The sequence below is a fragment of the Rhodococcus sp. DK176 genome (assembly GCF_038447315.2).
GTDB lineage: Bacteria > Actinomycetota > Actinomycetes > Mycobacteriales > Mycobacteriaceae > Rhodococcus_F > Rhodococcus_F jostii_A.
The window spans coordinates 2,001,551-2,116,365 of the sequence record NZ_CP118321.2 but is presented as its reverse complement, the minus strand read 5'-3'; the positions used below and the strand labels follow the sequence as shown (position 1 = coordinate 2,116,365).

Sequence of the window (114,815 nt, the reverse complement as noted above, 5' to 3'; positions counted from 1 at the left end):
ACGTTGGACGTCGTCTACGGCGAGGCCGGGGGCATGGCGCCGGAGGACGTGCCGAGTTGGACGACACTCGTCGGCGCGCCGACCATGAGGGGGACTGAGGTGAGCTTCAAGTGAGGGGCCTGACCGCACCATTGGTCAAGCTGATCGTGTTCGCCGTGGTCACCATCCTGGCGACCGCTCTGCTGGCCGCCACCATCGCCAACTTCGGTGGCGGCGGTGGCACCAAGTTCAACGCGATCTTCTCGGACGTCACCTCGCTCAACGAGGGCGATGAGGTCCGCATCGCCGGTGTGCGCGTGGGTCAGGTCGAGAAGATCGCGATCCATGACGACCGCGAAGCCGAGGTCCAGTTCACGGTGTCGGAACGGGACTGGCTGCCCGCCAGCACCACCGCGACCATCCGCTTCCGGAACCTCGTGGGGCAGCGCTACATCGCGCTCGAACAGGGGGAGGGCCAGCAAGGGATGAAGATGAGCGGCGGCGACACCATTCCGATGGAGCGGACCAAGCCTGCCGTCAACCTCACCACGCTGTTCGACGGGTTCCGTCCGCTGTTCCAGACCCTCAGCGCCGACGACGTGAACAAGTTGTCGTACCAGATCATCCAGGTGTTCCAGGGTGAGTCGGGAACCATCACGGAACTCGTCAAGAACACGGCAAGCCTCACCAACACGGTCGCCGACAAGGATCGGGTGATCGGTGCGGTGATCAACAACCTCAACGACGTGCTGGCCACGGTGAATCAGCGTGACGATCAACTCGATTCGCTGATCGTCAACACCCAGCAACTCGTCACGGGCCTGGCGAACGAGCGGGGCACCGTCGGCTCGGCGGTGACGTCCCTCGCGGGACTCACCGACGCGACCGCCGACCTGCTCGAACCCACCCGACCGTCCATCCAGGAATCCATCACGTCGCTGAACACGCTGGCGACGACGTTGAACCGTAACTCCGACACGGTCAACAGCGTTCTCCAGACGCTTCCGGTGAAGCTCGAGAAGCTCGGCCGGGCAGCCAGTTACGGATCCTGGTTCCAGTTCTACCTCTGTGGAGTCGACATCGTCGCAGGACCAGGTACCGCGCCCCAACTGAACCTGCCCACGGGCTTGCCCACCGTCAACCAGCCGCTCTATACGAACTCGGCGAAACGGTGCACGCAGGACGGCCTACAGGAGTTGCAGACACGATGAGCAGACGTCGCAGCCCGGCAGTGGCTGGTGCCCTCGGCATTCTCGTGGTGCTGTTGGCCACCCTGTCGGCTTTCTTCCTCGATTCGCTGCCGTTCATCGGCGCCGGATCCACCTATCACGCCGAATTCACCGAGGCGGCGGGGCTCAAGCCCTCCAACGAGGTCCGGATCGCCGGCGTGAAGGTCGGCAAGGTCACGTCCGTCGAACTCGACGGCGACCATGTGGACGTCGCCTTCAAGGTGTCGGATGCGTGGGTCGGCAACGAGACGTCGGCGTCCATCCAGATCAAGACGATCCTGGGCCAGAAGTACCTGGCCCTCGACCCCCGCGGCTCGGACACGTTGAATCCGAGCGACGTGATCCCGTTGGACCGCACCACGTCTCCGTACGACGTGATCGAGGCGTTCTCGGCCGCCGCACAGACGGTGGGTGACATCGACTCCGATCAGCTCGCGCAGAGCATGGTCACGCTGTCGCAGGCGTTCGAGGGAACTCCCACGGAGATCCGTGCCTCCCTCGACGGTGTCAGCAGGCTGTCTCAGACCATCGCCAGCCGCGATCAGGAGTTGCAGAAGTTGTTCGACGCGACGGGCAAGACCACCAAGGTCCTCGCCGACCGCAACGCCGAATTCAACCGGTTGATCAGCGACGCCGGTCTGCTGCTCGGTGAGCTCAACAGCCGTCAGCAGTCGATTTCCCAGCTGCTCACCGGAACTCAGCGGCTGTCGCAGCAGTTGACCGGACTCGTGCGCGACAACGAGGCCGCCATCGGTCCCGCGCTCGAACAACTCGACGGTGTCGTCGAGATCCTCAAGGCCAATAACGAGAACCTGGACAAGGCGATGAAACTGTACGAACCGTTCGTCCGCCTGTACACGAACGTGGTCGGTAACGGTCGCTGGTTCGACCAGGTCGTGGTGAACCTCCTGCCGCCGGGTCTGCCCGACATTCCCGGTCCGCGCGATCCCGTCCGCACGCTGGGGGGTAACTGATGGCAGACGTCGATAATGGAGCCGAGCGCGGAGGACGCGGCACGATCGCCCTCATCGCGGGAATCGTCATCGTCGCGCTGGTGATCGCGGGCGCCCTGTGGTGGGTGTTCACCCGCGCAGGCACCACGAAAATCACCGCGTACTTCGACAAGTCGGTGGGCATCTACGAGGGTTCCGATGTGCGGATCCTCGGTGTGAAGGTCGGATCCGTCGACGGTGTCGAACCGCAGGGCGACCAAGTGAAGGTCGACCTGCGCGTCGATCGTGGCGTCGACATCCCCGCCGACGCGAAGGCCGCGCAGGTCACGCCGTCGGTGGTGTCCGACCGCTACATCCAGCTCGCGCCTGCCTACACGGGCGGCGACAAGATGCAGAGCGGCGCCGTGATCTCGCGTGACCGCACGGCCACCCCCGTCGAGGTGGATGAGCTGTACGCGAGCATCGAGAAGCTGTCCACCGCCCTCGGCCCGGACGGGGCGAACAAGGAAGGCGCGTTGTCACAGTTCGTCGAGACCGGCGCGGCCAACCTCGACGGTAACGGAGAGGCGCTGGGGCAGAGCATCAATCAGTTGTCCGACGCCGCACGCACGCTCAACGAGAGCCGCGGCGATCTGTTCGACACCGTCAAGAACCTCCAGGTGTTCGTGGGTGCATTGGCGGCCAACGATCAGCAGGTCCGCGACTTCAACTCCCAGCTGTCCGACCTGTCGGGATTCCTTGCGGGGGAGCGGGAGAACCTCGGTGCCGCCCTGAACCAGCTGGCGATCGCCCTGGGTGACGTCTCGAAGTTCGTGGCCGACAACCGGGAGATCCTCGCCGAGAACGTGGACGATCTGGTTCCGGTGACGCAGACCCTCGCGGACAACCGCGAGTCGCTGGTCAATTCGCTGACCCTGCTTCCGCTGGCGATCAGCAACCTGGCCAACTCCTACGACGCGGAGTCCGGCAACCTGGCCTCGCGCCTGGCGCTCCCGGATCTGCAGGACCCGGCCGGCGTCGCGTGCAAGTTGATCGACCTCGGCAAGCTGGTCCCCGGCGATCCGCGCTTCGAGCAACTCGGGCGTCAGATGCAGCCGCTGATCGACAACTGCACCAACATCACGTCGCAGATCACGCAATCGGCGAAGACGCCGTCGCTCGTGCTTCCCTTCGGGATCATGAGTGCGGACAACATTCAGCGGACGGTCACGCCCGGCACGGTGCCGGGTGTCGTGTCGCCGCGATTCGAAGGCGCAACGGGTGGTGAGGGCGAATGAAGCGGTCGGTAATCCTCGGCGCCGGTGCGTGCGCCGTGGCCATCGCAGTGACGTCCTGCTCGTCGGAGGGAATCTACGGAGTTCCGCTGCCGGGCGGTCCGGATATCGGTGACCACCCGATGCACCTGACGATTCAGTTCGACGACGTCCTCGACCTCGTCCCGCAGTCCGCGGTCAAGGTCGACGGTGTTCCGGTGGGCCGGGTCGAAACGATCAAGGTGGCGCCGGACGGCTGGACGGCGGACGTGGAGGTCGTCCTCGACTCGTCCGTCGATCTCGCGGCCAACGCGGTCGCCGCCATCGAGCAGACCAACCTGCTCGGCGAGAAGTTCGTGCAGCTGTCCGAACCGCCGGAAGACAAGGATCCCGCGCGGCTCGAGGACGGCGACACGATCTCGCTCGATCGCACCCGGCACGCCACGGAGATCGAGCAGGTACTCGGCGCGCTGTCACTGCTGCTCAACGGCGGCGGCGTCGGCCAGTTGCAGCCGATCGTGCACGAACTGACCACCGCACTCGACGGGCGTGAGGATCGTGTCCGGGGACTTCTCGAGCAGGCGAACACGCTCATCGACGGTCTCAACCAGCAGCGCGACGACATCACCCGCGCCCTGGACGGCCTCGACGCCCTGACCACCCGGGTGAACGAACAGAACGAGAAGATCGGGCTCATCCTCGACCAGCTCCCGATCGCCGCCGAAGTGCTCAACGAGCAGCGTCCGCAGCTCACCCAGATGCTCACGCAACTGGACCGGCTCGGCACCGTCGGCACGGACGTGATCAACCGGTCGAAGAACGATCTGATCGCGGACCTCCTCGCGCTGCGGCCGACGCTGAAGGCGCTCGCCGAGTCCGGCGACGACCTGCCCAATTCGCTGGCGTTCATCCCGACCGTTCCGTTCCCGGACGGCGTCGAGAAGATCGCGCTCGGCGGATCGGTCAACCTGTTCCTCACGGTCGACCTGCAGATCGGCGATGCGCTCAGCGCCCTCGGCGTCGGTCAGGGCGATCCGGTGTACGTGCCGCCGAAGTTCGGTGAGCCCAAGCCGATCGTCGATCCCTCGAACCCGTACTACAACGGCAACGGACCCAAGCCGGGATGGCCGACGGTGTCGCTGCTGCCGATTCCGCCGATCATCCCCGCCCCGACGGGCCTGCGGATCCCGGGTCTCCCCGGCACCGCGCCTGCGGCAGGCAACGGTGGCGCAGGGAACGGCACGACGGACGGCGCAGCGCCGTCGCCGCAGAACCCGCTCGGGGGACTGCTGGAGCAGTTCGGAATAGGGGGTGGACAGTGAGGTCACGACTGGTCAGGATCCAGCTCGTCGCGTTCGCCATCGTGGCGATGCTCGGGCTGGTCTACGTCGGCGCCAAGTACGTCCGCCTCGACAACCTGCTCGGGTTCGGTGAGTACGACGTGAACGCGCAGTTCAAGGACTCCGGCGGGATCTTCACCAATGCCGAGGTCACGTACCGCGGAGTTCCCGTCGGCCGTGTCGGCGACCTGTCCCTGACCGCGGACGGAATCAATGTCGAGTTGAAGATCTCCTCGGGTGGGCCCGACATCCCGGCGTCTGCCAAGGCCGTCGTCGCCAACCGATCCGCGATAGGTGAGCAGTACGTGGACCTTCAGCCCGACAGTGACCAGGGGCCGTTCCTCGAACAGGGCTCGGTGATCACCGAGGCCGACACGTCGACACCGGTTCCGGTCGAGCAGGTGCTGATGGCTACCGACGGTCTGGTCCGGTCGGTTCCGGTCGATTCGCTGCGCACGGTCGTCACCCAGCTGGGGACGGCATTCAACGGCAAGGGCGAGGATCTGCAGACACTCGCGGATTCTCTGTCGACGCTGACGAAGGACGGACTCGACGTTCTCCCGCAAACGCTGGCCCTCATCCGGGACAGCCAGACGGTGCTGGCGACGCAGTCCGATCAGTCCTCCGCGATCGTCCAGTTCAGTTCGGACCTCGACGCGGTTGCGGCGCAGCTGCGGACCAGCGACCCCGATCTCCGCGCGATCATCGACAAGGGAATTCCGGCGAGCGACGAGATCGGTCTGCTGGTGAACCAGATCGGTCCGAGTCTCACCACCGACCTGACGAACCTCGCCGCGGTCGGCGACAAGCTGGCTCCGCAGGCGATCGCGCTGCGGCCGATCCTGATGTTCCTCCCTGCCATCGCGGCGTCCGCGTCGACCGTGGCCCCCGGCGACGGCACGGTGCATCAGGGCATCGTCCTGGAAACCAACAATCCGCCGCCGTGCACACTCGGTTACGAAGGGACTCAGGAGATCCTGGCGGAGATGAAGCGGCAGGACCCGAACTTCGACGACACCCAGCAGGACTTCCCGTACAACACGAAGGCCAACTGCGACGCTCCCCAGGGAAGCGTGACGGGTGTGCGAAGTGCAGACCGCATCGTGTTCGCCGATCCGGACACGATCCAGCCGTGGGATTTCAAGCCGAAGGTCATGCCTGACACTCTCAACTTGAATCCCATCGCAACGCAGCTCGCGCCGCTCCTCGGGGTTACTCCCAAGTAGTATTCGGTCCCGACCGAGGGCGAGTAGAAGAAAACAATCAGTAGGGTGTTGGTGTGACGCGAATTACCACGCCCCCGGAGTCGGGACAATCGACTCCGGGGAAGGACAGAACTCTGAAGGCCTCGTTTGCTGCGGTGACCGCACTGGTGGTGATCGCGGTTGTCGCAGCCGGATGGTTTGGCTTCGGGTGGGCGCGCGCTCTCTTCGTGGACAAGCCGATCGCCGACGCACGCGATTCCGCGTTGACAGGCGCACAGCAGGCCGCGATCAACCTCAACTCGGTCGATTCGAAAGACCTCGACGGATCCTTCGAGAACATGAAGTCGTCGATCACGGGCGACAAGATGAACCAGGACCTCCAGGCGACGATGGACGGGTTCACCGACCAGATGCGTCAATCGGGTGCGGCGAGCAAGGCCGAGCTGATCCAGGGCACACTCACGGAACTGAACACCGACGACGGCACCGCGAAGGCGCTGGTCGTCGTGGCAGTCACCACCACGTGGCCCGACCGCTTCGACAAGGCCAAGGTGACGATGCGGATGGACGTCCAGGACGTGGACGGGGTCTGGAAGGCCTCGTCGGTCGAACCGGTGGGCGGGCGTATTCCGCTCGAGAGCGGTCCCGTGCCCGCCGACGGCGCTGCCCCCGCCCCTGCCCCTGCCGAACCGGCTCCCGCCGAGCAGGCGCCGGCCGAACAGGCGCCCGAAGGCGACAGCGGCGGTCAGTAGTCCTGATGTGCCGCGGCGGCGTGTCGCTGCGGTGTCCACGTCGACGACAGCTCGTCGTGCAATGAGAAAGTGGTGAACTATGCCCCCCAAGCGCCGAAACAACGTGCCGGACAGCGCTGCAAAGGGCAGGCGTCCGCGCGTGGCGGGGACCCGTCAGGCAGCGTCCAAGCCGCCTCGATCGGAAACCCCGGTCACTGAGACGGAGCCGGTGACGACGACGGAACCGGCGAAGAAGACGGAACCGGTGGCGAAGGCCGAGGCCGCGACGACCGCAGCAGCAGCAGCCTCCTCGACCACGTCCGCCGAGACGGCGAAGACCCCCGACACGGACACGACTGTGTCGTTGGCCAAGCCGGTGTCGACGGCGAAGGCCGCGTCGGTGGGAAAGGCGAAGGTGCCCAACCTTCAACCGCGCATCAGCAAGCAGCAGGCGCCCGCCGCCGCCGAGACCGCGGCGGCCGACAGCGGGTCCAGTCGGATCACCTGGAAGCTCGTCGGGATCCTCGGAGCTGTGGCGGTGGTGCTCGGGGTGTTCGCGGTGGTCGCGGCTTTCAAGCCCGGCGCAGACATCACGAACATCGCCTGGGTCGACGAAGGTGCCACCGCCGAGGTGACCAAGGCGGGAACCGAGGCGATCGAGACGTTGTACACGTACAGCTACGAAACGATCGATCAGGACTTCGAGAAGGCGCGCGGCTACCTCGACGACGCCAAGCGTGACGAGTTCGATTCGACCGCCGACACCACCAAGCAGGCGGCCATCCAGACCAAGACGGCCACCCAGGCCTCCGTCACCGACATCGGGGTCACGATGCTCGACGGCGACCGCGCCGAGTTGCTCGCGCACATGAACGTCAGCGCCACCGGTGACGCCGTGGCTCAGGGCAGTGCTGCGACCCCGTTGTCGATCAAGATGGAGAAGATCGACGGCAAGTGGGTGCTGTCCGACATCTCCGACAGCGAGGGCTGATCTGCCACCCGGAAAGAATTGAGCCGGAACGGGATCCGTGTGCTCCGGAATGGGTGGGCGTTGAATAGCCCTCTCCGGCAGAGCGAACCGATTCCCATCCGATCGTCTTTCACGATTGGATGGGAATCTGTTGTTGCGGTGACGGTTTCGGATCCTCCGGTGAACCGCGGGTAGGTGTCTTCCGCGCCAGGAATCCCGGCGCCCACCAGTTTGCCTCACCCATCAGCTTCACCAGGGCGGGCACCAGCATCATGCGGATGACGGTGGCGTCGATGACCAGCGCGACGATCATGCCGAGCCCGATGAATCGCATCATCGTCAGTTCCGAGAGCGTGAACGCGCCGGTGACGACGATCAGCAGCGCGGCGGCCGCCGTCACGATGCGTCCCGTATGTGCGGTGCCGATCCGCACGGCCTCCTCGGTCGACGCACCGTTGTCGTGGGCCTCGACCATCCGTGACATCAGGAAGATCTCGTAGTCGGTGGAGAGCCCGAACACCACTGCGATGATGAGGACGACCATCGTCGCGGGCAGCGGCCCCGGCGTCACACCGAGAAATTCGGCCCCGTGACCGTCCTCGAAGATCCACGTGAGCACGCCGAACGAGGCGGCGAGGCTCAGGGTGGCCATCGCGATCGCCTTCAGGGGCAGCACCACGGACCGGAACGCCAGCAGCATCAACACGAAGGTGACGGCCACCATGATCCCGATCATCCACGGCAGTCCCGCGGCCATCGCGTCCAGTCCGTCGGCGGTCAGGGCGTTCAACCCGCCCAGCATCTTCTCGGTGCCCTCCGGGGGCGGGAGGTCGCGCAGTGCGGCGGCGGTCGCCATGGCCCCCGTGGTGCGGTCGGCGTCGTCGAAGATGGCCCGGATGGCGACGAACGTGTCGGTCGCGCCGACCGGGACCACCCGCTGGACGCCGTCGACCGCGGCCGTCGCCCGGAAGAACTCCGCCGTTGCGGCCGGCGGCGGTGCCTTGCCGTCGCTGCCCTGCAGGACGAGCGTCGCCCCGTTGTTGGCGAGTGGAAAGTCGGTGGCGAGATCCTGGACGGCGAGCCGGAGCGGGTGAGCCTCGGGCAGTCCGGTGTGGTCGAGATCACCCAGCGACGCGCCTGTGAGCGGCGCGGCGAGCACGAGCAACCCCGCGACGATGGCCGTCGCGATCGGGACGGGTCGCCGCATGACGCGGGCGGCGACGCCGCCCCAGAACCGGTGCGCCCGGTCTTCGCCGCGTTCGACCACACCCGTTCGCCACGTCAGCGAGTTGATGCGCGGCCCGAGCAGCGCGAGTGCCGCGGGCAGCGCGGACAGCGACAGCACGGCGGCGATCCCGATGGCTGCCATCCCGCCGTAGGCGAACGACCGGACGATGGCCTGGGGGAACACGAGCATGCCCACGAAACCGCACACGAGGAGGAGAGCGGAGAATCCCACGGTCCGGCCGGCCGTGGCGAGGGTCCGGCGGACGGCGTCGTCGGTGCGGGAGCCGGACCGCAGCTCCTCGCGGAACCGGGTCACCACAAACAATCCGTAGTCGATGGACATGCCGAGCCCGACGAGGCTCGCGATGTTCACCGAGAATGCGCTGACCTCGGTGAAGTACGAGATCACGCGCAGGGCGCCGAGGGCGCCGAGGATCGCGAGGCCGCCGACGCACAGCGGGACGGCCGCGCCGACGAGGCCGCCGAAGATGACGAGCAGAAGAAGCAGCAGAAGCGGGAACGAGACCGCCTCGGCTCGCAGCAGATCACTCTCGGACACCTCGTTGAAGGCGTTGGCGGCAGCGCTGAAGCCGCTGAACTCCGCATCCGTGCCGTCGATGACCAGCAGGGGTCCGAGATCGTGGTACGCCGCGATGCGAGTGTTCTCGTCGCCGCTCAGCGACAGCACCACCAGTCCCTCGGTGCCGTCGGTGGACCTCAGGAACTCCTTCGCCTGCGGCGGCGCCGACCAGTACGACAGGGGAGTGCTGGCGAGCATGCCGGGGTCGATCTGCGCGAGGTGGGCGGCCACCTCGGGCCCGAGGTCGTCGATCGTCGAACCCGGACGTGCGTGGTAGGCGACCGCCAGATCGGGGGTCTGCCGTCCGAACGTCCCCTCGATCAGGCGCTCGACGCCCGCGGACTCGCTGCCCGGATCGGTGTACCCGCCGAGGCTCAGCCGGTCGAACACGCCCGATCCCCACGCCCCACCGAGCAGCACCAGCAGCACCGTGGCGGCGAGTACCAGCTTCGGACGGGCGACGACGAACGAACTCCAGCGCGTCACGGCTCTGCTTCCCTCGCGAAATCGACGGCGATCGCGTGCGCATATTGTTCACCGCCCGTCAGCGGCTGGGAAGGGGCGGCGGGAACAGTCCCCGGGCCTCGCGAAACGACGCGACACGCCCCCTAACTCTTGACGCCGCGATGATCACGCGTCACTCTGATGCGTGAACATGCGCAGTGACGCGTGGCCAAGCGCCCGGCTGGGTGCTGTTTCGGGTGCCCGACTCGACATCTACTGAGTTTGGGTGTACTTTTGGACGTTGCGCTGGCTGCCTCCTGTCCACCCCTCGTCCGCACCGCTGCGAAGTGATTCACTCTTCAGCAACTGTGACGAGTTTCGTTCGGGTTGTGACCAGCGAAATTCGAAGCAGATACAGCGGCGGTCGCAACAGCAAGAGCGGCCCGCGTGAGGTGCTGGAAGGACGCATCTTGGCAGTCTCTAGCCAGACCAAGGCAGTTTCCGGAATCCCCGGAGCCCCGAAGAGGGTTTCGTTCGCAAAGATTCGCGAACCCCTCGAAGTTCCCGGGCTTCTTGATGTACAAACCGATTCGTTCGAGTGGTTGATCGGTGCGCAGAGCTGGCGCGAACGCGCCGCCGCTCGTGGCGACAGCGCAATCTCCGGCGGTCTCGAGGACATTCTCGCGGAGCTTTCCCCGATCGAGGATTTCTCGGGCTCGATGTCTCTGTCCTTCTCGGACCCGCGCTTCGACGAGGTGAAGGCCTCGACGGACGAGTGCAAAGACAAAGACATGACCTACGCGGCGCCGTTGTTCGTCACCGCGGAGTTCATCAACAACAACACCGGTGAGATCAAGAGCCAGACGGTCTTCATGGGCGACTTCCCGATGATGACCGACAAGGGCACGTTCATCATCAACGGCACCGAGCGTGTCGTGGTCTCGCAGCTGGTGCGTTCCCCCGGCGTCTACTTCGACCACTCCGTCGACAAGGGCACCGAGAAGGACCTGCACAGCGTCAAGGTCATCCCGGGCCGTGGTGCATGGCTCGAGTTCGACGTGGACAAGCGCGACACGGTCGGCGTCCGCATCGACCGCAAGCGCCGCCAGCCCGTCACCGTGCTGCTGAAGGCCCTCGGCTGGACCACCGAGCAGATCACCGAGCGCTTCGGCTTCTCGGAGATCCTCATGGCGACGCTCGAGAAGGACAACACCGCCGGCACCGACGAGGCGCTGCTCGACATCTACCGCAAGCTGCGTCCGGGCGAGCCGCCGACCAAGGAGAGCGCGCAGACGCTCCTGGAGAACCTGTTCTTCAAGGACAAGCGCTACGACCTGGCTCGCGTGGGTCGCTACAAGATCAACAAGAAGCTGGGCCTGAACCTGGGACAGCCGATCGTCGCGTCGACCCTCACCGAGGAAGACATCGTCGCCACCATCGAGTACCTGGTGCGCCTGCACGCCGGTGACACCGAGATGACCGCCCCCGGCGGCAGTGCGGTGCCCGTCGAGGTCGACGACATCGACCACTTCGGTAACCGTCGTCTGCGCACGGTCGGCGAGCTCATCCAGAACCAGATCCGCGTGGGCCTGTCCCGCATGGAGCGCGTGGTTCGTGAGCGCATGACCACCCAGGACGTCGAGGCGATCACGCCGCAGACGCTGATCAACATCCGGCCCGTCGTGGCTGCGATCAAGGAGTTCTTCGGAACCTCCCAGCTGTCGCAGTTCATGGACCAGAACAACCCGCTGTCGGGGCTGACGCACAAGCGTCGTCTGTCCGCCCTCGGCCCGGGTGGTCTGTCCCGTGAGCGCGCCGGCCTGGAGGTGCGAGACGTTCACCCGTCGCACTACGGCCGCATGTGCCCGATCGAGACCCCTGAGGGTCCGAACATCGGTCTGATCGGTTCGCTGTCGGTGTACGCACGGGTCAACCCGTTCGGCTTCATCGAGACGCCGTACCGCAAGGTCGAGAACGGCCAGGTCACCGACCAGGTCGACTACCTGACCGCGGACGAAGAGGACCGCCACGTCGTCGCCCAGGCCAACTCGGCCCTCGACGCCAACGGTCACTTCACGGACGATCGCATTCTGGTCCGTCGTAAGGGTGGCGAGGTCGAGTTCGTCTCGTCCGCCGAGATCGACTACATGGACGTCTCGCCGCGACAGATGGTGTCCGTCGCGACCGCGATGATTCCGTTCCTCGAGCACGACGACGCCAACCGTGCCCTGATGGGTGCGAACATGCAGCGTCAGGCGGTGCCGCTCGTCCGTAGCGAGGCTCCGCTGGTCGGTACCGGCATGGAACTGCGTGCCGCCGTCGACGCGGGCGACGTCATCGTCACCGAGAAGACCGGTGTCGTGGAAGAGGTCTCCGCCGACTACGTCACGGTCATGGCCGACGACGGAAGCCGCAAGACCTACCGGATGCGCAAGTTCGCGCGTTCGAACCAGGGCACCTGCGCCAACCAGCGTCCGATCGTGGACGAGGGACAGCGTGTCGAGTTCGGACAGGTCCTCGCCGACGGCCCCTGCACCGAAAACGGTGAGATGGCGCTCGGCAAGAACCTGCTCGTCGCGATCATGCCGTGGGAAGGCCACAACTACGAGGACGCGATCATTCTGTCGCAGCGCCTCGTGGAAGAGGACGTCCTGACCTCGATCCACATCGAGGAGCACGAGATCGATGCCCGCGACACCAAGCTCGGTGCCGAGGAGATCACTCGCGACATCCCGAACGTCTCCGACGAGGTCCTCGCCGACCTCGACGAGCGCGGCATCATCCGTATCGGTGCCGAGGTTCGTGACGGCGACGTACTGGTCGGAAAGGTCACGCCGAAGGGCGAGACCGAGCTGACCCCCGAGGAGCGCCTGCTGCGCGCCATCTTCGGTGAGAAGGCTCGCGAGGTTCGCGACACGTCGCTGAAGGTTCCCCACGGTGAGACCGGCAAGGTCATCGGCATCCGCGTGTTCTCGCGCGACGACGACGACGATCTGCCCCCCGGTGTCAACGAGCTGGTCCGCGTCTACGTGGCACAGAAGCGCAAGATTCAGGACGGCGACAAGCTCGCCGGCCGCCACGGCAACAAGGGCGTCATCGGCAAGATCCTCCCGCAGGAGGACATGCCGTTCCTGCCCGACGGCACTCCGGTCGACATCATTCTGAACACCCACGGTGTTCCGCGTCGTATGAACATCGGTCAGATCTTGGAGACCCACCTCGGGTGGATCGGCAAGACCGGCTGGAACGTTCAGATCGCCGGCGACGGCTCCCGTCCCGATTGGGCGGAGCAGCTGCCGGAGGAGATGCTGTCTGCACCTGCCGACTCCAACATCGCCACCCCGGTGTTCGACGGTGCCAAGGAAGACGAGCTCACCGGTCTCCTCGGTTCGACGCTGCCGAACCGCGACGGTGAGGTCATGGTCGCGTCCGACGGAAAGGCCACGTTGTTCGACGGTCGTTCCGGCGAGCCGTTCCCGTACCCGGTCTCGGTCGGCTACATGTACATCATCAAGCTGCACCACCTGGTCGACGACAAGATCCACGCTCGTTCGACCGGTCCGTACTCGATGATCACCCAGCAGCCGCTCGGCGGTAAGGCCCAGTTCGGTGGCCAGCGCTTCGGTGAGATGGAGTGCTGGGCGATGCAGGCCTACGGCGCGGCATACACGCTGCAGGAGCTGCTCACCATCAAGTCGGACGACGTGGTGGGTCGAGTCAAGGTGTACGAGGCCATCGTCAAGGGCGAGAACATCCCCGAGCCGGGCATCCCCGAGTCGTTCAAGGTGCTCCTGAAGGAGCTTCAGTCGCTCTGCCTCAACGTGGAGGTGCTGTCCTCGGACGGCGCGGCCATCGCGATGGCGGACGGCGACGACGAGGACCTGGAGCGGGCCGCAGCGAACCTGGGCATCAACTTGTCCCGGAACGAAGCGGCGACGGTCGACGACCTCGCGAACTAGGTTTCGGTCCCCGGGTCCTGAGAAATCAGGGTCCGGGGGCGTAGTTCACATTTGAATTGGCAGTCAGGAATCGGCGGGCGACCGTTGATCCACAATCCCTCTGGGGAAAGGAAGTTACGTGCTCGACGTCAACTTCTTCGATGAACTCCGCATTGGCCTCGCCAGTGCAGAGGACATCCGCAATTGGTCCTACGGTGAGGTCAAGAAGCCGGAGACCATCAACTACCGCACCCTCAAGCCCGAGAAGGACGGCCTCTTCTGCGAGAAGATCTTCGGCCCCACCCGGGACTGGGAGTGCTACTGCGGTAAGTACAAGCGTGTCCGCTTCAAGGGCATCATCTGTGAGCGCTGCGGCGTCGAGGTGACCCGCGCCAAGGTTCGGCGTGAGCGCATGGGCCACATCGAACTGGCCGCCCCGGTCACGCACATCTGGTACTTCAAGGGCGTGCCCAGCCGTCTCGGCTACCTGCTCGACCTGGCGCCGAAGGATCTCGAAAAGATCATCTACTTCGCCGCGTACGTCATCGTCGGTGTCGACGAGGAACTGCGTCACAACGAGCTGTCCACTCTCGAAGCCGAGATGCAGGTCGAGAAGAAGTCCGTCGCGGATCAGCGTGACGCCGACCTCGAGGCCCGCGCGCAGAAGCTCGAAGCCGACATCGCCGAGTTGGAAGCGGAGGGCGCCAAGTCCGACGTCCGCCGCAAGGTCAAGGACGGCGGCGAGCGCGAGATGCGTCAGCTCCGTGACCGCGCGCAGCGTGAGCTGGACCGTCTCGACGAGATCTGGACCACGTTCACCAAGCTCAGTGTCAAGCAGCTCATCGTCGACGAACTGCTGTACCGCGAGCTCGTCGACCGCTACGGCGAGTACTTCACGGGCGCCATGGGTGCCGAGTCGATCCAGAAGCTCATGGAGAACTTCGACATCGACGCCGAGGCCGAGAACCTCCGCGAGACCATCCGCAGCGGCAAGGGGCAGAAGAAGCTCCGTGCGCTGAAGCGTCTCAAGGTCGTCGCAGCCTTCCAGACCAACCAGAACTCGCCCATGGGCATGGTTCTGAACGCCGTCCCCGTGATCCCGCCGGAGCTGCGTCCGATGGTTCAGCTCGACGGTGGCCGTTTCGCCACCTCCGACCTGAACGACCTGTACCGCCGCGTGATCAACCGCAACAACCGCCTCAAGCGACTGATCGACCTCGGTGCCCCCGAGATCATCGTCAACAACGAGAAGCGGATGCTGCAGGAGTCCGTGGACGCGCTGTTCGACAACGGCCGTCGTGGCCGCCCCGTCACGGGTCCCGGTAACCGTCCGCTGAAGTCCCTGAGCGACCTGCTCAAGGGCAAGCAGGGTCGTTTCCGTCAGAACCTGCTCGGCAAGCGCGTCGACTACTCGGGTCGTTCCGTCATCGTCGTCGGTCCGCAGCTCAAGCTGCACCAGTGCGGTCTGCCGAAGCTGATGGCTCTCGAGCTGTTCAAGCCGTTCGTGATGAAGCGTCTGGTCGACCTGAACCACGCGCAGAACATCAAGTCCGCCAAACGCATGGTGGAACGTCAGCGCGCACAGGTGTGGGACGTCCTCGAAGAGGTCATCGCCGAGCACCCCGTGCTGCTGAACCGTGCACCGACGCTGCACCGCCTGGGCATCCAGGCCTTCGAGCCGCAGCTGGTCGAGGGTAAGGCCATTCAGCTCCACCCGCTGGTGTGTGAGGCCTTCAACGCCGACTTCGACGGTGACCAGATGGCCGTGCACCTTCCGCTGTCCGCGGAGGCGCAGGCCGAGGCTCGCATCCTGATGCTGTCGTCGAACAACATCCTGTCGCCCGCGTCGGGTCGACCGCTCGCCATGCCCCGTCTGGACATGGTCACCGGTCTGTACCACCTGACCCGGTTGGACGAGGGTGCGATCGGCGAGCTCGCAGCGTCGACCAGCGACGAGGCGGAGCAGGGCGTGTACTCCTCGCCTGCCGAGGCTCAGATGGCCGTCGATCGTGGCGCGCTCGTCGTGCAGGCGAAGATCAAGGTGCGGCTCACGCAGCAGCGCCCGCCCCGCGACATCGAGTCGGAGCTGTTCCCCGAAGGCTGGAACTACGGTGACGGCTGGACCGCGGAGACGACGCTGGGTCGCGTGCTCTTCAACGAGCTGCTGCCCGCGGACTACCCGTTCGTCAACGAGCAGATGCCGAAGAAGCGTCAGGCGACGATCATCAACGATCTCGCCGAGCGCTACCCCATGATCGTGGTCGCGCAGACCGTCGACAAGCTGAAGGACGCCGGTTTCTACTGGGCCACGCGTTCCGGTGTCACGGTCTCGATCTCCGACGTCCTCGTGCCGCCGGAGAAGGCTCAGATCATGGAGTCCTTCGAGGCTCAGGCCGACCAGATCGAGAAGAAGTACCAGCGTGGTGCTCTGAACAAGACCGAGCGCAACAGCGCCCTGGTCAAGATCTGGTCCGAGGCCACCGACGAGGTCGGTAAGGCCATGGAGGCCCACTTCCCCGACGACAACCCGATCCCGATGATCGTGAAGTCCGGCGCCGCCGGCAACATGACTCAGGTTCGTTCGCTCGCCGGCATGAAGGGTCTGGTGACCAACCCGAAGGGTGAGTTCATCCCGCGTCCGATCAAGTCTTCCTTCAAGGAAGGCCTGACCGTTCTCGAGTACTTCATCAACACGCACGGTGCCCGTAAGGGTCTGGCCGACACCGCGCTCCGCACCGCCGACTCGGGTTACCTGACCCGTCGTCTGGTGGACGTCTCGCAGGACGTCATCGTCCGCGAGGTCGACTGTGGAACCGAGCGCGGCATCGTCACCACGATCGCCGAGAAGCAGGCCGACGGCACGCTTATCCGCGATGCACACGTGGAGACGAGCACGTACGCCCGCACCCTGGCCGCCGACGCGGTCGACGAGAACGGCAACGTCATCGTCGAGCGTGGACACGACCTGGGCGACCCGGCTATCGACGCGCTGCTCGAGGCAGGCATCACGCAGGTCAAGGTCCGCTCGGTGCTCACCTGCACCACCGGCACCGGCGTCTGCGCCACCTGCTACGGCCGCTCCATGGCCACCGGCAAGCTCGTCGACATCGGTGAGGCCGTCGGTATCGTCGCCGCACAGTCCATCGGTGAGCCCGGTACCCAGCTGACCATGCGTACGTTCCACCAGGGTGGTGTCGCCGGAGACGACATCACCGGTGGTCTGCCGCGTGTTCAGGAGCTGTTCGAGGCCCGCGTCCCCAAGGGCAAGGCCCCGATCGCCGACGTCAGTGGCCGCGTGCAGCTCGAGGACGGCGACCGCTTCTACAAGATCACCATCGTCCCGGACGACGGTGGCGAAGAGGTTGTCTACGACAAGCTCTCGAAGCGTCAGCGTCTGCGTGTCTTCAAGCACGACGACGGCACCGAACGCCTTCTGGCCGACGGTGACCACGTCGAGGTCGGTCAGCAGCTCATGGAAGGTGCTGCCGATCCGCACGAGGTGCTGCGTGTCATGGGCCCCCGTCAGGTGCAGATCCACCTCGTCAACGAGGTCCAGGAGGTGTACCGGAGCCAGGGTGTGTCGATCCACGACAAGCACATCGAGGTCATCGTGCGCCAGATGCTGCGTCGCGTGACGATCATCGACTCGGGCGCCACGGAGTTCCTGCCCGGTTCGCTGACCGAGCGTGCGGACTTCGAAGCGGCCAACCGCCGTGTCGTCGCCGAGGGTGGCGAGCCGGCAGCCGGACGTCCGGTGCTGATGGGTATCACCAAGGCATCGCTGGCGACCGATTCGTGGCTGTCCGCGGCGTCGTTCCAGGAGACCACTCGCGTCTTGACCGATGCGGCGATCAACTGCCGCTCGGACAAGCTGATCGGTCTGAAGGAAAACGTGATCATCGGAAAGCTGATCCCTGCCGGTACCGGTATCAACCGTTACCGCAACATCCAGGTTCAGCCGACCGAAGAGGCCCGCGCTGCTGCGTACGCGGTTCCGTCCTACGACGACCAGTACTACAGCCCGGACGGCTTCGGCCAGAACACCGGTGCCGCGGTGCCGCTCGACGATTACGGTTTCAGCAACGATTACCGGTAGGCGCTCCGCGCCCGTGAGCGGTTGACGAGTCCCAGGACTCGCCGAGCACTCACCAACGACGAAGGCCCCACCCCACTCTCTTCGGGGGTGGGGCCTTCATCTGTTTCCATGCCTTGTCGCCGGGTGTTCGCCGTTGCTAGCGTCGGATGATGGCCCGGTCGAGGTTCGCCATCGCGCTCCTACTCGCCGTCGTCGTGGCAGCCGCGACCTCCTGCACGGGCTCGGACACCCAGGAGAGCGAGGCGACGTCATCGGCGACGCCGGCCGCGTCCGCCGGTCCCGCTGTGCTCAGTCCGGTGGTCGCGGATGTGGTGGCCGGACCGATCCCGGTGACGGGCAGCGACGGTCGCGTGCACCTCGCCTACGAACTGCGGCTGACGAACACTGGTTCGCAGCCGGCGACGATCACGTCGCTGCAGGTGAAGGGCGACGACCGCACGCTGGTGGACCTGAGCGGCGACGCGCTGACGCCGTGGTTCCAGGCACTCGGCGGAGGCCCGAAGACCGGCACCGTCCTCGCCCCCGGACAGCAGGGGCTGGTGTGGATCGACGCGACACTGAACAGTCCCGACGATGTGCCCGACAGTCTCGGCCACGTCGTGAACGTCAACTTTCCGCAGGCGACGTCACTCGTGCCGTCGCAGCTCGCCGAGAACGTGGCCGACACCGAAGTCGACACCCGCGACGCCGTCCGGATCCGCGCTCCCCTCGACGGTCCGCGGTGGCTCGACGGCACCGGCTGCTGCACGGTCACGTCCCACCGCGCGGCCGTGCTGCCGATGAACGGCCGGATGCTCGCGGCCGAGCGCTTCGCGATCGATTTCGTCCAGCTCGACGAGCAGGGACGCATCTACGTCGGCGACAAGACTCAGCTGTCGAGCTACGAGTACTACGGCGCACCGGTGCGCGCGGTGTCGGGCGGCAAGGTGATCGCCGTCGTGGGCGATCTGTCCGAACAGGTTCCGGGTGCCAGTCCGCAGGGACTGCCCCTCGACCAGTACGGCGGAAACCACGTCGTCCAGGACATCGGCAACGGGCGGTACGCGTTCTACGCACACCTGCGGCCCGGCAGTGTGGACGACATCAGCGTCGGCCAGGACCTGCGGGCGGGCGACCAGCTCGGGTTGCTGGGCAACAGCGGAAACACCGACGCGCCGCACCTGCACTTCCATCTGATGGACGGGCCGGACTATCTGGCGTCGAACGGCATTCCGTTCGAGTTCGAGAACTTCGACCTCGACGGGCGGGTGACGGGGGAGAGCCTCGAAGCTGCTGCGACCGCAGGCGCCCCGGTGGTCGACGAGGCGGGAACGCAGACCGGATCGCGCACCGACGAGATGCCGCTGTACCTCGACGTCGTGACGTTCCCGGGCAGTTAGCCGAGGAGCCCGCGCTCGACGAACCGGGTGAGTGCGGCGATGCCCGCATCGTCGTCGCCGTCCCACAGGTCGACGAAGGCGGTGGCCACCGCGGCGAGCAGCTGTGCACTGACGTCGGGGCTCGCGGGGAGGCGTGCGCCGTCCGCGGAGAGTGTGGTGAGGAGTTCGGCCCACGGCTTCATCTGCTCGATCCCGAAGCCGTGCATCCGCTGCGCGAACTCGGGATCGACGAGGGCTGCGTCGCGGAGCGCGGCCATCACGGGGCGATGCCGCGACTGCAGTTGCCAGAACACGGCGAGATGCGGACCGAGGTTCCGCAGATCGTCGGGAGAGGTGGTGATGAGTGCATCCGCGTCGTCGCCGATGTCGTCCGCGAGCGCGAGGAGCAGCGCTTCCTTGCCGTCGAAATGGTTGTAGAACGAACCCGCCGCCTTGCCGGCCTCGGTCGTGATGTCGGTAATGGTGGCGTTCAGGTAACCCTTGCGTTCGAAGACCACTCTGGCTGCGTCGAGCAAGTCCCGGCGCGTCTGTGCGGCCTTCTCCTGTCGGGTGGTCACTGCGCTTTCCCCATCTCCCTCGCCGCTGGTCTGCCCTCGCTCGACCGGGTTTTCGTCCCGTGAAGACTATCCTCGACCACACCTGTCCGATATGCGTGGTTCGCTGAACGGAGACGAGATGTCCGAGAAGAAGATCGATCGCGTCAAGACGGAGTCGGCACTCGAAGTGCTGCGGGAAAGCCCCACGATCGCACTCATCACCGTGGCACCGGCACTGGTCGTCTTCGGGGTGGTCTGGTGGCTGTTCGGATTCTGGTCGGCCCTCGTGCTGGTCCTGATTCTGGGTGTTGTCGCCGTGGTCGGCCGGAAGCTGTTCTGAGGCCGCTACCGCGGAATGTGGAACGCGGCGAGTGACGCCGCGCTCGACGTGAGTTCGTCCCACTCGCACGGCACCGTGAGAACGGCGAGCGCGGACGTCGGGAACTTCTCCCGCATCAGGTCGGCATCCCCGGTGTCGGGGTTGCCTGCCAGATCCAGTGCCGTCGACGGCATGCCGGGAACATGCCCGACCACGAGCAGCGTGCGCACCGATGACTCGACCCGCACGATCTCCATGAGCACCTCGGACGGGTACGCGCCGTACAACTCCTCGGCGAACCGGGCGGGAGCGCCGACCCGGGTCGCCTCCAGCGTTTCCCGGGTGCGGCGAGCGGTCGAACACAGCACGGCGTCGATCGGCGGCTGAGTCGACCGCAGCCACTCACCGGCCATACCCGCCTGCTTCCGCCCGCGGGGCGCCAACGGCCGCTCGTGATCCGCGACCCCCTCCGGGTACGCCGACTTGCCGTGGCGCATCAGGATCAGGGTGCGATTCCGCGACGAGCTGTGCGAGGCCATGGCTAGACGCTAGCGCCCCACGCCGGCGCGTTCACTGTCGAGTTGGGCCATCTGCGCGGGCGCGTAGCGGTCCCCGGCGACCGCGGTGTCGGGAACCGCTGCGGCGATGGCGGCGAGGTCACCGGCGCCGAGGTGGACGTCGAGTGCGCCGAGCGCCTCCTCGAGCCGGGCGACGGTGCGCGCTCCGACGACGGGCACGATGTCGTCGCCCTGGGCGAGAACCCACGCGATCGCCAGCTGCGCGACGCTCACACCGTGCTGCGCGGCCACGTCGGCGAGCGAGTCGACGAGGGTGAGGTTCTGCCGGAGGTTGTCGCCCTGGAACCGGGGGCTGTGTGCGCGGAAGTCGTCGGCCGCGAGGGTCTGATCGGTGCGCAGCGAGTCGCTGAGCAGGCCCCGGGAAAGTACGCCGTAGGCCGTCACGCCGATCCCGAGTTCCCGGCAGAGCGGGAGGATCTCGGCCTCGATACCCCGCGAGACGAGCGAGTACTCGATCTGCAGGTCCACGATCGGGTGCACCGCCGCCGCGCGGCGCAGGGTCTCGGGGCCCACCTCGGAGAGCCCGATGTGGCGCACGTAGCCGGCCTCGACGAGTTCGCCGATCGTTCCGACGCTGTCCTCGATCGGCACGTCGGGGTCGAGGCGGGCGGGGCGGTAGATGTCGATGTAGTCGACACCGAGACGCTGCAGCGAGTAGGCGAGGAAGTTGCGGATCGACTCGGGTCGCGTGTCGACTCCGGCCCACGTGCCGCCGGGGCCGCGCAGCCCGCCGAACTTGACGCTGAGGGTCACGTCCTCCCGTCGACGGCCCGCGAGGGCCTTGCCGATCAGGGACTCGTTGTGGCCCGATCCGTAGAAGTCCCCGGTATCGACGAGGTCGATCCCGGCGTCGAGCGCCGCGTGGATGGTGGCGGTGGACTCCGCGTCGTCCGTCCTGCCGTACATCCCGGACATGCCCATGGCGCCGAGGCCGAGCCGGCTGACTGTGGGACCGGTGGTTCCGAGTGCGGTGGTGCTGATCATGTTCTGCTCCGATGGTCGGTGTCTGTTCCGGACTGACACCAGCGTCGCCGTCGCCGCGAGCGGCAACCAGAGACCGGTCATCGGGGGACCGGCGATCCCTGGCAGCGTCCCGGTGGGTCCGGCACAGTTGATGCATGAACCGCTCCGAGTTGGCCGACTTCCTCCGCCGTCGCAGGGAACAGCTGGTTCCGGCCGACGTCGGACTGCCACCGGGTGTACGCCGGCGGACGCCGGGGCTCCGGCGCGACGAGGTGGCGATGCTCGCGGGAATGTCGACGGACTACTACACGCGACTCGAGCAGGCCCGCGGTCCGCATCCGTCGACGCAGGTCCTGGCGTCGATCGCGCGGGCGATGCGGCTGACCGACGATCAGCGAGACCATCTCTACCTGTTGTCGGGTCAGGTGCCGCCGATGCGGGCCGCGGGCAACAAGCACGTCGGGCCGGGACTGCTGCACCTGCTCGACAAGCTCGACGACACCCCGGGCTGCGTCATCTCGGACCTCGGGGAAGTGCTGGTCCAGAACCGCATGCACGTGATCCTGTTCGGCGACGCGTCCCGGTATTCGGGTCTCGATCGGTACGTGCCGTGGCGGTGGTTCGCGCACCCCGGCGAGCGCGGAATGTTCCCCGAGGACGATCACGAGCGGCTCGCCGGACATCACGTCGCGGACTTGCGGGCGACGGCCGCCCGGCGGGCCGGTGACGCCGACGTGACGGAACTGGTGGACCGCCTCTATGAGAGCAGCACCGAATTCGCCGCGCTCTGGGACAGGCACGATGTGGCCGTCCGCCGGTCCGACACCAAGACCGTCCTCCACGCCGAGGTCGGACGCATCGACCTCGTCTGCGAGACGCTGCTGACCCCGAGCGCCTACCAGCACCTGCTCGTGTACATGCCGCAGCCGGGCTCCGACGCGCGGGCCCGGCTCGACCTGTTGCGGGTGATCGGCACCCAGCAGATGGTCTGATCAGGCGGCGAGTGGCCCGATGCTGGCCACGGCACGCAGGGCGTCGTCGACCAGGAACCATACGGTCAGCGACGTGTCGTCCCGCCTCGAGCGCAGGACAATTCGGTCGGTCGACACGATGGGCGAGAGGTACTCGAGCACGGCGCGATGGGGATTGTCGACGAGGCGGCCGCCGCCCGGATGCTCGTGGTCGGCGAGCAGTTCTTCGACGGCCTGCCAGTAGACGGCGTTGTTGACGTGGTCGAACGGGTCGATGTCGGTGCGGCGTAGGACGAACTCGGTATCCACGATGCCGTCCTCGTCTGCGGCCGGCGCATTTTCGACGAGCCACCGCTTCCACTTGAGCCGGTGTTCCTCCGCCGACTCGCCGAGGCGTTCGATGAACCCGTCGTCGATGCGGGTGGGCATTCCCGTTTCGCCGCTGATGTGGATCCAGAAGCCTTCGGTCTCGATGAGGGCGCCCGCCTCACCCTCGATCTGGACCCGCATGTTCGTCCAGCGGGTCGAGAGCGCGGAGCACCAGCGCCGGAGGTGCACCCGCTCGGGCCATACCGCCGGTCGTACGACGTCGATGACGGTGCGCCGGACGATCCACAGTGGGTGGCTGTCGGCGGCGTCGACCGCGTCGAGGTTGTCCAGTCCGGCGTCCTGCAGATACCGCGCGATCCCGTCGAGGCGCAGGCGCTTGGCCGCATCGATGTCGCCGGTGCGGACCGGCCAGGACGTCTCGAAGAAGCGGCCGCGTGCGGGGGCAGCGGCGAGGGGTCGGTCGAGTGCCAAGATGCGGTTCCTTCGCTCGTGGACGGAGCCCCGATTCTTCCATCCCGGCGCCGGTGCTTGTTTGCGGACGCGATTCTCAGTACAGTTCATATAACTGTTACTACGTGTAACACAAACGAGTTCGATGCTCCGGACAGGTGTGAGGAAACCGCAATGGCATATGTCATCACCCAGGCGTGCTGCAACGACGCGAGCTGCGTCTCCGCATGCCCCGTGAACTGCATCCATCCGACACCGGAGGAGCGGGAATTCGCGCAGACCGAGATGCTGCACATCGACCCGGAAACCTGCATCGACTGCGGGGCCTGCGTCGATGCCTGTCCGGTCGACGCGATCTTCCCGGAAGACAAGCTCATCGGCTCACTCACCCGCTACAAGGACATCAACGCCGAGTACTACACGACCAACCCCATGCCGACGGGGTGGATCCCCCTCACGCCCGCGACGCCGCCGCGCCGCGACCTCGGCAAGCTCCGGGTCGCCGTCGTCGGCGCGGGCCCGGCGGCCTGCTACGCCGCCGGTGAACTGCTCGAACGCTCCGACGTCGAGGTCGAGATGTTCGAGAAGCTCCCGACCCCGTGGGGACTCGTCCGCGCCGGTGTCGCACCCGACCATCCCGGCACCAAGGAGGTGACCCGGATGTTCGAGTGGAGCCTCGACCGGCCGAACTTCGAGTTCCACCTCAACGTCGAGGTCGGCACGCACGTCACCCACGACGAGTTGCTGGAGAATCACCACGCCGTCATCTACGCCGTCGGGGCGTCGAGCGACCGGCGTCTGGGAATCCCGGGCGAGGACCTTCCCGGCGTGCACGCCGCCACCGAATTCGTGGCCTGGTACAACGGCCACCCGGACTACGCGGAGCGCACGTTCGACCTGTCCGCGAAGCGCGCGGTGATCGTCGGTAACGGCAACGTCGCGCTCGACGTGGCCCGCATCCTCACGATGAACGTCGAGGAGCTGGAACGGACGGACATCGCCGATCACGCCCTCGCCGCCCTGCGGCGCAGCAACATCGAGGAGGTCGTGCTCCTCGGCCGCCGCGGGCCCGCGCAGGCCGCCTACAGCAACCCCGAGTTCCTGGCGCTCGGCGACCTCGAGAACGTGGACGTCGTCATCGACGACGCCGATCTCGACCTCGACCCGGCCAGTGAGGCACTGCTCGACGATCCGGCCACCGCGATGAAAGTCCGGCTCGCGCGGGAGTTCGCGCAGCGTGCCCCGCGGCCCGGTCACAAGCGCATCGTGTTCCGCTACCTGACGTCGCCGCTCGAGGTCACCGGATCCGGCAAGGCAGAGGCCCTGCGCTATGGACGCAACGAACTGGTGGTCGACGACTCCGGCGCGTTGTCCGCCCGGGCTCGCGGCGAGGAGGGCTCGCTGGACACCTCGCTCGTGCTGCGCTCCATCGGCTACCGCGGCAACCGCGTCAGCGGTGTCGCGTTCGACGAGAAGCGCGGCGTGATCCCCAACGAGCACGGCCGGGTCACCGACCGGGTGTACGTGACCGGATGGATCAAGCGCGGTCCCAGCGGCGTCATCGGCACCAACAAGGCGTGCGCGAAGGAGACGGTGTCGTCGCTGCTCGCGGATTTCGAGGCCGGAAAACTCCTCGGCACGGTCGGCACCCGCAAGGACGTGAAGAAGCTGATCGAGCGGCGCCAGCCCGAACAGATCGGGTTCCCCGGCTGGCGGGCGATCGACAAGGCGGAGACCGGTCGCGCGGCGGGGTCCGGCCGGCCCCGCGTGAAGATGACCGACAAGGTCGAGCTGGTGTCCGTCGCCCGCAAGCGGAAGCGGCTGTTCGCTCGTTGACGCCTCTCGCCACCCCCGCGCGTCTACTGTTTCGAGCATGCGCGCAGTGGTGGTGACGGAGCTGTCGGGGCCGGGCGGCATGACGCTGCAGGACGTACCCGAACCGGCGGCCGAGGGGCTCGTCCTGATCGACGTCAAGGCCAGCGGCGTGTGCTTCCCCGACCTGCTGATCAGCTACGGCAAGTATCAGCTCGGCCCCGAGTTGCCGTTCGTTCCCGGCGCCGAAGTCGCGGGTGTCGTGGTGTCGGCACCGGCGGACAGTGGATTCGAGCCCGGTCAGCGGGTGCTCGCGGCGTCGCAGGTCGGCGGTTACGCCGAACGGGTCGCGGTGCCGCCGGCGCAGGTGCTGCCCATTCCGTCGATCCTGGATTTCGACGAGGCGGCGTCGCTGATCGTCAACTACCAGACGATGGAGTTCGCGCTGGAGCGCCGGGCCCGGCTGCGGGCAGGCGAAACCGTCGTCGTCCTCGGCGCGGCGGGTGGGGTGGGGACGTCCACCATCCAGCTGGCCAAGGCGCACTGCGCCCGCGTGATCGCGGTGGTGCGCCGGGACGGGGCCGAAGACTTCCTGCGCGAACTAGGGGCCGACGAGGTCGTCCGCCTCGACGACGGCTGGGGCGCCCGGGTCCGCGCGCTGACCGGCGGCCGGGGCGCGCAGATCGTGGTCGACCCGGTCGGCGGCGACGCGTTCGACGAGGCCGTCCGGGTGCTGGCCCCGGAAGGCCGGCTGGTCGTGATCGGTTTCGCGGGAGGGGCGATCCCCGAGGTGAAGGTGAACCGGGTGCTGTTCCGCAACATCAGCATCGTGGGTGCGGCGTGGGGTGAGTTCATCCGGACCGAACCGAATGCGCTGGAAGAGGTGCATGCCGCGCTGATCCGGCACGTCGAACGAGGATTGCGTCCCGTGGTCACTTCCCGGTATCCACTCGAGCGGGCCGCGGACGCATTGCGAGATCTCGAGGCGGGCCTCGTGCTGGGTAAAGCGGTGCTCGTCCAGGACTGAACCCGCAGGGCGAGGGTGTCGCCGGGGGGTGTGATACCTGACACCATTTATTCGGTTGCGCCATAGTTGCTCTTGGGCAATAGTTGCATGAGCGCTAGCATTCGAGGGTGCCCGACAAATCTCCTGATTTTCTCTTCGAACTACTCAACGACTTCTTCACCCAACTGTTGAGTGCGGGGGAGTCGGAGTCGATGGACAACCTCATCGAGCTGGACCTCACGTTTTCGCAGGTGCGCATGCTCTTCGCGCTGGTTCAGCACGGTGAGCCACTTCCGATCAACGAGGTGGCCGAGCGGTTGCGGCTCTCGGTGGCCGCAGCGGGTCGGAACGTCGATCAACTCGTGAAACTGGGTCTGGTCGTTCGCCGGGAGGACGAACGCGACCGGCGGGTCAAGCGGGTCTCCTTGTCGGAGGCCGGACATAAGGTCGCTACCCAGCACATCGAATGCAAGCGTGATCAATTGCGACGGTTCGCATGGCGGGTTCCGGAGATCGAGCGGACTCGGCTGATCGAGGCACTACAACCGATCCTCGCGGGGGAGTCCCTGCGAGAACTCAACCAGGAGATACTCGGATGACATCGCCGACCGCCGCGAACGCGGCGCCCGACAAGCTCGACGGCACGGTCCTCAAGATCGCGTCCGTGGTGGTGCTCGGTGCCATCATGTCGATCCTCGACGTGACCGTCGTCAGCGTCGCGTTGCCGACGTTCGCCACGGAGTTCGACACCACGTACGCCACTGTCGCGTGGACGATGACCGCGTACACGCTCGCCCTGGCCACCGTCATCCCCGTCACAGGGTGGGCGGCCGACCGATTCGGCACCAAGCGCCTCTACATGACGGCGCTCGTGCTGTTCGTCCTCGGCTCGGTGCTGTGTAGCTTCGCGTGGGACATCACGTCGCTCATCGGCTTCCGCGTCCTGCAGGGCCTCGGCGGCGGCATGTTGATGCCGCTCGGCATGACGATCATGACTAAGGCGGCCGGCCCCGACCGTGTCGGCCGGGTCATGGCGGTTCTCGGAATCCCCATGCTGCTCGGCCCCATCGGTGGTCCGATCCTCGGCGGCTGGCTGATCGAGGCGGCGAGCTGGCACTGGATCTTCCTGATCAACCTGCCCATCGGCATCATCGCCCTGGCTGCCGCGTTCATCATCCTGCCCTCCGACAACGCGTCGCCCTCGGAGTCCTTCGACTTCCTCGGCATGCTGCTGCTCTCGCCGGGTCTGGCTCTGTTCCTGTTCGGTGTGTCGTCCATCCCGGAGGTGGGCACGGTCGCTTCGGCTCGCGTGCTCGTGCCCGGTGCGATCGGCCTGGCGCTGATCGTCGCGTTCGTCGTCCACGCACTCCGCAAGGATCACCCGCTGATCGACCTGCACCTGTTCAAGAACCGGCAGCTGTCGGTCGCGGTCATCACGACCTCGCTGTTCATCGTCGCATTCATGGGTGCCGGTCTGCTGTTCCCCAGCTACTTCATCCAGGTCGGTGGTCACACCACGCTCGCCGCCGGTCTGCTGATGGCTCCGCAGGGTATCGGCGCGATGCTGACCATGCCGGTGGCCGGACGTCTCGTCGACAAGATCGGCCCCGGCAAGATCGTGCTGACGGGTCTGCCGTTGATCCTGATCGGTCTGGGTGTCTTCACGCAGGTGGCGTCGGACTCGCCGACCTGGCTGCTGATGGGTGCGCTGTTCGTGATGGGCATGGGCATGGGCTGCACCATGATGCCGCTGATGACGGCAGCGATCGTCACGCTGTCCAACGAGCAGGTCGCGCGCGGTTCCACGCTGATGAACATCGTCCAGCAGACCGCCGGTTCGATCGGTACCGCCGTCATGTCGGTGGTCCTCACCAACCAGCTGCTCGATCGCGGTCTCGACAGTCAGACGGTCGCGATGCAGCACGTGCCCGAGGTCGCCGCACAGGAGCCTCCCGGAATGGTGGATCAGGTCCTGAGCCAGGCCGCCGATGCGTTCGGCAACACGTTCCTGGTCGCCACCGTGCTGATCGCCTTGACGCTCATCCCGGCGTTCCTGCTGCCGCGGAAGAAGTCGGTCAACCCGAAGCTCGAGGCCGAAGGTGCCCCGACGGTCATGATGCACTGATCAGGTTCGTTCGATCCGAACGTCGCCGAGGGCGGCAAGCGCACTGCGCTTGCCGCCCTTCGTCGTTCCCGGAATAGGACGAGGTGGTTGAATGTTGCAATAGTTTCATGCAAACGCATGGAGTTCTGGCGCGAGAGGAACAGCTATGCAGTTCGGAATCTTCACCGTCGGCGACGTGACCCCCGATCCCACCACCGGCCGTACCCCCACCGAGCACGAGCGCATCAAGGCGATGACGACCATCGCCAAGCATGCGGAGGACGTCGGGCTCGACGTGTTCGCCACCGGCGAGCACCACAACCCGCCGTTCGTGCCGTCGTCCCCGACCACCATGCTCGGCTACCTCGCAGCGCAGACCGAGAAGATCATCCTGTCGACGTCCACGACGCTGATCACCACCAACGACCCGGTGAAGATCGCCGAGGACTACGCGATGCTGCAGCACCTCGCGGACGGCCGGGTGGACCTCATGATGGGTCGCGGAAACACGGCCCCCGTCTACCCCTGGTTCGGGCAGGACATCCGCCAGGGGATTCCGCTGGCGCTCGAGCACTACCGGCTGCTGCGCCGGCTGTGGGACGAGGACGTCGTCGATTGGCAGGGACAGTTCCGTACCCCGCTGCAGGGGTTCACGTCCACGCCGCGTCCGCTCGACGGCATCGCGCCTTTCGTGTGGCACGGCTCGATCCGCAGTCCGGAGATCGCTGAAATCGCGGCGTTCCACGGTGACGGTTTCTTCGCCAACAACATCTTCTGGCCGAAGGAGCATTACATCGCCCTGATCAACCTCTACCGCGAGCGGTACGAGCACTACGGTCACGGCCGCGCGGACCAGGCGATCGTCGGACTGGGCGGGCAGGTGTTCATGCGCCGGAACGCCAAGGACGCCGTCGACGAGTTCCGGCCCTACTTCGACAACGCCCCCGTCTACGGCCACGGGCCGAGTCTCGAGGACTTCACCGAGCAGACCCCGCTGACCGTCGGCACACCGGAGCAGGTGATCGAGAAGACCCTGACGTTTGCCGACTTCTTCGGCGACTACCAGCGGCAGTTGTTCCTCGTCGACCATGCGGGACTACCCCTGAAGACGGTGCTCGAGCAGCTGGATCTGCTCGGCGGCGAGGTCGTGCCCGTGCTGCGCAAGGAGTTCGCTGCCCGCCGACCTGCCGGCGTGCCGGACAACCCGCCGACGCACGCGTCGATGAAGGCCGATCGCGAGCCCGTCGATGCCGCCCGTCAGTAGGACCGAACGCGCGGCCGAGGCGTGGGAGGCACTCTTCCGCGCCCAGGTCGCGGTGATGCGCAACCTCGCCGCCGACGACGTGTGGGACGAGCTGAGCATGCGCGAATACGACGTGCTGTTCACGCTCGGCCGGGCCCCCGGGCGCAGACTGCGTCTGCACGATCTCAACCGGGAGATCCTGCTCAGCCAGCCGTCGCTGAGCCGGCTCGTCGAGCGGCTGGCCGGGTCCGGATTCGTCACGCGGGAATGCGATCCGGGCGACCGCCGGGGGACCGTCGTCGCTTTGACGGACGAGGGTGCTCGTGTGCAGAAGTCCGTCGGACGTCGGCACGCGGCGAGCATCCGGAGACACGTCGGCCCGGCACTGTCCGACGACGAACTCGACACGCTCACCGAGCTCTGCGCGAAACTGCGCGGCGCACAGGACTGACGGAAGGCACGATGGAACAGTGAGCAATCTGGAGACGAATTCGGTGGAAGAGCGGTGCGAGTCGCACCCCGACGGCGGGGGCATCCAGGTGCTCGGTGCGCGCGAGGTCCCGCTCGGCGGTCCCCGCGCGATGCCGGTCCGGCGCACCCTCCCGCAGCGGGAGCGGTCGCTGATCGGAGCGTGGTGCTTCGCCGACCACTACGGTCCGGACGACGTCGGGACGACGGGCGGGATGAACGTTCCGCCGCACCCACACACGGGACTGCAGACGGTGAGCTGGTTGTTCACCGGCGAGATCGAACACCGCGACAGCATCGGCTCGCATGCGATGGTGCGTCCCGGTGAGCTCAACCTGATGACCGCGGGGCGGGGGATCGCGCACTCCGAGGTCTCGACCCCGCAGACACGCATCCTGCACGGCGCGCAGCTGTGGGTGGCGTTGCCGGCGTCGGCGCAGGACGCGGATCCGGCGTTCGAGACGTACGCACCCGACCCGGTCGAACTGGACGGCGCGACCGTGCGGGTGTTCCTCGGGAGCACGGTGGGCTCCACGTCGCCGGTGCGCACATTCACGCCGCTGCTCGGCGCGGAGATCCTCCTGGCGCCGGGTGCGGACGTCACCCTCGACATCGAACGTGGCTTCGAGGTCGGGGTGCTCGTCGACGAGGGCGAGGTGCAGCTGCGCGGGACCACGCTGCGGTGGGCGGAACTCGGCTATCAGCCGCCCGGGGAGGCGCTGGTGGCGCTGCGCAACGCGGGCGGAACGCGGGCCCGGCTGCTGCTGCTCGGAGGTGAGCCGCTGGGCGAACAGGTGATCATGTGGTGGAACTTCCTCGGCCGCACCCACGAGGACATCGTCGGCTCCCGCCGTGAGTGGCAGTCCGAGCTCCGGGGCGCGGCGCCCGCGGACCCCCGGTTCGGCACGGTCGAGGGCTATGACGGCGATCCGCTGCCCGCACCCGAACTGCCGAACAGCCGGCTGAAACCGCGCGGCTGAGAAGACGGCGGATCAGTAGCTGGTCATCGACGTGTTGGCCCCGCAGAGCACCACGCAGAGCGGCTTGTCGTCGGCGGGGGCGAGTTGTCCGGTGACGATCGCGGCGAGCGCCGCGGCGGTGCCGTGCTCGACGACGATCCGGAACTCCTCCCACAGCAGTGTTCGCGCGTCGATCAGGGCGTCGTCGTCGACGATCAAGCTGGACACGGGCCGCGACAGGACGGTGTCCCAGGCGATGGAACCGATCTTGGTGGCGCCGAGGGAATCGCCGGCGATGCTGTCGATGTCGATGTCCACGGGTTGCCGGGCGGCGACCGCGGAGTGCAGCGTCGCCGCTCCGCTCGGTTCCACGCCGTAGATGCTGTCGTCCTCGCCGCTGCCTGCGACGACACCGGAGAGCAGTCCGCCGCCGCCGACGGCGATCACGTAGGACAGCGGCTCGTCGACGTCGTCCTGGATCTCTAGGGCGATGGTGCCCGCCCCGGCGACGATGTCGGGGAGATCGTAGGCGTGCAGGGCGAGAGCGTTCGACGACGTCGCGAGTTCGTCCGCATACTCGGCCGCCTCGGCGTATCGAGCACCGACCTTGCGTACGTCCGCGCCGAGCGCGATCAGCTTGTCGATCTTGACGTCGGGTGCGGTGACGGGGACGACGACCGTGCACTTCACACCCCTGAGACGCGACGCCCAGGCCGCGCCGATGGCGGCGTTCCCGCCGGACGCGATGACGACACCCGCGTCGTCGAGCCGCCCGTCCTCCTCGGCGTGGAGCAGCGCGTTGAGGCTGCCCCGCACTTTGAACGAGCCCCCGTACTGCAGGAACTCGAGTTTGAAGATCACCGGTACGGCGCCGTGCACGGTGGGGACGGTGGCGCGGAACGTGGGTGTCCTGCGGATCAGGCCGGTGATGCGCTCACGCGCCCTGTCCACGGATGCGCGGTCGACGGATTCAGCCATGGTCCCATCGTTCCATCCCGTGCGGCCGCGACTACCGCGGCTGCTTGACCGTCGCCGTGCCCTGGGCGGCGGCGCACAGTACCTCCGAGCCGTCGTCCTGCACCGCGTAGATGTCGCACCGGCACAACGCCTGTCGCCGGGTCGACGCGTCGGCTCGGGCGTCCGCCCGCAGCAGCACGCCCTGGGCGGGGCGGAGGTAGGTGATCGTGAAGCCGGCGGTCATGATGTTCGCGCCGAGCACGGTGCCCGCGGCGAACGTCAGAGCGTTGTCGGCGGCGTATGACAGGACACCGCCGTGCACGAAGCCGTTCTGTTGCCGCAGTTCGTCCCGGACCGGGATCTCGAGGGTGGTGCCGCCCTCCCCGAACTGGGTCATGCGGGCGCCGACCAGCACGCTGAACGGCTGGGCCGCCAGCACGGCCTGCGCGGTGTCGGCGGTGAGCGCGACGTCGACTGTCATCCTCTACTCCTGGTTCCGTAGCGAGTTCCATGCGGCGGTCGCCAGTTCGGGCGCCACGGCGGTGGGGTCGGTGGTCATGGCGCCCGCGAGCCACTGGCGGGAGTACTCCTGGGCCGGGCCCAGCCACAGCGCGTAGAGCACGTCGAACTCGAACCGGCGGACCGTTCCGTAGTGTTCGTGGACCCGCCACCAGTGGGTGACGTCGCGGAAGAACGCCGCGTTGGTGGAATCGGCCCGCTCGTCGATGCCCGGGGGCCGGGGCGCGGCGAGGATGGTGGCCCGCTGCGGGTTGCCGGACACCCACTGCAGGTGGCGGACGACAGCGCCTTCCACCCCGGACCGCGCATCCGCGCATTTCGTGAGCGCGGTCCGGAATCCGTCCTGATAGTCGGCGAGAGCGCGTAACCACACCTGGAGGTACAGCTCTTCCTTGTTCGGGAAGTGGTGGTAGACGGCTCCCACGCTGACACCGGCCTCGTGCCGGATGTCGGCGAGCCGCGTCGCGAGGACGCCGCGGCGGGCGAAGTGGCCCTCCGCCGCGTCCAGCAACAGACTTTGAATCGGCACCTACCGAATATAGTTCGGTTGGGGTCGCGGGGGAAGCGAGTTCGCAGGATTACGGCGAAGGGCGGCGTCGTTCCTGGGACGATGAGGGCGTGCGCAACCCGCGACAGCCCCGACGGATCACGCCCCGAACGGGACGTCTGGTGTCCCCGCCGCCTCGCCCGCTTCGACGCCCGGGTCCGCCGCCCACGCAAGTCCACGAGTTCGAGGCCGCCGGCCTCCTCGACGGACTCAGCGGATCGGATCGTTCTGCGCGGATGGGCGTCCTGAACACCCTGATCGAGGACGGGGTGTCGATCGACGAACTCCGCGCCGCCTCGCGGAACAATCGGCTCGCGCATCTGCTGCTCGAGCACGCGCTGGCGCCGAAGGGCCGGTACGGCATCGACGAGATCTCCGAGAAGACCGGCGTCACCGTGGAGGACGCCCGGCGGTGGTTCCGGGCGATCGGCCGGGGTGCGTCGGAGGACGGGACGTTCTACGACGACGGCGACCTCGACCTCGCGCGCGGACTCAAGCAGTACCGGGATCTGGGGCTCGACGAGAGCGGAATCTTCGCGGCCGCCCGGGTCCTCGGCCGCAACCTCTGGACGGTCGCCGACGCCGCGGACGCGCTCCTACAGGAGCGACTCGAGGCGACGCGGGATCACCCCGAGGTGGCCCTGCGGTACGCGGTCGAGGTGCGGCGCATCGCGGATTTCGAGGCGCAGATCCTGGCTCACCTCATCGCCACGACTCTGCGCCACCAACTGCGCTCCGATGCGGTGGGTATCGCCAGGGACTCGAACCTGCAGGTTCGAGGGGCGAAGGAGATCGGCGTCTGCTTCGCCGACCTCGTCGGATTCACGCTGCTCGGTGAGCAGGTGGCGCCCGCCGATCTGGGAAGGGTGGCCGAGCGGCTGGACGGGCTGGCCACCGATCTGGTGCTTCCGCCGGTGCGTCTGGTGAAGACGATCGGCGACGCCGTCATGTTGGTCTCGCCCGATCCCAACGCGCTGGCATACACCGCGCTCGACCTCGTGCAGGCCGCCCGCGCCGAGGGGCTTCCGCCGTTGCGGGCCGGGATCGCCTGGGGCACAGCCGTGCCGAGCGCGGGCGACTGGTTCGGCAGGCCCGTGAACATGGCGAGCCGCGTCGTCGCGGTCGCGCCGTCTCACGAGGTGGTCGTGACCGGCGAGTTCTACGACGAACTCGACACCGACGAGTTCTGGGGTGAACCGGCGGGCAGTCACCGCCTCAAGGGGATCGACGTCCCCCAGGAGCTCTTCGGGATCGGCCGCCGGTCCGTCGCCTGAGCGACGCGGCTCCGAAAACGTGTCGTACCCCCGCGATATCGTCATGGCACAGCTCACAGAAGCACATCGAGTGAGGCGCATCATGACTGGCGATTCGGGCGCAGACTGGCATTTCTACGCGGTGGTCGAAACCGCGGTGGACGGCGGTCATACGCTCGCCGCGTTCGGGCCGCGACCCACGGCGCTCGACGCGCTCCGGCTGGCCGTGCATTCGGTCAACCACACCGCGTATTCGGTTCTCGAACAGGGCATCGCGGGCGATGCGCGTGCCGAGGCGAGCGTCGTCGAGCGGTTGCCGATCACATCGTTCAGGATCAGGCGGCACCACCGCAGCACGAGCGAGCTCGACGCCCGCTGGATGCTGAACGGCGGCAGGCATCACCGGCAGGGCTACCGCGGTTCGGTCGTGAGGTAGTACTCGAGCACCGGCCCGACCCAGCGCATCAGCTGCTCGTGCGTCATGTCCGCCACGGGCGGCACCCGCAGTACGTAGCGCGAGAAGGCGAGTCCGAGGACCTGCGACCCGACGAGGGCCGCGCGTTCGTCCGGGCGGTCCGCCGTGACGACGGCCAGCGCGGGCGCCACCTGGCGGGCGAAGACCTGCAACATCGCCTCGGCGGCCCGCGGGCTGCTCGCCGCCGCGCGGAGCAGGGGGAGGAACGCGCCGTCGTTCTCCCACACCGCGAAGAAGCGCGGCATGAGCACGGTCGCGAGGTCCTTCGCGGGAACGTCGTGGAGGTCGGGCAGGTGCAGATCGAATTCGGCGGCCTCGGCGAACAGTGATTCCTTGTTGCCGAAGTACCGGACCACCAGTGCGGGGTCGACGCCCACATCCGACGCGACGGCGCGCATCGTCGTGCGTTCATAGCCGTCGGTGCCGAATCGGGCGCGGGCGGCGTCGAGTATCGCGGCGCGGGTGGCGACGGCGGAGCGGGCGCGGCGGTCGGGCATTCTCAGAGTGTAAGTCAACAGCTGTTGACCTGGCGTCGGGATGCGCCTACCGTTGAAGTCAACAGTTGTTGACTTAGCTGGGGCACTTTCGATCGGAGGCAACGTCATGAAGCACATCGACGTGGTGGTGATCGGCGCGGGACCCACCGGATGCATGCTCGCGGGAGAGTTGGCGGCGGCCGGCCGATCGGTGACGGTGCTGGACAAGCGCGCCGCGCCGTCCACCCTCAGCCGCGCATTCGGCGTCCACGCCCGCACCCTCGAACTGCTCGACGCCCGCGGACTCGCCGAGCGACTCGTCGCCACCGGTGCCGCCTCACCCGGTCTGAAGCTGTGGCGCGGTGCAGCGCTGAACCTCGGGCGCCTGCGGTCCCGGTTCCCGTTCGTCCTCGTCACCCCGCAGCGGAACGTCGACGCCCTCCTGGAGGAACACGCCCGGGACAGGGGCGCCGACATCATCCGCGGGTTCACCGTGACCGGGGTGGAGCAGGACGGGAACGGCGTGCGCGTTCACGGCCACGACAGTTCTGGACGCGACAGCACGTTCCACGCGACGTATGCGGTCGGTGCGGACGGCGCGCACAGCGCGGTGCGGACGATGATCGGGCAACCGTTCCCCGGCAAGGCCGTGCTGCGGTCGATCATGCTCGCCGACGTCGAACTCGAAAACCCACCGGACAATCTCGTGACCGTCAACGCCGTCCGCGACGGATTCGCGTTCATCGCACCTTACGGCGACAACCTGTTTCGCGTGATCGCCTGGAACCGGCGGCATCAGGTGGACGACACCGCGCCCGTCGACCGGGAGGAACTGCGCAGCACCATCGAAGTCGCCATGGGCACGGACTACGGCCTCGGCGACGTGCGGTGGCAGTCGCGTTTCCACAGCGACGAACGGCAGGTCCCGCAGTATCGGACGGGCCGGGTGTTTCTCGCCGGCGACGCCGCCCACGTGCATTCCCCTGCAGGCGGGCAGGGAATGAATACCGGCATTCAGGACGCCGTCAACCTCGGATGGAAGCTCGCGGCCGTGCTGGACGGCGCGGACGACGCGGTGCTCGACACGTACCACTCCGAGCGGCACCCGGTGGGCCGGCTGGTTCTGCGGTCGAGCGGTGCCACGATGCGGATGATGATTGTCAGGCCGTGGATCCTCCGAAAGATCCGGAACGGGGTAGTGGCGGCGCTTCTCGGCTTCCCGGCGATCGGCGACGCGATCGCCCGGATGTTCTCGGGGATCGGAATCGGGTACGGCCACGTCGCCGGCGAGAGCACCCTCGTCGGCCGACGCGCCGACGACCTGCCCACCGACGGCGGACGGCTGTACGAGGTGATGCGCTCGGGCGGTTTCGTCCTGGTCACCGAGGACGGGGTTCCTGTCCCGGGCGATGTCCGCGCGGTGACCCGGACCGACGAGGGCCCCGCACTGCTCGTGCGTCCGGACGGCTACATCGCCTGGGCGGGCGACAGTGCGTCCGGGCTGTGGCGGGGCGTCCTGGAACGGTGGACGGCCCGCACGTCGAACGGTGCCCGGCCGGTCAGCCGGTGACGTCCGAATGGCTGTTGAACGCCTGCGCTCGCAGGTCCCGGGAGAGATGATCCCGTTGCTCGAGCACCAGCCGTCGTAGCGCGGCGGGCGCATCGGCGTGGGTGGCGAGCCAACCGTCCGCCGCGTCGAGTGTGGGCTCGGACGGGAACAGCCCGACCACGATCCGCCGCGCGATTTCGATACTGCGCTCCTCCCACACCGAGCGGATCGAGGCGAAGTAGTCGGCAGCGTATCCCTCGACGAGGTCGTTCCGGGCACCTGCGCGGAACCCGGCGATGATCGCGCCGAGATGTTCGTTGGACAGTGTGCGGTCGTGGAAGATCGATTCCCAGGCCTTCGCCTTCACGTCCGGGTCCGGTCGCGAGAAACTCGCCCGCAGGTACGCGGTGCGGCCGGAGCCGGTGTCGTCGCGGCGCAGCTCACCGTCGAGGTCCGCGTCGTCGGCGTGCCCGGTGGCGGCGAGCGCGCCCCAGAATCCCCAGCGCAGATCCGGGTCGAGCGACAGGCCGGTCGGTGCCGGCCCGCCGGCCTCGAGAATCGACCGGATGCCGGCCGCGCGACTGCCGTCCATCGCCGCTGCAGACGCCACCGCCCGTGCCCAGGCGAGTTGGCTTCCCGAACCCGGCGTGGCGTTCCACAACGCGCGCCAGGTGTGCTCGAGCCAGTCGAGGCGGGCGGTGTCGCGCGAGGTCTCGGGGAAGAAGTGCTCGATCGCATAGGGGGCGTTGGCCTGCACCGACGTGAGGAGGGTCAGGTGCGACTCCGCCGGCGAGAACCGCTGGGCCATCGACAGATACCGCGTGGCACCCAGTTCGCTGTCGCGGGTCGCGTTCCACAGCGACGACCAGATCAGGCCACGCGCCAGCGGGTCGCGGACCCGGTCGAGGGAGGTCTCGACGGTGGTCAGCGATCGGTCGTCCAGCCGCACCTTCGCGTACGTCAGGTCGGCATCGTTGAGCAACACGAGCGGCGCGTCGGCGAGATCGATCGGGGTGTGGGCGTCGGCGAGGTCGACCTCGACCCGCTCCACGCACAGGAGGTCGCCGGTCCCGTCGAAGTCGTAGCGCCCGACGCCGAGGCGGTGTGGACGCGGATCGGTCTGCACGATCGAGGCGCGCCCGTCGGCGCCGCGCTGCAGGCTCAGTGCGGACACGCCGGTGGTCTGCAACCAGGCGCGCGCCCAGCTCGTCAGGTCCCGGCCCGACGTGGCCGACAGTTCCGTCAGCAGATCCGTGAGGGTGGTGTTCCCGAAGGCGTGGGCGCGGAAGTAGCGGCGTGCCCCCTCGAAGAACGCATCACGCCCGGCGTACGCGACGAGTTGCTTGAGGACGCTGGCGCCCTTCGCGTACGTGATGCCGTCGAAGTTCAGTTTCGCGGCCTCGAGATCGACGATGTCCGCGACGATCGGATGCGTCGTCGGCAACTGGTCCTGCAGGTACGCCCACGCCTTGCGACGGTTGGCGAAGGCCACCCACGCGTCGGTCCACCGGGTGGCCTCCGCGTTGGCCAGTGCGCCCATGTAGTCGGCGAACGATTCCTTGAGCCACAGGTCGTCCCACCACACCATCGTGACGAGGTCGCCGAACCACATGTGGGCCATCTCGTGCAGGATCGTGTTCGCCCGGCCCTCGTACTGGGAGTCGGTGGCGGCGCCGCGGAACACGTACGCCTCGGTGAACGTCACACAGCCGGGGTTCTCCATGGCGCCGAGGTTGTACTCGGGGACGAACACCTGGTCGTACTTGCCGAACGGGTAGGGGTAGTCGAAGTTCTCCGTGAAGAACCCCAGCCCCTGCCGGGTGATCTCGAAGATCGTGTCCGCGTCGAGGTACCGCGCGAGCGAGGCGCGGCACAGGACGCCCAGCGGGATCGTGACGTCGCCGCCACTCCATTCCGAGTCGACCCGGTGGTAGGGCCCGGCCGCGACGGCGGTGATGTAGGTGGAGATCGGCAGTGTCGGCGCGAACGTGACGACCTGCCCGCCGGTGGTGTCTTCCCGCTCGGCGACCTGCTGGTTGGAGACCACCTCCCACTCCTCCGGCGCGGTGACGACGAACGTGAACGGCGCCTTCAGGTCCGGCTGTTCGAAGCACGCGAACACCCGCCGCGCGTCCGCCGGTTCGTACTGCGTGTACAGGTACGTCTGCCCGTCCGCCGGGTCGAGGAACCGGTGCAGACCCTCACCGGAACGGCTGTACTCGCCCCGGGCGGCGACGGTCACGACGTTGGATTCACGCAGTCCGGTCAACGCGATACGGGCGCCGTCGTAGTCGACGGGGACGTCGGCGCCGTTGACCGTCACCGACTCCACACCGGCGCCGAGGAAGTCGAGCCAGGTCGTGGACGTGCGGGCGGTGAACTCGACGGTCGTGGTGGTCGCGAACGTCCCGATCTCCCGGTCGACGGCGCCGAGTACGTCCAGTTCCACCCGATAGCCGAGAACGTCGATCGCGCGGGAACGTTCGGCGGTTTCGGCTCGGGTCAGGTTCGCTGTGCTCACGCGTCGATCCTGCCAGCCCCGCCCGCAGGCCGTGCCGCTACCGGTTGCTCAGGACGGAGCCGACGCCGGCCGCGACGACGAGCGCGATCGCGGCCAGCGACTGCAGTCCGAGGACCTGCCCGAGCACGATCACCCCGGCGAGGGTCGCGGCCGCAGGCTCGAGCGCGATGAGCACGGCGAACACTTTTTTGCTCATCACCTGCAGCGCCCGTAGCTCGAGCGAGTACGGGATCACCGACGACAGCAGGGCCACCGCCGCGCCCACGGCCAGGATCCGGGGGTCGAACAGTGCGGTGCCGCCGGACATGGCGCCGAGCGGGAGCGTCAGGGCCGCCGCGACGATGCTCGCGCCGGCGAGGCCGTCCGCGCTGGGAACCGTTACCGCGAGGTTCGAGCCGGCGACGATGTAACCGGCCCACGCCGCCCCGGCGGTGAGCGCGAATGCCACCCCCACGAGGTCGAGGGACTCGGCGCCCGAGTTCTCGCGCAGGCCGAGCATGACCACGCCGGTCAGCGCCGCCAGCACCCACACACCGTCCCGCAGTCTTCGCGACAGCACGGCGGCGAGGGTGAGCGGACCCAGGAACTCGATGGTGACGGCGGTGCCGAGCGGGAGCCGCGCGAGGGCCTCGTAGAACGCCGAATTCATCACGGCCAGCGCCACTCCGAGTGCGAGGATGCCCTCGCGCTGCGTTCGCGTCCACCGTCGCCACCGCGGCCGCACGATCACCCCGAGGATGATCGCCGCGATCGTCAGCCGCAGCGACACCGCGCCACTGGCGCCCACCGCCTCGAACAGGGTGCTCGCGAAGGCGGCGCCGAACTGGACGGACAGCACCGATCCGAGGACCGAGACGACGGGAAGAAGCTGACTGCGCTGCTCGGCTGTCACCGGTGTGCGCCGCCCGGGTTCACTCGCCGGTGAAGTTCGGGCTGCGGCGATCGAGCATCGCGCCGACCGCCTCGTGATGGTCCGCGGTGTGATGGGCGAGCGACTGCATGGCCGCCGACAGTTCGAGGAGGCTCTCGAGGCTCTGGTGACGGCCTTCGCGTAGCAGCTTCTTGGTCATCCGCAGCACCTGCGGCGGGTTGACCGCCACCCGCTCGGCGAGCGCCCGTGCCGCGCCGAGGAGTTCCTCGGGCTCGGTGACCTGCGAGACGAGTCCCCACTCGAGGGCTTTCGCGGCGTCGATCGCGTTGCCGGTGAACGCCATCTCGCTGGCCCGCGCCATCCCGACGGCCTGCGGCAGGAACCAGGCGCCGCCGTCGCCGGGGACGAGTCCGACCTTGACGAAGCTCTCCGCGAACACGGCGGCCGTGGAGGCGATCCGCATGTCGCACATCAGGGACAGGTCGCATCCGGCACCGATCGCGGGTCCGTTGACGGCGGCGATGGTCGGCACCTCACAGTGGTAGAGGGCCAGCGGGATGCGCTGGATACCGTGCCGGTAGCCCTGCCGCAGGTCGGCGGGGGAGCCGCCGAACATTCCGGCGCGGTCGCGCATGTGCTTGACGTTGCCGCCGGAGGAGAACGCCGAACCCGCACCCGTGACGATCGCGACGCGCACGCTGGGATCACCGTTGACGTCGGCCACCGCATTCTCGAGCGCCTCGATCACGTCCGGCTCGGAGATCGGGTTGCGCGCCTCCGGACGGTTGAGCGTCCAGGTGACGATGTCGCCTTCGCGGGTGGTGAGCACGGCGTCGGTCATGGACGACTCCCTCGGGTGTGAGCGCGGATTCGAGACCGTCCCAGTCTGTCATTGCGCTCAGATGCCGGTGCGCCGTACCAGTGCATCGGTGGCGGACGGCGCGAACGTGCCGAGCAGCCGGAACAGTTCGGCGTAACCGGGGAGCAGTTCGATCGGCCGGGTGCGCACGGCGGTGACGAACCATTCCGCCGCCTGCTCTGGAGTCAGGGCGGCCATCGCGTCGTAGTCCGTGGTGGGCGCGATCATCGGCGTCCGGACCAAGGGAAAGTCCAGGGTGGTCACGGAGATTCCGCGGTCGCGCACTTCGGCGCCCAGGCTCCGGCCGAACGCGCCGACGGCAGCCTTGGACGCGTGGTAGGCGGAGAACTTGGGCATGACACCGGCAGGCACGCCCCACGTCGCGACATTGATGATGTGGCCCTTGCGGCGCTCGATCATCGACGGGAGCAACGCGAGGGTCAGCCGCGTCGAGCCGAAGTAGTTGACGGCCATGGTGCGTTCGAAATCGTGGAATCGGTCCAGCGAGTCCTCGACCGTCCGCCGGATCGACCGCCCGGCGTTGTTGACGAGTACGTCGACGGGGCCGATCTCCCCGAGCACCTGAGCGACGAGGGCGTCGACGGACTCCGGGTCTGTGAGGTCGCAGGGAACGGCGTGCGCGTCGCAACCGGACCGCAGGATGTCGTCGCGCACCGACTCGAGGGCGTCGGAGCCGCGGGCCACGAGGACGACCTCCGCGCCGAGCGCGGCGAGCCGGCGTGCGGCCGCTTCCCCGACCCCCGAGGAACCACCGGTGACGAGGATCCGTTTCCCGGTGATGCGGTGGACGGTTCCCGGTACGACTCGGGCGGCCAGTGCGCGCGGGGAGGGGAGTGGGTTGAGCGCGGCATGGGTGAGCAACTGTCGTATCACGTGACCAGCGTGGCACCTCGCCGGGCGATCCGCAGCCAAATAACAATCAATCGTGCTTGCTTTTTTCTGGGGCCGGTGTGATGCTGGTCGCATGGCTGAACTGCAGAGGTTCATCGACGACTTGTGCGCCGAGAGCGATTCACTGGACGCCCTGGTCGCCGACCTCCCCGACTCCCGCTGGGCCGATCCGACGCCGGCCGAGGGCTGGACCATCGCACACCAGATCGGACATCTGCTGTGGACCGACGAGGCCGCCCTCCTGGCGATCACCGACCCCGACGGCTTCACCGAGCAACTTACGGTGGCCGCCTCGAACCCGGCCGGCTTCGTCGATGCCGGCGCCGAGGAGCACGCCCGGCGGCAACCCGCGGAACTGCTCGCGGCCTGGCGCTCGGCCCGCGCCCGACTCGCGGAGGCCCTCCTGTCGGTGCCGCCCGGGCAGAAGATCCTCTGGTACGGCCCGCCGATGAAGGCGGCCTCGATGGCCACCGCCCGGTTGATGGAGACGTGGGCACACGGCCAGGACGTCGCCGACGCGCTCTCGGTGCCGCGCACACCCACCGAGCGGTTGAAGAGCATCGCCCACCTCGGTGTCCGCACCCGCGACTTCGCCTACGCCGTCAACGAACTCGCCCCACCCGCGGAGGAGTTCCGCGTCGAACTCACCGCCCCCGACGGGGTGTCCGTCTGGACGTGGGGACCCGAGGATGCCGCGCAGAAGGTCACCGGGCCCGCCGAGGACTTCTGCCTTCTCGTCACCCAGCGCGCGAACCGGGCGGATCTCGCCCTCGAGGCCACCGGCGCCGATGCGGACACGTGGCTGAACATCGCTCAGGCCTTCGCGGGCCCCGCGGGCGGCGGGCGTGAGGCGGGAACCCGATGACCGTGCGGATCGGCAACTGCTCCGGCTTCTACGGCGACCGGTTGTCGGCGATGCGCGAGATGCTCGAAGGCGGCGAGCTCGACTACCTGACCGGCGACTACCTCGCCGAACTCACCATGCTGATCCTCGGCCGCGACCGCATGAAGGACCCGAACCGCGGCTACGCAAAGACATTCCTCCGTCAGGCCGAGGACTGCCTCGGGTTGGCCCTCGACAAGGGAGTCCGCGTCGTCGCCAACGCCGGCGGCCTCAACCCGGCCGGTCTCGCGGACGCGTTGCGGGAGGTGAACGACAAGCTGGGGCTGCAGGCGAAGATCGCCCACGTCGAAGGCGACGACCTGATCGGCCGGGCCGCCGAACTGGGGCTGGGCAGCCCGCTGACCGCCAACGCCTACCTCGGCGCGTGGGGCATCGTCGAATGCCTGAATGCCGGCGCCGACGTCGTCGTCACCGGGCGTGTCACCGACGCGTCCGTGATCGTGGGCCCGGCGGCCGCGCACTTCGGCTGGCAGCGAGACGCTTTCGACCAGCTCGCCGGCGCCGTGGTGGCGGGGCACGTCATCGAATGCGGCACCCAGGCCACGGGCGGCAACTACGCGTTCTTCACCGAGATCGACGACCTCGACCGTCCCGGATTCCCGATCGCCGAGATCGACTCGGACGGTTCGTCCGTCATCACCAAGCACCCCGGGACCGGCGGCGCCGTGAACGTCGGTACCGTCACCGCGCAGTTGCTGTACGAGATCACCGGTGGCCGCTACGCCGGTCCCGACGTGACCGCGCGGATCGACTCCGCCGCACTGTCGCAGGACGGACCCGACCGCGTGCGCATCAGCGGTGTCACCGGGGAGGCGCCGCCGCCGCAGCTCAAGGTGTCGCTGAACACGCTCGCGGGATTCCGCAACGAGGCCGTGTTCGTCCTCACCGGCCTCGACATCGAGGCCAAGGCGGCCCTGGTGAAGCGGCAGCTCGAGGGGTGGCTTCCCGCCCGGCCTGCCGAACTCGACTGGTCGCTCGCCCGCACCGATCACCCGGACGCCGACACCGAGGAGGCCGCGAGCGCGCTGCTGCGCTGCGTGGTCCGGGATTCCGACGCCAACGCGGTCGGACGCGGATTCTCCTCCGTCGCAGTCGAAATGGCACTTGCGAGCTACCCCGGATTCACGCTGACGGCGCCGCCCGGGCAGGGGCAGCCGTACGGCGTGTTCACCCCGGGATACGTGTACGCCAAGGAGGTGCCGCACGTCGCGGTGCTGCCGGACGGAACGCGCGTCGACATCGAACCCGCCACCGACGTCCGGGAACTCGAGGACGTCGCCGAACCCGCGCTCCCGGAGCCGCGGGGCGCCGAACCCACGGTCCGGGTGGCGCTCGGCACCATCGCCGGGGCGCGCAGCGGGGACAAGGGCGGCAACGCGAATGTCGGTGTGTGGGTGCGTACCGACGAACAGTGGCGGTGGCTGGCCCACGCCCTGACCGTCGACGAAGTCAAGCGCCTCCTCCCGGAGGCCGCCGACCTCACCGTCACGAGATATGTGCTGCCGAAACTGCGCGCCGTCAACTTCGTGATCGAGGGAATCCTCGGGCAGGGCGTCGCGTCCCAGGCCCGGTTCGACCCGCAGGCCAAAGGTCTCGGCGAATGGCTGAGATCCCGGCACCTCGACATACCGGAAGCACTCCTTCCCGAAGGGACGACGTTGTGAGCGTGTGGGACACACCCGAACGGCAGGAACTGCGCAAGACGGTGCGCAGCTTCGTCGAACGGCAGATACTGCCGCACCTGGACGACTGGGAACGCGACGGCGAACTGCCCCGCGCGCTGCACCGGGAGGCCGCCGAGCTGGGACTCCTCGGCGCCGGCTTCCCCGAATCCGTCGGAGGCGAGGGCGGAGACCTCGTCGACGCCGTACTGATCTGCGAGGAATTCCATCAGGCGGGGGCCTCGGGCGGGGCGTTCGCTTCCCTGTTCACGTCGGGAATCGCCCTGCCGCACCTCGCCGCGGCCGGTGACCCGGAGCAGATCGAGAAGTGGGTCCGCCCCACCCTGCGCGGCGAGCTCATCGGCTCGCTCGCCATTACCGAACCCGGCGGCGGTTCCGACGTCGGCCATCTGCGGACCACCGCGATCCGCGACGGCGACCACTACGTCGTCAACGGGTCGAAGACGTTCATCACCTCCGCCGTGCGGGCCGACTTCGTCGTCACCGCCGTCCGCACCGGCGGTCCCGGCGCATCCGGGGTCTCCCTGCTCGTGATCGAGAAGGGCACACCGGGATTCGAGGTGGCACGCAAACTCGACAAGATGGGCTGGCGCGCGTCGGACACGGCCGAGTTGTCGTTCGTCGACGCGCGGGTGCCCGCCGCAAACCTGGTCGGCGAGGAGAACAGCGGGTTCGCGCAGATCGCGCAGGCGTTCCTCACCGAGCGCATCGCCCTCGCCGCGCAGGCCTATTCGAGCGCACAACGGTGCCTCGACCTCACGCTGCAGTGGGTGCGCGACCGCGAGACGTTCGGCCGTCCGCTGATCAGCAGGCAGTCCGTGCAGAACACGGTCACGGAGATGGCGCGCAAGACCGACGTGGCCCGCGTCTACACCCGAGCGCTGGTAGAGCGTTCGCTCGTGTCGAACGAGGACTTCATCGCGGAGGTCTGCTTCGCGAAGAACACCGCCGTCGAGGCGGGCGAGTGGGTGGCCAACCAGGCCGTCCAGCTGTTCGGCGGCCTCGGCTACATGCGGGAGAGCGAAGTGGAACGGCAGTACCGCGACATGCGCATCCTCGGGATCGGTGGCGGTACCACCGAGATCCTGACGGGGCTCGCGGCCAAGCGATTGGGGTATCAGTCATGACCACGTTGAAGTCCACGCTGGACACGGGTTCCGAAGAGTACGCCGCGGCGGCGAAGGCCATGACGGACAAGCTCGCCGAGATCGACACCGAGCACGCCAAGGCGCTCGCGGGCGGCGGCGAGAAGTACACCGAACGGCACAAGAAGCGCGGCAAGCTGCTCGCCCGCGAACGCATCGAACTGCTCCTCGACCCCGACTCGCCGTTCCTCGAACTGTGCCCGCTCGCGGCGTGGGGCAGCGACTTCCCGGTCGGCGCCAGCACTGTCGTCGGTATCGGCGTGGTGGAGGGCGTCGAGTGCCTGATCGTCGCCAACGACCCGACGGTCCGCGGCGGCACCAGCAATCCGTGGACGTTGCGGAAGGGATTCCGCGCCAACGACATCGCCCGGCAGAATAGGCTCCCCGTCATCTCCCTCGTGGAATCCGGCGGCGCCGACCTCCCCACTCAGAAGGAAGTGTTCATCCCCGGTGGTCGCATGTTCCGCGACCTCACCCAGCTGTCCGCCGCGGGTATCCCGACCATCGCCCTCGTCTTCGGCAACTCGACGGCCGGCGGCGCGTACATCCCCGGCATGTCCGATCACGTCGTCATGATCAAGGAACGGTCCAAGGTGTTCCTCGCCGGACCGCCGCTCGTGAAGATGGCCACCGGTGAGGAATCCGACGACGAAACCCTCGGCGGCGCCGAGATGCATGCGCGCAAGTCCGGCCTCGCCGACTACTTCGCGGTCGACGAGCAGGACGCCATCCGGATCGGCCGCAGCATCGTCAAGCGCCTCAACTGGAAGAAGCAGGGTCCCGCGCCGCGGGCCGAGGTCATCGAACCCCTCGAGGACCCCGAGGAACTGCTCGGCATCGTCCCCGCCGACCTCAAGATCCCGTTCGATCCCCGCGAGGTGATCGCCCGCATCGTCGACGGCTCCGATTTCGACGAGTTCAAGCCGATGTACGGATCGTCGCTCGTCACGGGCTGGGCCGAACTGCACGGATATCCGGTGGGCATCCTCGCCAACGCGCGCGGCGTGCTGTTCAGCGAGGAATCGCAGAAGGCCACCCAGTTCATCCAGCTCGCCAACCGCTCGAACACGCCACTGTTGTTCCTGCACAACACGACCGGCTACATGGTGGGCAAGGAGTACGAGGAGGGCGGGATGATCAAGCACGGGTCGATGATGATCAACGCCGTCTCCAACTCCACCGTCCCGCACATCTCGATCCTGCTCGGTGCGTCCTACGGCGCCGGCCACTACGGGATGTGCGGACGCGCATTCGACCCGCGCTTCCTGTTCGCCTGGCCCAGCTCCAAATCCGCAGTCATGGGCGGGGCGCAGCTGGCCGGGGTCATCTCCATCGTCAGCCGCGCCTCCGCCGAAGCCCGCGGGCAGGCGTTCGACGAAGAGGCAGACGCCGGCATGCGCGCCATGATCGAGAACCAGATCGAGGCGGAATCCGTGCCGATGTTCCTGTCCGGTCGCCTCTACGACGACGGCGTGATCGACCCGCGCGACACCCGAACCGTGGTGGGAATGTGCCTGTCGGCCATTGCCAACGCCCCGATCGAAGGCGCCGAGAACTTCGGCGTCTTCCGGATGTGAGGCCCGACATGATCCAGTCCGTACTGGTTGCCAATCGTGGTGAGATCGCCCGCCGCGTCTTCGCCACCTGCCGCCGCGCAGGCATCGGGACCGTCGCCGTGTTCTCGGACGCCGACGCCCTCAGCCCGCACGTCGCCGAGGCCGACACCGCGGTCCGGTTGCCGGGCAACAGTCCCGCCGACACCTACCTGCGCGGTGACCTCGTCATCGAGGCGGCACTGCTCGCCGGCGCCGATGCCATCCACCCCGGCTACGGGTTCCTCTCCGAGAACGCGGACTTCGCGCGCGCCGTCCACGAGGCGGGCCTGACGTGGATCGGCCCGCCAGCGCCCGCCATCGAAATGATGGGTTCGAAGGTGGAGTCCAAGAAGATGATGGCCGCCGCCGGAGTCCCGGTGCTGACCGAACTCGACCCGGACGCCGTCACCGAAGCGGACCTGCCGGTGCTCGTCAAGGCGTCCGCAGGCGGTGGCGGACGCGGCATGCGTGTCGTGCGTGAACTCGCGGACCTCCCGGAACAGCTGGAAGGGGCCCGCCGCGAAGCGCAATCGGCCTTCGGTGACCCGACCGTGTTCTGCGAGCGCTACCTGGAAACGGGCAGGCACATCGAGGTCCAGGTGATGGCCGACCGGCACGGAACCGTCTGGGCGGTGGGGGAGCGTGAATGCTCCATCCAGCGTCGGCACCAGAAGGTGGTGGAAGAGGCGCCGTCACCGTTGGTCGACGCCGTCCCCGGGATGCGCGAGCGACTTTTCGAGGCCGCCCGGCTCGCGGCGAAGGCCATCGACTACGAGGGTGCGGGGACGGTCGAGTTCCTGGCTTCCGGTCGAGCGGAGCGAGGGGGAGGTGACTCCGGTCGAGCGGAGCGAGGGGGAGATGACTCCGGTCGAGCGGAGCGAGGGGGAGATGACTCCGGTCGAGCGGAGCGAGGGGGAGATGACCCGGACCAGGGGAACTTCTTCTTCCTCGAGATGAATACCCGGCTGCAGGTGGAACACCCGGTCACCGAGTGCACCACCGGCCTCGACCTCGTGGACCTGCAGTTGCAGGTCGCTGCGGGCGGCAGGCTCGACCCCGAACCGCCCGCCGTGTCCGGCCATTCCATCGAGGTCCGGCTGTACGCCGAGGATCCGGCGCAGAACTGGCAGCCGCAGAGCGGACCGGTCCACCGTCTGGACCTGCCCGAGAACGCGGTCGAATTCGACGTCCTGCGCTCCCCGGGGATCCGCCTCGACTCCGGCGTGGTCGACGGCTCCACCGTCGGCGTGCACTACGACCCGATGCTCGCGAAGGTCATCTCGTTCGCGCCTACCCGCACGCAGGCGGCCACCCGGCTGGCTGCGGCCCTGGGCCGCGCGCAGATTCACGGACTGCGCACCAACCGCGACCTCCTCGTCAACGTGCTCCGCCACCCGGCATTCCTCGCCGGCGACACGGACACCGCGTTCTTCGACACCCACGGGCTGGACGTGCTGGCCCGTCCGCTGGCCTCGGCCGACACCGAGCGACTGTCGGCGCTGGCCGCCGCACTTGCGGACGCCGCGCACAACCGCGACGTCGCGACGGTGAACACCTCGCTGCCCAGCGGATGGCGGAACCTGGCGTCTGCGCCGCAGAGCAAGACGTTCGCGGGCAGAGGCGGTGACATCGAGATCCGGTACCTGCTCACCCGGTACGGGCTGAAGGCCGAGGGTTTCGACGACGTCGCGCTCGTGTCGGCCACGGCGCGTCACGTCGCACTGGACGTCGCGGGGCTGCGCCGCTCGTTCGAGGTGTCCCGGTACGGCGACGACGTGTTCGTCGACTCCGCCCTGGGCCCGGTGAGCCTGCACGCCGCACCGCGATTCACCGATCCGAGCGCCGTCGTCGCCGAGGGGTCGCTGCTCGCGCCGATGCCGGGTTCCGTCATCCGCGTCGGCGCCGCGGCAGGCGACTCCGTGACCGCCGGTCAGCCGATCGTGTGGCTCGAGGCGATGAAGATGGAACACACGATCAAGGCACCGGCCTCCGGCGTCCTCACCGAACTTTCCGTGACCGCCGGTCAGCAGGTCGACGTGGGAACGGTCCTTGCAGTAGTCGAAGCAGCGCAGCCTGAAGGAGAACTATGAGCTTCATCGAGACCGAAGAACAGAAGGAACTCCGCGCCTCCGTGTCGAGGCTCGGGGAGCGGTTCAACTACGTCGACTACGTGTTGCCCCGGGCGCGGCGCAGCGAACCGCTGACCGAATTGTGGAACGAGGCCGGCAAACTCGGCTTCCTCGGCGTCAATCTCCCCGAAGAATACGGGGGCGGCGGCGCAGGCATCTACGAACTCGCCCTCGTCCAGGAAGAACTCGCGGCCCACGGCGCCGGCCTCCTGCTGGTGGTCGTGTCGCCGGCCATCTGCGGCACGATCATCGGCAAGTACGGCACCGAGGAGCAGAAGCAGACCTGGCTCCCCGGCCTCGCCGACGGCTCGAAGATCATGGCGTTCGGCATCACCGAGGCCGACGCGGGTTCGAACTCGCACCAGATCACGACCACTGCGCGGCGAGTCCGGTCGAGCGAAGCGAGGGGTGATGGTCAAGCCGAAGACTGGCTGCTGTCGGGGAACAAGATCTACATCTCCGGGGTCGACCAGGCCGACGCCGTGCTGATCGTCGCGCGGACCGAGGACTCGAAGACCGGCAAGCTGAAGCCTGCACTGTTCATCGTCCCCACCGACGCCGAGAACTTCGTGAAGACGCCGATGGAGATGGACATCGTCGAGCCCGACCACCAGTTCATGCTGTTCCTCGACGACGTCCGGCTGCCCGCCGACGCGCTCGTCGGCGAGGCCGACGCGGCGTTGATGCAGCTGTTCGCGGGTCTCAACCCCGAACGCATCCTCGGCGCCGCCATGGCGATCGGCATGGGCCGCTACGCGCTGGACGCCGCGGTGCGGTTCGCGAAGGACCGCACGGTGTGGAAGGAGCCGATCGGCGCGCACCAGGGCATCTCGCATCCGCTGGCGCAGATCAAGATCGAACTCGAACTCGCGAAGCTGATGATGCAGAAGGCGGCCGTCCTCTACGACAGCGGCGACGACTTCGGCGCCGCCGAGGCCGCCAACATGGCCAAGTACGCCGCCGCCGAGGCCAGCATCAAGGCACTCGACCAGGCCGTCCAGACGCACGGTGGCGCGGGTCTCACCAAGGAATACGGTCTCGCGGCGATGCTCGGTGCGGCACGCATCGCCCGTGTGGCCCCGGTGAGCCGGGAAATGATCCTCAACTTCGTCTCCCAGCACTCGCTCGGGCTGCCGAAGTCGTACTGATGTCGAACGGACAGCACATGACCGACGTGGAAGCCGACCGGTACGTCCGGTACGAGGTGAACCGGGGGTTCGCCACCCTCACCCTCGATTCGCCCCACAACAGGAACGCCATCTCCGGCAGGCTCGTGGACGAACTGCTGCAGGGATTGCGGGACGCCGCCGCGGACAACGACGTCCGCGGCGTCGTCCTCACCCACACCGGCAGCACGTTCTGCGCCGGGGCGGATCTGAGTGAGACGTCCGGCGACGTCGGCTCACGCACCCGGCAGATGGCCGCACTGCTACGGGCGATCGTCGAGTTGCCGAAGCCGGTGATCGCCCGGATCGACGGTCACGTCAGGGCCGGGGGCATGGGATTGGTCGGGGCCTGCGACATCGCCGTCGCCGGCCCGCGCAGCACGTTCGCGCTCACCGAGGTCCGGCTCGGACTCGCCGCGTCGATCATCTCGTTGACCGTGCTGCCCCGCATCGATTCGCGCGCCGCGAGCCGCTACCTCCTCACGGGCGAGAAGTTCGGTGCCCACGAGGCGGAGGCCATCGGGCTGATCAGCGAGTCCGCCGAGGATCCCGAGGACACCGTCCAGGAATTGCTCGACCAGTTGCGGCAGGCCTCGCCGCAGGGGTTGGCCGAGTCGAAGACCCTCACGACCCGGAGCGTGCTCGCCGATTTCGACCGCTACACCGACGAGCTGACCGCCCAGTCGGCGAGGCTGTTCGAATCCGAGGAGGCGCGGGAGGGCATGATGGCGTTTCTGCAGAAGCGGCCGCCGAGATGGGCCTCCGGCCCCGTGCGTGGTTGACGAGTCTCAGGACTCGTCACCCGCTCACGGGCGCGCAGCGCGACGAGAGGAAGTGACACATGACCCGCGAACCGAAGCAGGACCGTAGCCGGGTCACGCGCGGACATCTCCTCGAGGTCACCATCGACTGCCTCGCCGAGTCGGGCTGGGGTGCCACCACGGTGAGCCTCGTGGCCCAGCGCGCCGGCGTGTCCCGCGGCGCGACCCAGCACCATTTCCCCACCCGCGAGGACCTCATCACCGCGGCCCTCGAGGTCATGTTCGACGCCCGGATGGAGCAGGCCCGCCGCGAGGCCACCGACCTGCCGAGCGGGGAGGGACGCACCGAGGCCGTGGTGTCGCGGCTCGTCGACTACTACACGGGCACCCTGTTCAAGGCGGCGCTGCAGGTCTGGACGGCCGCCGCCGCCGACCCCGAACTCCGGGCCCGGATCGTGCCGCTCGAGGAACGGTTCGGGCGGGTCGCGCACCGCACCGCCGTCGAGCACTTCGGGTTCGACGACGCCGATCCGGTGGCGCACCGGCTTGTCCAGGCCACCCTCGATCTCGCCCGCGGACTCGGTCTGGCCGACGTGCTCACGGACGACTCCAAACGACGGGCGGAGATCGTGCGCCAGTGGGCGGCGCAGCTGGACGCGGCACTACCGCGGAGCGGTGAATCGGTAGAGCCGCGGAGTCTCGACGTGGCCGTTCTCGACTGATCGGGCAAAGAGCGCGGGGATCGGTAGAGTCACCGACCATGGGCCGGAAATGGGGAGCGCTCGTCCTGATCGCCGTCGCGGCCGGTCTGGCCGGCTGTGGGGGAGACGGAGACGATTCCGGTACCGAACCCGCCGCGCAGCAACTCCCGCAGGTGACCGACCCGGGCCCGTTCTTCGGTCAGTGCGGTTCGGTCACCGACGACGAGGTGGCGAAGGCGTTCGGGATGCCGCCCTTCACCGGCGTGACGCGTAATTCCGTCGGCTGCGAGTGGGAAACCGCGGGAATAGGCGGTCCCAGCGTCACGTTCTCCTGGTACCGCGGCAGTCCCATCGGCCGCGAGCGGGCGGGTTCCGAGCTGATCGGCAGGCCGGCCACCGACATCGACATCCAGGGGCATCCCGGATTCATTGCGTCGTCCGAAGGAATTCTGTGCGAACTCGGTGTGGAGTTCGGGGGCGACTTCGTGCACTGGTCGGTGATGTACGCGGACGCGCAACCCGCGGCGGACCCGTGCACGGTGGCGCGCGATCTCGCCGAACTCAGCGTGTCGAGGGCCAAGTGAGCGGGGGAGTGATGAGCAGCGGGACGTGGCGTGCGGTGCGGGTACTGGCCGCGGCCACCGCGGTCGGGCTGATCGCGGGGTGCGGGTCGACGATCGAGGGCTCGCCCAGGGCGGAGGGGGCGTCCTCGTCCGGGGACACCGAACAATTCACGGCCCTGCTGGAGGAATGCAACGCTGTCGCGGACGAACAGATCGCCCAGACCGTCGGTGCAGACGCCATCGAACGGGGCTTCTTCGGCGCGATCTGCCGCTGGGACGCGGTCGGCGCCAACGGTCCCGTGAAGGTGACGTTCAACTGGTTCGAGACGGGTTCCCTCGACACGGAGAAGTCGACCGGCGAGAAGCTCGGGTACACCGTGGAGTCCTCCACCATCCAGGGCCGCAAGGCCGTCGTGATGCGTCCCCCCGGCGATCCGGGGGCGTGCGGAGTGACGGTCGGATCTCCCTCCGCGGGCGTCGTCGGCTGGTGGGTACAGTTCCAGACGGGGGCGGCAGACCCGTGTGAAGCGGCATCGACGCTTGCGGATCTGACGCTCAATCTGAGTAGTTGATGTGCCCGTGTCCGTACCGACAGCTCCGAGCAGTACCCCACATCGCAGGTCAGCCCTTACCACTGCCAGCCCACTTTGACCTTCCGGCGCGCCGCCGGGTATCGTTGTGGGTCGTGTCCGGCATGCCCGGGCCGATCTGTGTGCCTAGCGAGGTATTGCCGTGCGCGCGTTCGTGCAGATATCTGCATGGAACGAGCATCCGGCTGCCTGTGTGGGGGTATGCGACACACCCGACCTCGGGTGCAGCTCGAGGTGCGGGTGAGGGGCAGCAGCTCTCTTGCCCCAACTGCTAGATCCCTAATTTCAGAACAGCCAAGGTTGCTTGTCCAGAGCAGTCTGTTCAACACGAAGAAAGCCGGTAAATGCCAACCATCAACCAGCTGGTCCGCAAGGGCCGCCGCGACAAGACCGCGAAGGTCAAGACGGCAGCCCTCAAGGGCAGCCCGCAGCGTCGTGGCGTGTGCACCCGCGTGTACACCACCACCCCGAAGAAGCCGAACTCGGCGCTCCGTAAGGTCGCGCGTGTGCGCTTGACCAGCTCCGTCGAGGTCACCGCTTACATCCCGGGCGAGGGTCACAACCTGCAGGAGCACTCGATGGTGCTCGTCCGCGGTGGTCGTGTGAAGGACCTCCCCGGTGTGCGCTACAAGATCATCCGTGGCTCGCTCGACACCCAGGGTGTCAAGGGCCGCAAGCAGGCCCGCAGCCGCTACGGCGCCAAGAAGGAGAAGAGCTAATGCCACGTAAGGGCCCCGCTCCGAAGCGTCCGCTCATCAACGACCCGGTCTACGGTTCGCCCCTGGTGACGCAGCTCGTCAACAAGATTCTCCTGGACGGCAAGAAGTCCACCGCCGAGCGCATCGTCTACGAAGCACTCGAGCAGGCGCGCGAGAAGACCGGCACCGACCCGGTCGTCACCCTCAAGCGCGCACTGGACAACGTCAAGCCTGCCCTCGAGGTCCGCAGCCGCCGTGTCGGTGGCGCCACCTACCAGGTGCCGGTCGAGGTCCGTCCGGGCCGCTCCACCACCCTCGCGCTCCGCTGGCTCGTGACCTTCTCCCGGCAGCGCCGCGAGAAGACCATGGTCGAGCGTCTCGCCAACGAGCTCCTCGATGCCAGCAACGGCTTGGGTGCCGCTGTGAAGCGCCGTGAGGACACTCACAAGATGGCCGAAGCCAACAAGGCATTCGCCCACTACCGCTGGTGACGTCACGTCGGAGCAGTCACCTACCGTGACTGCTCCGGCGTCGTCGCACGTCGGGCCCCTACCGGGGACCGGCTGATCTACAACTCGAGACAATGGCCCCGCTGGTGGAACACCGGGGAGGCCGACACCCGATACACGAGCTACGAGCGGGGAAGAATCCTGTGGCACAGGAAGTGCTGACCGACCTGAACAAGGTCCGCAACATCGGCATCATGGCGCACATCGATGCCGGCAAGACCACGACCACCGAGCGCATCCTGTTCTACACCGGTGTCAACTACAAGATCGGTGAGACGCACGACGGTGCCTCGACCACGGACTGGATGGAACAGGAGAAGGAACGCGGCATCACGATCACCTCTGCCGCGGTGACCTGCTTCTGGAACAACAACCAGATCAACATCATCGACACGCCGGGCCACGTCGACTTCACCGTCGAGGTGGAGCGTTCGCTCCGCGTGCTCGACGGCGCCGTCGCAGTGTTCGACGGCAAAGAGGGCGTCGAGCCCCAGTCGGAGCAGGTGTGGCGTCAGGCCGCCAAGTACGACGTTCCGCGCATCTGTTTCGTCAACAAGATGGACAAGATGGGCGCGGACTTCTACTTCACGGTTCAGACCATCATCGACCGCCTCGGCGCGAAGCCGCTCGTCCTGCAGCTGCCGATCGGCGCCGAGGACGATTTCGACGGCGTCGTCGACCTGGTCGAGATGAAGGCTGTCACCTGGCGTGGCACGGTCGCCATCGGCGCCGAGCCCACCATCGAGGAGATCCCGGCCGATCTCGCCGACAAGGCTGCCGAGTACCGCGAGAAGCTGCTCGAGACGGTTGCCGAGTCCGACGAGAAGCTCATGGAGAAGTACTTCGCCGGCGAGGAGCTCTCCGTCGAGGAGATCAAGGGCGCCATCCGCAAGATGACGGTCAACTCCGAGCTGTACCCGGTGCTGTGTGGTTCCGCGTTCAAGAACAAGGGCGTTCAGCCCATGCTCGACGCGGTCATCGACTACCTGCCGAACCCGCTGGACATCGGCGAGGTCCAGGGTCACGCCCTGGGCAACGAAGAAGAGATCCTCACGCGTAAGCCGAGCAAGGACGAGCCGTTCTCGGCTCTGGCCTTCAAGATCGCTTCGCACCCGTTCTTCGGCAAGCTGACGTTCGTCCGCGTGTACTCCGGCCGGATCGATCCGGGCGCCCAGGTCATGAACGCGACCAAGGGCAAGAAGGAGCGCATCGGAAAGCTCTTCCAGATGCACGCCAACAAGGAGAACCCGGTCGACGAGGCCGTGGCCGGCCACATCTATGCGATGATCGGTCTGAAGGACACCACGACCGGTGACACCCTGTGCGCACAGGACGCGCCGATCGTGCTCGAGTCCATGAGCTTCCCGGACCCGGTCATCCAGGTCTCGATCGAGCCCAAGACCAAGTCCGACCAGGAGAAGCTGGGCACCGCGATCCAGAAGCTCGCCGAAGAGGACCCGACGTTCTCCGTCGAGCTCGACGAGGAGACCGGCCAGACCGTCATCGGCGGCATGGGCGAGCTCCACCTCGACATCCTCGTCGACCGTATGCGTCGCGAGTTCAAGGTCGAGGCCAACGTCGGCAAGCCGCAGGTTGCCTACCGCGAGACCATCACCAAGAAGGTCGAGAAGCACGACTACACCCACAAGAAGCAGACGGGTGGATCGGGCCAGTTCGCCAAGGTGATCATCGCGCTGGAGCCGTTCGTCGGCGAAGACGGTGCCACCTACGAGTTCGAGAACAAGGTCTCCGGCGGTCGTATCCCGCGCGAGTACATCCCGTCCGTGGATGCAGGCGCGCAGGACGCGATGCAGTACGGCGTTCTCGCCGGCTACCCGCTGGTGAACCTGAAGCTGTCGCTGCTCGACGGTGCTTACCACGACGTCGACTCGTCGGAAATGGCCTTCAAGGTCGCCGGTTCGCAGGCGCTGAAGGAAGCCGCCCGCAAGGCCGGCCCGGTCATTCTCGAGCCGCTCATGGCTGTCGAGGTCACGACACCCGAGGAGTACATGGGTGACGTGATCGGCGACCTGAACTCCCGCCGTGGCCAGATCCAGGCCATGGAGGAACGCAGTGGTGCCCGTGTCGTGAAGGCGCTGGTTCCGCTCTCGGAGATGTTTGGTTACATCGGTGATCTGCGGTCGAAGACCCAGGGCCGGGCGAACTTCTCCATGGTGTTCGATTCCTACGCAGAGGTTCCCGCGAACGTCTCGAAGGAAATCATCGCCAAGGCGACCGGCGAGTAACCTCGGTTCCAGCCGGCCGAAGCACGACCCAGTAATAACAACCGCACTGCTGCATACCGCAAGCATCAATCAGTCCAGGAGGACACACAGTGGCGAAGGCGAAGTTCGAGCGGACGAAGCCGCACGTGAACATCGGCACCATCGGTCACGTCGACCACGGCAAGACCACGCTGACCGCGGCCATCACCAAGGTTCTGCACGACGCGTACCCGGATCTCAACGAGGCCTCGGCCTTCGACGAGATCGACAAGGCTCCTGAGGAGAAGGCTCGCGGTATCACGATCAACATCTCGCATGTTGAGTACCAGACCGAGAAGCGCCACTACGCGCACGTCGATGCTCCCGGTCACGCCGACTACATCAAGAACATGATCACCGGTGCGGCGCAGATGGACGGCGCCATCCTCGTGGTCGCGGCCACCGACGGCCCGATGCCCCAGACGCGTGAGCACGTGCTGCTCGCCCGCCAGGTCGGCGTGCCGTACATCCTCGTCGCCCTGAACAAGGCCGACATGGTGGACGACGACGAGATCATCGAGCTCGTCGAGATGGAGGTCCGCGAGCTCCTCGCTGCGCAGGAGTTCGACGAGGACGCTCCGGTTGTCAAGGTTTCCGCACTCAAGGCGCTCGAGGGCGACCCGGAGTGGACCAAGAACATCCTCGAGCTCATGGCTGCGGTCGACGAGTCCATTCCGGACCCGGTCCGCGAGACCGAGAAGCCCTTCCTCATGCCCGTCGAGGACGTCTTCACGATCACCGGTCGTGGCACCGTCGTCACCGGTCGTATCGAGCGTGGCGTGATCAACGTCAATGAGGATGTCGAGATCGTCGGCATCAAGGAAACCAAGACCAAGACCACGGTCACGGGTATCGAGATGTTCCGCAAGCTCCTCGACTCGGGCCAGGCCGGTGACAACGTCGGTCTGCTGGTTCGTGGTATCAAGCGCGAAGATGTCGAGCGTGGACAGGTTGTCGTCAAGCCCGGCACCACCACCCCGCACACCGAGTTCGAGGGCCAGGCGTACATCCTGTCCAAGGACGAGGGCGGCCGCCACACGCCGTTCTTCAACAACTACCGTCCGCAGTTCTACTTCCGTACCACGGACGTGACGGGCGTTGTGACGCTGCCCGAGGGCACCGAGATGGTCATGCCCGGTGACAACACCGAGATGTCCGTCAAGCTGATCCAGCCCGTCGCCATGGACGAGGGCCTGCGCTTCGCGATCCGCGAAGGTGGCCGTACCGTCGGCGCCGGCAAGGTCACGAAGATCAACAAGTGATCTAGCTCCACCAACGCCAATGGCGCTCACCCTCCGGGGTGGGCGCCATTGGCGTTTTCGGGGTGTGACACTCAGCGGTAGTTCAACGCATCCCATTCTCGGATGTCGCTGGGATGCGCGATGCCCTCGAGGACGAACGGGTCGCGGGCGATGAATTGTTCTGCGCGCTCGCGGCTGCTGAAGACCGCCATGGACCCGTTGCTCGCCGGGTCGTCGAACGGTCCGATACCGAGCAGCCCACCTTCCGCGGCGAACGCGTCGAGGTACTCCCGGTGTCGTGGATAGATCTCCGGAATCCGGGCGGCGGCGGTCGGATCGGTCGCGTAGAACACCACGTATTCCATGGCACCGAACCTACCGAGACCGCAACGCCCCGTGTCAGCTTTCGACGTGCACCGGGTGGTCGGCGCGGTCGAGGTGGAGCAGGACCTGGGTGGCGACTTCTTCACCGCCGAGGGTCGATGCGACCCAGGATGCGACGTCCTCGGATTTGCGGGTGAAGTCGTACAAGTCGAGGGTGGGGTCGGCGGTCACGACGATAGACAGGGTGGGGAGTCCGCGTTCGATGACGGCGCGAGCGCGTGTCTGCCGGACGCCGGGGTACTGCGCGAGTTCGCTGGCGACCCCGTTGGCGAGGGAGCCGAGGTCGACGGTGACGTAGGTGCCCGATTCGCGATCCGGAACGGCGACGGGGGACGTGCGTCGCCGGGTGAGGTCCAGGGCGAGGAGCACGATCCCGAAGACCAGCCCCACGACGACCGTCGCGGCGAGCGCCCAGCCCCACCAGTCCTGGTCGGGGAGTGCGGTGACGCGCGCGCGGTCGTACCGCGACACCCATTCGCGGACGATCGGAACGTGCAGGTCCCAGGCGAGGGCGTACGCGCCGAATCCGAGGAGTGCGAGCCCGACGAGCAGGACGATGACCCGGTTGACGGCTGCGGTCCGATGTCTCACGGTTTCACCTGCACTCGAAGTTCGGGGGACGTGCCGAGCAGCGACAGCGTCGGTTCCACGGCCTCGCGGACGGAGATGGCCACGTCGCCGGCGGGTGTCGACTCGGTGCGCACCACGCGGACGGTGACGTGCTTGCGGTCGACCGTCGTGTGCGCCGACAGCACCCCGGGAACGGTCTTGGCGTGGCTACTGGAGTTGCGAGCGAGGTCGGTGGGGCGGAGCCAGACGATCGGGGTGTCACCGACTGCGAGCGGCAGGTGGGTGCGCGGCCGCGGTTTGAGGGCCGCGACGATGAACACGACCCCCAGCACGATCGCGCCTGCGGCGACGGGGACGATCCACTCGGACCAGTGCAGCCGGCCCAGCCATTGCACGGTGTTGCGGATCCAGGGCGCGTTGGCGAAGGTGCCGCGCATGATGAGCAGCTCACGCGCTGCGACGACCGAGAGACCGAGGGCTCCTACGGCGACGATGATCGCGGCGGGCACAGCGGCCGGGGTGGCGCGCGGCGTGCGTGGCCGGAGGGGCGCCACCGGAGCGGGTGGCACGGCCGGATCGCCTTGCTCGGAGTAGCGGCCTTCGGTCGAACTGTCCTCGGGGGCGGCGGATTCCGTTCCGACGACCACTATGTTGAGTTCGATGACCGGCATGCCCGTCATCTGCTCGACCTGACGGTGCACCTGCGCGCGGAGCCGGCGGTTGACGAGGTCGAGGTGGCACGGCCACTGCACGGCGATGTACAGGTTGATCGCGACGGCGCCCGCTCCCGTCGAGACGTCGGCGCGGGGGAGTTCCCGCCCCGTCAGGCGGGAGAGCCCACCGGACTGCTTGACGACGCCGGGTACCTGGAGCGCTGCGGCGACGGCGATCTTCACGACGGCGCGCTCCTTGATGACCAATTCGCCGCGCAGGGCGGTGTCGTCGAGCGCCGCGTCGTCGTGGGGACCGGCGGGGGGTGCGGTGAAGGGTTCAGCCACGGCCGCGGCTTCGGAGGATGGCGCCGAGGTCGAGGTGGCCGTCGCGGTGCGCGCCGACGGCCATGCCCAGCGCTCCGAGGAGGACGGCGAAGACGAATCCGCTGAAACCACCGAGGATGCCGGCGATGGCGAGAAGTAACCCGACGATCAGGCCTGTGATTGTGCTGTTCATTGAGATTGTCCTGTCTCTGTCAGGAGATCTTCGATGGTCACGTCGACGGGGACGTCCACCAGCGATTCCACTGCGGCCCGCACTCTTTCGGCGGTGTCGACGACGTTGGCGGGGTAGCGAGCCGCGAGGTGGACCGCACAGGACGTGGGGCCGACGGTCACCCCGGTCACCCGGCGTCCGGGCAGGTAGGTCGCCACTTCACCGAACGCGCCGCCGTGCATCGCTGCCACTCCGGGGGTTGCGAGGACGGCGGCGACGATGCGTTCGGAGATGTCCTCGGCGTGGGTGTCCGGTGGAAGTGGTCCGGTCACTGCACCCTCGGTTTGCCGTCGAGCTCGGATGCGGCCTCGGATTCGTCGAACAGCATGACGTCGAAGACGGTGATGTTCACTTCGGTCACTTCGAGCCCGGTCATGCGCTCGACGGCCGCGATGACGTTGCGGCGGATGCCGACCGCGAGTTCGTGCAGTGCGACGCCGTATTCCGCGACGATGCCGATGTCGATGGCGGCCTGTTTCTCGCCGACTTCGACGGCGACGCCCTGGGCGTGGTTGACGCGGGCGCCGGGGATCCGATCGCGGAGGGCGCCGACAGCGCGTGCGGTGCCGCCGCCCACGTCGTAGACGCCGTTGATCTCACGGGTGGCGATCCCGGCGATCTTGGCGACCACGGCGTCCGCGATGATGGTCCGTCCCTCGGAACTGACGAGTTCCGGCGTCGCCCCGGCACCGAACTGCACGCGGCTGCGTGCGCCTGAATCGCTGGTCATCGTGGATCCCCTTCGAGTCGCCTGGCTTCTCCTCAACAGTAATGATCACCGACCGTACGCGGGGTCTCCCACGCGCCTTTCCGTCCGCGGATCCCGTGACGGGAGGCACCCAAAAATATTTGATATGACTACCCGGTAGCATCTGACGTGATGCAGGTAACAAAGGCACCGCACGACGGAAGGAACCCCATGGCGGAAGAGCCCACCGGTGAGGACGCCGCTCCCCAGGCCAGGACTTCCGCCGTCACCGCGGGTGTGGCGGTTCTCGCCGTCCTCGCACTCGCATTCGCCGCGGTCAGCGGCTACTTCGGCTACACACACCGGCAGGCGGAGCAGGAGGCTCAGCAGAGATCCGAGATCCTCGAAGCAGCGCGGCAGGGCGTCGTGAATCTGACGACGATGGACTACGAGCGGGCCGACGAAGACGTGCAGAAGGTGCTCGACGGCTCGACCGGAGAATTCCGCGACGAATTCGAAGCCCGATCCAAGGACCTCATCGCGGTCATGCAGGAGGCCAAGGTCAAGTCCCAGGGGGAGGTGCGCCAGGCTGCGATCGAGACGCAGAACGGCGACTCCGCGGACGTGCTCGTCGCGGTCGCGCAGAAGGTGTCCAATGCGGGCGGCGCGGCCGAGGAGCCGCGCGGTCAGCGGATGCGGGTGACGATGCAACTCGAGGACGGCACGTACAAGATCGTGAAGGCAGGGTTCGTGCAGTGAGTACCGACGCATCGCCGAAGTCGCGCAGGCTCCTCCTGATCCTGGGCGCGCTCACCGTCGTCGCGGCCGTGCTGGCGGGGGTTCTGTACTTCACGCTCTACCGACCCGACCGGCGCGTCGACGACGCCGTCCGGGCCACCGTCACCGACACCGCGTCGCAGGGCGCGATCGCCCTGCTGACCTACAAGCCGGACACGGTGGAGAACGACGTCGGCACCGCGAAGGAACGCCTGACGGGGGAGTTCCTCGACTACTACACACAGTTCACGACGGACGTCGTCGTCCCGGCGGCCAAGGAGAGCCAGGTCGCGACCCAGGCGACGGTGGCCGCCTCCGGTCCCGTCGAGGTCGCGGCCGACACGGCGACGGTGCTGCTGTTCGTCAACCAGACCACCACCAGCGCCGCGAAACCGGAAGCGGCGGTGACGGCGACGAGCATCACCGTCGAGCTCACCAAGTCCGGCGACAACTGGCTGATTTCCGGCTTCGATCCGGTTCAGTCGTCCGGGTAGCGTTGGCGCCCATGAGTACTCTTCGAGAGGTCGGCGACCGCGAGTCGTGGCGTTGCTGGCTGTGTGACGAACCGGTGGACCCCGACATGTCGGTCAACGATCCGCGTGGCCCCAGCATCGACAGCGTCGTCACCGCGAAGAAGGCCAAGGCGAAGGGCGGCGTCGAACGCCTCGCGCACCGGGCGTGCAACACCAAGAAGGGTGCCGTCAAACCGGTCGTGCCGTGGCCCGACCGGTTGTTCGTCGTCGATCCCGCCCCGATCATCGGTGTCGTCGAACAACTCGGCCGCAAGGGCGGACGGGTCGCGGTGGCGCGGTGCCCGGGCAAATCGGACGCCGAGGACGCGGCGGAGTGGTTGCTGGACAGGTTGTCCCGCCTCGCACCGGAACTGAACGTCGAGACGCAGATCGACGCCGCCGGTGGTGCGTACCTGCTCGTCCTTCGCACCGCCTGACCCGTGAGCCGCACGAGGGAGTAACGTCGGGACCAGAACATGAATCCGACCTCGAGTGCGAAGGAATTCCGATGAATCTGGCCTTGACCGACGAGGAGCTGGCGTTCCGCGACGAGATGCGAACGTTCTTCACCACGCAGATTCCGGCGGAGATCCGCGAGCGGTATGCGCGTGGTGAAGAAGTGGGGAAGGAAGGGTTCATCGAGTCCCAGCGGATTCTGAACGCCAACGGGCTCGCGACGCCGCACTGGCCGGTCGAGTGGGGCGGCCGCGACTGGACTCCGGTGCAGAAGCACATCTGGCTCGACGAACTGCAGCTCGCCTCGGTGCCCGAACCGCTCGCGTTCAACACCAGCATGGTCGGCCCCGTCATCGCGGCGTTCGGATCGCAGGAGCAGAAGGAGAAATTCCTTCCCCCGACCGCCAACCTCGACATCTGGTGGTGCCAAGGATTCTCCGAACCCGAGGCCGGCTCCGACCTCGCGTCGCTGAAGACCCGTGCCGTCCGCGACGGCGACGACTACGTGATCAACGGCCAGAAGACGTGGACCACCCTCGCGCAGCACGCCGACTGGATCTTCGTCCTCGCCCGCACCAACCCGGACGCCCCCAAGAAGCAGGCCGGCATCTCGTTCATCCTCGTCGACATGAAGACGCCCGGCGTCACGGTGCGCCCGATCAAGCTGATCGACGGCGGCTACGAGGTCAACGAGATTTTCTTCGAGGACGTGCGCGTGCCGGCCGAGAACCTCGTGGGCGAGGAGAACCAGGGCTGGAGCTACGCCAAGTTCCTCCTCGGCAACGAGCGCACCGGGGTGACCCGGCTGGGATTTTCCAAAGTCCGTCTCGCGCAGGCGAAGGAACGCGCCGCCGAGATCTCGGTCGGCGAGGGGACACTACTCGACGACCCGCTGTTCGCCGCCCGCATCGCCGAACTCGAGAACGAGATCATCGCGCTCGAACTCACCCAGCTGCGGGTGGTCGCCAGTTCCGCCGACGGCAAGCCGAACCCGGCGTCGTCGCTGCTGAAGCTGCGTGGGTCCGAACTGCAGCAGGCCACACTCGAACTGCTCACCGACGTCGCGGGACCCGACTCCCTGCCCTTCGCCGCAGGTGACGGCATCTCTTCGCCTCTCTGGGCGCAGCGGACGGCTCCGACCTACCTGAACTACCGCAAGGTTTCCATCTACAGCGGATCGAGCGAAGTGCAGCGCAGCATCATCGCCTCCTCGATCCTCGGATTGTGAGGGCGTGACATGGACTTCGAACTGACCGACGAACAGAAACTGCTGCGCGACACCACCCGCGAACTGCTCGGGCGCAGCTACGACGCGGAGAAGCGCAACGCCGTCACCGACACCGAGCAGGGGTGGAGCCCTCAGGTGTGGAAGCAACTCGCCGAGGTCGGACTGCTGGGTCTGAGCTTCGACGAGGAAGACGGCGGTATGGGCGCCGGACCTGTCGAGGTCGCGTCGGTGATGACCGAGATCGGCCGCCGCCTCGCGCCCGAACCCGTCCTCGACGCCGTGCTCGTGCCCGGCGGCCTGATCGCTGCGGCCGGCAGCACGGAGCAGCGTCGCCGGATTCTGCCGGACGTGTCGGAGGGCAACCTCCTGCTGGCCTTCGCCGATCGGGAACCGGGTGTGCGCTGGCCGTCCACCCAGGTGTCCACGATCGCGAAGAAGGACGGCGACGCGTGGATCCTCACGGGCACCAAGAACCCCGTTCCGCACGGCGGCAGCGCGAACACTCTGGTCGTCACGGCGGCACTCCCGGACGGTGGGGTCGGACTGTTCCTCGTCGACGCCGATGCCAGCGGCCTGACCCGCACCGCCTACGCGACCCACGACGGACTGCGGGCCGCGCAGGTGGAACTGTCGGACACCCCGGCTGAGCCTCTCGGTACGGGCGGCGACGCGTCGTCGGCGATCGAGAGCGCGCAGATCCGGGCGCAGGCGGCACTGTGTGCGGAGGCCGTCGGCGCGATGGAGGAAGCGCTGCGACTGACCACCGAGTACCTGAAGACCCGCAAGCAGTTCGGTGTCCCGATCGCGAAGTTCCAGACGCTCACGCATCGTGCGGCCGACATGTACGTGCTGCTGGAACTGGCTCGTAGCATGAGTCTCTACGCGACGATGTCGCTGGCCGACGGAACCGTCGATCCGGTGGTCGCCTCCCGCGCCAAGCTGCAGATCGGCCGCTCCGCCCGCACGATCGGGCAGGAAGCGATCCAGATGCACGGCGGCATCGGCATGACGGCCGAGTATCCGGTCGGGCATTACGTGAGCCGGTTGACGGCCATCGAGCACACCCTCGGCGGGTCCGACGACCACCTGCGGGTGCTCGCGTCGGCGACCACCCAGGGGACCGTCAGCATCATCTAGCCGCGCCCGTGAGTACTTATTAACCGCGGGCGGTTAATAAGTACTCACGGGTCCAGGTCTCGGATTGGTATCGGAAAGAGCGTTTTCGACGTGTCGCACGGGGACCCCAGTGTGACGCAGCTAACGTTTTGCGCGCACACCAGAACTCACGGGGGATGTACGTAATCTCGGTGAAGGAGCATTGCCATGGGGTCCGGTCCAGTCAAAGCGATCATGTGGAGCCTGCTTTTCGTGGGACTCGTCGGTGCGGGAGTCGGGATCTCCGAACTGCACGTTCCCTGGACGGTCGCGTCGCTGATCGTCGCCTCGGTCTCCGGACTGGTCCTGCTCAGGATCCGCGCCGACGCGCACCCCGAACTGCACAGCGACCGCCGGATGGCCGCCGGCTGACCCCCGGTCACTCCGTCTGAAGACTGTCCGCCCACCTGCCGATGTCGCCGCGTTCGAGTGCGAGCGCCAGCAGTTCCGGGAACCTGTCCGGGGTGCAGGCGAATGCGGGGATGCCGAGCGCACCGAGGGCCGCCGCGTTGTCGTGATCGAACGACGGGGCGCCGTCGTCGGACAGCGCCAGCAGAACAACCACCTGGACGCCTACGTTTTTCATCGCCGACATCCGCCGCAGCATCTCCGCGCGGATCCCGCCCTCGTACAGGTCCGAGATCAGCACGAACAGCGATTCGGTCGGTCTGTCGATCAGTGACTGGCTGTAGGCGATGGCCCGGTTGATGTCGGTGCCGCCGCCGAGTTGCGTGCCGAACAGCACGTCGACGGGATCGGACAGCTTGTCGGTGAGGTCGACGACCGCCGTGTCGAACACGATCAGCGACGTCTTCAGCGCGCGCATCGAGGCGAGGACCGCGCCGAACACGGACGCGTACACGACGCTCGACGCCATCGACCCGGATTGGTCGATGGCGAGGACGACGTCGCGGTGCACGGCCTGCGATCGGCGGCCGTATCCGAGCAGTCGTTCCGGCACCACCGTCTTGTACTGGGGGAGGTAGTGCGCGAGGTTGGCGCGGATGGTGCGATTCCAGTCGATGTCGCGGTACTTGGGGTTGGTGATGCGGGCAGACCGGTTCAGGGCACCGGTGACGGCTGTCCTGGTCTTCTGCGCGATCCGTTCCTCCACCTCCCGGACCACCTTCTCGACGACCATCCGGGCGGTGGCCTTGCTGGTCTCGGGCATCACCCGGTTCAGGCTCAGCAGCGTGCCGACGAGGTGGACGTCCGGTTCGACGGCGTCGAGCAGTTCGGGTTCGAGGAGCAGCTGGGTGAGGCCGAGCCGGTCGATGGCGTCCTTCTGCATCACCTGCACGACGCTGCTCGGGAAGTAGGTGCGGATGTCGCCGAGCCAGCGCGCGACCTTCGGCGCCGATCCGCCGAGACCCGCGCCGCGACGGCGGCTCTTCGACCCTTCGCTGCTGGTGTCGTAGAGGGCGGCCAGAGCGCCGTCCATCGCCGCGTCCGCCTTGGACGCGAGACCTCCGGTGGATTCCTCGGCGGCGTTGCCCAGCAGCAGCCGCCACCGACGTAACCGCTCCGCGTCCTCGGTCACGACGTCACCCCCAGAATGTCCGCGACGGTCCGGATCGCGATCGTGCCCCGCCGAGCGTCGACCTCGGCGCGGGCATCTTCCGTGGACCCGCCCTCCACGGACTGCCCGATGGCCCGGCGTTCCCCGGTTTCGAACCCGCCGAACGTGCGCCGCAGCAGTGGCAGAACGTCGACGAAGTCCTGCTCGCGTAGTCCCGACACCCATCCGTCGAGCAGTTGAAGCAATTGCCGGTCGTGGACCAGCAGCAGCCCTCCGCCGCCGAGGAAGCCGTCGACCCACCCCGCCTTGGCGGAGGGATCCGCGCCGACGGACAGTGCCCGCGACAGTCGGGTGGCGGACTCGGTTTCGCTGACGGTGCCTGCGTCGCGGAGCAATCGGACCATGCGTCCGATCACGAGGCCGTTCACGTCGCTGCGGTCGACGAGGCCGGCGAGTGTGCCGAGCCACCGCGCCGACGCACGATCGTCGTCGCGCAGCATCACCGCCGCGTGGACGTCGTCGACGGCGCGGCGCAGGTCGAGTGCGCTGTCGTCGTCGAGACCCGATATCGCGGTGGGCAGTCCGGCGCAGATGCGGACGAGCAGGCTGTCGGTGACGCGGGTGAGGGACGAGACGTCGGTGCCGCGGACGTCTCCGTATCGCAGCGTGCGGGTGAGCGCGGGCAGGGCATCCATCAGGTGCATCACGTCGTGGTCGAGCGTGGCCGCCGTCTCCAGTGCGCGCAGCAGCTCGGCCAGCGCATCGCCGAGATCCGACAGCAGGGCCTGTTCGAGCAGCCCGGTGAGCTGGGCGAGGGAGACATCAGCGGACGACGCCCCCTCGCGCACCTTCGCTGTAGCCGCGGCCTCGACGGTGGTTCCCCACAGCGACGCCTCGATGATCGACACCGCCAGTTCGGGTTTCCAGGTGAGGGACCACGTTTCACGGAACGTGCCGGTGCCGCGGACGTCGCTGTCGGCCGGCGTGCCCCAGTCGACACCGAGGATCTGCAGGCGGTGCAGGAGCCGGGACCGCGCGACGTCGTTGTCTCTGCGCAGGTCGAGGTCGATGGTCTTCTCGGTGCCCTGCTGCTTGAGCCGCAGGGTTTTCGCCCGCGCCCGCAGGTCGGCGTCGAGGGGAACTGTCGGGGTGTTCTCCGGGACGGCGCCGAGTGCCTCGCCGACGACGAGACGACGCGTGATGAGGTCGAGCAGGACATCGTCGCCGTCGCACATCACGGCGCGGGTGGCCTCGGTGACCTCGGAGAGACCGGCGAGCGGCCGCGCACGCATTGCTGCCAACGTGTCCGCGAGACGGACGGATTCGATGACGTGCGCGCTCGACACCGGAAGGTCCTCGTCCCGCAGTACCCGCGCGACCTTCGTGAGCCATCGGGTGATCGTCCGGTCCGGTGCGGTGAACAGGTGGTGATACCAGCCGGGGGAGGTGATCCCGGCGCCGTACCCGGACGCGGCGGACAGCCGCGAGTGCGTCCACGGCACCCACGTGAGCGAGGTCTTGATCTTGGGGAGTCCCTTGAGGATTCGCGCGTCCGCGGTGGCCGGTCCGAGAGGTCCGGCTAGTGCGGGGGCGTGCCAGGCACCGCACACCACCGCGATCCGCTGCGCGCCGCCCTTGATCACCTTCCGCAGCGTCTGCCGCATGTACGCCTCGCGCCTGCTGGTGGGTTCGTCGAGTTCGACGGTGTCCCGCAGGGCGGTCATGGCCTCGGTGATCGCGTCGAACGAGTCGGGACCCGAACCCGATTCGATGACGGCGTCCCACCAGCGTTCGGTGTCGTCGTAGCCCGCCGCGGCGGCCAACTGGGTCAGCGGATCCTCGGCACGGGGCTCGGAGTCGTCGGCGGCGAGGGTATTGGCGGCGGGCAGGTCGCAGAAGCGGACTTCGACGCCGCGCCCAGCCGCCCACGACAGCGCCTGCCACTCCGGGGAGAACACGGCGAACGGCCAGAACGCCGCCGTCCGGGGCTCCCCGGTGGCATACGCGAGCAGGGCCACCGGAGGTTCCATGGTGTCGGAGGCGGTCAACGCGACCAGCGGATCGGCGTCCGCGGGCCCTTCGATCAGGACGGCGTCGGGGACGAATTCGTCGAGCGCGCGCCGCACCGATCGTGCCGAACCGGGCCCGTGGTGGCGGATGCCGAAGACACGGACGTCGGAGTTCACCCGGTGACCTCGCGGCACGCCCGGTAGAAGTCGGCCCAGTCCTCCCGTTCGCGGACCACGGCCTCGAGGTACTCCGTCCACACCACCTTGTCGGCGACCGGGTCCTTCAGCACGGACCCGAGGATGCCGGCGGCGACGTCGGACGGGCGGAGCACCCCGTCGCCGAAGTGCGCGGCGAGGGCGAGTCCGTTGGTGACGACGGAGATCGCCTCCGCCGTGGACAGCGTTCCGGACGGCGACTTCAGCTTGGTGCGGCCGTCGCCGGTGACGCCCGACCGGAGTTCGCGGAACACGGTGACCACGCGCCGGATCTCGTCGACGGTCGCCGGGATCTTCGGTAGTTCCAGCGAGGACCCGAGTTGCTCGACGCGCCGCGCGACGATGGCGACCTCATCCTCCTCGTCGGCGGGCAGCGGCAGGACCACCGTGTTGAACCGCCTGCGCAGCGCGGACGACAGTTCGTTGACCCCGCGGTCGCGGTCGTTCGCGGTGGCGATCAGATTGAAACCCTTGGCGGCCTGCACCTCGGTGCCCAGTTCGGGGATGGGCAGCGTCTTCTCCGACAGCACGGTGATGAGCGCGTCCTGCACATCGGCGGGAATGCGGGTGAGTTCCTCGACCCGTGCGATCCGCCCGCCCTGCATGGCCGTCATGATGGGGGACGGAACGAGTGCACCCGCTGTCGGGCCCTCGGCGAGCAACCGCGCGTAGTTCCAGCCGTACCGGATGGCCTCCTCCGGCGTCCCCGACGTTCCCTGGACGAGCAGCCTCGACTCGCCGGAGACCGCCGCCGACAGGTGTTCGGACACCCACGTCTTGGCGGTTCCGGGGACGCCGAGCAGAAGCAGCGCGCGGTCGGTCGCGAGCGTCGCGACGGCCACCTCGATGAGCCGGCGGGGACCGACGTACTTGGGGGTGATGACGGTGCCGTCGTCGAGTTCGCCGCCGAGCAGGTACGTGACGACCGCCCACGGAGACAATTTCCACGACGGTGGCCGGGGCCGGGTGTCGTGCGCGGCGAGGGCGGCGAGTTCGTCGGCGTAGGCCTGCTCCGCGTGGGGTCGTAGCAGGTCGGCCTGGGCGGCCGCGATCTCGGTCACTCGAGCTCCTTCAGGACTGTTCTGCGATGGTCGATGTTGGTGGCGACGGTGGCGAATGCCTGGTGCCAGCCGGGATCACGGGTGCGTTCGGCGGCCGCGCGGAGGAGCGGCGCCGCAGCGAACGGGAAATGCGTCTCGGCGCTGCGGAGGGTCGAGTAGTGGCTGTGCCGGGAGAACTGCCCAAGATCCTTGCCGGTCTCGGCGTGCCGCCCGGCGACGTCCTCGAGGCGGGCGATCACCCGCTCGGCCAGGTCGAGCGGCCAGGGGTGGGGCAGACCGTCCAACAGGGCGGCGCCGTCGACGCCCAGCAGGTAGGAGTCGGCGCGACCCGACAGGATGTATGCCAGGCGTTCGCGGGCGGGGACGATCGGTACGACGCGACGTTCGGTTGTCCGGCCCTCCCGGTGCAGCAGAGCAGACGCCCAGCGCGGATTGCGCTGCAGCACGGTCGCGGTGGTCCACGCCTCCGTCATCACCTCCCGCCACTGGTCTTCGATCCGGATCTCCCACGCGGTGGAGGCGGAGCCGATCATGCCTTCCCACACCGACAAGGGGGCGGCGGTGACCACCATCCGCAACCACCAGCTGCGGATTCCCTTGTTCTTGAAGTGGACGTCCTCGATGCCGTCGCGACGGGCCGAATCGTCCAGGGAGCCGGGCATGTTCACCACCAGACGGGTGCGCAGCGGCTTCTTCTCCACCCGTACCCATGCCCGGGCGCGAGCGGCCATGCGCCCGGCGTACGCGGAGTTCGGCAGCTGGCGCAGCAACTGGACCGCCTGCTGGCGCACTTCTTTCCGCCGGTCGTCGAGTGCGTGCTCGAGCAATGCGGAGTCGGCGTCGCCGAGCCCCGTTCCCAGAACGGCGATGAACGCCGCCCGGTGCTCGCCCCGTTCGGAATCCCAGGTGCGGCTCAGTTCGGCCATCGCGATCGCCGGGTTCACCGCCCGCATCGTCGTGAGCCATTGCAGTCGTTCCTGGTGTGCGCCGTGCGTCCACACGTCGGTGCGATCGGATCGGCGGACCAGCGTCGACCAGTCCGGGTTCTGCGCGGCGAGCCACTGGCCGCGGGGCCCCACCAGCCGGAGGATGCTCTCGCGGTGGGCGTCGTTGGTGCGGGCCACGGCCATCAGGTCGGCGACGAGATGATCCGGCGCGCGGTAGTTCCGCTCGGCCACGACCGCGAACCACTCGGTGAGCGTCCACGACTTGGCGGCGAGCAACTGCATCAGGTGCGACGCGGACGCCGGCGGCAACTGCAGCCGCGGGTCGTCCTCGGCGGGGGCGGGCAGCACGCGCGCGGAGGCGGCGACTCCGCCGTCGCGGTATGCGTTCTCGAGCGCGGCGGCGCCCAGCAGGGCCTCCGCCGGGTCGCCGCTGACCGCTTGTGCCAGTTCGCCGGTGGCCAGATCCTCGAACGAGGGGGCGGTCCGTGCCGTGCCGAGCAAGGCGGCGGACAGGAGTTCGCTCATCGCCGGCTCCCCGCCGCCGCGGCCGAGGGCGTGCCGGCCCCGAGCGGGTACACGTCGCCGCGATCGAACACCGACACGGGAACCAGCGATTCGCTTGTCCACTCCCCGAACAGGGTGACGGGACGGCCGCCGGACATTCCGAGGAGCCGCCACAGGACCGGGTCTTCGCCGGACAGCGGCAGCGCGCGCCCCTGCGCGTCGACGAGGAACCAGTGCCCGTCTTCGATTGCCGGGGTGACGCCGGTGAGCAGCGCCGGCCACGAGCGGACCCACGGGTCGGCGCCGACCGCGGCGGCGAAGTGGTCGAGAGCGGTGTCGACGTCGCTCGGTGCGACGGTGGTGAACGGTTCGGGGGCCTCGTGAGCGTCGCCGAACTGGGCGCGCAGCGGCGCGGCGCCGGGGTAGAAGTGCAGGGTGGCGTCGACGAGCGACCCGAGCGGCGGGACCACTGTCGAGAAGTTCGCGGAGCCGTGCGCGAAGTCCAGGAGGATCGCGCGGCGACCGTGGTCGCGGCCGATCAACCACACCTTGCGGGTGAAGAGGCGCTTCTCCTCGGTGGTCTGCATACCCAGGACCATCCACCGGTCGCGGACTCCCGGCTCGCTGCGCACGCGGTCGGTGGCCACCGGGTACCCCACGTGCGAGCGCACCGACGCCTGCAGTGGTTCCGGTAGCTCGTTCAGCCGGCGATGGGCGACGACGAGGAGGTGCAGCCTGGCGTACTCGCGGAGCAACCGGTCCGGCCAGTCGGCGCGGGTGGCCACGACGATCGGCAGGCGGCGCAGGGCGGACGCGATGCCGGGCGCCTGCGCGTCGACCATGCGGGCCGCGATGGCGTCGAACGCGGATGCCGAGATGTCGGCTGCGCCGAGCCCGCTACGGATCTGGTCGGTGAGCCACCGGTCGAGTTCGTCGAGGCCCGCCGTCACCCGCTCGGCCCGGCGTTCGGTGGCCTTCGCACCGGCCGTCGTGGTGGCCGCAGCCGCCGGCGCGGTTGCCCGCCCCGCCCGGCGGCTCAGCCACTCCGCCGCGAACGGCGGCGGTTCGGACTGCTCCGGGACCCGGCCCTGCGACCAGATCAGCAGCAGGCCGAGCGTGTGTTTGCAGGGAAATTTCCTGCTCGGGCACGAGCAGTTGTAGGCCGGGCCGGAGAGGTCGACGACCGATCGGTAGGGGCTCTTGCCGCTGCCCTGGCACAGTCCCCAGAGCGCGCCGCCGTTGCTGCCCGTCTCCGACCACGCGGTCGACAGCTTTCCGGCGGCAGCGAGCGAGCCGGCATCGGGGGCGACCGATGCGACCTGTCCCTCCGACCAAGGCGACGTCACTCCGCCACCGTAGGGGAGTTGTCCGACAGGAAGGGAGGAGGGTGCGCGGAATTGTCGGCCAACTTCGGTGTGGACGTCGGTCTCCCGTGTCAAGCTGTCGTCAGGTACGACAGCGAGGGAGTGGGCCGGTGATCCACGGAAGGTATTTCGAGTTCAAGGGTCGTCCCGCCGTGCGGTTCCGGTGCACGTACCCGTTCCCCGTCCCGAGGCTGTGGGAGGCGGTGTCGGAGCCCGACGAGCTCGCGCACTGGTTTCCGTCACGGGTCCGCCTCGACACCTACGCCGGCGGCGACATCGAGTTCTTCCCGGAGCCGCACAGCGACCCCGAGACGGGGACGGTCCTCGTCTACGGCGCCCCGTACACGCTCGCGTTCACGTGGGGCGGGGACGAGATCCACTTCGAGGTCGAGCCGACCGCGGACGGGTGCGCCCTGACGCTCGTCAACGTTCTCGAGGTCCGCAACACCGCAGCCAGGAACGCCGCCGGGTGGAGCGTCTGCCTCGCCGACCTCGACCGGCACCTCGACGGCTCCGACGCGCCCGGTCACCGTGGAGATGCGTCCGCGGACTGGCGGCCGTTCTATCAGACCTATTTGGGGGAGGGGATGCCGTCGGGTGCGCAGATCCCCGGGGAGCCCGCCTGACCGTGGCCGGCGGCGGTCCGGCGTCGAGGGCGTTCGAACAGGCTCTCCACGTCCGACGCCGGCTCGTCCGGCTCCTCGACCGCGATGTTCCCGCCGGTCCTCAGCCACCCGTTCCGCAGCGAAGATGTCAACCAGTTGTCCAGCGTGGCTTGGGTTTCGAACTTCAGCACGATCACGCAGACATCGGAGGTGCTGCTCTCCTTCAGCCATCCTCCGCCGAGGAATCCGGGAAACAGCCGGGCGAGCCCGAGTCCGGTCTGGATCCAGTCGGCGAACTCCTCGTCGCAGCCGGGAAGGACCCGGCGGACGATGGTCGTCGTGACGGACGCATCCACCGGCCCGGCTGTTCCGGCGCCCTCGGCCGCGTGCTCCATCGTTTCCTACCTCGGTTCCGCTCACCCCCGTGACACGTGCCACCTCAAACTACCAGCGGATACGACGTCACAGGTCGTAGAAGGGTGCGGCGTACCTGAACGTGCCGGTGATGCTCGGATTCCAGCGTGCGAGCCGGCGGACCTGGAAGTGGGACGACCACGAGGGCTGGTCCGGCTCGATCCCGACCGACGTTCCGGAGACGAAGCCGAACCGCGGGTAGTAGTCGAGGTGACCGAGCAGTGCCACCAGGGGTTCGTCCCTGGCGTCGGCGCCGCCGAGCGCGGCGTGCATCAGTGCCGAACCCACGCCGTCGCGCTGGACGTCGGGGAGCACGCCGATCGGGCCGAGCGCGAGTACGTCCGTGGAGTCGACGGTCGCGCGGGTCAGGCACACGTGGCCGGCGACGGACCCCGCCAGTTCGGCGACGAGGGACAGTTGCGGAATCCACGCGTCGCTCGACCGCAATCGGGTCACGAGGCCGACCTCGAGGGGTGCGTCGCCGTCGAAGGCCTGCCGGTGCACCTCCGCCACCGCGTCGATGTCGCCCGGATTCTCGCGTCTGATCAGCATGCGGACAGAGTGTATCGACGGGCCCGCGGCCGCAACGGATTTCTGACGGCGCCCGTTGTCCGGCCGGTAGCGGTGGACGGAAAGCGTTCTCCAATTGTGACCGTGTGACGATTCGGGCCGAATGAATTTCCGAACGATCGATAGCAGTATGGGCAGAACGTGAGTCGAGCGAAGGGCAACGGGAATCGGGGTGCGGGTGGTCGAGGCCAGGGTGGTCGGATACAGTTGCGGTGTGCAACACAACGAGGTCGAGCCGGAGGAAACGTCCGCGTCGGGCGTGGTGGCCGTCCATGACGAACTCGTCCGCCTCGTCCGTCAACTGGTTGCCGATGACCGTCCTCCCGTCGGATCCCCGACGTTCGCTCAACATTCGCTGCTCTCCTTCGTCGCCCGCAATCCGGGATGCCGGGCCACCCAGATCTCGGACGCATTCGGCGTGCACCGCTCCACGGTGTCGCGTCAACTCCGGGGCTGCATCGACGAGGGGTGGGTGCACGCCGAGCCGGGACCACTCCGCAGCGGTCATCCGTTGAGCCTCACCGACGGCGGCGTCGCGGTGCTGGCCGGCGCCGACGCACGCCGCGTGGAGGAAGTCCGCGACCGGGTGGCCACGTGGTCGGACAGCGAAATCGCCGCGTTCGCACGGCACCTCCGGAAATTCCGCCAGGGCGGCGACACAGACCACGACAGCATCGGAGACGACACCCGTGCGTGAGTACACCAGCGCCCCGACGTTCACCGTCTCCGACCACGAGAACGCCGTGCTGAGGGTGTTCGCGCACGCCGAGAGCCATCCGGATCGGGTGATGTACACGCGTCCGGAGTCCGGCGGGTGGGTCGACGTGACGGCCAAGGACTTCGGTGCGCTCGTCATCGGGGCCGCGAAGGGGTTGATCGCCAACGGTGTCCAGCCCGGCGACCGCGTGGCACTGCTGTCGTCGACGAGATTCGAATGGTCGCTGCTCGACTACGCGATCTGGGCGGCGGGCGCCGCGTCCGTCCCGATCTACGACTCGTCCTCGCACGATCAGATCCGGTGGATCATCGAGGATTCGGGGGCGGTCGCCGCGCTCGTGGAGACTCCGGCCCACGCGTCGAGTTTCGAGGGCGACGGCATCCCCTACACGCTGAAGCGCATCCTCACCATCGACGAGGACGCGGTGGGCACGCTCATCAAGGACGGATTGTCCATCGACGATTCCGAGGTGTTCAAACGCGTAGTGGCGCTGACCGCCAACGATCTCGCCTCGCTCGTGTACACGTCCGGGACCACGGGCCGTCCCAAGGGCTGCATCCTCACCCACCGGAACTTCCTGTCGGAGGTGCGGGCGTTGCTCGCGGCACCGATCGGTGACGTCGCACGGCCCGGCAACCGCGTCCTCACGTTCCTTCCGCTGGCGCACGTGCTGGCGCGCGCAGTGTCGCTGGCGATGTTCGAGGCCGGCGCGACGCAGGCACACTGGTCCGACTTCGGCACGGTCACGGGCGAATTCGAACGTTTCCGGCCCAACACCATTCTCGGTGTACCCCGCGTGTTCGAGAAGGTGCGGGACGGTGCGGCGCGCAAGGCGGCGTCGGCGGGCGGCCTGCAGAAGCGGATCTTCGACTTCGCCGAAGCCACGGCGGTGGCGTACAGCGAGGCCCAGGACACGGGCGGTCCGTCGCTGCGGCTCCGGCTCGAGCGTGCGCTCGCCGACAAACTCGTCTACGCGAAACTCCGCGCCGCACTGGGCGGCGACTGCTGGTGGGCGATCTCCGGCGGCGGCGCCCTCATGCCGAGGCTCGGTCACTTCTTCCGCGGCATGGGTGTTCCGGTCTACGAGGGTTACGGTCTCACCGAATCGACTGCCGCGCACTGCGTGAACGTTCCCGGCGCCCAGAAGATCGGAACGGTCGGTCAGCCACTGGGCGGCAACAGCGTGCGCATCGCCGAAGACGGTGAGATCGAACTGCGCGGCGGCGTCGTGTTCGGCGGTTACTGGCGCAACGAACACGCCACCCGGGACGTGCTGAACGACGGCTGGTTCCGCACCGGCGATCTCGGCGACCTGGACGACGAGGGCTACCTCACCATCACCGGCCGCAAGAAGGATCTGCTGATCACCGCCGGCGGCAAGAATGTGTCGCCGGGGCCTCTCGAAGACCGGCTTCGCTCGCACACCCTCGTCTCGCAGGCGGTCGTGGTGGGCGACGGCCGCCCGTTCATCGGTGCCCTGCTGACCGTCGATCCGCAGGAATTCGACAAGTGGAAGTCCGCGCACGGCAAGCCGTCCGACGCCACGGCGGCGGACCTGCGCGACGACGAGGAGCTGCGCGGGGACCTGCAGGACGCGGTGGACGACGCGAACACCACCGTCTCCCACACGGAGTCGATCAAACGGTTCGTCGTCCTCGGCCGCGACCTCACGGAGGCCGACGGGGAGCTGACCGCCACCCTGAAGATCAAGCGTCCCGTGGTGACCGAGCGCTTCGCCGACGACATCGCGAGCCTGTACCGGCGGGGCTGACCCGTTACGGTGGCGGCATGACAACAGCTTTCGTTCTGTCGGGTGGGGCGAGCCTCGGTGCCATCGAGGTCGGCATGTTGCAGACCCTGATCGGCAGGGGAATTCGGCCGGACCTCGTCGTCGGCACGTCCGTCGGCGCGCTCAACGGTGCCTGGCTCGCCGGCGGCTCCTCCGATGCAGATCTGCGTGAACTCGCAGACCTGTGGCGTGGTCTCACCCGCAGTGCGGTGTTCCCCACCGGACTGCTTACCGGATTCACCGGTTTCGTCGGCCTCCGGAACCATCTGGTGTCCAACCGCGCCATCCGGAGGCTGCTGGAGCAGAATCTCCGGTTCGAACGGATGGAAGACGCGCCCATCCCGCTGCACGTCATCGCCGCCGACGTGCTGACCGGCAAGGACGTCCGGCTGTCGACGGGGCCGGCCGTCGACGCCGTGACCGCCAGCGCGGCGCTGCCCGGCATCCTCCCACCCGTGGTGATCGACGGCCGGGCGCTGATGGACGGCGGGGTCGTCGACAACACGCCCATTTCCCATGCCATCGATTTGGGGGCCACGACCGTGTGGGTACTCCCGACCGGATATGCGTGCACCCTGTCGAAGGTTCCCGGAAGTGCCCTGGGCATGGGGTTGCTCGGTGTGACCCTCGCGATCAATCAGCGGCTCGCCCTCGACATCGAGCGGTACGAGAGCGTCGCCGACATCCGGGTGGTTCCCCCGCTGTGCCCACTGGACACGAGTCCCGCCGATTTCGGCGACGCCGACGAGCTGATCACGCGAGCTCGGGAGCAGACCGCGAAGTGGCTCGACGAGGCGCGGGTCGTCGAGGTCGGTCAGGCCGATCTGCTGTTGCCGCACGTGCACGGATAACCGTCAGCGGCATCCCGCGGGCGCCGGCACGCCGGCCAGTCGTTCGTCGATCCAGCGCACCACCTCTGGCAGCGCGAACACGGCCGCGGTGAGGTGCTCGCCGAACTGTGGGGCGTAGGTGACGTCGCCGCCACCGCGGCACCACTCCTGCTGCAGCGTGATCACCCCCTCCTCCGGAATCCATTCGTCGCCGAGGAACACTCGCGACGACCCGTGATACAGCAGCACAGGCGTGACCGGGGTGAGCGCGCCCATCCTGTTCTCGGCGACCACCGTTCGGGCCGTGGGATCGCCGAACGGGTCGGGTACGGCCGCGAACAGTTCGGCGGGAAGCAACGCGATCCCGGCCGGTGCGAGGGCCAGGATGCACTGGTCCTTCAGTGGGGACGTCGCCAGCAGCACACCGAGCGGATTCGCCAATGTCAGCATCTCCGGATATTCGCGGGCGAGCCCGAGGACAGCGGACAGGTACAGACCCGAACCGAGCTGGCTGTTCATCGTCCTGCGCAGCAAACCGAAATCGGCGGGGATGCCGCCCGCGGCGGCGCCGGCGAGTTCGACGTCCGGCGCGTACGACGGTTGCAGTTGCGCCGCCCAGCCGGTGGCGATCGCACCACCGCTGTAACCCGTCGCGGCGACCGGACTGTCGGAGAGCCCGAGGCCGGGCAGACGCTTCATGCCGCGGATGCTGTCGAGCACGGCATGACCGGCCATTCGTCCGGCGCTGTACGCCATCCGCGGCCCCTCGTGGTCGGGCACGAGCACCGCGTAGTTCTTCGCGAGGAACAGCGACAGCACCGGTGGGATGTCCAGGTCCAGGGTCTGCCAGTCGTGCACCATCTTGTAGGACGGGGTGCACCGGGCGCCCAGGGAGTCGATGGGCATGTTGTAGGCGACCACCGGTCTCGGTTCCGTCGCCGTCCACGCCGCGGTCGGTACCAGGACTGTCGCGGTCACCGGCACGGGACGGTGCTTGGAATCGTTGGAACGCACCATGATCTGGTGAGCCCGGTGCGGCACCAGTGTGTTCGGGAACGCCCGGAGCGTCACTTCCCGCGAGCGGATGATCTCACCGGCGTCGAACTCCGCGACATTCGGCGGCCACGCGAAGAAGTCGTCGTCCAGAATGGGGGACGGGAGAATGGATTCGGCGCCCAGGGGCTGGGCGGCGACACGTGGGGGATGGGCGCAGACGAACGCGGCCGCGCAGGTGGAGAGTGTCATCAGGACCACTGCACGAAACAGCTTCATCGCTACCACCGCCTGAGGTAACTGTCCCAGAATGTAACTGTAACTCCAGTCACATCTTCGCAGATCGACACGGGTACAGCGGTGGTTTGTTTTCGTCGCGGGGTGGTTACTGTGTGTGCATGGCGGTCACCGTGGAGCGGGCAGTACTCGAGCAGGCTGAAGACATCGTTCAGATGCACTGGGACGCTGAGGATTGGATCCTGGCAAGGGAACTCGACGCACCCGCCCGGGGTGAGGTGTCGCTCGCCGACGTTCGTGAACAGATCGAGTTCGGGGAATGGCGTGTCGCGCTGTTCGCGGGAATCGTGGTGGGGGCACTGCGGGTGCTGCGGTCCGACCCCGACGTGTGGATCGAGGACGACATACCGGCCGCCTACGTGGCCCGGGTCATGACCGACCGCCGGCACGCCAGCGCGGGACTCGGCGCCCAGTTGCTCCGGTGGGTCGACGAGCACGCCCGCTCCGAGGACGCGTCCGTCGTCCGGCTCGAGTGCGTCGAAACCAACGCCCGGCTACGCGACTACTACGAGGAGCAGGGTTTCTTCCTGGTGGGTCGCAGGGACTTCGACGTGGAGTGGCCGAGCGTCGTGCTCATGGAGAAATCCCTGCGCTGACCGTTCACAGCGGGTCGAGGATGCGGTGCAGGAACTGGCGCAGTCTCGGCCCGGTCGGGTTGGCGAGTACGTCTCTCGGTGTGCCGCGTTCGAGTACGACACCGTTGTCGACGAACAACACCTGGTCGGCCACCTGCTGCGCGAACCGGATCTCGTGGGTGACGATCACCATCGTCCAGCCCTCGGTCGCGAGATCCCGGATCACCCGCAACACCTCGCCGACCAGTTCGGGGTCGAGTGCGGACGTGGGCTCGTCGAACAACATCAGTTTCGGTTTCAGGGCGAGCGCCCGGGCAATACCGACCCTCTGCTGCTGACCGCCCGACAGCTGGTACGGGTACTGGTCCGCCTTCTCCGCCAGGCCGACCTGGGTGAGCAACCGCATCGCGTCCGCGCGCGCCTCGTCCTTGGGGCGTTTCTGCACCACAATCGGCCCCTCGGTGACGTTCTGGATCACCGTCTTGTGCGGAAACAGGTTGTGGGCCTGGAACACCATGCCGCTCTGCCCGCGGAACGCGGCCAGCGTCGACCGGTCCACCTTGGCGCCGAAGTCCACGGACACGTCGCCGATGGAGATCGTCCCGCGGTCCGCCACGTCGAGGGCGTTGAGGGTGCGCAGCACCGTCGTCTTGCCGGAGCCCGACGGCCCGATGATGACGGTCACCGTTCCGGCCCCGACGTCGAAGCTGATGTCGCGCAGGACGTGATGGTCGCCGAACGACTTCTCGACGCCGGATACCTGAAGCAAGGGAGGGGTGCCGGTCATTTGGCCACATACCTGTCGAGTCGGGCTTCGAGCCGGCCCTGGACGGCCGACAGGAAGATGCAGATCACCCAGTAGTACAGCGCGGCGACGCTGTAGAGGGCGAAGAAGTCGAACGTCGGCGCGGCGGCGAGCTGGGCGACGCGCAGCAGTTCGGTCACCAGGATCGTCGATGCCAGCGAGGTGTCCTTCACCAGCGAGATGAGTGTGTTGGACAGCGGCGGCACCGCGACCCGTGCGGCCTGCGGCAGGACGATCCGCTGCAGTGTGGTGGTGTACCCCATCCCGATGGTCTGCGCGGCTTCCCACTGCCCCTTGGGGATCGACAGGATCGCCGACCGGATCACCTCGGCGGCGTACCCGCCGACGTTGAGGCTGAACGCGATCACAGCCGCCGGGAAGGGGTCGAGAACCACGCCGAACTGGGGCAGCGCGTAGAACACGATGAACAGCTGCACCAGGAGCGGCGTGCCGCGGATGATGGACACGTAGAACCGGGCGATCACCGACAGCGGTCTGATCGACGAGATCCGGGCGAGCGCCACCAGCAACGCGATGACGAGCCCGATGGTGAAGCTGATGATCGTCAGCGGAATCGTCATGGTGACCGTGGCCTTCAGCATCGGCCACAGGTTGTCCAGGATCAGCTGGACTGTTGCGTCGTCCACAGGCAGGCTTTCAGTTGGTCGGTGCCGAGACGTCGGTGCCGAAGTACTTCTGCGAGATCTGGGCGAGCGTTCCGTCGGCGCGCAGTTCGTCCAAGGCCTTGTCGATGTCGGGCATCAGACCGCTGTCCTTGCGGGCCGCGAACGCCTGCTCGCTCGTGTCACCGGTTTCAGCGGCCACTTTCACACCGGTGTCGCTCGTCTGCTTCTGATATTCGGCGACGGCCAGATTGTCGTTGACGGTGGCGTCGACCCGGCCGTCCTTGAGCAGGGTGATGGCCTGCACGAAGCCCTCGACGGATTCGACGTTCGCGCCCGCGTCCCTGGCGACCTGCGCCCAGTTGCTCGTCGCGGACTGCGCCGTCGTCTTGCCGTTCAGGTCGGCGAGCGAGGTGATCGAGTTGTCGTCGGCGCGGGTGACGATCACACCCTCGGAGTAGGTGTACGGCGTCGACAGGTCGTACTTCTGGGTGCGTTCGTCGTTGACGGTCACCTGGTTGGCGACGAGATCGTAGCGTTTCGCTTCGAGGCCCGCGAAGATCGAGTCCCACGGTGTCTGCGTGAACTCGACGGAGACGCCGAGTTTGTCACCGACCGCGCGGATGACATCCACGTCGTACCCGGTGAGCTGACCGTCGGGGCCCTGGTAGCTGAACGGTGTGTACGTGCCCTCGGTGCCGACCTTCAGGACCCCGGCCTCGCGAACCTGGTCGATGACCGGCCCCGAGTCGGAGTTCCCACACCCCGCCAGCGACAGCGCGGTCAGGACGGTGATCAGGACGGCCGGAAGTGTGCGTCGCACGGGGTTCCTCCTCTGTCGGCGGATCAGCTAACCGTACTGGTCGAACGCTACCCGGATAGGATCTTCCGGTCTCCTCAGGAAGTAGGTTTGTCTCCCCGTGCCCTCTCTCGCTCTCCGACGGCCGGTGTGGCTGCATCCGACGGTGTTTCGTATCGAGTCGTTGTCCGCGCTCGTCGTGGCGATGGCCCTCATCCCGGAAGCGTTGTCGTTCTCCATCATCGTGGGGGTCGATCCCCGGGTGGGCTTGTTCACCGCCGCGATCATGGCGATGACCATCGCATTCACCGGTGGGCGTCCCGCGATGATCTCGGCGGCCACCGGTTCGGTATCGCTGGTGCTGGCCCCGCTCATGGCGTCACACGGTTTGCAGTACCTCATTGCGGCCGTCTTCCTCGGCGGTGCGATGCAGATCCTCCTCGCCGTCCTCGGGGTGGCGCGGCTCATGCGGTTCCTGCCTCGTAGCGTGATGGTGGGGTTCTGCAACGCGCTGGGAATCCTGATCTTCGTGCACCAGTTCCCGTATCTGACGAATGTGCCGTGGGCGGTGTACGCGCTGCTCGCCGCCGGTCTGGCGCTGCTCGTGTGGATCCCGAAGCTGACCACGGCGGTGCCCGCCCCGCTGCTGGTGATCGTCGGTCTCACCGCGTTCACCGTCCTCGCCGGTGTCGCGGTGCCCACCGTCGGGCACCAGGGTGAACTGCCAGACGGACTGCCGACTCTGATCGGGTTGCCGGACGTTCCCCTCACCGTCGACACCCTGAAGATCATCGCGCCGTTCGCGCTGGCGATGGCCGTCGTCGGACTGCTCGAATCGCTGATGAGCGCCAAGCTCGTGGACTCCGTCACCGATACGCACTCGGACAAGACGCGGGAGTCGTGGGGGCAGGGCGTCGCGAACATCGTGACCGGTCTCTTCGGCGGCATGGGCGGGTGCGCACTGATCGGGCAGACCATCATCAACGTCAAGACCGGTGGTGCGCGAACCCGGTTGTCGACGTTCCTGTCCGGTGCGTTTCTGCTGATTCTCGTGGTCGGGCTCGGCGACGTGGTGGGGACCATTCCGATGGCGGCGCTCGTCGCCGTGATGGTGCTGGTGGCCGCCACGACCTTCGACTGGCACAGCGTCCGCACGCTTCGGCGGATGCCGCTGAGCGAGACGATGGTGATGCTCAGCACCGTGGCGGGCACCCTGGCCACCGACAACCTCGCGGTCGGTGTGGGTGTCGGCGTGCTGGTGGCGATGGTTCTGTTCGCACGCCGGGTAGCCCACATGGTGGACGTGCGCGGCGAACTCGACGGCGACGTGAAGATGTACCGGGTGAGCGGTCAGCTCTTCTTCGCCTCGTCCAACGACCTCGTGTTCTCGTTCGACTACGCCGACGACCCCGGCCGCGTCGTGATCGATCTGTCGGGCGCCACCATCTGGGACGCGTCCACCGTGGCCGCGCTCGATGGCATCACCACCAAGTACGCGAGCCGCGGCACCGACGTCACCGTGGAGGGCCTGAACCCGGTCAGCGAGGAGCGGTACCGCAGGCTGACCGGCCGGCTGGGCGACTAGCCCGCGGTTTCCCGCAGGTACGCGAGGTCCTCGGCCAGCCCCTCCGACGGCGTCTCGAGGACGACGGGCGCATCGGCGGTGCGCACGACCTCGGCGAGCAGTTCGGCGTCGATGGTTCCCTCGGCGAGGTTGGCGTGCCGGTCGCGGGCCGAGTTGAACTCGTCGCGGGAGTTGTTGAGGTGCACCAGGTCGATGCGTCCGGTGATGGCCTTGATGCGTTCGACGACACCGACCAGTTCCTCGCCGCCCGCCCACGCGTGACAGGTGTCGAGGCAGAATCCGGCGCCGAAATCGCCGACCTCCTGCCACAGCCGGTCGATGGCGTCGAAGTGCCGTGCCATCGCGAAGTCGCCGCCTGCCGTGTTCTCGATCAGGATGGGGACCGGGAATCCGCCCTTGTCGGCCTGGCGTTCGAAGAGTTTGCGCCAGTTGACGATCCCTGCGGTCACGTCCTCGCCGTCGCGGACGTGCCCGCCGTGGACCACCAGGCCGAACGCGCCGATGTCGGCGGCGGCCTGCGCCTGCTGCGCGACGGCGTTGCGGGACGGCATCCGGAGCCGATTGTTGAGGCTGGCCACGTTGATCACGTACGACGAGTGCACGACGACGTCGATGGGACTGTTCCGGATCTCGTCGGTCCGCGGATGCGTCGGCGGTTTGTCCCACTTCTGCGGGTCCGTGAGGAACATCTGGATGACGTCGGCGCCGAGCCGTTCGCCGTATCCGATCGGATCTTCGTCCTGGCGGACGTGTGCTCCTATGCGCATGTATCCAGGGTAGGGGGTGGGTATGACGAGGTGCCTTGTGCTTGTGATCGCATGCTTAAAGCCGGAGGTCATCCATTTTCCGTTCTTCTCGCACCTTAAGCTTGCCATCGCAGTCATAGATATGGACTTCGAGACAGAATCGGCGCACACTGGCGTTAAGCATCCGTCGACAAGCATTGCACCGATCAGGGAGGCTTCATGGCAACCCCACGCCGCCGCGAGCGAACCGAGACCGGCGGGGTCGCCGACGGGTTCGTGGCGCGGCGACATCAGCTCGGGCTGACGCAGGCGGAGCTGGCCGACCTGGCCGGGGTGTCGAGGTCCAGCGTGCAGTCGATCGAATCGGGTCGGGGGACCGTGCAACTGGATCTCGTCGACGCCGTCGCGGATGCGATGGGCTGCCGTCTGGCGCTCGTCACCCGCTCGGGCGTGGAGGTGGCGTCCTGATGGTCGAGAACCTCAGCAACGTCGACCGTGCCGACGTCTACAAGGGTGAGCGCCTCGCGGGCAGTCTCGCGCGGGAGGGCGGCGACGTCGTCTTCCGCTACGACGCCACGTACCTGCAGGACCCCGGCGCCCCGCAGGTCGCGTGGACGATCCCCACGTCGTCGACCGAGGTGCGCGCGAGTGGGGGCAGCGTTCCGCCGTTCTTCGCGGGTCTCCTCCCGGAGGGAATCCGGCTGCGGGGTGCGGTGGCGGCCACCAAGACGTCCGAGGACGATCACCTCACGATCCTGATGGCGGTCGGGGCCGACACGATCGGCGACGTGCGCGTGCTTCCCGCCGGGGCGCCGCCGCCCGAGACCGCACCGGTGTTCGACCCCGACGCGGTCGAGCGCCAGGACCTGCGGGCGTTGTTCGAGCACATGTCGGGGCACGAGGCGGTGAAACTGGACCCCACCTCGCTGCCCGGTGTGCAGGCGAAGGTGTCGGCTCAGATGTACTCGACGCCGATCGCGACCGACAAGGGTCCCGCCATCCTCAAACTCTCGCCACCGCAGGGATATCCGCAGTTGGTCGAGAACGAGCACTTCTTCATGGGACTCGCCGCAAAGTGCGGGTTGCCCGTCGCCGACCATCAGCTGGTGCGCGACGGGAAGGGCAATGCCGGTCTGCTCGTCGCCCGTTTCGACCGGCGGGTCGATCCGTCCGGCCGCGTCATCCGCACACCGCAGGAGGATGCGTGCCAGGTAATGGGGATGTTCCCCGCCGCCAAGTACCGGCTGAAGACCGAGAGCGTGATCACCGCACTCGCCGGCGTGTGTGAGCGCGGCGGCGGTTCGGCCCGGGTCGCCACCTTGGAGCTGCTTCGGCTGGTGGCCTATTCGTACGCGATCGGGAACGGTGACCTGCACGGCAAGAACTTCTCGGTGCAGCTCGCCGCATCGGGGTTGTGGAGTGTCACACCGGCCTACGACCTGCTGTGCACCCAGCCGTACCTCGGATGGCGCGACCCGATGGCCCTCGACTTCTACGGCAAGGCGAACAAGCTGAACCGCAGGCACTTCGTCGAGTCCGGCGGGCGGCTGGGTGTTCCCGAACGCGCGGTCACCAGAATGCTCGACGGCGTCCGCAAGGGCATCGGGCGTGGCATCGAGGAGATCGAGACGATCGGCTTCACCGCGAAGGAGAACGCCCAGCTGCGCACACTGATGGAACGGCGCTCGGACGAACTGGGCTGAGCCGGCTCACCACACTCGAAACGCGCTGTCCGAGAGCGTGAATCCGTGGCCCGCGTCGCTGCGGCACGTGACCCCGGACGTCTCGTCGACGAGGCACGTCAAATCGTTCACGTGTAACGCGGTGCCGTACGACAGTGCGGGGGCGGCAGATCGGTCGAGCGGGTAGTACCGGGGGTCGCCGGCGCTGGCGAACTGGCCGGGGCGGCCACCGGCGACCTCGATCGCGTTGGGCGTCACCGGGGTGCCGGACGCGCCGGCGCCCGGAACCTTCGGCGCCGACGCCGGCATCGGGCCGTGACAGCCGGCGGTCGGGACGTCGCCGCCGGTGAGGATCGCACAGTGGAACTTGGTGCTCGGTGTCGTGAAGTAGTAGCTCCCCGCCGCGGTGCCCGCAAACGTCTGCGGGTTTGCCTGGGCCGGGGTGTTCGTGGTGGTGGTGGTCGTCTTCGGTGCGGTGGTCTTCGGTGTGGTCGTCACCGTCGGGGTGGTCGCGGGCCCCGCGACGGCGCCGGTCTCGGGGGATCCGTCGACCGCGCGACCGCAACCGGCCACCACCAACGCTGTCGCGAACAGAAGTACCGCACGCAACGTGAAGGTCATGAGGGAGAGCCTAGATCCGCACCCCGCCTCGAGTGGTCGCGGCGCGTCCGACGAAATTCTGGGACAGTGGTGACCAGTGAACGGCCAGGAGGTCCGATGTCGGAAAGCACCGAGTACGAGGAGCGGCGTGCACGCATCTCCCTGCAGGTCCGCCAATGGTGTGAACGATCCGCGATCACGGGCACGCACGCCCCGTTGTCGGACGCCGCTGCCGTATTGATCGCCGCCGGACACCTCGATTCGCCCACCCGGCAGGTACTCAGCCACCGGCGTCGCGCCGGCCGCACCATCCCGTCGATCGGCGGCTTCGGGGCGCTGCGCCTGCTGACGGACGAGTACCACCAGGTGGCGCGCCGCGCCGACAGTCTGCGTCCCGGACCGGCGCAACTACTGTTCAAATACCGTGCCACCGAACTGGCCCGCAAGCTGCAGTCGTCTCGGGCTGCGGTCGTGATGTCGCCGGCGCACTACGGCAACGGCGTCCGGGCGATGCGCCGGGATCGGCGTGAGGGTGTCCATCTCGATCTCGAACAGCGTGAGGCGCTGTTCCGGGCGCTGCAACGCACACCGGCGCCGATCGCCGGCACCGCGCTCGAACGTGCAGGCAATTACGCGCGCGGCACCGCGGCGGAACGCCTCGGCCGGGCCGCCGAAAACACCCCGATGGCCGCAGTCGGCCGCCGCGTCGCCGAGGCCATCGGTAAGGGCGTCGATCTCGACAACGACAGATTCGCCGACTCGTACGACACCCTGCTCTACCTGGCGGGGATGCTCTTCGACAGGATCGACGGTTCCGCAGTCTGGCATTCGGAGCACTTCGCGATTCAGCGGTACCAACTCGACCTCGCCGAGGAACTGACGCAGATCGCCGTCGATACCGTGGCGCTGCGCGGAATCCGGACTGAACTCGACGAAGCGCTGCGTGCCACCCATTCCGACACAGCCCGTCAACAGATCGAGGCCCGGCAGAACGCACTGAAGCCGGTGTGGGATCAACTGGTCGACCGCGTCGCCGCACTCGCACGAATCGGCGACCTGCTGTCCCGAGCCGAGGTGCAACTGCGGTCCGTGCTGGCGGTCAACCGGGCGATGAGTCTCGACAGCCGCATCGACGAACTCATCGCACGCTCCGGTGACCGCGAGCTGTCGGCGGAGAACACCCATCACGTCGGCGATCAGTTCGGCGGGGTGGAGGAGCTGATGCTCACCTACCAGTCGACGCTGTACGGAGACATCGCCGAACTCATGTCCTGGTCAGGTGGGAACAAGTGACATTCACCGCGCTGGGAGACGAATCTTTCGTCTCCCTCACCACGTTCCGCCGGTCCGGGGAGCCCGTGTCGACGCCGGTCTGGATCGCGCGCGACGGCGACGCTCTGGTCGTCACCACTCCGGAGGACAGCGGAAAGGTGAAGCGGCTACGCAACAACCCGAGCGTCGAAATTCGCCCCTGTTCGCGGCGGGGAAAAGTGGATGCCGGGATCGACCCGGTAGTCGCAGTGGCCGAGATCGTCACCGACGAGTCCACCAGCCGAAGGATGGCCGACACCATCCGGGACGAGTACGGGCTGGAATACCGGATCGTGATGTTCGTCGAACGCATCCTCGCGCGTCGGCAGAAGCCGCGGGTGCTGTTACGGATCACCCCGGCGACCGAGAGGGTAACACCCACCGCGTCATGACGCGCGTAGGTGCGCCGGGGTCGGGAGCGGCGGCGCGGTTGATCGGTAGTGGTGCCCGGTCGGAGTGCCCAGGTCGAGGAGGTGGGTGCCGCCGGGGTTGTGTACGGGGCGGGCGGACCATCCGTCGCCTTCCTTCGCATAGTTGCAAGCCTCGCAGAGGCCGGACCCGTTGTCGGCCGTCGTGGCACCGGATTCTCGGTGTGAGCGGATGTGGTCGTGGTGTCGGATCGGCGCATCGCACCACGGAGTTCTGCACACGCGGTCCCGCAGGTCGATCAGCTGTCGCAGGCTCTTCGGGAATGTGCGCGACTGCGACTCCATCGCCGTCAACGCCCCCGACTGCGGGCACGAATACACCCGCTGAAGCGACGTCGCGATATCACTGTCGACGACGTCGGCCACCAACTGCCGCGCGATTGCCGCCGGCACCGGCCCGAACCCCTGCAACTGCGCGGCCTCGTGACCGCCGGCCAGCAGGGTCTCGTCCGAGAGCACCAGATTCACCGCCACGGGAACACCCGACGCCACCGCGTGCCCGGTGCCGCGGTCGAACAACAAGTCCACCATCAGCTGATTGCGGGTGCGGCCGCCGCTGTTCCCGGTCGCGATGAGACTGTCCGCATCCCGACCCAACGTGGCCTGCAAACACACCGCCTGCTCCACCGGCATCAGCACGCTCAGATACGCCATCGAGTCCGGCGCCGGCCGTGTCGTCACCCGACGCTCCGACACCGCCTTACGATGCCGGGCCACGACCGCCGCGGCATCGAGTTCCACCACCAACGCTTTCGCCCGTGCGATCAGACCGCGGTCGCCGACGCCGTCGAGAGTGGCCGGGTCCGAGCACAACCGGCGGTCCACGATGCCCCGATCCGCCGCGGACAGGCACGCTGTTTCGCGCACGAGCAGGGTGGCACGCCATTCGTTCAACCGGCCGGTCTGCAACATCGCCAGGGTGTGCGGCATCTCGTGCACCAGCGCCTGCGCGAATTCGAGATGCCGCCCGCCGCGATTTGGGGACTCCCTGCGCGCCAACGCAATCTGCGACGCGATGCCGCGGTCCCAGTCGGCTCGCGGCAACCCCCGAGCCTTGCGGTCCGCACGGATACTCGTGACGACGCCGTCGGTGATCACCGCCTGCGCCGCGCACCCGACCGATTTCAACGCCTCGATCGCGTCGAGCCACTCGATCCCCAACCCCGCATCTCCGTCGACGGAAACCCTCCGCAGCCGCGCCGTGAACGCACGCAACTCGGCCAGATCCGCTGCAATCAATTCCCCCACAACCAACCTCCCCCAAGGTTCGAATGTATGTTCGACTTTACCAATCATGTTCGACCAGGGCAATACCCGGCTACGGTGGTGTGGGAACTCTCGTCGAGAATGATGTGGGGGCTGGGTGCGATGACCGATGATGCCGATCTGCAACGGGCGGTTGCGAACGAGTTCTCGGCACTCGCCGATCTGCTCGACGGCATCTCGGATGCGGAATGGGACACACCGTCGCTGTGCGAGGGCTGGCGGATTCGAGAAGTGGTCGCGCATCTCACCATGGCGGCGCGCTACTCCGAGGAGCAGTTCATGGCGCGCCTGCGTGAGTGGGAGTTCGATTTCACCCGGCTGTCCAACGAGATCGCCCGTAGCGACGCCGAATTGGCGCCGGAGGAACTCGTCGCCTGCCTGCGCGCGGACATCATGCGCCGCTGGACTCCGCCGGGCGGTGGCTACCACGGCGCGCTCAACCACGTGGTGATCCACGGTCTCGACGCCACCGTGCCGCTCGGGCTGCCGCGACACGTACCGGAGGGGACGATGCGGGTCGTTCTCAACGACCTCACGGCGGGTGGCGGGCACTCGAATTTCGGCGTCGGCATCGAGGGACGTGGCCTGCGGGCCACGGACCTCGACTGGTCGTACGGGTGGGGCGCCGAATTACGGGGAACGGGCGAGGATCTCGCGCTGATGATCTGCGGCCGCACGCTGCCGGCAGGACGGGTCGCGGGCGACCCGTTGTAAGTCGGGTTCAGATACCCGGAATGAAGCCCGGGTAGACGAAGTGTCCGGGACCTCCGCCGGGGAGGGTGGCGCCGAGCGATCCGGGGAAGTCCATGGACAACTTGACGAGTTTGTGTGGTTGCCCGTTCTGATCGGCTTGCCAGCAGTCGAGCAGCACGCCGTGGAAAGCGGTGCAGACGATGCGGTTGGCGGTTCCGAACGGCGACGTGAGCCGGTTCGCGCTGACGAACGGATTCCAATAGTCGAGATCGGTGGGGGTGAGGAAGTTCTGGTTGTCGAACGGCGCGACCGGACTGGGCTCGGTGGGTACCGGCGGCCATTCGTCGGCGGCGGCCACACCGGCGCTCCCGAGAAGGGCGGCTGCGGCGACGGCCACGGTCGCGGTGCTCTGTGTGAATCGGCGAGTAGCGGTAGTCATCTCCACCAGGCCAGGGTAAACCGGCGGCAGTTTCTACGTCCGCAAACCGGGATGACGGCTGGCCAGGACCGGGACGAGGAGTTTGTTCGGCGCGAGGTGGGCGAACACGGAGGCGGCCCGGTTCGCGAGGCCGGGGATGGCGATCATGTGCCCCTTGTCGAGGCCGTCGATTCCGGTCCTGGCCACGGATTCGGGGCTTTCCCACATGAAGCTGGGCAGTGCGGCTTCGGCGTCTTCCTTCGCGAAGCCGGCTGTCTCACCGAAACCGGTGTCGACGGGTCCGGGGCAGAGGGCGGTCGCCGTGACGCCGGTGCCCTTCAGTTCGCCGGTGAGGCTCTCGGTGTAGGAGAGGACGAATGCCTTTCCGGCGGCGTAGGCGGCTTGTCCGGGCAGTGGCTGGAACGCGGCCGTGGACGCGACGTTGAGGACGGCGCCGCGGCGTCGTTGCACCATGCCGGGCAGGGCGCGGCTGCAGAGGTCGGCGACGGCCATGACGTCGACCTCGATCATGTTCATCTCGGCGTCCGGATCGGACGCGGCCACCGGGCCGAGCGTGGACAGGCCGGCGTTGTTGACGAGGATGTCGAGGGTGAGTCCGAGCTCGCCGACCCGGTCGAGCAGCGTTCCGCGGGCCGAGCGGTCGGAGAGATCGGCACCCAGCACATGCGCCCGACCGCCGGCCGCCCGCAGTTCGGTGGCCAGTTCTTCCAACTTCTCGGCCCGGCGGGCGACGAGCACCACCTGGTGACCGCGGCGGCTGAGTTCACGGCTGAGGGCCGCGCCGATCCCGGACGACGCTCCGGTGACGAGCGCGGTGCGATCGGCGGCAGGGGTGGGCAGGCTCATGTGTCCAACCTACGTGCCGCCGTCGCACGCGCAAGGGCTCACCGGTCAGGCGTGGGTCCCGCCGTCGATGCGGATCTCGGTTCCGGTGACGAACGCGCCGTCCTCGGAGGCGAGCATGGCGACGACTCCGGCGACCTGCTCGGGTCCGCCCATGGCCGCGCCGCCCGATTCCAGGGTGGTGGGCAGGATGGGGGAGAGCTTGGCGAACAGGCTCCAATCGGCGTCGGACGGAACGTATCCGGATGTGGCGTCGGTGATGCCGGTCTTGATGCTGCCGGGTGCGACACCGACGGCGCGCAGACCCTGCTTGCCGTATTCGAGGGCCAGCGCGTGGGTGAACGACTGGATGCCGCCCTTGCTCGCGGCGTACGCGGCCATGTAGGGGTGCGCGAACGCGGCGGAGGTGGAACTGAAGTTCACGACGACGCTGCGTTCGTTGTTCAGCAGTGCGGGCAGGCATTCGCGGACCATGAGGAACGTGCCGGTGAGGTTGATCCCGATCACCTGATTCCACACGTCCAGCGACGTTTCGTGGGTGTGCGAGGCGCGGAGGATGCCGGCGGCGTTCACGAGTACGTCCAGTCCGCCGAGTTTCTCGACGCTGCTGTTCACGCCGTCGGTGACGGACTTCTCGTCGCCGATGTCGATTGCGGCCACGCTGAGTCGCCCTGCCGTGCCTGCCGCCTCGGCCAGTTCCGCCGTCCGCGCGAGGCCGTCCTCGGACACGTCGGCTGCCACGACGGTGCCGCCTTCCTCGAGCAGGCGGAGGGCGGTGGCCTGTCCGATGCCCGATGCGGCTCCGGTCACCAGGATCCGCCGGTTGTCGAATCGATTCATCGTCTGTGCTCCTCGTGTGTTTTCCGAATTCGATCTCATTGGCCCATGACGTATTTGACGGTCGGTCCGGCGGTCCATCCGCCGTCGACGGCCAGTTCCGCCCCGGTGACGTACGTGGACGCGTCGGACAGCAGGAATCCGACGGCGCCGGCGATCTCCTCGGGCACCCCGACCCGGGCCATGGGGGTGTTGGGGTAGTTGCCCTCGCCCTGCTGGATTCCGAGGCCCGCGGTCATCGGGGTGTACGTCATTCCGGGGTGGACGGAATTGACGCGGATCCGGTCGGTGCCCAGTTCCACGGCGGCGATCTTCGTGAGCCCGCGCACGCCCCACTTGGACGCGCCGTAACCGGCGGTGAGCGCGAGTCCCATCAGTCCGGCGGCCGACGAGATGTTGACGATCGATCCGCCGCCGGCGGCGCGCATCGGGCCGATCACGGCCTGCAGACCGTTGAACACGCCGGTCAGGTTGATGTCGAGGACCGTCCGGAAGTGTTCGAGCGGTTCGTGCTCGATGTACTGGCCGGTGGAGATGCCGGCGTTGTTGACTAGGCCGTCGAGGCGCCCGAACTCGCTCGTTGCGACGTCGACCGCGGCCTGCCACTGCTGCGGGTCGGTGACGTCGAGGTGGCTGTACCGCGCCCGGTCACCGAGCTGGTCGACGGTCGCGCGGCCGTCGTCGTCGAGAACGTCGCCGACCACGACGCTGCCGCCCTCGTCGACGATGCGCTGGGCGAAGGCCGCGCCGAGCCCCCGCGCCGCCCCGGTCACGATCACAACCTTCCCCGCCAGTTGCTGTGCGGTCTCGGTCATCTCAGCTCACATCCTCGTCGTCAATGAATCACGTTCGTCGGGCACGTCGGCTGCCGACGGCCCGAGTCTGCTGCGGGCGCCGCCGGCGGGAAACGGGTTCTCCCGGTGATCGGAACAACCCGTAGCCACGGGAAACGTCCGACCACTGTGATGTGGATTATCCGCTGATGTTCCGGACATGCCGGACGGGCGGATCTCCCCGACGGCCCATCGAAAGGCTTCCCCCATGTCTCGACGCGTCACCTCCGCCGCCGCGGCGCTGCTCACCGGCAGCGTCCTGTTCGCGGGTTTCGGCACGCCTGCGCTCGCTTCGGCGGACCCGCTGTCGCTGCCGGGAATCAGTCTCCCGGGATTCGGTTCGTCCGACTTCGGGAGCGCGGGCCCGGTCGCCGAGACTCCGCGACTGGCGTCGGTCGACAACTTCCGCGATGTCGGGGGATCGGGAAGGGGGTACGCCACCGCCCGCGGAGGACACGTCACGAGGGGGCTGTTCTACCGTTCGAACGCGCTGGTTCCGAACGATCAGGATCTCGCTGTTCTCACCGGGCTCGGCCTGACCGCGGTGTATGACGTGCGGACCGTCGAGGAGGTGGCGGCGAAGCCCGACCGGCTCCCGGCCGGGCCGCGGTACCTCGGTATCCCCATCCTGTCGGGAGACCTGGGGGCGGCAGTCGCGCAACTGAAGTCGCCCGCCGACGCCGTCGCGTTCATGCGGCAGATGAACCGCAGCTTCGTCGACGACGCGGCGACCCGGGCCGGGTTCGTGCAACTCCTGACGTCATTGGCCGACACCGAGGGGCCGCAGATCTTCCATTGCACGGCGGGCAAGGACCGCACCGGCTGGGCGTCTGCGCTGCTGCTTTCCATCGCGGGCGTTTCGCAGGACACCATCTTCGACGACTATCTGCTCACCAACGAGTACACGGCCGCGTCGATGAAGATCACGTACGACCAGATCGCCGCCAGCCGCGGTGAGGCGGTGGCGCAGATCTACCAGCCGCTGCTGGGCGTCGACCGGAGTTACCTCGAGGCCGGGCTCGGCCGGCTCACCGAGCAGTACGGGACGGTCGACCGCTATCTCACCGAGGGGCTCGGTCTGAGTGCGGCGACCGTCGACCGGCTCCGGGGCAAGCTGCTGAGCTGAGGTCAGGCGCCGATCGCGTCCGAGAGAGTCGTCAGCCGGCTGATCTCGGATGCGGTCAGGGTCACGGTGGGGGCGTCGAGTAGAGCGGGAAGTTGTTCGAGGCGGCTCGCGCTCGCGATCGGCGCGGTGATGCCGGGCCGCGTGAGGAGCCACGCGAGCGCGATGGTGGAGATCTCCGCCGAGTGCGTGTCCGCGATCTCGGCCAGGGCGTCGACGACGGCGAGGCCGGACTCGGAGAAGTAGCGGGTCGCCATCCGCTGGCGGGGCTGACCGTCCAGGTCGGCCTGGGTGCGGTACTTGCCCGCCAGGAAGCCGGCGGCGAGCGAGTAGTAGGGGAAGACGCCCAGGCCGTTCTCGGTGGCGATCGCGGCCACCTCGGGCTCGTAGTCGTGGCGGTGCACCAGGTTGTAGTGCGGCTGCAGCGCGATCGGGGCCGCGAAGCCGTTCTCGGCCGTCAGGGACAGCCACTCGCGGATGCGCTCGGGCGAGTAGTTGGAGAGGGCGACGTGGCGGACGAGTCCGTCGCGGACCAGTTCGTCGAAGGCGCCGAGTGTGTCGACGAGCGGAGTGTCGGCGTCGTCGAAGTGGGCGTAGTACACGTCGATGTGGCCGGTCTGCAGCCGCTTCAGGGAGGCCTCCGCCGCCGCGCGGACGTTGGCGGGGGCCAGGCCCTTGAACTCCGGGTGCTGGCTGACCTTGGTGGCGATCACCATGTGGTCGCGGTTACCGCGGGACGCCATCCAGTTACCGAGAACGGTCTCGGACTCGCCGCCGGAGTTGCCCTCGGCGAACGCGGAGTACGAGTCCGCCGTGTCGACGAAGTTGCCGCCGCCTGCGGCGAAGGCGTCGAGGATCTCGAACGACGTCGGTTCGTCACTGGTCCAGCCGAAGGTGTTACCACCGAGGGCCAGGGGAAAGATGTCCAGATCCGAGTTGCCGATCGCGACCACGGGTGCTCCGTTTCTAGGTGTGTCCTGTCCGGGAATGTGCGAAGAGTTCGCCTGACGACGCTATCGCAGCCGCTAGGCGCACGCGCGTCCGGCTACCGGACACAGTCTTCTCGGCGACGGATACCGTCGCGAATCGGACATGTGTGCGCGATCCCCGCCCACCGCGACTCCGACGGCATACCGTAAAGGGGGTGCGTTCGTTCCGGCGAGACACGGAGTTGAGTGATGCAGGACCAGTCGATCGATGACCTCTTGAACACGGGCCTGTTCGTCGACGGGCAGTGGATCCGCTCCAGCTCCGGTGAGACCCGGGACTGCATCAATCCGGCCGACGGATCGGTGGTCGCCACCGTCGACGAGGCGTCCCCGGAGGACGCGACCCGCGCCGTCGCCGCGGCCCGCGCCGCCTTCGACCAGGGAACCTGGCCCTGCACACCCGTCGCCGAGCGCACGGCGTTGGTCGCGAGGATCGCCGATCTCCTCGAGCGCGACAAGGAGACCCTCGCACGCATCGAGACGCTCGACACCGGAAAGACTCTGGAGGAGAGCAGGATCGACATCGACGACGTGGTGTCGGTGTTCCGGTACTACGCGCAACTCGCCGCGGTCGAAGCCGACGCTCTGGTCGATGTCGGCCGGCCCGAGGTGATCAGCCGGGTGGTGCGCGAGCCGATCGGCGTGTGCGTGCTCATCGCACCGTGGAACTACCCGCTGCTGCAGATCTCGTGGAAGGTGGCGCCCGCGCTGGCCGCCGGGTGCACCATGGTCCTCAAACCGAGCGAGGTGACCCCGCTCAGCACCATCGCGTTCACCGCACTGATCGCCGAAGCAGGTGTCCCCGCCGGGGTGGTGAACCTCGTGCAGGGCAGTGGCGCCGTGCTGGGCGCCGCGCTCACGGGCACCCCCGACGTCGACTTCATCTCGTTCACCGGCGGGCTGGCGACCGGACGCGTCATCCTCGAGACCGCGGCGAAGAACGTCACCAAGGTGGCGGTGGAACTCGGTGGCAAGAATCCGCACATCGTCTTCGCCGACGCGGACGGAGACGATTCGGTGGACCAGGTGCTCACCGGGGTGTTCCTGCATTCCGGTCAGGTGTGCTCGGCGGGAACCCGCCTGATCATCGAGGAGTCCATCGCCGACCGGTTCGTCGCGGCACTGGCCGCGCGGGCGGAGAAGATCCGGATGGGCAACGGTCTCGATCCCACGAGCCGAACCGGCCCGCTGGTGTCCGAGGCCCACCGGGAGAAGGTCGAACGGTACGTGGCGCTCGGCCTCTCCGAGGGCGCCCGGTTGGTGACCGGGGGAGCCCGGCCCGCCGATCCCGCGTTGGCGGACGGGAGCTACTACCTGCCCACCATCTTCGACCACTGCGACCGCACCATGCGCCTCGTGCAGGAGGAGACGTTCGGCCCGATCCTCACCGTCGAGCGCTTCACCACGGAGGAGGAGGCGCTGCGGCTGGGCAACGACACCGAGTACGGCCTCGCCGCCGGCGTCCGGACCGCCGACAGCGCGCGGGGCGAGCGGATGGTGCGCGGTCTGCGCCACGGCACGGTGTGGCTCAACGACTTCGGCTACTACACCGCGGCCGCCGAGTGGGGCGGCTTCAAGATGTCGGGGAACGGGCGCGAACTCGGCCCCACCGGTCTGGCGGAATACCAGGAGACCAAACATATCTGGCACAACACCTCGCCCACGGCGGCGGGGTGGTTCGACAACGGCTAGGTCGGCGCACGGAGAGGCGAGAGAACCATGGCTACTCGGCACGGAGCAGTGGGTGACGGAGGTGCGCCGGGGGACAGTGGACTCGGCGAACTGGGGTACAAACAGGAATTGGACCGCAGCCTCGGCAAATTCGCCAGTTTCGCGGCGGGAGTCAGCTACATCTCGATTCTCACCGGCACGTTCCAGCTGTTCTACTTCGGGTTCGGCACCGCCGGACCGGCGTACCTGTGGTCCTGGCCGATGGTGTTCGTCGGGCAGATGGCCGTCGCCCTGTGTTTCATGGAGCTCGCCGCCAAGTACCCCGTCGCCGGCTCGGTCTACAACTGGGCCAAGCTGCTCGGCAGCAGGATCGTGGGATGGTCGTCGGGCTGGCTGATGCTCACCGCGTCGATCGTGACCCTCTCGGCCGTCGTGCTCGCCCTGCAACTCAACCTGCCGAGGCTGTGGAGCGGATTCCAGATCATCGGTGACGGCAGCGGTGAGTACGACTTCGCCACCAACGCCGTCATTCTCGGCACCATCATGATCGCGTTCACCACGGCGGTCAACGCGTTCGGCGTCAAGCTGATGGCTCTCATCAACAGCACGGGTGTGTTCGTCGAACTGATCGCGGCCGTCCTCATCGCGATCATCCTCGCCGCCAACATCACTCGCGGTCCGGACGTGTTCTTCTCCACCCACGGGTACGGCGCCGGGGAGAGCGGTGGATATCTGACGGTGTTCCTCGTGGCGTCACTCGCCTCCGGGTACGTGATGTACGGATTCGACACCGCGAGTTCGCTCGGCGAGGAAACCGTCGACCCACGACGGACGGCACCCAAGGCCATCCTGCGGGCGATCCTCGCGTCGTTCGTCATCGGCGGGGCGATTCTGGTATTCGCCGTCATGGCAGCCCCCGACCTCGAGGATCCGCTGATCGGCAGCAGCGAGGGCGGCCTGCAGTACATCGTCGAGCAGGTGATGTGGGGACCGCTCGGGAAGATCTTCCTGGTCTGCATCGTCGTCGCGGTCACGGTGTGTTCGCTCGCGGTGCACGCCGCGGCCATCCGGCTCACGTTCGCGATGGCCCGCGACAACGCATTGCCCTTCGGGGAGCGGCTGGCCCACGTCAACCCGAAGCATCAGACGCCCGTGGTCCCCGCCATCGTGATCGGTGTGCTCGCGGCGTTCATCCTCGTCATCAACATCGGTCAGCCGCAGATCTTCACCGTGCTGACATCGATCGCGATCATCATGATCTACCTGGCGTACCTCATGGTCACCGGGCCACTGCTGAAGAAACGCCTGCAGGGGCAGTGGCCGCCGAAGGAACTCGCGGAGAGCGGCTATTTCACGATGGGCCGGTGGGGGCTTCCGGTGAACATCTTCGCCGTGCTGTGGGGAGTGGGGATGGCGCTCAATCTCGCGTGGCCGCGCCCCGAGGTGTACGGCACTCCCTGGTACAACACGTGGGGTGCGTTCGTCTACATCGGCATCATTCTCGGGCTCGGTCTCCTCTGGTATGCGGTGAAGGGCCGCAACCACATCGGCTGTCTCGCCTCGCACGCGGCGTCGTCGAAGGACGAGGCGGAGAGCGAACTGCCATGACGGACACCGTGTTCGACTATGTCATCGCAGGCGGGGGAACGGCCGGATGTGTGCTCGCCGCGCGGCTCAGCGAGGACCCCTCGGTGACCGTCTGCCTCGTGGAGGCCGGGCCGTCCGACGTCGGTGACCGCAACGTCCTCGAGCTGTCGCAGTGGATGCATCTGCTGGACTCCGGCTACGACTGGGACTATCCGGTGGAGCCGCAGGAGAAGGGCAACAGCTTCATGCGACACGCCCGCGCCAAGGTGCTCGGCGGATGCTCCTCCCACAATTCGTGCATCGCGTTCTGGCCACCCGCCGAGACACTCGACGACTGGGCGGCGGCGGGTGCCACCGGCTGGGGCGCGAAGGACGTGCTGCCGCTCGTGGCGCGGGTGGAGAACAACGACGCCCCCGGCGAGCAGCACGGCCGCAGCGGTCCGGTGCGGTTGCGCGACGTCCCGCCGCACGACCCCTGCGGCGTGGCCCTGCTCGAGGCCGCGGCGAAGGTCGGGTTGCCCACCGTGCAGTTCAACCGGGGCACGACGGTGCTCGACGGGGCGGGGTGGTTCCAAATCAACGCGTCCGAGGACGGCACGCGCATGTCGACGTCGCACGCCTACCTGCATCCGATTCTCGGGTCACGCCCCAACCTGGAGGTGCGCACCGACTGCCGGATCAGCGAGATCGTCATCGACGACGCGCTGGCGGCGACCGGCGTGCGGTACCAGCGCCCCGATCTCACCGGATACGACACGGTCTCGGCGCGCCGCGAGGTGATCGTCACCGCCGGGGCCATCGACACACCGAAACTGTTGATGCTCTCGGGTATCGGGCCGACGGTGCACCTGCGTGAGATGGGTGTGCAGGTTCGGGTCGACGCTCCCGGGGTCGGGCAGAACCTCGACGATCACGTCGAAGGGCTGGTGTTCTGGGACGCGTCCCGGCCGATGGTCGAGACGTCCACACAGTGGTGGGAGATCGGATTGTTCGCCACCACCGAGGAGGGGCTGAACCATCCGGACCTGATGATGCACTACGGCAGCGTGCCGTTCGACATGAACACACTCCGGTGGGGTTACCCCACCACGGACAACGGTTTCTGCCTCACCCCGAACGTCACGCAGGGACTCTCTCGCGGAACGGTACGTCTGCGTTCCCGCGACTTCCGGGATCGTCCGCGAGTGGATCCCCGGTACTTCACCGACCCGGACGGCCACGACGAGGCCGTGATGCTTGCCGGGATCCGGCTGGCGCGCCGCATCGCCGAGCAGGAACCTCTCCGCGGCTGGATCACGAGGGAACTGGCCCCCGGGCCGGAGGCGGTCACCGACGACGAACTGATCGACTACGCGCACCGGACGCACAACACGGTGTACCACCCCGCCGGGACCGCCAGGATGGGTGCGGCCACCGATCCGATGGCCGTTCTCGATCCGGAACTGCGAGTGAAGGGCGTTCGCGATCTGCGGGTGGTGGACGCGTCCGCCATGCCGAAACTGCCCTACGTCAATCCCAATATCACGGTCATGACGATGGCCGAGAAGTGCGCCGATCTGATCCGCGGAACCTGACCCGGCGACGTGTCGGAGGACCTGCGTGAACAGCCGGGTACTTTGAAGTCCTACTATCTCACCGTACTGGTAGAGAGACGGAAGGGCACGTCATGAATTCTCCTGAACCGATCGTGGTAGTCGACGGCGCGAGGACCCCGATCGGCAGCTTCGGTGGTGCGTTCAAGGACGTGCCCGCCCACGAACTGGGTGCCACCGCCGTCAAGGCCGCGCTGGAGCGTGCCGGGGTGCCGGGTGAGGACATCGACGAGGTGGTGATGGGCTGCATCGGTCAGGTCGGACCGGACGCCTACAACGCCCGCCGCGTGGCCCTGGCCGCGGGACTTCCGGAGAGGACCCCCGCGTACACCGTCAACCGGCTGTGCGGGTCCGGTCTGCAGGCGGTGTGGTCGGCGGCGCAGCAGATGCGCTGGGGCGGGGTGAACTTCGCCCTCGCCGGCGGTGACGAGAGCATGTCGCGGATGCCGTTCTACGACTTCTCCGCCCGCTCCGGCTACAAGCTCGGCGACCGCACACTCGTGGACGGCACGGTCGCGATCCTGACCGACCCGTTCGGTGGCGTGCACATGGGCCGCACCGCCGAGGCCGTCGCCCGCAAGTACGACGTCAGCCGGCAGCAGCAGGACGAGTTCGCCGTCGAATCCCAGCGCCGCGCCGCCTCCGAGGCCGCGAAGGTCGCGTTCGCCGAGGAGATCACCCCCGTCGAGATCGGGGGCCGCCGCCCGAAGACGATCGACGTCGACGAGCACCCCAAGCCCGACACCACCCTCGAGACCCTGGCGAAGCTGCGGCCGGCGTTCGAGGAGGGCGGGTCGGTGACCGCGGGCAACGCGTCCGGTATCAACGACGGCGCCGCGGCCCTGGTGCTGGCCACGCAGTCCGCCGCGCAGGAGAAGGGCCTGACCGGGCTGGTCACGCTCGAGGCCGTCGCGACAGCGGCGATGGACCCGGCTCTGATGGGGTACGCCCCCGTGCTGGCGCTGGCGAATCTGTTCGAGCAGACCGGCACCACCCCCGGCGACATCGACGTGATCGAGCTGAACGAGGCGTTCGCGTCGCAGGCCGTCGCCGTGATCCGGGACGCGAAGCTGAACCCGGAGAAGACCAACCCGTACGGCGGCGCGATCGCGCTGGGTCACCCGGTCGGGGCGACCGGCGCGATCCTGAGCCTGCGCCTGGCGAAGGACCTCGTGCGCCGCGACCTCGAACTCGGCATCGTCACCATGTGCATCGGCGGCGGCCAGGCCCTCGCCGCACTCTTCCGGCGCATCTAGAACCGAGGCAGACGATGAAGAAGCACATCCCGTCGTGGCACGACGACGAGGTGAAGGCCCTGTCCGAGCTCGCGGTCGGGTTCTTCGAACGCGAGGTGGTCGCGCACAACGAGAAGTGGGACGCCCAGCACCGCATCGACCGTGCGGTGTGGCTCGCGGCCGGCGAGCTGGGGTTGCTGTGCTGCTCGATCCCGGAGGAGTACGGCGGCGGTGGCGGCACCTTCGCCCACGACCTCGCCGTGTTCGAGGCCCAGGGCTATGCCGGCGACCTCGCGCTCGGCATCTCGGTGCATTCGGGGATCGTCGCGCACTACCTCCTCGAGTACGGCACCGAGGAACAGAAGACGACCTGGCTGCCGTCGATGGCGACCGGGGAGATCCTCGGCGCCATCGGCATGACCGAGCCCGGCGCCGGATCGGACCTCAAGGCGATCAAGACCACCGCCATCCGGGACGGCGACGAGTACGTCGTCAACGGGTCGAAGACGTTCATCACCAACGGCACGTCCGCCGACATGATCGTGCTGGCGGTCAAGACCGACCCGAAGGCCGGCGCCAAGGGGGTGGCGCTGCTGATCGTGGATCTGCGGGACTGCCCCGGGTTCGCCGTCGGGCGGGTGTTGGACAAGGTCGGTCAGCACGGCGCCGACACGTCGGAGTTGTCGTTCACCGATGTGCGGGTGCCGGTGTCGAACCTGCTCGGTGAGGAGGGGCAGGGTTTCGGGCAGCTGATGGCGCAGCTGGTGCAGGAGCGGTTGATCATCGGCGCGCAGGCGTCCGGGGCGATGACTCGTGCGGTGGAGGACACCGTTGCGTACACGAGGTCGCGGCAGGCGTTCGGGCACAGTCTGTTCGAGTTCCAGAACACGGCGTTCGAGCTCGCCGAGTGCCAGACCATCGCCCGCACGTGTGCGGTGTTCCTGGACCATTGCATCGAGGCGCACCTGCGTGGGGAACTGGACCCGTCCGAGGCGGCGATGGTCAAGTACTGGCTCACCGAGCAGCAGTGCGCGGTGATCGACCGGTGCGTGCAGTTGCACGGCGGGTACGGGTACATGCGTGAGTACCTGATCGCCCGGATGTACGAGGACGCCCGCGTCCAGAAGATCTACGCGGGCGCCAACGAGGTGATGAAGGGAATCATCGCGAAGTCGCTGTAGCCGACGCCGGCTCACGCGAGACGTCGTACGCCGCCTCGTCGAACCGGCCGAGCCGCTGCCGCATGCGGTCGGTCGACCACGGCCAGTTGAAGCTGTTGCGGCCGTTGACGTCGAGGAAGTAGCTCTGGCAGCCACCGGCGTTGTAGACGGTGGTGGCCAGGGCTTCCTGCACCTGGGCGTTGAACGCGTCCTGCACTTCCCGGCGCGGTTCCATCCTGGTCCACCCGTTGCTCCGAGCCGCGGTGACGGCCTGGATCAGGTAGTCGAGTTGCGCCTCGAGGATCATGAACGCCGACGTGTGGCCGGTGCCCAGCGCGGGTCCGAGGAGGACGAACGCATTGGGGAAGCCCGCGACGGTGGTGCCGAGGTAGGCCTGCGGGCTGCCCTTCCAGTGATCGTCGAGGCTGCGGCCGTCGCCGTCGAACACCTTGGAACCGATCGGCATGTCGAGGATGTGGAACCCGGTGCCGAAGATGATGGCGTCCACTTCCCGTTCGGCGCCGTCGCTGCCGACGACGACGTTCCCGCGCACCGACTCAACGGCGTTGGCGTGCACCTCGACGTTGGGGCGGGTGAGTGCGGGGTAGTAGGTGTTCGACAGCAGTAGTCGCTTGCAGCCGAGCGTGTAGTCGGGGGTCAAGGCCTTGCGCAGCTTCGGATCGCGTACCTGTGCGCGGAGTTGCGCCTTGCCGACCTGCTGGATCACCCGCAGGATCCACGGGTGCCGGAAACCGAGTCCGAGCGATTCCATGATCGCGTACTCGACGCGTCGCAGGGCGCGGATCGCACCCGGTACGCGGCGCAGGATCGCGCGCTCGACACCGGGCAGCGTGTGATCCGGTTTCGGTAGCACCCACTGCGCGGTGCGCTGGTAGAGATGCAGCGACTCGACCGTCGGCTGGATCGCCGGGACGAATTGCACTGCGGATGCACCGGTTCCGACGACGGCGACGCGTTTGCCCGTGAGGTCGTAGGTGTGATTCCAGCGGGAGGAATGGAACACCTCGCCGGTGAAGGTGTCGAGTCCGGGAACGGTGGGAACGAGCGGTTCGTTCCAGGGTCCGGCGGCGGCGATGACGGCGTTCGCGGTGAACGTGCCTGCGGACGTGTCCACCGTCCACCGCCTGCTCTGTTCGCTCCACTGGGCGCGCTGCATCTCGGTGCCGAACTTCACGTGTGCGGGGACCCCGTGTTCGGCGGCGGTGCGCTCGATGTACCGGCGGATCTCCTCCTGTCCGGCGAACAACCGCGACCACTCCCGGTTGGGTGCGAACGAGTAGGAGTACAGCGCCGAGGGGACGTCGCACGCACAACCCGGGTAGGTGTTGTCGCGCCAGGTCCCGCCCAGCGCGTCACCCTTCTCGAGGATGGCGAAGTTGTCGATTCCGCTCTGCTTCAGGCGAATTGCTGCTCCGATGCCGGAGATCCCGGCACCGACGATCAGAATGTCGTAATGCGTCATGCGCGTACTCCGTTCGCGAGCTGAGCGCGGGTGGTGACGAGGGAATGTTCGAGGGTGGCGAGCCGGCGCCGTCCGTCCATGAAGTTCGGACCCATGACGGCGAGGTCCTCGGCGGTCGCGTCGAGCCGGATCACCCGGGTGCCGGCCGCCTCCAGCTTCGCGATCTCGGCGTCCAGCCCGGAACTCATCCAGTTCCGCAGCATCAGGCGTTCGACGCGGGCCGCCCCGCGGCCCGCGATGCGGCCCGTCGACGCCATCGGTGCCAGCACGATCACCTCGTCGAGTTCGAGGGGCAGCACCAGGTCGGCGGATGCGGTGGACGCCGCACCGCCGTCGACGAACCGGCGGCCGCCGATGGGGACCGGCGGATACCAGCCGGGAATCGCCCACGACGCCCGCAGCGCCTCGGACAGGGTGGCGGTCGGTGCACCGGGTGAGCCGAATGCGATGCGCTCTCCCGTGTCGTAGTCCATGCTCACCAGCCACGTCGCGGGGTGGCGCACCCAGCCGGAGTGGCAGGTGAACCGCTGGGCGAGCCGGTCGAGCCACGCGGCATCGCCGCGGCCGTGGGGGAGGAGGCCGCTCGCGGCGGTCAGGGGTGGGAGCCCGCGGCGCAACAAGCCGGGCGAACCGAGGCCCGGTCCGGGGAGCGGCGGGAACCGTCCCGGTGCGGCGGCGAGGTGCCCGTCGAGCGCCGGGTGGGTGAGCCCACCGAGCTGCATCGCGAGCAGTTCGTCGACGCCCGCCCCGCCGCCCAGCATGGTGACGAGTTCGGCGCCCGCGGACGTGCCCACGAGTACGTCGGCGTCGCGCGGGTCCCAGCCCAGCGCGTCGCTCACGGCGACCAGGGCCGCCACGGTCCAGGCCGCGCCGAGCGTGCCGCCGCACCCGATCACCAGTCCGCGGCTGGGTTGTATGTCACTCGAAGTCATATCTAGAAGCTAGCAGAAACCAGATACCGGCGGTATATGAAAATTAGAATATTCTCGCATTGGCTTCGGAGAAAGGGTGAGCATGGCGCGATTGACCAGGTCGGAGAGTCAGGCGCGCACACGGGCGCATCTCGTCGCGACTGCCCGCGACCTCTTCCTGGCCGACGGGTACGCGGCCACATCGCTCGAGAAAGTGGCCGACGAGGCCGGCTATTCCAAGGGTGCGGTGTACTCCAACTTCAAGAACAAGAAGGAACTGTGCCTCGAGGTGCTGGGGCTCATCCACGCCACCAAGGGGCAGGAGATCGCCGAGGCGCTCGGCGGCGGCGACACGATGGAGGAGCGGCTCGAGGCGTTCCAGGCCTGGGCGGAGAAGACACTCGGCGACGTCGGTTGGACCATGCTGGAGTTCGAGCTGATCGTGCTGTCCCGGCACGATCCCGAACTCCGCGACGCACTCACCGCCACTCTCGGGGTGGCCCGGGAGATCACGGTGACACTGCTGAAGTCGTTCACCGACTCACTCGGGGTCGTGTTGCCCGTGCCCGCGGAGGATGCGGCAGGCAGCATCCTCAGTCTCGGTGTCGGACTCGGTATTCAGCGCGCCATCGATCCGAGCATCTCCGCTCGGGTGGTCACCGACAATCTGCGGGTGCTGCTTGCGGTGTCGCAGGAGGCTCCCACTCCGGGGTCCGTGCCGGGGTGAAATTGGCGCGAGGAGCCGATCCGAGTGGCGGCGCGCGCGTACGGTGAATTCATGAAGCGGTGGAACGCCCTGGCGATTCCGGCTGCCGCCGCGGCTGCGATCGCGTCGTACGACCTTGTTCAGCGACGTCACGCGCTACTCCGGAATTTTCCCGTGGTCGGGCACGGACGTTATCTGCTCGAGTCGCTCGGCCCGGAACTTCGGCAGTACATTACGACCGGCAACGACGAGGAACGTCCCTTCACCCGGGATCAGCGTCGCTGGGTGTACGCGTCGTCGAAGCGGGTGACCGACACGTTCGGGTTCGGTACGGACAACGACATCGAGTTCACCGACGGCTACACCATCATCAAGCACCGGACGTTCTCGGAGATTCCTCCCTCGGCGATGCCGCATGCAGACGAACATCTCGCGATTCCGTCGGCGAAGGTGCTCGGTGCCGCCCGCGGCCGGGCGCATGCCTTCCGCCCGCGCTCCATCGTGAACATCTCGGGGATGAGTTTCGGGGCACTGTCGTCGGCGGCCGTGGTCGCTCTGAACCGTGGTGCCGCTGCCACCGATTGCCTGCACAACACCGGCGAAGGAGGAATCTCCCGATACCACCGGAACGGCGCAGACCTGATCTTCCAGATCGGGACCGCGTATTTCGGCTGCCGTGACGAGGACGGCCGGTTCGACCTGGCGCGGCTTCGGGCGCTGGTCGAGTCGGCGCCGGTACGGGCCATCGAGATCAAACTCAGCCAGGGCGCGAAACCGGGCCTCGGCGGTCTCCTGCCGGGGGCGAAGGTGACACCGGAGATTGCCGAGATCAGAGGCGTACCGGAGGGCCGTGACTGCATCAGCCCGTCCCGGCACACGGCCTTCCGTGACGTCGACAGCATGCTCGACTGGGTGGAGCTCCTCGCCGCCGAGACGGGGCTGCCGGTCGGGATCAAGTCCGCGGTCGGTGACCCGACGTTCTGGGACCTGCTCGTCGAGGCGATGAGCAACTCCGGGCGGGGTGTCGACTTCGTGACCATCGACGGGGGTGAGGGCGGTACCGGCGCGGCACCGCTGGTGTTCACCGACGCAGTCTCGCTGCCGTTCCGTAGCGGCTTCGCGCGCGTGTACGCCAAGTTCGCGGAAGCCGGTTTGACCGACGGCATCACGTTCATAGGCTCGGGCAAGCTGGGCCTGCCCGACAATGCCGTGGCGGCGATGTCGCTCGGATGCGACCTGATCAATGTGGCGCGTGAGCCAATGCTCGCGGTCGGGTGCATCCAGGCGCAGAAGTGCCACACCGATCGGTGCCCGACGGGTGTTGCGACGCAAAACCCCTGGCTCGCACACGGACTCGACGCCGGCATCAAATCAGTCCGGGCCGCGAACTACCTGAGGGCGTTGCGCCGGGACGTATTCAAGGTGGCCGAGGCGTGTGGTGTCGCGCACCCCGGCCTGATCACCGCGTCGGACGTCGAGGTCGCGGACGGCAACCGGCATTCGATCACGCTCGCCGACCTCTACGGTTACCGGCTGGGCTGGGGGCTGCCCGGTGACGCCGACCGTGCCGAGATCACCCGCCTGATGACCGAGGCCGCCGCCGTTCCCGCGGGCGAGACCGGGTCACCAGGAGCGAAGACGGCGCCCTGAGGGCGTGTCCGTCCCGACTACAGCCAGTCGCGTCGGCGGAACAGGATGTAGAGCAGGCTGGCCGACGTCACGATCACGATGGTGCTGGCGATCATCCCCGACAGCTGCCCCACTCCGGGAAACAAGACGTTCTGACCGAACCACCCCGTCACCGCGGTGGGAACCGCGATGATGGCCGCCCAACCGGTGAGCTTCTTCATGACGGTGTTGAGCCGGGCATCCTGGAGCGACAGATTCGTCTCGAAGACGGTCACCACCATGTCGCGCAACGACTCCGTCCACTCCGCGGCGCGCGTCACGTGGTCGTAGAGATCGGTGTACAAGCTGTCGAGAACCGGTGACTTGTCGCGTCCTGATTCGGCGCGCCCGCGCATGACGGCGCCCACCACCTCCCGCATCGGCAGCACGACGCGACGCAGTTGCACCAGTTCCTTCCGCAGCCGGTACGTGCGCTGCTGAATCTCCCGTGTCCGCGCGGACTCGTCGAACAAGCCCTCCTCGAGCGCTTCGATCGCGTCGTCGATCGTCTCGATCGTCTCGAACTGCCCGTCCACGATGGCGTCGAGCAGTCCGTGCAGGAGCGCGAGTGCGCCGGAACCCGGTGTGAGCAGTGCGGGGTCCTCCTCCCAGCGCTCCACCACCTGCGACATGTCGAATCGATCGTCCCGCCGCACCGTGATGATCCCGTTCGACACCACGAACGCGGAGACGCGGCTGAGCCGAAGCCGAGAATCGAGGACGCCGAGAGTGCTGACGTCGTCGGTCTCGAACCAGGTGGCGTACGCGGTCACGAACGCATGGCCCGCATAGCGCGTCGCCTTCGGCCGCTCACCGCGGGCAACGGCATCCTCGATGGCGTTCGGATCGAGCGACCACTCGGCCGCAAGCTCGGCCAGGCACTCGTGGTCGGGATCGCACAGGTCGACCCACACGAGCGCATTCTCGTCCTTCACCTGTTCGGACACGTCGGCAAGCGGAAAATCCTTGCCGACGCACTCGCCATCGCGCCACACACGGGTCTGCACCAGGTTGAGGGTCACCCTCCCAGTCTGCCGAACCATTCCGGCAGAGAAGCGGTTATGACGCGCGATCGGACGAATACCCCCACAGCCAGTCGGTGTACTTGTAGCTCGACGTGTCGCGGGTGCGGAACAGTTCGTTGCGCGCGATGCGGGCGGTGCCGTCGAGGTGCCACAGCTCGCCCCACATGCGTCCGGTGGTGAGGATGCGGTTGCAGCGCGGTACGCGTTCGGTGTTGACCTCCTTCAGGATCTGCGGCCACGCGGAGTTTCCGCCCGTGGAGAAGTCTTCGGCGGCATAGTCGGCGAGGCACTTGGCGTCCTCGATCGCCATCACAGCTCCCGAGGCCAGGTACTGCAGTGGCGGGTGCGCTGCGTCGCCGAGCAGGATCATCCGCCCGTCCACCCAGTTCTCGATCGGCTCGCGGTCGTACATCGGCCACCAACGATCCTTCCACAGGTAGTCGATCCCGCGGCGGACGTTCTCGTGGCAGTGCGCGTAGGCCTGTTCGAGTTCCTCGGGTCCACCCCAGTTCTCGATTCCGTTCTTGAAACCGGGCGATTCGAACACCGCGACCTGGTTGAGCATCTCGCCGCCGCGCAGCGGGTACTGGATGAAGTGGCACCGCGGTCCGATGTAGCCGACCACGTCCTCGATGTCCTCGTCGAGTTCCACGTCCCGGTACGGGGTGGTGCCCCGGTAGGCGGCGTAGCCGGACGACACGGGTTCGTCGCCGGAGATCTTCTCACGCAGACGCGATTTGAGGCCGTCCATGCCGAGCGCGATGTCCGCTTCGTGGGTGCGGCCGTCGTCGGTGCTGACGATCGCCTTGTCACCCTCGGTGATCACGTCGGTGACGGTGACGCCCGTGTGCAGTTCGGCGCCCGCCGCACGTGCGGCGTCGACGAGTGTCGCGTGCAGGTCGCTGCGATGGGTCACGAAATACGGTCCGCCGTAGCGGGCGCGGAACTCGGAGCCGAGGTCGATCTTGGTGAGCACCTCCGCCGTGATCGCGTCGCGGAACACGATGTTCTTCGGCAGGAACGCCCGGGAGAGAACGTCGTCGAGCACGCCCCAGGAGTCGAGGATGCGGGCGCCGTGTGGTCCGACCTGCAGTCCGGCGCCGACTTCCCCGAACTCGGAGGCACGTTCGAACAGCGTGACGTTCGCGCCCTTCTGCGCGAGGGCCAGGGCGTTGGCCGCGCCGCCGATCCCGCCTCCGGCGATGATGATGCGTGCGTCCTGCAGATTCGACATGACAGTTCCTTCGTTTCGAGCGTTCGGGGCAGGTGAGTGGCAATGCGTGCCGGGGCACACGCCAACACTCACGTGGGGGAGGGGAAGCGTCGCCAGATCACGGTGAGCAGCAGTGCGGCGACGAGCGCGCTGACGCCGAAGAGGATGAAGTTGGAATCCGCGCCGAGTCCGGCGGCAAGGAGCAAGCCACCGATCTGCGGTGCGGCGACGGCTCCGACGCGGCCGACGCCGAGCGCCCAGCCGAGGGCCGTGCCCCGCAGATAATCGGGGTAGTAGGACGCGACCGCGGCGATGATGAGGCACTGGGTTCCGTGTGTCCCGACGCCGGCGAGCACGAAGATGACGTAGACCAGCGCCACCGGTGGGGCGGTGAGCAACGTCAGCAGGGCGAGACCCGCGAGGAGTGCGGCGACGACGCTCGTGGGGATAGTGCCGAACCGGACGCCGCCCCACGCGGTGACGAACGAGCCCGCGACGGCGCCGAGGTTGAGCGCGAGGGCGAACGTGAGCGCGCTGCCGAGATCGGTGCCCTCGCCCTGCATGAGTTTGGGCAGCCACGTGCCGAGGCCGTACCAGGCGAGCAGGGTGACCACCGTGGCGAGCGCGAACATGGTGCTGACGGAACGGAACCGGGTACCCAGCAGTGCGCTGAAGCCGGTTGCCGGCCGCACCTCCGTCGACGTCACCGCGGCAGTGTGGTCGGGCAGCGTCTTCCACGCGATCGGCACCAGCAGGATCAGCGGGACGAGCGCGAAGGCGAACATCGGCTGCCAACCCCAGTTCGGGATGACGGGGATGCCGAGCAGCGCCGCGATCGAACCGCCGATGGGAACACCGGACATCATCATCGTGGCCACCGCGGCGCGCCACTTCGCAGGTATCAGTTCCGCGGCAAGCGCATTGGAGGTGGGCACGAGGCCGCCCAGGCCGAGTCCGGCGATCAGACGCAACGCGCCGAACATGACGGGTCCGGTCGCCAGCGCACACAGCGCGGTGAACACGGACAGGACGATCGCGCATCCGATCACCGCACGCTTGCGTCCCACCACGTCGGAGAGGCGTCCCGCGAGCACCGCGCCGATCATCATCCCGAGGAATGCGAGGCTGCCGAGCGTGCCCGCGGTCGCGGCGCTGATGCCCCACTCCTTCTGCAGGCTCGGGATGACGTTGCCGTAGACGATGAGGTCGTAGCCGTCGAAGACCACGAAGAGCCAGCAGACGACGACGGCGATCGCGGCGTTGCGGTCCAATCCGACACGGTTCGTCGGCGGCACCGTAGTGGTGGCAGTGAAGGGCATGAATCGAGGGTGATGCGGCGCACAGCTCCCGTGCAATAAAGTTCTGCTGTGCAGAAGAAGCGAACGATCGAAAAGCCGACGTACATGTTGGAGTCCGTCGACAACGCGTTGCGCCTGCTGCAGATGCTGCGCGACGTAGGCGGGCTGCGGCTCAAGGACGCTGCGGAGGAACTCGGCATCGCGCCGTCCACCGCGCACCGGCTGCTGGCGATGCTGGTGTACCGGGGGTTCGCCGTTCAGGACGAGAAACGCATGTACCACCCCGGGTCGGCGATGGGCGCCGGCCCGGCCCAGCGCGGGTGGACGCGCGAGTTCAACGACCTCTGCAGGCCCCACATGGAAGCCCTCGCGATCCTGTGCGGCGAGACCGTCAACCTCGTGATCCGCGTCGGCACCCAGGCGCGCTTCCTGTCGTCCGCCGAGTCGACGGGAATGTTGCGCGTCGGCGACCGTCAGGGGCAGGTGCTCGACGCGGAATTGACTGCGGGAGGGCGCATTCTGCTGGCGGAACTGCCGAGGGAGACCCTCGAGCAGCTGTACCTGCGGCCCGTGGATCTGGCCGACGACGACCGTGAGTGGGGTGACCGCCGCCTGCCTGCCGACGAGTTCGAGCGGTTCTGGCGGGAGTTGTCCGCCGCCCGCGCCGTCGGATTCGCCGTCAACGTGCAGCAGACCGAGGAAGGGGTCGCGGCGTTCGGTGTCGCGATCCGGAACCGGGCTCGCACGGCCGTCGGGGCGCTGACGGTGGCCGTGCCGATCACCCGCTTCCGGCAGCACTCGCAGGGACCGCTGGTGTCGCAGATCAAGAACGCGATCCGCGAACTCGAGGTGGACATCGCCGACCTCGAACCCTGACAAGGTTTCTGCACAGAAGAATTATCTATCGGCTGGGACGCCGGCCCTCCTAGCGTCGACGCCATGACCGCTACCGAACCGCACGTCGACGACGCTCCGGAGCTGAAGCAGCTCTATACCGATTTCGAGGCCGAGCACCTGAATCCGTTGTGGACCCAGCTCGGTGATCTGATGCCGATGACGCCGACGTCGCGGGCGGTGCCGTTCGTGTGGAAGTGGTCGACGTTGTATCCGTTGGCGCAGCGGGCCGGGGATTTGGTGCCGGTCGGCCGTGGTGGGGAGCGGCGGGCGATCGCCCTGGCGAACCCCGGCCTGGGTGGGGTGCCGTATGTGACGCCGACGTTGTGGGCGGCCATCCAGTATCTGGGCCCGAAGGAGGTGGCCCCCGAGCACCGGCATGCGCAGAACGCGTTCCGGTTCGTCGTCGAGGGCGAGGGGGTGTGGACGGTCGTCAACGGGGATCCGGTCGCGATGCGGCGCGGCGACTTCCTGCTGACCCCGGGCTGGCATTTCCACGGCCACCACAACGAAACCGATCAGCCGATGGCCTGGATCGACGGCCTGGACATCCCGTTCGTGCATTACACCGACACCGGGTTCTTCGAATTCGGGTCCGAGAACGTCACCGACGACTCCACCCCGGACGTGTCCCGGTCGGAACGGTTGTGGGCGCATCCGGGGCTGCGACCGCTGGTCGGGTTGGACGCGAGGACGTCCTCGCCGATCGCGGCGTACCGGTGGGAGCACACCGACGCCGCGCTGCGCGAGCAACTGCAATTGGAGGACGAGGGGTATGCGGCGACCACCGAACCCGGTCATGCCGCGGTCCGCTACACCAACCCGACCACCGGCGGCGACGTGATGCCCACGATCCGCGCCGAGTTCCACCGCCTGCGCGCCGGCGCCCGCACCCGGCCCCGCCGCGACGTCGGATCCACCGTCTACCAGGTGTTCGACGGTTCCGGGCGGTTCGTTCTCGGCGGCCAGGCCCGCACCGTGGCCACCGGCGACATGATCGTCGTCCCGTCCTGGACGGAGTGGTCGATCGAGGCCGACACCGAGTTCGACCTGTTCGCGTTCTCCGACGCCCCCATCGTCGAGCGCCTGCACTTTGATCGCACGTACATCTCCGAAGGAGCCTGAAATCCCATGAAGCTTGCCACCCTGCGCCGCGCCGGTGCCACCGTCGCCGTCCGCGTCGATTCCGACACCACCGCCACGATCATCGACGGGTACCCGGACCTGTCCGCGCTGCTGACCGACCCGGACTGGGCGACGGTCGCGCAGAATGCGTCCGGTGCCACCGTCGATCTCGACGGGGCCGATTACGCCCCGGTGGTCCCGCACCCGGGGAAGATCATCTGCGTCGGTTTGAACTACGCCAACCACATCCAGGAGATGGGCCGGGATCTGCCCGAGTACCCGACCCTGTTCGCGAAGTTCAAGGAAGCCCTCACCGGCCCGTACGACGACGTGATCGTCCCGTCGTATGCCGCCGCGCAGTTGGATTGGGAGGGGGAGTTGGCGTTCGTCGTCGGCAAACAGGCGTACCAGGTGCCCGAGGCCGACGCCGAGCAGTACATCGCCGGGTATTCGGTGATGAACGACTACACGATGCGCGACTACCAGTACCGGACGTTGCAGTGGGATCAGGGCAAGACGTTCGAGAAGACCAGCGGCTTCGGGCCGTTCCTGACCACCACCGACTCGTACACGTTCGGCGGCACCCTGGTCACGAAATTGGAGGGGCAGGTGGTGCAGTCCACCACCACCGACGATCTGGTGTTCACCCCGGCCAGGCTGGTGGAGTACATCTCGCACATCGTGACGCTGCAGCCCGGTGACGTGGTGATCACCGGCACCCCGGGCGGGGTGGGGCACGCCCGTACGCCCGGTCTCTACATTCAGGACGGGCAGACCGTCGAGGTCACCATCGAGGGCCTGGGCACCGTCCGCAACACGACGATCGTCAAGTAGGGGTGCACCCGGTGGGTTTTAACGATCTTCCCCTGGCCGAGCGGTTGCTGATCGCCCGCCGCGGCACCGCGTACTTCGCGCAACGCCTCGCCGAACTGTCCGACGAGCAGCTGTCCGAGCCGACCGGGTTGGCGGGGTGGTCGCGGGCGCATCTGCTCGCGCACGTCGGCTACAACGCGGCCGCGTTGTGCCGGCTGCTGGACTGGGCGGCCACCGGGATCGAGACCCCGATGTATGCCTCGCCGGAGCAGCGGGGCCGGGAGATCGCCGAGGGCGCCACCCTGCCGGTGGCGGCGCTACGGAACCTGTTCGACCACACCGTCGCCCGCCTCGACGAGAAGTGGCGTCACCTGCCCGCCTCGGCGTGGGAGGCGCAGGTCCGCACCGCGCAGGGCCGTCTGGTGCCGGTGTCGGAGACGGCGTGGATGCGCACCCGGGAGGTCTGGATCCACGCCGTGGACCTCGGCAACGGCGGCCGGTTCGGCGACTTCCCCGACGTGGTCCTCGAGTCGCTGCTCACCGACATCGTCGGAATGTGGCAAAAGAAGGACCTCGGCGCCGGCCTCGTGCTCGCGGTCGACGGAGGTGAACCGGTTGCGGTGCAGCCGGATTCACCACCCGCCGAGAAGGTGTCCGGGCCCCTCGCCGCCGTCGTGCGGTGGGCCGCCGGGCGCGGCGCCGTCGGCATGAACGTCGACGGCGAAGTCGGGGAACCGCCGCGTTGGCTTTGATCCATCGACAGGCGCCGAGGCCGCGGCTGTGGATAGCCGATAACCTTCGACGAACGCCTGTAGGCCGCGAATAGTTGACTACCGCAGGTCAAGTCAATTGCATCGACAACTTGACGGACGTCGGATCGCCTCTCGCCGCTGAGCGGTCGTACTCATGAACCGTCGCCGGTGTGGGCAGTGTGGTCGGTTCGGGTCGGTTCTCCACGGACGGCGGCCACGAACTCGGCAGGGCAGTCGAGGTGGATCAGGTGTCCGGCGCCATTGATGACAACGGTGTCGATGTCCGGTCGCCGGCGCTGTACTCGCGTGTGCAGTCCGGTCATCCACGGTGAACTTTCCGAGCCGAGGACCCACGTGATCGGCATCGGCAGTTTCACCACGGCGCGAACCGAGATGTGCTCGGCCATGACTCCGAAAGGGTGCGGGTCCCATTCGGCCAGAACCGGTGTGGCGTTGCGGAGAATGTCGTTCCGGAGGCTGTCGTCGGCGAGGTCGTAGCTGTTGCCACCGGACTGTAGGGCGGTGGCGAACCGGAAGAACACCTCCGTCGCCTCCTGCGGGTGGCCGCGCAATTGAAGCAGTTTCAGGCGAACTGCGGTCGCGAGCACCGCCCGGTCGGCGTGCCGCAGTCCGTGAAATGGGGCTTCGACAACGACCAGCTCGGAGAACAGATCCGGGCGAGCGGTGGCGGATGCCAGCACAATGTTTCCGCCGGAACTCCATCCAAGCACCTTCGCCGG

110 protein-coding genes (2 of these 110 running past the window's edge) are annotated in these 114,815 nt (G+C 67.7%); 66 read left to right on the top strand and 44 right to left on the bottom strand.

The annotated features are described in order from the left end of the window. The 8 genes from PSR88_RS09955 to PSR88_RS09920 all read left to right on the top strand — a co-directional run. Positions 1-114 carry the 3' portion of an MCE family protein gene (locus PSR88_RS09955; protein ID WP_011594863.1) on the top strand. Its footprint begins 1,245 nt before the window's first position, so only the last 114 of its 1,359 coding nucleotides appear in the window; its start codon lies beyond the left edge, outside the window; it ends in the stop codon at positions 112-114. Further along, positions 111-1,190, top strand: a complete 1,080-nt coding sequence (locus tag PSR88_RS09950) for an MCE family protein (protein WP_011594862.1) — start codon at positions 111-113, stop codon at positions 1,188-1,190. Before PSR88_RS09955 ends, PSR88_RS09950 begins: the two co-directional genes overlap by 4 nt. Then, positions 1,187-2,182 carry an MCE family protein gene (locus PSR88_RS09945; RefSeq protein ID WP_005564073.1) on the top strand — a complete coding sequence of 332 codons (996 nt, stop codon included), beginning with the start codon at positions 1,187-1,189 and terminating at the stop codon, positions 2,180-2,182. The genes PSR88_RS09950 and PSR88_RS09945 overlap by 4 nt, the downstream gene beginning before the upstream one ends. After that, positions 2,182-3,438: an MCE family protein gene (locus PSR88_RS09940; protein WP_016882795.1), complete on the top strand. Its 1,257-nt coding sequence runs from the start codon at positions 2,182-2,184 to the stop codon at positions 3,436-3,438. Before PSR88_RS09945 ends, PSR88_RS09940 begins: the two co-directional genes overlap by 1 nt. Continuing rightward, positions 3,435-4,736, top strand: coding sequence for an MCE family protein (locus PSR88_RS09935; protein WP_011594859.1), 1,302 nt, complete (start codon positions 3,435-3,437; stop codon positions 4,734-4,736). The genes PSR88_RS09940 and PSR88_RS09935 overlap by 4 nt, the downstream gene beginning before the upstream one ends. Further along, positions 4,733-5,980 (top strand): MCE family protein, encoded by a 1,248-nt coding sequence (locus PSR88_RS09930; RefSeq protein ID WP_011594858.1) that lies wholly within the window; start codon positions 4,733-4,735, stop codon positions 5,978-5,980. The genes PSR88_RS09935 and PSR88_RS09930 overlap by 4 nt, the downstream gene beginning before the upstream one ends. Positions 5,981-6,114: 134 nt before the next feature. Then, positions 6,115-6,711 carry a hypothetical protein gene (locus tag PSR88_RS09925; RefSeq protein WP_009474662.1) on the top strand — a complete coding sequence of 199 codons (597 nt, stop codon included), beginning with the start codon at positions 6,115-6,117 and terminating at the stop codon, positions 6,709-6,711. 79 nt (positions 6,712-6,790) lie between these two features. Beyond that, complete coding sequence (locus PSR88_RS09920) at positions 6,791-7,681, top strand: hypothetical protein (RefSeq protein WP_016882797.1); 891 nt, start codon at positions 6,791-6,793, stop codon at positions 7,679-7,681. Positions 7,682-7,790: 109 nt separating this feature from the next. On the opposite strand, the gene PSR88_RS09915 is transcribed toward PSR88_RS09920, so the two are convergent. After that, the gene (locus PSR88_RS09915; protein ID WP_016882798.1) at positions 7,791-9,953 is read right to left on the bottom strand and encodes an MMPL family transporter; all 2,163 of its coding nucleotides are present in this window, start codon (positions 9,951-9,953) and stop codon (positions 7,791-7,793) included. Between the two features lie 410 nt (positions 9,954-10,363). Here PSR88_RS09915 and PSR88_RS09910 point away from each other — a divergent pair, with 410 nt between their 5' ends. The 3 genes from PSR88_RS09910 (at position 10,364) to PSR88_RS09900 (ending at position 19,324) form a co-directional block, all read left to right on the top strand. After that, entirely contained in the window at positions 10,364-13,870 is a 3,507-nt protein-coding gene (locus PSR88_RS09910; protein WP_011594854.1) for a DNA-directed RNA polymerase subunit beta, read from the top strand. Between the two features lie 118 nt (positions 13,871-13,988). Beyond that, positions 13,989-17,945 (top strand): DNA-directed RNA polymerase subunit beta', encoded by a 3,957-nt coding sequence (locus tag PSR88_RS09905; protein WP_009474658.1) that lies wholly within the window; start codon positions 13,989-13,991, stop codon positions 17,943-17,945. 146 nt (positions 17,946-18,091) lie between these two features. Next, positions 18,092-19,324: a peptidoglycan DD-metalloendopeptidase family protein gene (locus PSR88_RS09900; RefSeq protein ID WP_016882799.1), complete on the top strand. Its 1,233-nt coding sequence runs from the start codon at positions 18,092-18,094 to the stop codon at positions 19,322-19,324. Here the strand turns inward: PSR88_RS09900 and PSR88_RS09895 are convergent. Beyond that, positions 19,321-19,881, bottom strand: a complete 561-nt coding sequence (locus PSR88_RS09895) for a TetR/AcrR family transcriptional regulator (protein WP_016882800.1) — start codon at positions 19,879-19,881, stop codon at positions 19,321-19,323. The two genes, PSR88_RS09900 and PSR88_RS09895, sit on opposite strands and share 4 nt — an antisense overlap. Before the next feature lie 118 nt (positions 19,882-19,999). Here PSR88_RS09895 and PSR88_RS09890 point away from each other — a divergent pair, with 118 nt between their 5' ends. Beyond that, positions 20,000-20,200 (top strand): hypothetical protein, encoded by a 201-nt coding sequence (locus PSR88_RS09890; RefSeq protein ID WP_005258232.1) that lies wholly within the window; start codon positions 20,000-20,002, stop codon positions 20,198-20,200. Positions 20,201-20,205: 5 nt separating this feature from the next. Here the strand turns inward: PSR88_RS09890 and PSR88_RS09885 are convergent, their stop codons facing one another. Beyond that, positions 20,206-20,718, bottom strand: coding sequence for a SixA phosphatase family protein (locus PSR88_RS09885; protein WP_016882801.1), 513 nt, complete (start codon positions 20,716-20,718; stop codon positions 20,206-20,208). A 9-nt stretch (positions 20,719-20,727) separates the two neighbouring features. After that, a complete protein-coding gene (locus PSR88_RS09880) occupies positions 20,728-21,741 on the bottom strand; it encodes an aldo/keto reductase (protein ID WP_029539335.1) in 1,014 nt (337 codons plus the stop codon). A 134-nt stretch (positions 21,742-21,875) separates the two neighbouring features. Between PSR88_RS09880 and PSR88_RS09875 the strand changes: the two genes are divergently transcribed. Then, the gene (locus PSR88_RS09875; RefSeq protein WP_016882803.1) at positions 21,876-22,712 is read left to right on the top strand and encodes a helix-turn-helix transcriptional regulator; all 837 of its coding nucleotides are present in this window, start codon (positions 21,876-21,878) and stop codon (positions 22,710-22,712) included. Here the strand turns inward: PSR88_RS09875 and PSR88_RS09870 are convergent, their stop codons facing one another. After that, entirely contained in the window at positions 22,713-23,492 is a 780-nt protein-coding gene (locus PSR88_RS09870) for an acyl-[acyl-carrier-protein] thioesterase (RefSeq protein WP_016882804.1), read from the bottom strand. It abuts the gene before it with no gap. A 153-nt stretch (positions 23,493-23,645) separates the two neighbouring features. On the opposite strand from PSR88_RS09870, the gene PSR88_RS09865 reads away from it, so the two are divergent. The 7 genes from PSR88_RS09865 (at position 23,646) to PSR88_RS09835 (ending at position 31,084) form a co-directional block, all read left to right on the top strand. Next, entirely contained in the window at positions 23,646-25,307 is a 1,662-nt protein-coding gene (locus tag PSR88_RS09865) for an FAD-dependent oxidoreductase (protein WP_016882805.1), read from the top strand. Positions 25,308-25,344: 37 nt separating this feature from the next. Further along, positions 25,345-26,310 (top strand): NADPH:quinone oxidoreductase family protein, encoded by a 966-nt coding sequence (locus PSR88_RS09860; protein ID WP_011594844.1) that lies wholly within the window; start codon positions 25,345-25,347, stop codon positions 26,308-26,310. Positions 26,311-26,417: 107 nt separating this feature from the next. Next, a complete protein-coding gene (locus PSR88_RS09855; RefSeq protein WP_016882806.1) occupies positions 26,418-26,888 on the top strand; it encodes a MarR family winged helix-turn-helix transcriptional regulator in 471 nt (156 codons plus the stop codon). Then, positions 26,885-28,414 (top strand): DHA2 family efflux MFS transporter permease subunit, encoded by a 1,530-nt coding sequence (locus PSR88_RS09850; RefSeq protein WP_009474647.1) that lies wholly within the window; start codon positions 26,885-26,887, stop codon positions 28,412-28,414. The genes PSR88_RS09855 and PSR88_RS09850 overlap by 4 nt, the downstream gene beginning before the upstream one ends. Positions 28,415-28,559: 145 nt before the next feature. Beyond that, entirely contained in the window at positions 28,560-29,657 is a 1,098-nt protein-coding gene (locus PSR88_RS09845; protein ID WP_009474646.1) for an LLM class flavin-dependent oxidoreductase, read from the top strand. Next, positions 29,641-30,087, top strand: a complete 447-nt coding sequence (locus PSR88_RS09840) for a MarR family winged helix-turn-helix transcriptional regulator (protein WP_016882807.1) — start codon at positions 29,641-29,643, stop codon at positions 30,085-30,087. The genes PSR88_RS09845 and PSR88_RS09840 overlap by 17 nt, the downstream gene beginning before the upstream one ends. A gap of 19 nt (positions 30,088-30,106) precedes the next feature. Further along, positions 30,107-31,084 carry a pirin family protein gene (locus tag PSR88_RS09835; protein WP_016882808.1) on the top strand — a complete coding sequence of 326 codons (978 nt, stop codon included), beginning with the start codon at positions 30,107-30,109 and terminating at the stop codon, positions 31,082-31,084. Between the two features lie 12 nt (positions 31,085-31,096). On the opposite strand, the gene PSR88_RS09830 is transcribed toward PSR88_RS09835, so the two are convergent. From PSR88_RS09830 to PSR88_RS09820, 3 genes are read right to left on the bottom strand one after another with little or no spacing between them, the layout of a single operon-like run. Then, positions 31,097-32,041, bottom strand: coding sequence for a serine/threonine dehydratase (locus PSR88_RS09830; RefSeq protein WP_016882809.1), 945 nt, complete (start codon positions 32,039-32,041; stop codon positions 31,097-31,099). A 31-nt stretch (positions 32,042-32,072) separates the two neighbouring features. Next, entirely contained in the window at positions 32,073-32,501 is a 429-nt protein-coding gene (locus PSR88_RS09825) for a PaaI family thioesterase (protein WP_011594840.1), read from the bottom strand. A gap of 3 nt (positions 32,502-32,504) precedes the next feature. Then, positions 32,505-33,068, bottom strand: a complete 564-nt coding sequence (locus PSR88_RS09820) for a TetR/AcrR family transcriptional regulator (RefSeq protein WP_009474642.1) — start codon at positions 33,066-33,068, stop codon at positions 32,505-32,507. A gap of 89 nt (positions 33,069-33,157) precedes the next feature. On the opposite strand from PSR88_RS09820, the gene PSR88_RS09815 reads away from it, so the two are divergent. After that, positions 33,158-34,360 carry an adenylate/guanylate cyclase domain-containing protein gene (locus PSR88_RS09815; RefSeq protein WP_016882810.1) on the top strand — a complete coding sequence of 401 codons (1,203 nt, stop codon included), beginning with the start codon at positions 33,158-33,160 and terminating at the stop codon, positions 34,358-34,360. Positions 34,361-34,442: 82 nt separating this feature from the next. Then, positions 34,443-34,775 (top strand): hypothetical protein, encoded by a 333-nt coding sequence (locus PSR88_RS09810; protein ID WP_016882811.1) that lies wholly within the window; start codon positions 34,443-34,445, stop codon positions 34,773-34,775. Here PSR88_RS09810 and PSR88_RS09805 read toward each other — a convergent pair. After that, complete coding sequence (locus PSR88_RS09805) at positions 34,751-35,311, bottom strand: TetR/AcrR family transcriptional regulator (RefSeq protein WP_011594837.1); 561 nt, start codon at positions 35,309-35,311, stop codon at positions 34,751-34,753. The genes PSR88_RS09810 and PSR88_RS09805 overlap by 25 nt on opposite strands. A gap of 106 nt (positions 35,312-35,417) precedes the next feature. Between PSR88_RS09805 and PSR88_RS09800 the strand changes: the two genes are divergently transcribed. Next, entirely contained in the window at positions 35,418-36,860 is a 1,443-nt protein-coding gene (locus PSR88_RS09800) for an FAD-dependent oxidoreductase (protein WP_016882812.1), read from the top strand. On the opposite strand, the gene pepN is transcribed toward PSR88_RS09800, so the two are convergent. The 4 genes from pepN to PSR88_RS09780 are packed head-to-tail and all read right to left on the bottom strand — an operon-like array spanning position 36,850 to position 42,098. Beyond that, entirely contained in the window at positions 36,850-39,360 is a 2,511-nt protein-coding gene (gene pepN / locus PSR88_RS09795; RefSeq protein WP_016882813.1) for an aminopeptidase N, read from the bottom strand. The two genes, PSR88_RS09800 and pepN, sit on opposite strands and share 11 nt — an antisense overlap. A 37-nt stretch (positions 39,361-39,397) precedes the next feature. Next, complete coding sequence (locus PSR88_RS09790; RefSeq protein WP_016882814.1) at positions 39,398-40,252, bottom strand: EamA family transporter; 855 nt, start codon at positions 40,250-40,252, stop codon at positions 39,398-39,400. Positions 40,253-40,271: 19 nt separating this feature from the next. Then, positions 40,272-41,072 (bottom strand): crotonase/enoyl-CoA hydratase family protein, encoded by an 801-nt coding sequence (locus PSR88_RS09785; protein WP_016882815.1) that lies wholly within the window; start codon positions 41,070-41,072, stop codon positions 40,272-40,274. Positions 41,073-41,129: 57 nt separating this feature from the next. Next, entirely contained in the window at positions 41,130-42,098 is a 969-nt protein-coding gene (locus PSR88_RS09780) for an SDR family oxidoreductase (RefSeq protein WP_016882816.1), read from the bottom strand. Here PSR88_RS09780 and PSR88_RS09775 point away from each other — a divergent pair. The 14 genes from PSR88_RS09775 to tuf all read left to right on the top strand — a co-directional run bounded on the left by PSR88_RS09775 (position 42,076) and on the right by tuf (position 57,971). After that, positions 42,076-42,867 (top strand): TIGR03084 family metal-binding protein, encoded by a 792-nt coding sequence (locus tag PSR88_RS09775; protein ID WP_011594831.1) that lies wholly within the window; start codon positions 42,076-42,078, stop codon positions 42,865-42,867. The genes PSR88_RS09780 and PSR88_RS09775 overlap by 23 nt on opposite strands. Beyond that, complete coding sequence (locus PSR88_RS09770; RefSeq protein ID WP_016882817.1) at positions 42,864-44,570, top strand: acyclic terpene utilization AtuA family protein; 1,707 nt, start codon at positions 42,864-42,866, stop codon at positions 44,568-44,570. The genes PSR88_RS09775 and PSR88_RS09770 overlap by 4 nt, the downstream gene beginning before the upstream one ends. Then, positions 44,567-45,715 carry an acyl-CoA dehydrogenase family protein gene (locus PSR88_RS09765; protein WP_009474631.1) on the top strand — a complete coding sequence of 383 codons (1,149 nt, stop codon included), beginning with the start codon at positions 44,567-44,569 and terminating at the stop codon, positions 45,713-45,715. Before PSR88_RS09770 ends, PSR88_RS09765 begins: the two co-directional genes overlap by 4 nt. Continuing rightward, positions 45,712-47,310, top strand: coding sequence for an acyl-CoA carboxylase subunit beta (locus PSR88_RS09760; RefSeq protein ID WP_016882818.1), 1,599 nt, complete (start codon positions 45,712-45,714; stop codon positions 47,308-47,310). The genes PSR88_RS09765 and PSR88_RS09760 overlap by 4 nt, the downstream gene beginning before the upstream one ends. A gap of 8 nt (positions 47,311-47,318) precedes the next feature. Then, positions 47,319-49,418 carry an acetyl/propionyl/methylcrotonyl-CoA carboxylase subunit alpha gene (locus PSR88_RS09755; protein ID WP_029539339.1) on the top strand — a complete coding sequence of 700 codons (2,100 nt, stop codon included), beginning with the start codon at positions 47,319-47,321 and terminating at the stop codon, positions 49,416-49,418. Further along, positions 49,415-50,605: an acyl-CoA dehydrogenase family protein gene (locus PSR88_RS09750; RefSeq protein WP_009474628.1), complete on the top strand. Its 1,191-nt coding sequence runs from the start codon at positions 49,415-49,417 to the stop codon at positions 50,603-50,605. Before PSR88_RS09755 ends, PSR88_RS09750 begins: the two co-directional genes overlap by 4 nt. After that, positions 50,605-51,405 (top strand): enoyl-CoA hydratase family protein, encoded by an 801-nt coding sequence (locus tag PSR88_RS09745; protein ID WP_009474627.1) that lies wholly within the window; start codon positions 50,605-50,607, stop codon positions 51,403-51,405. Before PSR88_RS09750 ends, PSR88_RS09745 begins: the two co-directional genes overlap by 1 nt. Before the next feature lie 59 nt (positions 51,406-51,464). Then, positions 51,465-52,106, top strand: a complete 642-nt coding sequence (locus tag PSR88_RS09740) for a TetR/AcrR family transcriptional regulator (RefSeq protein WP_016882820.1) — start codon at positions 51,465-51,467, stop codon at positions 52,104-52,106. A gap of 38 nt (positions 52,107-52,144) precedes the next feature. Beyond that, positions 52,145-52,669, top strand: coding sequence for a DUF3558 domain-containing protein (locus tag PSR88_RS09735; protein ID WP_009474625.1), 525 nt, complete (start codon positions 52,145-52,147; stop codon positions 52,667-52,669). An 11-nt stretch (positions 52,670-52,680) separates the two neighbouring features. Then, on the top strand, positions 52,681-53,220 hold the full coding sequence (locus PSR88_RS09730) for a DUF3558 domain-containing protein (RefSeq protein WP_011594824.1): 540 nt from the start codon (positions 52,681-52,683) through the stop codon (positions 53,218-53,220). 362 nt (positions 53,221-53,582) lie between these two features. Beyond that, complete coding sequence (gene rpsL / locus PSR88_RS09725) at positions 53,583-53,957, top strand: 30S ribosomal protein S12 (protein ID WP_005252198.1); 375 nt, start codon at positions 53,583-53,585, stop codon at positions 53,955-53,957. After that, complete coding sequence (gene rpsG, locus PSR88_RS09720) at positions 53,957-54,427, top strand: 30S ribosomal protein S7 (RefSeq protein WP_005252199.1); 471 nt, start codon at positions 53,957-53,959, stop codon at positions 54,425-54,427. The genes rpsL and rpsG overlap by 1 nt, the downstream gene beginning before the upstream one ends. A gap of 161 nt (positions 54,428-54,588) precedes the next feature. Then, the gene (gene fusA, locus PSR88_RS09715) at positions 54,589-56,691 is read left to right on the top strand and encodes an elongation factor G (protein WP_009474623.1); all 2,103 of its coding nucleotides are present in this window, start codon (positions 54,589-54,591) and stop codon (positions 56,689-56,691) included. A gap of 89 nt (positions 56,692-56,780) precedes the next feature. Beyond that, on the top strand, positions 56,781-57,971 hold the full coding sequence (gene tuf, locus PSR88_RS09710) for an elongation factor Tu (protein WP_005252203.1): 1,191 nt from the start codon (positions 56,781-56,783) through the stop codon (positions 57,969-57,971). A gap of 71 nt (positions 57,972-58,042) precedes the next feature. Here tuf and PSR88_RS09705 read toward each other — a convergent pair whose 3' ends face one another. The 6 genes from PSR88_RS09705 to PSR88_RS09680 are packed head-to-tail and all read right to left on the bottom strand — an operon-like array spanning position 58,043 to position 60,843. Continuing rightward, positions 58,043-58,315 (bottom strand): YciI family protein, encoded by a 273-nt coding sequence (locus PSR88_RS09705; RefSeq protein ID WP_016882821.1) that lies wholly within the window; start codon positions 58,313-58,315, stop codon positions 58,043-58,045. 34 nt (positions 58,316-58,349) lie between these two features. After that, positions 58,350-58,925, bottom strand: coding sequence for a hypothetical protein (locus PSR88_RS09700; RefSeq protein WP_009474621.1), 576 nt, complete (start codon positions 58,923-58,925; stop codon positions 58,350-58,352). Continuing rightward, positions 58,922-59,902 (bottom strand): DUF6286 domain-containing Asp23/Gls24 family envelope stress response protein, encoded by a 981-nt coding sequence (locus tag PSR88_RS09695; protein WP_016882822.1) that lies wholly within the window; start codon positions 59,900-59,902, stop codon positions 58,922-58,924. Before PSR88_RS09695 ends, PSR88_RS09700 begins: the two co-directional genes overlap by 4 nt. Next, positions 59,895-60,074: a hypothetical protein gene (locus tag PSR88_RS09690; protein WP_005252219.1), complete on the bottom strand. Its 180-nt coding sequence runs from the start codon at positions 60,072-60,074 to the stop codon at positions 59,895-59,897. The genes PSR88_RS09695 and PSR88_RS09690 overlap by 8 nt, the downstream gene beginning before the upstream one ends. Then, entirely contained in the window at positions 60,071-60,385 is a 315-nt protein-coding gene (locus PSR88_RS09685) for an Asp23/Gls24 family envelope stress response protein (protein ID WP_009474619.1), read from the bottom strand. Before PSR88_RS09685 ends, PSR88_RS09690 begins: the two co-directional genes overlap by 4 nt. Then, positions 60,382-60,843 carry an Asp23/Gls24 family envelope stress response protein gene (locus PSR88_RS09680; RefSeq protein ID WP_005252221.1) on the bottom strand — a complete coding sequence of 154 codons (462 nt, stop codon included), beginning with the start codon at positions 60,841-60,843 and terminating at the stop codon, positions 60,382-60,384. The genes PSR88_RS09685 and PSR88_RS09680 overlap by 4 nt, the downstream gene beginning before the upstream one ends. A gap of 189 nt (positions 60,844-61,032) precedes the next feature. On the opposite strand from PSR88_RS09680, the gene PSR88_RS09675 reads away from it, so the two are divergent. From PSR88_RS09675 to PSR88_RS09650, 6 genes are all read left to right on the top strand, one after another. Beyond that, complete coding sequence (locus PSR88_RS09675) at positions 61,033-61,560, top strand: hypothetical protein (RefSeq protein WP_016882823.1); 528 nt, start codon at positions 61,033-61,035, stop codon at positions 61,558-61,560. Next, a complete protein-coding gene (locus PSR88_RS09670) occupies positions 61,557-62,072 on the top strand; it encodes a hypothetical protein (protein ID WP_011594822.1) in 516 nt (171 codons plus the stop codon). Before PSR88_RS09675 ends, PSR88_RS09670 begins: the two co-directional genes overlap by 4 nt. 11 nt (positions 62,073-62,083) lie before the next feature. Beyond that, positions 62,084-62,527 (top strand): hypothetical protein, encoded by a 444-nt coding sequence (locus PSR88_RS09665; protein ID WP_005252226.1) that lies wholly within the window; start codon positions 62,084-62,086, stop codon positions 62,525-62,527. Positions 62,528-62,598: 71 nt separating this feature from the next. After that, positions 62,599-63,774 carry an acyl-CoA dehydrogenase family protein gene (locus PSR88_RS09660; RefSeq protein ID WP_009474615.1) on the top strand — a complete coding sequence of 392 codons (1,176 nt, stop codon included), beginning with the start codon at positions 62,599-62,601 and terminating at the stop codon, positions 63,772-63,774. 9 nt (positions 63,775-63,783) lie between these two features. Then, positions 63,784-64,911: an acyl-CoA dehydrogenase family protein gene (locus PSR88_RS09655; RefSeq protein WP_016882824.1), complete on the top strand. Its 1,128-nt coding sequence runs from the start codon at positions 63,784-63,786 to the stop codon at positions 64,909-64,911. A 186-nt stretch (positions 64,912-65,097) separates the two neighbouring features. Then, the gene (locus tag PSR88_RS09650; RefSeq protein ID WP_005252231.1) at positions 65,098-65,301 is read left to right on the top strand and encodes a hypothetical protein; all 204 of its coding nucleotides are present in this window, start codon (positions 65,098-65,100) and stop codon (positions 65,299-65,301) included. A 7-nt stretch (positions 65,302-65,308) separates the two neighbouring features. Here PSR88_RS09650 and PSR88_RS09645 read toward each other — a convergent pair whose 3' ends face one another. The 5 genes from PSR88_RS09645 to PSR88_RS09625 are packed head-to-tail and all read right to left on the bottom strand — an operon-like array spanning position 65,309 to position 72,531. Continuing rightward, on the bottom strand, positions 65,309-66,469 hold the full coding sequence (locus PSR88_RS09645) for a VWA domain-containing protein (RefSeq protein ID WP_016882825.1): 1,161 nt from the start codon (positions 66,467-66,469) through the stop codon (positions 65,309-65,311). Continuing rightward, a complete protein-coding gene (locus PSR88_RS09640) occupies positions 66,466-68,634 on the bottom strand; it encodes a DUF5682 family protein (protein ID WP_029539345.1) in 2,169 nt (722 codons plus the stop codon). Before PSR88_RS09640 ends, PSR88_RS09645 begins: the two co-directional genes overlap by 4 nt. After that, on the bottom strand, positions 68,631-69,734 hold the full coding sequence (locus PSR88_RS09635; protein ID WP_016882827.1) for an ATP-binding protein: 1,104 nt from the start codon (positions 69,732-69,734) through the stop codon (positions 68,631-68,633). The genes PSR88_RS09640 and PSR88_RS09635 overlap by 4 nt, the downstream gene beginning before the upstream one ends. Then, positions 69,731-71,206: a DUF5691 domain-containing protein gene (locus PSR88_RS09630; RefSeq protein WP_016882828.1), complete on the bottom strand. Its 1,476-nt coding sequence runs from the start codon at positions 71,204-71,206 to the stop codon at positions 69,731-69,733. The genes PSR88_RS09635 and PSR88_RS09630 overlap by 4 nt, the downstream gene beginning before the upstream one ends. Beyond that, positions 71,203-72,531 carry an SWIM zinc finger domain-containing protein gene (locus tag PSR88_RS09625; RefSeq protein WP_016882829.1) on the bottom strand — a complete coding sequence of 443 codons (1,329 nt, stop codon included), beginning with the start codon at positions 72,529-72,531 and terminating at the stop codon, positions 71,203-71,205. Before PSR88_RS09625 ends, PSR88_RS09630 begins: the two co-directional genes overlap by 4 nt. 128 nt (positions 72,532-72,659) lie before the next feature. Between PSR88_RS09625 and PSR88_RS09620 the strand changes: the two genes are divergently transcribed. Then, positions 72,660-73,175, top strand: coding sequence for an SRPBCC family protein (locus tag PSR88_RS09620; protein WP_029539347.1), 516 nt, complete (start codon positions 72,660-72,662; stop codon positions 73,173-73,175). On the opposite strand, the gene PSR88_RS09615 is transcribed toward PSR88_RS09620, so the two are convergent. Next, positions 73,121-73,549, bottom strand: coding sequence for an antibiotic biosynthesis monooxygenase (locus PSR88_RS09615; RefSeq protein WP_016882830.1), 429 nt, complete (start codon positions 73,547-73,549; stop codon positions 73,121-73,123). The two genes, PSR88_RS09620 and PSR88_RS09615, sit on opposite strands and share 55 nt — an antisense overlap. A gap of 67 nt (positions 73,550-73,616) precedes the next feature. Next, a complete protein-coding gene (locus PSR88_RS09610; protein WP_011594814.1) occupies positions 73,617-74,120 on the bottom strand; it encodes a GNAT family N-acetyltransferase in 504 nt (167 codons plus the stop codon). A 190-nt stretch (positions 74,121-74,310) separates the two neighbouring features. Here PSR88_RS09610 and PSR88_RS09605 point away from each other — a divergent pair, with 190 nt between their 5' ends. From PSR88_RS09605 to PSR88_RS09595, 3 genes are read left to right on the top strand one after another with little or no spacing between them, the layout of a single operon-like run. Continuing rightward, positions 74,311-74,835, top strand: coding sequence for a MarR family winged helix-turn-helix transcriptional regulator (locus tag PSR88_RS09605; protein ID WP_011594813.1), 525 nt, complete (start codon positions 74,311-74,313; stop codon positions 74,833-74,835). Continuing rightward, a complete protein-coding gene (locus PSR88_RS09600; protein WP_016882831.1) occupies positions 74,828-76,627 on the top strand; it encodes an AMP-dependent synthetase/ligase in 1,800 nt (599 codons plus the stop codon). Before PSR88_RS09605 ends, PSR88_RS09600 begins: the two co-directional genes overlap by 8 nt. A gap of 17 nt (positions 76,628-76,644) precedes the next feature. Then, entirely contained in the window at positions 76,645-77,496 is an 852-nt protein-coding gene (locus PSR88_RS09595; protein ID WP_016882832.1) for a patatin-like phospholipase family protein, read from the top strand. Between the two features lie 3 nt (positions 77,497-77,499). On the opposite strand, the gene PSR88_RS09590 is transcribed toward PSR88_RS09595, so the two are convergent. Further along, positions 77,500-78,747 (bottom strand): lipase family protein, encoded by a 1,248-nt coding sequence (locus tag PSR88_RS09590; RefSeq protein ID WP_029539349.1) that lies wholly within the window; start codon positions 78,745-78,747, stop codon positions 77,500-77,502. Positions 78,748-78,866: 119 nt separating this feature from the next. On the opposite strand from PSR88_RS09590, the gene PSR88_RS09585 reads away from it, so the two are divergent. Further along, complete coding sequence (locus tag PSR88_RS09585) at positions 78,867-79,361, top strand: GNAT family N-acetyltransferase (protein ID WP_037197085.1); 495 nt, start codon at positions 78,867-78,869, stop codon at positions 79,359-79,361. A gap of 4 nt (positions 79,362-79,365) precedes the next feature. Here PSR88_RS09585 and PSR88_RS09580 read toward each other — a convergent pair whose 3' ends face one another. The 3 genes from PSR88_RS09580 to PSR88_RS09570 are packed head-to-tail and all read right to left on the bottom strand — an operon-like array spanning position 79,366 to position 81,591. Continuing rightward, positions 79,366-80,127 (bottom strand): amino acid ABC transporter ATP-binding protein, encoded by a 762-nt coding sequence (locus tag PSR88_RS09580; RefSeq protein ID WP_009474600.1) that lies wholly within the window; start codon positions 80,125-80,127, stop codon positions 79,366-79,368. After that, positions 80,124-80,792, bottom strand: a complete 669-nt coding sequence (locus PSR88_RS09575) for an amino acid ABC transporter permease (RefSeq protein ID WP_009474599.1) — start codon at positions 80,790-80,792, stop codon at positions 80,124-80,126. Before PSR88_RS09575 ends, PSR88_RS09580 begins: the two co-directional genes overlap by 4 nt. A gap of 10 nt (positions 80,793-80,802) precedes the next feature. Continuing rightward, positions 80,803-81,591 (bottom strand): amino acid ABC transporter substrate-binding protein, encoded by a 789-nt coding sequence (locus tag PSR88_RS09570; RefSeq protein WP_011594807.1) that lies wholly within the window; start codon positions 81,589-81,591, stop codon positions 80,803-80,805. Positions 81,592-81,688: 97 nt separating this feature from the next. Here PSR88_RS09570 and PSR88_RS09565 point away from each other — a divergent pair, with 97 nt between their 5' ends. Further along, positions 81,689-83,152 (top strand): SulP family inorganic anion transporter, encoded by a 1,464-nt coding sequence (locus PSR88_RS09565; protein ID WP_016882838.1) that lies wholly within the window; start codon positions 81,689-81,691, stop codon positions 83,150-83,152. On the opposite strand, the gene PSR88_RS09560 is transcribed toward PSR88_RS09565, so the two are convergent. Beyond that, positions 83,149-83,919, bottom strand: coding sequence for a deoxyribonuclease IV (locus tag PSR88_RS09560; protein ID WP_016882839.1), 771 nt, complete (start codon positions 83,917-83,919; stop codon positions 83,149-83,151). The two genes, PSR88_RS09565 and PSR88_RS09560, sit on opposite strands and share 4 nt — an antisense overlap. 198 nt (positions 83,920-84,117) lie before the next feature. Here PSR88_RS09560 and PSR88_RS09555 point away from each other — a divergent pair, with 198 nt between their 5' ends. Both PSR88_RS09555 and PSR88_RS09550 read left to right on the top strand, forming a co-directional pair. Then, a complete protein-coding gene (locus tag PSR88_RS09555) occupies positions 84,118-84,366 on the top strand; it encodes a helix-turn-helix transcriptional regulator (protein WP_009474594.1) in 249 nt (82 codons plus the stop codon). Beyond that, positions 84,366-85,601, top strand: coding sequence for a type II toxin-antitoxin system HipA family toxin (locus tag PSR88_RS09550; protein WP_016882841.1), 1,236 nt, complete (start codon positions 84,366-84,368; stop codon positions 85,599-85,601). Before PSR88_RS09555 ends, PSR88_RS09550 begins: the two co-directional genes overlap by 1 nt. Positions 85,602-85,607: 6 nt before the next feature. Here PSR88_RS09550 and PSR88_RS09545 read toward each other — a convergent pair whose 3' ends face one another. Next, on the bottom strand, positions 85,608-86,201 hold the full coding sequence (locus PSR88_RS09545; protein WP_029539352.1) for a hypothetical protein: 594 nt from the start codon (positions 86,199-86,201) through the stop codon (positions 85,608-85,610). 96 nt (positions 86,202-86,297) lie between these two features. Between PSR88_RS09545 and PSR88_RS09540 the strand changes: the two genes are divergently transcribed. Together PSR88_RS09540 and PSR88_RS09535 are read left to right on the top strand one after the other, a co-directional pair. Further along, complete coding sequence (locus tag PSR88_RS09540) at positions 86,298-87,473, top strand: hypothetical protein (RefSeq protein ID WP_029539354.1); 1,176 nt, start codon at positions 86,298-86,300, stop codon at positions 87,471-87,473. After that, the gene (locus PSR88_RS09535; protein WP_016882844.1) at positions 87,470-87,883 is read left to right on the top strand and encodes a PPOX class F420-dependent oxidoreductase; all 414 of its coding nucleotides are present in this window, start codon (positions 87,470-87,472) and stop codon (positions 87,881-87,883) included. Before PSR88_RS09540 ends, PSR88_RS09535 begins: the two co-directional genes overlap by 4 nt. Here the strand turns inward: PSR88_RS09535 and PSR88_RS09530 are convergent. Then, positions 87,878-89,167, bottom strand: a complete 1,290-nt coding sequence (locus PSR88_RS09530) for an HNH endonuclease (protein WP_342338084.1) — start codon at positions 89,165-89,167, stop codon at positions 87,878-87,880. The genes PSR88_RS09535 and PSR88_RS09530 overlap by 6 nt on opposite strands. 120 nt (positions 89,168-89,287) lie before the next feature. On the opposite strand from PSR88_RS09530, the gene PSR88_RS09525 reads away from it, so the two are divergent. After that, a complete protein-coding gene (locus tag PSR88_RS09525) occupies positions 89,288-89,899 on the top strand; it encodes a maleylpyruvate isomerase family mycothiol-dependent enzyme (protein ID WP_029539358.1) in 612 nt (203 codons plus the stop codon). 7 nt (positions 89,900-89,906) lie between these two features. Here PSR88_RS09525 and PSR88_RS09520 read toward each other — a convergent pair whose 3' ends face one another. The 4 genes from PSR88_RS09520 to PSR88_RS09505 are packed head-to-tail and all read right to left on the bottom strand — an operon-like array spanning position 89,907 to position 92,812. After that, a complete protein-coding gene (locus PSR88_RS09520; protein ID WP_011594800.1) occupies positions 89,907-90,317 on the bottom strand; it encodes a hypothetical protein in 411 nt (136 codons plus the stop codon). A gap of 33 nt (positions 90,318-90,350) precedes the next feature. Next, a complete protein-coding gene (locus PSR88_RS09515) occupies positions 90,351-91,163 on the bottom strand; it encodes an SDR family NAD(P)-dependent oxidoreductase (protein ID WP_016882845.1) in 813 nt (270 codons plus the stop codon). Between the two features lie 45 nt (positions 91,164-91,208). Beyond that, entirely contained in the window at positions 91,209-92,000 is a 792-nt protein-coding gene (locus PSR88_RS09510; protein WP_011594799.1) for an SDR family NAD(P)-dependent oxidoreductase, read from the bottom strand. Between the two features lie 35 nt (positions 92,001-92,035). Then, a complete protein-coding gene (locus PSR88_RS09505; protein WP_009474584.1) occupies positions 92,036-92,812 on the bottom strand; it encodes an SDR family oxidoreductase in 777 nt (258 codons plus the stop codon). A gap of 226 nt (positions 92,813-93,038) precedes the next feature. Here PSR88_RS09505 and PSR88_RS09500 point away from each other — a divergent pair, with 226 nt between their 5' ends. After that, complete coding sequence (locus tag PSR88_RS09500; protein ID WP_029539360.1) at positions 93,039-93,956, top strand: tyrosine-protein phosphatase; 918 nt, start codon at positions 93,039-93,041, stop codon at positions 93,954-93,956. Between the two features lie 2 nt (positions 93,957-93,958). On the opposite strand, the gene PSR88_RS09495 is transcribed toward PSR88_RS09500, so the two are convergent. Continuing rightward, positions 93,959-94,906, bottom strand: a complete 948-nt coding sequence (locus PSR88_RS09495; RefSeq protein ID WP_016882847.1) for an aldo/keto reductase — start codon at positions 94,904-94,906, stop codon at positions 93,959-93,961. Between the two features lie 225 nt (positions 94,907-95,131). Between PSR88_RS09495 and PSR88_RS09490 the strand changes: the two genes are divergently transcribed. The 5 genes from PSR88_RS09490 to PSR88_RS09470 all read left to right on the top strand — a co-directional run bounded on the left by PSR88_RS09490 (position 95,132) and on the right by PSR88_RS09470 (position 102,208). Continuing rightward, on the top strand, positions 95,132-96,634 hold the full coding sequence (locus PSR88_RS09490) for an aldehyde dehydrogenase family protein (RefSeq protein ID WP_011594796.1): 1,503 nt from the start codon (positions 95,132-95,134) through the stop codon (positions 96,632-96,634). A gap of 27 nt (positions 96,635-96,661) precedes the next feature. Next, positions 96,662-98,221, top strand: coding sequence for an APC family permease (locus tag PSR88_RS09485; RefSeq protein ID WP_051004171.1), 1,560 nt, complete (start codon positions 96,662-96,664; stop codon positions 98,219-98,221). Continuing rightward, positions 98,218-99,774, top strand: a complete 1,557-nt coding sequence (locus PSR88_RS09480; protein ID WP_016882848.1) for a GMC family oxidoreductase — start codon at positions 98,218-98,220, stop codon at positions 99,772-99,774. The genes PSR88_RS09485 and PSR88_RS09480 overlap by 4 nt, the downstream gene beginning before the upstream one ends. Before the next feature lie 92 nt (positions 99,775-99,866). Continuing rightward, the gene (locus PSR88_RS09475; RefSeq protein WP_016882849.1) at positions 99,867-101,048 is read left to right on the top strand and encodes a thiolase family protein; all 1,182 of its coding nucleotides are present in this window, start codon (positions 99,867-99,869) and stop codon (positions 101,046-101,048) included. A gap of 14 nt (positions 101,049-101,062) precedes the next feature. Continuing rightward, entirely contained in the window at positions 101,063-102,208 is a 1,146-nt protein-coding gene (locus PSR88_RS09470) for an acyl-CoA dehydrogenase family protein (protein ID WP_016882850.1), read from the top strand. Here PSR88_RS09470 and PSR88_RS09465 read toward each other — a convergent pair. Further along, positions 102,189-103,670, bottom strand: coding sequence for a flavin-containing monooxygenase (locus PSR88_RS09465; protein WP_016882851.1), 1,482 nt, complete (start codon positions 103,668-103,670; stop codon positions 102,189-102,191). The two genes, PSR88_RS09470 and PSR88_RS09465, sit on opposite strands and share 20 nt — an antisense overlap. Next, positions 103,667-104,602 carry a patatin-like phospholipase family protein gene (locus PSR88_RS09460; protein WP_016882852.1) on the bottom strand — a complete coding sequence of 312 codons (936 nt, stop codon included), beginning with the start codon at positions 104,600-104,602 and terminating at the stop codon, positions 103,667-103,669. Before PSR88_RS09460 ends, PSR88_RS09465 begins: the two co-directional genes overlap by 4 nt. An 82-nt stretch (positions 104,603-104,684) precedes the next feature. On the opposite strand from PSR88_RS09460, the gene PSR88_RS09455 reads away from it, so the two are divergent. Together PSR88_RS09455 and PSR88_RS09450 are read left to right on the top strand one after the other, a co-directional pair. Beyond that, positions 104,685-105,308: a TetR/AcrR family transcriptional regulator gene (locus PSR88_RS09455; protein ID WP_011594789.1), complete on the top strand. Its 624-nt coding sequence runs from the start codon at positions 104,685-104,687 to the stop codon at positions 105,306-105,308. Positions 105,309-105,359: 51 nt separating this feature from the next. Then, on the top strand, positions 105,360-106,937 hold the full coding sequence (locus PSR88_RS09450; protein WP_237724096.1) for an FMN-binding glutamate synthase family protein: 1,578 nt from the start codon (positions 105,360-105,362) through the stop codon (positions 106,935-106,937). 17 nt (positions 106,938-106,954) lie between these two features. Here the strand turns inward: PSR88_RS09450 and PSR88_RS09445 are convergent, their stop codons facing one another. From PSR88_RS09445 to PSR88_RS09435, 3 genes are all read right to left on the bottom strand, one after another. After that, the gene (locus PSR88_RS09445; RefSeq protein ID WP_009474571.1) at positions 106,955-107,977 is read right to left on the bottom strand and encodes a magnesium transporter CorA family protein; all 1,023 of its coding nucleotides are present in this window, start codon (positions 107,975-107,977) and stop codon (positions 106,955-106,957) included. Between the two features lie 37 nt (positions 107,978-108,014). After that, positions 108,015-109,214, bottom strand: coding sequence for an FAD-dependent monooxygenase (locus tag PSR88_RS09440; RefSeq protein WP_016882853.1), 1,200 nt, complete (start codon positions 109,212-109,214; stop codon positions 108,015-108,017). Between the two features lie 68 nt (positions 109,215-109,282). Then, positions 109,283-110,512, bottom strand: coding sequence for an MFS transporter (locus tag PSR88_RS09435; protein ID WP_016882854.1), 1,230 nt, complete (start codon positions 110,510-110,512; stop codon positions 109,283-109,285). A gap of 48 nt (positions 110,513-110,560) precedes the next feature. Here PSR88_RS09435 and PSR88_RS09430 point away from each other — a divergent pair, with 48 nt between their 5' ends. The 4 genes from PSR88_RS09430 to PSR88_RS09415 all read left to right on the top strand — a co-directional run bounded on the left by PSR88_RS09430 (position 110,561) and on the right by PSR88_RS09415 (position 114,075). After that, the gene (locus PSR88_RS09430; protein WP_016882855.1) at positions 110,561-111,367 is read left to right on the top strand and encodes an IclR family transcriptional regulator; all 807 of its coding nucleotides are present in this window, start codon (positions 110,561-110,563) and stop codon (positions 111,365-111,367) included. Between the two features lie 63 nt (positions 111,368-111,430). Next, positions 111,431-112,510, top strand: coding sequence for a cupin domain-containing protein (locus PSR88_RS09425; RefSeq protein ID WP_016882856.1), 1,080 nt, complete (start codon positions 111,431-111,433; stop codon positions 112,508-112,510). A 6-nt stretch (positions 112,511-112,516) separates the two neighbouring features. Then, positions 112,517-113,344, top strand: coding sequence for a fumarylacetoacetate hydrolase family protein (locus PSR88_RS09420; RefSeq protein ID WP_016882857.1), 828 nt, complete (start codon positions 112,517-112,519; stop codon positions 113,342-113,344). An 11-nt stretch (positions 113,345-113,355) separates the two neighbouring features. Further along, on the top strand, positions 113,356-114,075 hold the full coding sequence (locus PSR88_RS09415) for a maleylpyruvate isomerase family mycothiol-dependent enzyme (protein ID WP_016882858.1): 720 nt from the start codon (positions 113,356-113,358) through the stop codon (positions 114,073-114,075). A gap of 152 nt (positions 114,076-114,227) precedes the next feature. Here the strand turns inward: PSR88_RS09415 and PSR88_RS09410 are convergent, their stop codons facing one another. Further along, a protein-coding gene (locus tag PSR88_RS09410; RefSeq protein WP_016882859.1) for an alpha/beta fold hydrolase crosses the window boundary here: on the bottom strand, positions 114,228-114,815 show its 3' portion. The gene runs 252 nt beyond the window's last position; only the last 588 of its 840 coding nucleotides appear in the window; the start codon falls outside the window, past its right edge; the stop codon is at positions 114,228-114,230.

Coding starts and splice junctions, on each gene's coding strand:
- PSR88_RS09945 (WP_005564073.1), top strand. CDS start 1,187: ATGAGCAGACGTCGCAGCCCGGCAGTGGCTGGTGCCCTCGGCATTCTC.
- PSR88_RS09940 (WP_016882795.1), top strand. CDS start 2,182: ATGGCAGACGTCGATAATGGAGCCGAGCGCGGAGGACGCGGCACGATC.
- PSR88_RS09935 (WP_011594859.1), top strand. CDS start 3,435: ATGAAGCGGTCGGTAATCCTCGGCGCCGGTGCGTGCGCCGTGGCCATC.
- PSR88_RS09920 (WP_016882797.1), top strand. CDS start 6,791: ATGCCCCCCAAGCGCCGAAACAACGTGCCGGACAGCGCTGCAAAGGGC.
- PSR88_RS09900 (WP_016882799.1), top strand. CDS start 18,092: ATGATGGCCCGGTCGAGGTTCGCCATCGCGCTCCTACTCGCCGTCGTC.
- PSR88_RS09890 (WP_005258232.1), top strand. CDS start 20,000: ATGTCCGAGAAGAAGATCGATCGCGTCAAGACGGAGTCGGCACTCGAA.
- PSR88_RS09885 (WP_016882801.1), bottom strand. CDS start 20,718: ATGGCCTCGCACAGCTCGTCGCGGAATCGCACCCTGATCCTGATGCGC.
- PSR88_RS09880 (WP_029539335.1), bottom strand. CDS start 21,741: ATGATCAGCACCACCGCACTCGGAACCACCGGTCCCACAGTCAGCCGG.
- PSR88_RS09875 (WP_016882803.1), top strand. CDS start 21,876: ATGAACCGCTCCGAGTTGGCCGACTTCCTCCGCCGTCGCAGGGAACAG.
- PSR88_RS09865 (WP_016882805.1), top strand. CDS start 23,646: ATGGCATATGTCATCACCCAGGCGTGCTGCAACGACGCGAGCTGCGTC.
- PSR88_RS09860 (WP_011594844.1), top strand. CDS start 25,345: ATGCGCGCAGTGGTGGTGACGGAGCTGTCGGGGCCGGGCGGCATGACG.
- PSR88_RS09850 (WP_009474647.1), top strand. CDS start 26,885: ATGACATCGCCGACCGCCGCGAACGCGGCGCCCGACAAGCTCGACGGC.
- PSR88_RS09845 (WP_009474646.1), top strand. CDS start 28,560: ATGCAGTTCGGAATCTTCACCGTCGGCGACGTGACCCCCGATCCCACC.
- PSR88_RS09840 (WP_016882807.1), top strand. CDS start 29,641: ATGCCGCCCGTCAGTAGGACCGAACGCGCGGCCGAGGCGTGGGAGGCA.
- PSR88_RS09830 (WP_016882809.1), bottom strand. CDS start 32,041: ATGGCTGAATCCGTCGACCGCGCATCCGTGGACAGGGCGCGTGAGCGC.
- PSR88_RS09825 (WP_011594840.1), bottom strand. CDS start 32,501: ATGACAGTCGACGTCGCGCTCACCGCCGACACCGCGCAGGCCGTGCTG.
- PSR88_RS09810 (WP_016882811.1), top strand. CDS start 34,443: ATGACTGGCGATTCGGGCGCAGACTGGCATTTCTACGCGGTGGTCGAA.
- PSR88_RS09805 (WP_011594837.1), bottom strand. CDS start 35,311: ATGCCCGACCGCCGCGCCCGCTCCGCCGTCGCCACCCGCGCCGCGATA.
- PSR88_RS09800 (WP_016882812.1), top strand. CDS start 35,418: ATGAAGCACATCGACGTGGTGGTGATCGGCGCGGGACCCACCGGATGC.
- PSR88_RS09785 (WP_016882815.1), bottom strand. CDS start 41,072: ATGACCGACGCCGTGCTCACCACCCGCGAAGGCGACATCGTCACCTGG.
- PSR88_RS09775 (WP_011594831.1), top strand. CDS start 42,076: ATGGCTGAACTGCAGAGGTTCATCGACGACTTGTGCGCCGAGAGCGAT.
- PSR88_RS09780 (WP_016882816.1), bottom strand. CDS start 42,098: ATGAACCTCTGCAGTTCAGCCATGCGACCAGCATCACACCGGCCCCAG.
- PSR88_RS09770 (WP_016882817.1), top strand. CDS start 42,864: ATGACCGTGCGGATCGGCAACTGCTCCGGCTTCTACGGCGACCGGTTG.
- PSR88_RS09760 (WP_016882818.1), top strand. CDS start 45,712: ATGACCACGTTGAAGTCCACGCTGGACACGGGTTCCGAAGAGTACGCC.
- PSR88_RS09755 (WP_029539339.1), top strand. CDS start 47,319: ATGATCCAGTCCGTACTGGTTGCCAATCGTGGTGAGATCGCCCGCCGC.
- PSR88_RS09750 (WP_009474628.1), top strand. CDS start 49,415: ATGAGCTTCATCGAGACCGAAGAACAGAAGGAACTCCGCGCCTCCGTG.
- PSR88_RS09745 (WP_009474627.1), top strand. CDS start 50,605: ATGTCGAACGGACAGCACATGACCGACGTGGAAGCCGACCGGTACGTC.
- PSR88_RS09740 (WP_016882820.1), top strand. CDS start 51,465: ATGACCCGCGAACCGAAGCAGGACCGTAGCCGGGTCACGCGCGGACAT.
- PSR88_RS09735 (WP_009474625.1), top strand. CDS start 52,145: ATGGGCCGGAAATGGGGAGCGCTCGTCCTGATCGCCGTCGCGGCCGGT.
- PSR88_RS09730 (WP_011594824.1), top strand. CDS start 52,681: ATGAGCAGCGGGACGTGGCGTGCGGTGCGGGTACTGGCCGCGGCCACC.
- rpsL (WP_005252198.1), top strand. CDS start 53,583: ATGCCAACCATCAACCAGCTGGTCCGCAAGGGCCGCCGCGACAAGACC.
- rpsG (WP_005252199.1), top strand. CDS start 53,957: ATGCCACGTAAGGGCCCCGCTCCGAAGCGTCCGCTCATCAACGACCCG.
- PSR88_RS09705 (WP_016882821.1), bottom strand. CDS start 58,315: ATGGAATACGTGGTGTTCTACGCGACCGATCCGACCGCCGCCGCCCGG.
- PSR88_RS09690 (WP_005252219.1), bottom strand. CDS start 60,074: ATGAACAGCACAATCACAGGCCTGATCGTCGGGTTACTTCTCGCCATC.
- PSR88_RS09680 (WP_005252221.1), bottom strand. CDS start 60,843: ATGACCAGCGATTCAGGCGCACGCAGCCGCGTGCAGTTCGGTGCCGGG.
- PSR88_RS09675 (WP_016882823.1), top strand. CDS start 61,033: ATGGCGGAAGAGCCCACCGGTGAGGACGCCGCTCCCCAGGCCAGGACT.
- PSR88_RS09665 (WP_005252226.1), top strand. CDS start 62,084: ATGAGTACTCTTCGAGAGGTCGGCGACCGCGAGTCGTGGCGTTGCTGG.
- PSR88_RS09660 (WP_009474615.1), top strand. CDS start 62,599: ATGAATCTGGCCTTGACCGACGAGGAGCTGGCGTTCCGCGACGAGATG.
- PSR88_RS09655 (WP_016882824.1), top strand. CDS start 63,784: ATGGACTTCGAACTGACCGACGAACAGAAACTGCTGCGCGACACCACC.
- PSR88_RS09650 (WP_005252231.1), top strand. CDS start 65,098: ATGGGGTCCGGTCCAGTCAAAGCGATCATGTGGAGCCTGCTTTTCGTG.
- PSR88_RS09630 (WP_016882828.1), bottom strand. CDS start 71,206: ATGAGCGAACTCCTGTCCGCCGCCTTGCTCGGCACGGCACGGACCGCC.
- PSR88_RS09615 (WP_016882830.1), bottom strand. CDS start 73,549: ATGGAGCACGCGGCCGAGGGCGCCGGAACAGCCGGGCCGGTGGATGCG.
- PSR88_RS09610 (WP_011594814.1), bottom strand. CDS start 74,120: ATGCTGATCAGACGCGAGAATCCGGGCGACATCGACGCGGTGGCGGAG.
- PSR88_RS09595 (WP_016882832.1), top strand. CDS start 76,645: ATGACAACAGCTTTCGTTCTGTCGGGTGGGGCGAGCCTCGGTGCCATC.
- PSR88_RS09590 (WP_029539349.1), bottom strand. CDS start 78,747: ATGAAGCTGTTTCGTGCAGTGGTCCTGATGACACTCTCCACCTGCGCG.
- PSR88_RS09585 (WP_037197085.1), top strand. CDS start 78,867: ATGGCGGTCACCGTGGAGCGGGCAGTACTCGAGCAGGCTGAAGACATC.
- PSR88_RS09580 (WP_009474600.1), bottom strand. CDS start 80,127: ATGACCGGCACCCCTCCCTTGCTTCAGGTATCCGGCGTCGAGAAGTCG.
- PSR88_RS09560 (WP_016882839.1), bottom strand. CDS start 83,919: ATGCGCATAGGAGCACACGTCCGCCAGGACGAAGATCCGATCGGATAC.
- PSR88_RS09555 (WP_009474594.1), top strand. CDS start 84,118: ATGGCAACCCCACGCCGCCGCGAGCGAACCGAGACCGGCGGGGTCGCC.
- PSR88_RS09550 (WP_016882841.1), top strand. CDS start 84,366: ATGGTCGAGAACCTCAGCAACGTCGACCGTGCCGACGTCTACAAGGGT.
- PSR88_RS09545 (WP_029539352.1), bottom strand. CDS start 86,201: ATGACCTTCACGTTGCGTGCGGTACTTCTGTTCGCGACAGCGTTGGTG.
- PSR88_RS09540 (WP_029539354.1), top strand. CDS start 86,298: ATGTCGGAAAGCACCGAGTACGAGGAGCGGCGTGCACGCATCTCCCTG.
- PSR88_RS09525 (WP_029539358.1), top strand. CDS start 89,288: ATGACCGATGATGCCGATCTGCAACGGGCGGTTGCGAACGAGTTCTCG.
- PSR88_RS09520 (WP_011594800.1), bottom strand. CDS start 90,317: ATGACTACCGCTACTCGCCGATTCACACAGAGCACCGCGACCGTGGCC.
- PSR88_RS09515 (WP_016882845.1), bottom strand. CDS start 91,163: ATGAGCCTGCCCACCCCTGCCGCCGATCGCACCGCGCTCGTCACCGGA.
- PSR88_RS09510 (WP_011594799.1), bottom strand. CDS start 92,000: ATGAATCGATTCGACAACCGGCGGATCCTGGTGACCGGAGCCGCATCG.
- PSR88_RS09505 (WP_009474584.1), bottom strand. CDS start 92,812: ATGACCGAGACCGCACAGCAACTGGCGGGGAAGGTTGTGATCGTGACC.
- PSR88_RS09500 (WP_029539360.1), top strand. CDS start 93,039: ATGTCTCGACGCGTCACCTCCGCCGCCGCGGCGCTGCTCACCGGCAGC.
- PSR88_RS09490 (WP_011594796.1), top strand. CDS start 95,132: ATGCAGGACCAGTCGATCGATGACCTCTTGAACACGGGCCTGTTCGTC.
- PSR88_RS09485 (WP_051004171.1), top strand. CDS start 96,662: ATGGCTACTCGGCACGGAGCAGTGGGTGACGGAGGTGCGCCGGGGGAC.
- PSR88_RS09480 (WP_016882848.1), top strand. CDS start 98,218: ATGACGGACACCGTGTTCGACTATGTCATCGCAGGCGGGGGAACGGCC.
- PSR88_RS09475 (WP_016882849.1), top strand. CDS start 99,867: ATGAATTCTCCTGAACCGATCGTGGTAGTCGACGGCGCGAGGACCCCG.
- PSR88_RS09470 (WP_016882850.1), top strand. CDS start 101,063: ATGAAGAAGCACATCCCGTCGTGGCACGACGACGAGGTGAAGGCCCTG.
- PSR88_RS09465 (WP_016882851.1), bottom strand. CDS start 103,670: ATGACGCATTACGACATTCTGATCGTCGGTGCCGGGATCTCCGGCATC.
- PSR88_RS09460 (WP_016882852.1), bottom strand. CDS start 104,602: ATGACTTCGAGTGACATACAACCCAGCCGCGGACTGGTGATCGGGTGC.
- PSR88_RS09455 (WP_011594789.1), top strand. CDS start 104,685: ATGGCGCGATTGACCAGGTCGGAGAGTCAGGCGCGCACACGGGCGCAT.
- PSR88_RS09450 (WP_237724096.1), top strand. CDS start 105,360: ATGAAGCGGTGGAACGCCCTGGCGATTCCGGCTGCCGCCGCGGCTGCG.
- PSR88_RS09440 (WP_016882853.1), bottom strand. CDS start 109,214: ATGTCGAATCTGCAGGACGCACGCATCATCATCGCCGGAGGCGGGATC.
- PSR88_RS09435 (WP_016882854.1), bottom strand. CDS start 110,512: ATGCCCTTCACTGCCACCACTACGGTGCCGCCGACGAACCGTGTCGGA.
- PSR88_RS09425 (WP_016882856.1), top strand. CDS start 111,431: ATGACCGCTACCGAACCGCACGTCGACGACGCTCCGGAGCTGAAGCAG.
- PSR88_RS09420 (WP_016882857.1), top strand. CDS start 112,517: ATGAAGCTTGCCACCCTGCGCCGCGCCGGTGCCACCGTCGCCGTCCGC.